Origin of the sequence: Paenibacillus sp. DMB5 (assembly GCF_001517085.1) — a bacterium.
Lineage (GTDB): Bacteria > Bacillota > Bacilli > Paenibacillales > Paenibacillaceae > Paenibacillus_AQ.
On sequence record NZ_LRAC01000131.1, the window covers coordinates 1 to 91,747 of the forward strand.

Annotated in this window: 79 protein-coding genes; 57 read left to right on the top strand and 22 right to left on the bottom strand. The window is 52.3% G+C overall.

Going from position 1 to position 91,747, the window contains the following annotated elements; genetic code table 11:
* The 11 genes from AWJ19_RS19240 to AWJ19_RS19290 form a co-directional block, all read left to right on the top strand.
* Nucleotides 1–230, top strand: a 230-nt coding sequence (locus tag AWJ19_RS19240; RefSeq protein ID WP_157890051.1) for a dynamin family protein, incomplete at its 5' end; no start/stop codon positions are given.
* On the top strand, nt 227–1,837 hold the full coding sequence (locus AWJ19_RS19245) for a dynamin family protein (protein WP_068726208.1): 1,611 nt from the start codon (nt 227–229) through the stop codon (nt 1,835–1,837). The genes AWJ19_RS19240 and AWJ19_RS19245, both read left to right, overlap by 4 nt.
* A 149-nt stretch (nt 1,838–1,986) precedes the next feature.
* On the top strand, nt 1,987–3,177 hold the full coding sequence (gene purT / locus AWJ19_RS19250; RefSeq protein WP_068726329.1) for a formate-dependent phosphoribosylglycinamide formyltransferase: 1,191 nt from the start codon (nt 1,987–1,989) through the stop codon (nt 3,175–3,177).
* Nucleotides 3,167–3,631 (top strand): GNAT family N-acetyltransferase, encoded by a 465-nt coding sequence (locus AWJ19_RS19255; protein ID WP_090714193.1) that lies wholly within the window; start codon nt 3,167–3,169, stop codon nt 3,629–3,631. The genes purT and AWJ19_RS19255 overlap by 11 nt, the downstream gene beginning before the upstream one ends.
* A gap of 406 nt (nt 3,632–4,037) precedes the next feature.
* Entirely contained in the window at nt 4,038–5,687 is a 1,650-nt protein-coding gene (locus tag AWJ19_RS19260; RefSeq protein WP_068726212.1) for a response regulator, read from the top strand.
* Nucleotides 5,688–5,690: 3 nt separating this feature from the next.
* Entirely contained in the window at nt 5,691–7,517 is a 1,827-nt protein-coding gene (locus AWJ19_RS19265; protein ID WP_082708000.1) for a sensor histidine kinase, read from the top strand.
* Nucleotides 7,514–8,536 carry a substrate-binding domain-containing protein gene (locus AWJ19_RS19270; protein ID WP_068726214.1) on the top strand — a complete coding sequence of 341 codons (1,023 nt, stop codon included), beginning with the start codon at nt 7,514–7,516 and terminating at the stop codon, nt 8,534–8,536. The genes AWJ19_RS19265 and AWJ19_RS19270 overlap by 4 nt, the downstream gene beginning before the upstream one ends.
* A gap of 137 nt (nt 8,537–8,673) precedes the next feature.
* Nucleotides 8,674–9,759, top strand: coding sequence for a galactose ABC transporter substrate-binding protein (locus AWJ19_RS19275; protein WP_128083650.1), 1,086 nt, complete (start codon nt 8,674–8,676; stop codon nt 9,757–9,759).
* A 147-nt stretch (nt 9,760–9,906) separates the two neighbouring features.
* Nucleotides 9,907–11,418, top strand: coding sequence for a sugar ABC transporter ATP-binding protein (locus AWJ19_RS19280; RefSeq protein ID WP_068726218.1), 1,512 nt, complete (start codon nt 9,907–9,909; stop codon nt 11,416–11,418).
* A gap of 110 nt (nt 11,419–11,528) precedes the next feature.
* Nucleotides 11,529–12,536: a galactose/methyl galactoside ABC transporter permease MglC gene (mglC, locus tag AWJ19_RS19285; RefSeq protein ID WP_068726219.1), complete on the top strand. Its 1,008-nt coding sequence runs from the start codon at nt 11,529–11,531 to the stop codon at nt 12,534–12,536.
* Nucleotides 12,537–13,081: 545 nt separating this feature from the next.
* Complete coding sequence (locus AWJ19_RS19290; RefSeq protein WP_241781809.1) at nt 13,082–14,065, top strand: phosphotransferase; 984 nt, start codon at nt 13,082–13,084, stop codon at nt 14,063–14,065.
* A gap of 72 nt (nt 14,066–14,137) precedes the next feature.
* On the opposite strand, the gene AWJ19_RS19295 is transcribed toward AWJ19_RS19290, so the two are convergent.
* Nucleotides 14,138–14,344 (bottom strand): hypothetical protein, encoded by a 207-nt coding sequence (locus tag AWJ19_RS19295; protein WP_068726221.1) that lies wholly within the window; start codon nt 14,342–14,344, stop codon nt 14,138–14,140.
* Nucleotides 14,345–14,459: 115 nt separating this feature from the next.
* On the opposite strand from AWJ19_RS19295, the gene AWJ19_RS19300 reads away from it, so the two are divergent.
* Both AWJ19_RS19300 and AWJ19_RS34200 read left to right on the top strand, forming a co-directional pair.
* Entirely contained in the window at nt 14,460–14,960 is a 501-nt protein-coding gene (locus AWJ19_RS19300) for a hypothetical protein (RefSeq protein WP_068726223.1), read from the top strand.
* Nucleotides 14,961–15,051: 91 nt separating this feature from the next.
* Nucleotides 15,052–15,528, top strand: a complete 477-nt coding sequence (locus AWJ19_RS34200) for a YiaA/YiaB family inner membrane protein (protein ID WP_039874786.1) — start codon at nt 15,052–15,054, stop codon at nt 15,526–15,528.
* Between the two features lie 113 nt (nt 15,529–15,641).
* Here AWJ19_RS34200 and AWJ19_RS19310 read toward each other — a convergent pair whose 3' ends face one another.
* The 3 genes from AWJ19_RS19310 to AWJ19_RS34205 all read right to left on the bottom strand — a co-directional run bounded on the left by AWJ19_RS19310 (nt 15,642) and on the right by AWJ19_RS34205 (nt 17,886).
* Nucleotides 15,642–16,952: an acetylhydrolase gene (locus tag AWJ19_RS19310; RefSeq protein WP_068726225.1), complete on the bottom strand. Its 1,311-nt coding sequence runs from the start codon at nt 16,950–16,952 to the stop codon at nt 15,642–15,644.
* A gap of 130 nt (nt 16,953–17,082) precedes the next feature.
* Entirely contained in the window at nt 17,083–17,523 is a 441-nt protein-coding gene (locus AWJ19_RS19315; protein ID WP_068726227.1) for a DUF3021 family protein, read from the bottom strand.
* Nucleotides 17,524–17,535: 12 nt separating this feature from the next.
* The gene (locus tag AWJ19_RS34205) at nt 17,536–17,886 is read right to left on the bottom strand and encodes a LytTR family DNA-binding domain-containing protein (RefSeq protein ID WP_082708006.1); all 351 of its coding nucleotides are present in this window, start codon (nt 17,884–17,886) and stop codon (nt 17,536–17,538) included.
* Between the two features lie 185 nt (nt 17,887–18,071).
* Here AWJ19_RS34205 and AWJ19_RS19325 point away from each other — a divergent pair, with 185 nt between their 5' ends.
* The 3 genes from AWJ19_RS19325 (at nt 18,072) to AWJ19_RS19335 (ending at nt 22,146) form a co-directional block, all read left to right on the top strand.
* Nucleotides 18,072–19,328: an ATP-binding protein gene (locus tag AWJ19_RS19325; RefSeq protein ID WP_068726231.1), complete on the top strand. Its 1,257-nt coding sequence runs from the start codon at nt 18,072–18,074 to the stop codon at nt 19,326–19,328.
* Nucleotides 19,329–19,432: 104 nt separating this feature from the next.
* Nucleotides 19,433–20,179 (top strand): ABC transporter ATP-binding protein, encoded by a 747-nt coding sequence (locus AWJ19_RS19330; protein WP_068726233.1) that lies wholly within the window; start codon nt 19,433–19,435, stop codon nt 20,177–20,179.
* Nucleotides 20,176–22,146 (top strand): ABC transporter permease, encoded by a 1,971-nt coding sequence (locus tag AWJ19_RS19335; RefSeq protein ID WP_068726234.1) that lies wholly within the window; start codon nt 20,176–20,178, stop codon nt 22,144–22,146. Before AWJ19_RS19330 ends, AWJ19_RS19335 begins: the two co-directional genes overlap by 4 nt.
* A gap of 28 nt (nt 22,147–22,174) precedes the next feature.
* Here AWJ19_RS19335 and AWJ19_RS19340 read toward each other — a convergent pair whose 3' ends face one another.
* Nucleotides 22,175–23,185 carry a sensor histidine kinase gene (locus AWJ19_RS19340; RefSeq protein ID WP_068726236.1) on the bottom strand — a complete coding sequence of 337 codons (1,011 nt, stop codon included), beginning with the start codon at nt 23,183–23,185 and terminating at the stop codon, nt 22,175–22,177.
* Nucleotides 23,182–23,853 (bottom strand): response regulator transcription factor, encoded by a 672-nt coding sequence (locus AWJ19_RS19345; RefSeq protein ID WP_068726239.1) that lies wholly within the window; start codon nt 23,851–23,853, stop codon nt 23,182–23,184. The genes AWJ19_RS19340 and AWJ19_RS19345 overlap by 4 nt, the downstream gene beginning before the upstream one ends.
* 142 nt (nt 23,854–23,995) lie before the next feature.
* Between AWJ19_RS19345 and AWJ19_RS19350 the strand changes: the two genes are divergently transcribed.
* The 5 genes from AWJ19_RS19350 to AWJ19_RS19370 all read left to right on the top strand — a co-directional run bounded on the left by AWJ19_RS19350 (nt 23,996) and on the right by AWJ19_RS19370 (nt 30,955).
* Entirely contained in the window at nt 23,996–25,135 is a 1,140-nt protein-coding gene (locus AWJ19_RS19350; protein WP_068726241.1) for a 5-methyltetrahydropteroyltriglutamate--homocysteine S-methyltransferase, read from the top strand.
* Between the two features lie 400 nt (nt 25,136–25,535).
* Nucleotides 25,536–26,726 carry a hypothetical protein gene (locus AWJ19_RS19355; RefSeq protein ID WP_068726242.1) on the top strand — a complete coding sequence of 397 codons (1,191 nt, stop codon included), beginning with the start codon at nt 25,536–25,538 and terminating at the stop codon, nt 26,724–26,726.
* 38 nt (nt 26,727–26,764) lie between these two features.
* A complete protein-coding gene (locus AWJ19_RS19360; protein WP_068726244.1) occupies nt 26,765–27,157 on the top strand; it encodes a VOC family protein in 393 nt (130 codons plus the stop codon).
* Between the two features lie 791 nt (nt 27,158–27,948).
* Complete coding sequence (locus tag AWJ19_RS19365) at nt 27,949–29,922, top strand: WG repeat-containing protein (RefSeq protein WP_068726246.1); 1,974 nt, start codon at nt 27,949–27,951, stop codon at nt 29,920–29,922.
* Nucleotides 29,923–30,181: 259 nt separating this feature from the next.
* The gene (locus AWJ19_RS19370; RefSeq protein WP_068726248.1) at nt 30,182–30,955 is read left to right on the top strand and encodes a CAP domain-containing protein; all 774 of its coding nucleotides are present in this window, start codon (nt 30,182–30,184) and stop codon (nt 30,953–30,955) included.
* A 113-nt stretch (nt 30,956–31,068) separates the two neighbouring features.
* Here AWJ19_RS19370 and AWJ19_RS19375 read toward each other — a convergent pair whose 3' ends face one another.
* Nucleotides 31,069–32,046, bottom strand: coding sequence for a zinc dependent phospholipase C family protein (locus AWJ19_RS19375; RefSeq protein ID WP_068726249.1), 978 nt, complete (start codon nt 32,044–32,046; stop codon nt 31,069–31,071).
* Nucleotides 32,047–32,243: 197 nt separating this feature from the next.
* Here AWJ19_RS19375 and AWJ19_RS19380 point away from each other — a divergent pair, with 197 nt between their 5' ends.
* The 6 genes from AWJ19_RS19380 to AWJ19_RS19405 all read left to right on the top strand — a co-directional run bounded on the left by AWJ19_RS19380 (nt 32,244) and on the right by AWJ19_RS19405 (nt 40,927).
* Nucleotides 32,244–33,185, top strand: a complete 942-nt coding sequence (locus AWJ19_RS19380; protein WP_068726251.1) for a GDSL-type esterase/lipase family protein — start codon at nt 32,244–32,246, stop codon at nt 33,183–33,185.
* A gap of 54 nt (nt 33,186–33,239) precedes the next feature.
* Nucleotides 33,240–34,220, top strand: coding sequence for an ABC transporter ATP-binding protein (locus tag AWJ19_RS19385; RefSeq protein WP_068726253.1), 981 nt, complete (start codon nt 33,240–33,242; stop codon nt 34,218–34,220).
* Nucleotides 34,213–35,202, top strand: a complete 990-nt coding sequence (locus tag AWJ19_RS19390) for an ABC transporter permease (protein ID WP_068726255.1) — start codon at nt 34,213–34,215, stop codon at nt 35,200–35,202. The genes AWJ19_RS19385 and AWJ19_RS19390 overlap by 8 nt, the downstream gene beginning before the upstream one ends.
* Nucleotides 35,203–35,271: 69 nt before the next feature.
* Complete coding sequence (parE, locus tag AWJ19_RS19395; protein WP_068726257.1) at nt 35,272–37,254, top strand: DNA topoisomerase IV subunit B; 1,983 nt, start codon at nt 35,272–35,274, stop codon at nt 37,252–37,254.
* A gap of 587 nt (nt 37,255–37,841) precedes the next feature.
* Nucleotides 37,842–40,283 (top strand): DNA gyrase subunit A, encoded by a 2,442-nt coding sequence (gene gyrA, locus AWJ19_RS19400; protein WP_068726259.1) that lies wholly within the window; start codon nt 37,842–37,844, stop codon nt 40,281–40,283.
* Nucleotides 40,284–40,495: 212 nt separating this feature from the next.
* On the top strand, nt 40,496–40,927 hold the full coding sequence (locus AWJ19_RS19405; protein ID WP_068726261.1) for a MarR family transcriptional regulator: 432 nt from the start codon (nt 40,496–40,498) through the stop codon (nt 40,925–40,927).
* 181 nt (nt 40,928–41,108) lie between these two features.
* On the opposite strand, the gene AWJ19_RS19410 is transcribed toward AWJ19_RS19405, so the two are convergent.
* Together AWJ19_RS19410 and AWJ19_RS19415 are read right to left on the bottom strand one after the other, a co-directional pair.
* The gene (locus tag AWJ19_RS19410; protein ID WP_068726263.1) at nt 41,109–41,855 is read right to left on the bottom strand and encodes an RluA family pseudouridine synthase; all 747 of its coding nucleotides are present in this window, start codon (nt 41,853–41,855) and stop codon (nt 41,109–41,111) included.
* A gap of 3 nt (nt 41,856–41,858) precedes the next feature.
* Nucleotides 41,859–42,722, bottom strand: a complete 864-nt coding sequence (locus AWJ19_RS19415; RefSeq protein WP_068726265.1) for a class I SAM-dependent methyltransferase — start codon at nt 42,720–42,722, stop codon at nt 41,859–41,861.
* A 203-nt stretch (nt 42,723–42,925) separates the two neighbouring features.
* Here AWJ19_RS19415 and AWJ19_RS19420 point away from each other — a divergent pair, with 203 nt between their 5' ends.
* From AWJ19_RS19420 to AWJ19_RS19435, 4 genes are all read left to right on the top strand, one after another.
* Nucleotides 42,926–43,822 carry a helix-turn-helix domain-containing protein gene (locus AWJ19_RS19420; RefSeq protein WP_198536603.1) on the top strand — a complete coding sequence of 299 codons (897 nt, stop codon included), beginning with the start codon at nt 42,926–42,928 and terminating at the stop codon, nt 43,820–43,822.
* Between the two features lie 97 nt (nt 43,823–43,919).
* Entirely contained in the window at nt 43,920–44,285 is a 366-nt protein-coding gene (locus AWJ19_RS19425) for a VOC family protein (protein ID WP_068726269.1), read from the top strand.
* A 194-nt stretch (nt 44,286–44,479) separates the two neighbouring features.
* A complete protein-coding gene (locus AWJ19_RS19430; RefSeq protein ID WP_068726270.1) occupies nt 44,480–44,932 on the top strand; it encodes a flavodoxin in 453 nt (150 codons plus the stop codon).
* 2 nt (nt 44,933–44,934) lie between these two features.
* Nucleotides 44,935–45,714 (top strand): hypothetical protein, encoded by a 780-nt coding sequence (locus AWJ19_RS19435; protein ID WP_068726272.1) that lies wholly within the window; start codon nt 44,935–44,937, stop codon nt 45,712–45,714.
* Between the two features lie 77 nt (nt 45,715–45,791).
* Here AWJ19_RS19435 and AWJ19_RS19440 read toward each other — a convergent pair whose 3' ends face one another.
* Together AWJ19_RS19440 and AWJ19_RS19445 are read right to left on the bottom strand one after the other, a co-directional pair.
* Nucleotides 45,792–46,649 carry a GNAT family N-acetyltransferase gene (locus AWJ19_RS19440; protein ID WP_068726334.1) on the bottom strand — a complete coding sequence of 286 codons (858 nt, stop codon included), beginning with the start codon at nt 46,647–46,649 and terminating at the stop codon, nt 45,792–45,794.
* A gap of 71 nt (nt 46,650–46,720) precedes the next feature.
* Nucleotides 46,721–47,014 carry a GNAT family N-acetyltransferase gene (locus AWJ19_RS19445; protein ID WP_068726273.1) on the bottom strand — a complete coding sequence of 98 codons (294 nt, stop codon included), beginning with the start codon at nt 47,012–47,014 and terminating at the stop codon, nt 46,721–46,723.
* A gap of 315 nt (nt 47,015–47,329) precedes the next feature.
* On the opposite strand from AWJ19_RS19445, the gene AWJ19_RS19450 reads away from it, so the two are divergent.
* From AWJ19_RS19450 to AWJ19_RS19460, 3 genes are all read left to right on the top strand, one after another.
* Nucleotides 47,330–47,950, top strand: a complete 621-nt coding sequence (locus AWJ19_RS19450) for a 50S ribosomal protein L25 (RefSeq protein WP_068726275.1) — start codon at nt 47,330–47,332, stop codon at nt 47,948–47,950.
* Between the two features lie 182 nt (nt 47,951–48,132).
* Nucleotides 48,133–48,486: a cupin domain-containing protein gene (locus tag AWJ19_RS19455; RefSeq protein WP_068726276.1), complete on the top strand. Its 354-nt coding sequence runs from the start codon at nt 48,133–48,135 to the stop codon at nt 48,484–48,486.
* A 96-nt stretch (nt 48,487–48,582) separates the two neighbouring features.
* Complete coding sequence (locus tag AWJ19_RS19460) at nt 48,583–49,470, top strand: SMP-30/gluconolactonase/LRE family protein (RefSeq protein WP_068726278.1); 888 nt, start codon at nt 48,583–48,585, stop codon at nt 49,468–49,470.
* Nucleotides 49,471–50,001: 531 nt separating this feature from the next.
* Here AWJ19_RS19460 and AWJ19_RS19465 read toward each other — a convergent pair.
* Nucleotides 50,002–51,234 (bottom strand): MFS transporter, encoded by a 1,233-nt coding sequence (locus tag AWJ19_RS19465; protein ID WP_068726280.1) that lies wholly within the window; start codon nt 51,232–51,234, stop codon nt 50,002–50,004.
* Nucleotides 51,231–51,740: a YbaK/EbsC family protein gene (locus AWJ19_RS19470; protein WP_068726281.1), complete on the bottom strand. Its 510-nt coding sequence runs from the start codon at nt 51,738–51,740 to the stop codon at nt 51,231–51,233. Before AWJ19_RS19470 ends, AWJ19_RS19465 begins: the two co-directional genes overlap by 4 nt.
* A 148-nt stretch (nt 51,741–51,888) precedes the next feature.
* Here AWJ19_RS19470 and AWJ19_RS19475 point away from each other — a divergent pair, with 148 nt between their 5' ends.
* On the top strand, nt 51,889–52,563 hold the full coding sequence (locus AWJ19_RS19475; RefSeq protein WP_082708004.1) for a DUF1796 family putative cysteine peptidase: 675 nt from the start codon (nt 51,889–51,891) through the stop codon (nt 52,561–52,563).
* An 82-nt stretch (nt 52,564–52,645) separates the two neighbouring features.
* On the opposite strand, the gene AWJ19_RS19480 is transcribed toward AWJ19_RS19475, so the two are convergent.
* Entirely contained in the window at nt 52,646–53,074 is a 429-nt protein-coding gene (locus AWJ19_RS19480) for a MarR family transcriptional regulator (protein ID WP_068726283.1), read from the bottom strand.
* Between the two features lie 177 nt (nt 53,075–53,251).
* On the opposite strand from AWJ19_RS19480, the gene AWJ19_RS19485 reads away from it, so the two are divergent.
* From AWJ19_RS19485 to AWJ19_RS19495, 3 genes are all read left to right on the top strand, one after another.
* Entirely contained in the window at nt 53,252–54,706 is a 1,455-nt protein-coding gene (locus AWJ19_RS19485; protein ID WP_068726284.1) for an MFS transporter, read from the top strand.
* A gap of 131 nt (nt 54,707–54,837) precedes the next feature.
* Nucleotides 54,838–55,281 carry a carboxymuconolactone decarboxylase family protein gene (locus AWJ19_RS19490; protein ID WP_068726286.1) on the top strand — a complete coding sequence of 148 codons (444 nt, stop codon included), beginning with the start codon at nt 54,838–54,840 and terminating at the stop codon, nt 55,279–55,281.
* A gap of 69 nt (nt 55,282–55,350) precedes the next feature.
* Nucleotides 55,351–56,286: a sigma-70 family RNA polymerase sigma factor gene (locus AWJ19_RS19495; RefSeq protein WP_068726338.1), complete on the top strand. Its 936-nt coding sequence runs from the start codon at nt 55,351–55,353 to the stop codon at nt 56,284–56,286.
* A gap of 111 nt (nt 56,287–56,397) precedes the next feature.
* Here AWJ19_RS19495 and AWJ19_RS19500 read toward each other — a convergent pair whose 3' ends face one another.
* Together AWJ19_RS19500 and AWJ19_RS19505 are read right to left on the bottom strand one after the other, a co-directional pair.
* Nucleotides 56,398–57,756: a PFL family protein gene (locus tag AWJ19_RS19500; RefSeq protein ID WP_068726288.1), complete on the bottom strand. Its 1,359-nt coding sequence runs from the start codon at nt 57,754–57,756 to the stop codon at nt 56,398–56,400.
* A 21-nt stretch (nt 57,757–57,777) separates the two neighbouring features.
* Complete coding sequence (locus AWJ19_RS19505) at nt 57,778–58,047, bottom strand: ACT domain-containing protein (protein ID WP_068726290.1); 270 nt, start codon at nt 58,045–58,047, stop codon at nt 57,778–57,780.
* A gap of 228 nt (nt 58,048–58,275) precedes the next feature.
* Between AWJ19_RS19505 and AWJ19_RS19510 the strand changes: the two genes are divergently transcribed.
* From AWJ19_RS19510 to AWJ19_RS19525, 4 genes are all read left to right on the top strand, one after another.
* A complete protein-coding gene (locus AWJ19_RS19510) occupies nt 58,276–59,910 on the top strand; it encodes a diguanylate cyclase (RefSeq protein WP_068726291.1) in 1,635 nt (544 codons plus the stop codon).
* 39 nt (nt 59,911–59,949) lie between these two features.
* A complete protein-coding gene (locus AWJ19_RS19515) occupies nt 59,950–60,330 on the top strand; it encodes a response regulator (protein WP_068726293.1) in 381 nt (126 codons plus the stop codon).
* Nucleotides 60,308–63,577 (top strand): ATP-binding protein, encoded by a 3,270-nt coding sequence (locus tag AWJ19_RS19520; protein ID WP_128083651.1) that lies wholly within the window; start codon nt 60,308–60,310, stop codon nt 63,575–63,577. The genes AWJ19_RS19515 and AWJ19_RS19520 overlap by 23 nt, the downstream gene beginning before the upstream one ends.
* A gap of 235 nt (nt 63,578–63,812) precedes the next feature.
* On the top strand, nt 63,813–64,787 hold the full coding sequence (locus tag AWJ19_RS19525; protein WP_068726297.1) for an aldo/keto reductase: 975 nt from the start codon (nt 63,813–63,815) through the stop codon (nt 64,785–64,787).
* 134 nt (nt 64,788–64,921) lie between these two features.
* Here the strand turns inward: AWJ19_RS19525 and AWJ19_RS19530 are convergent, their stop codons facing one another.
* On the bottom strand, nt 64,922–65,635 hold the full coding sequence (locus AWJ19_RS19530) for a DUF421 domain-containing protein (protein ID WP_241781810.1): 714 nt from the start codon (nt 65,633–65,635) through the stop codon (nt 64,922–64,924).
* A gap of 205 nt (nt 65,636–65,840) precedes the next feature.
* Between AWJ19_RS19530 and lspA the strand changes: the two genes are divergently transcribed.
* Nucleotides 65,841–66,317, top strand: coding sequence for a signal peptidase II (lspA, locus tag AWJ19_RS19535; RefSeq protein ID WP_068726299.1), 477 nt, complete (start codon nt 65,841–65,843; stop codon nt 66,315–66,317).
* An 89-nt stretch (nt 66,318–66,406) separates the two neighbouring features.
* Here the strand turns inward: lspA and AWJ19_RS19540 are convergent, their stop codons facing one another.
* Entirely contained in the window at nt 66,407–66,970 is a 564-nt protein-coding gene (locus AWJ19_RS19540; RefSeq protein ID WP_068726301.1) for a PadR family transcriptional regulator, read from the bottom strand.
* 150 nt (nt 66,971–67,120) lie between these two features.
* Between AWJ19_RS19540 and AWJ19_RS19545 the strand changes: the two genes are divergently transcribed.
* The 4 genes from AWJ19_RS19545 to AWJ19_RS19560 all read left to right on the top strand — a co-directional run bounded on the left by AWJ19_RS19545 (nt 67,121) and on the right by AWJ19_RS19560 (nt 73,065).
* On the top strand, nt 67,121–68,614 hold the full coding sequence (locus AWJ19_RS19545; protein ID WP_241781811.1) for an MDR family MFS transporter: 1,494 nt from the start codon (nt 67,121–67,123) through the stop codon (nt 68,612–68,614).
* 225 nt (nt 68,615–68,839) lie between these two features.
* Complete coding sequence (locus tag AWJ19_RS19550) at nt 68,840–70,702, top strand: assimilatory sulfite reductase (NADPH) flavoprotein subunit (RefSeq protein ID WP_068726342.1); 1,863 nt, start codon at nt 68,840–68,842, stop codon at nt 70,700–70,702.
* A 35-nt stretch (nt 70,703–70,737) separates the two neighbouring features.
* Nucleotides 70,738–72,462 (top strand): assimilatory sulfite reductase (NADPH) hemoprotein subunit, encoded by a 1,725-nt coding sequence (gene cysI / locus AWJ19_RS19555; RefSeq protein ID WP_068726302.1) that lies wholly within the window; start codon nt 70,738–70,740, stop codon nt 72,460–72,462.
* A gap of 195 nt (nt 72,463–72,657) precedes the next feature.
* On the top strand, nt 72,658–73,065 hold the full coding sequence (locus AWJ19_RS19560) for a hypothetical protein (RefSeq protein ID WP_241781815.1): 408 nt from the start codon (nt 72,658–72,660) through the stop codon (nt 73,063–73,065).
* 19 nt (nt 73,066–73,084) lie between these two features.
* Here the strand turns inward: AWJ19_RS19560 and AWJ19_RS19565 are convergent, their stop codons facing one another.
* Nucleotides 73,085–74,164 carry a glycoside hydrolase family 99-like domain-containing protein gene (locus AWJ19_RS19565; RefSeq protein WP_068726306.1) on the bottom strand — a complete coding sequence of 360 codons (1,080 nt, stop codon included), beginning with the start codon at nt 74,162–74,164 and terminating at the stop codon, nt 73,085–73,087.
* A gap of 39 nt (nt 74,165–74,203) precedes the next feature.
* Nucleotides 74,204–75,172 carry a glycosyltransferase gene (locus AWJ19_RS19570; protein WP_198536604.1) on the bottom strand — a complete coding sequence of 323 codons (969 nt, stop codon included), beginning with the start codon at nt 75,170–75,172 and terminating at the stop codon, nt 74,204–74,206.
* Nucleotides 75,173–75,469: 297 nt separating this feature from the next.
* Here AWJ19_RS19570 and map point away from each other — a divergent pair, with 297 nt between their 5' ends.
* From map to AWJ19_RS19595, 5 genes are all read left to right on the top strand, one after another.
* Nucleotides 75,470–76,216: a type I methionyl aminopeptidase gene (map, locus tag AWJ19_RS19575; protein WP_068726310.1), complete on the top strand. Its 747-nt coding sequence runs from the start codon at nt 75,470–75,472 to the stop codon at nt 76,214–76,216.
* A gap of 260 nt (nt 76,217–76,476) precedes the next feature.
* A complete protein-coding gene (locus AWJ19_RS19580) occupies nt 76,477–77,913 on the top strand; it encodes a PAS domain S-box protein (RefSeq protein WP_068726311.1) in 1,437 nt (478 codons plus the stop codon).
* Nucleotides 77,914–77,929: 16 nt separating this feature from the next.
* Nucleotides 77,930–78,322, top strand: coding sequence for an ATP-binding protein (locus AWJ19_RS19585; protein ID WP_068726313.1), 393 nt, complete (start codon nt 77,930–77,932; stop codon nt 78,320–78,322).
* Nucleotides 78,323–78,337: 15 nt separating this feature from the next.
* The gene (locus AWJ19_RS19590; protein ID WP_068726315.1) at nt 78,338–80,347 is read left to right on the top strand and encodes a methyl-accepting chemotaxis protein; all 2,010 of its coding nucleotides are present in this window, start codon (nt 78,338–78,340) and stop codon (nt 80,345–80,347) included.
* Nucleotides 80,340–80,627, top strand: coding sequence for an STAS domain-containing protein (locus AWJ19_RS19595; protein ID WP_241781812.1), 288 nt, complete (start codon nt 80,340–80,342; stop codon nt 80,625–80,627). Before AWJ19_RS19590 ends, AWJ19_RS19595 begins: the two co-directional genes overlap by 8 nt.
* Before the next feature lie 87 nt (nt 80,628–80,714).
* Here AWJ19_RS19595 and AWJ19_RS19600 read toward each other — a convergent pair whose 3' ends face one another.
* Nucleotides 80,715–81,119 carry a CBS domain-containing protein gene (locus tag AWJ19_RS19600; RefSeq protein WP_068726316.1) on the bottom strand — a complete coding sequence of 135 codons (405 nt, stop codon included), beginning with the start codon at nt 81,117–81,119 and terminating at the stop codon, nt 80,715–80,717.
* Nucleotides 81,120–81,336: 217 nt separating this feature from the next.
* On the bottom strand, nt 81,337–81,768 hold the full coding sequence (locus tag AWJ19_RS19605) for a VOC family protein (RefSeq protein WP_068726318.1): 432 nt from the start codon (nt 81,766–81,768) through the stop codon (nt 81,337–81,339).
* 152 nt (nt 81,769–81,920) lie between these two features.
* On the opposite strand from AWJ19_RS19605, the gene AWJ19_RS19610 reads away from it, so the two are divergent.
* The 5 genes from AWJ19_RS19610 to AWJ19_RS19630 all read left to right on the top strand — a co-directional run bounded on the left by AWJ19_RS19610 (nt 81,921) and on the right by AWJ19_RS19630 (nt 91,553).
* Nucleotides 81,921–82,733, top strand: coding sequence for a hypothetical protein (locus AWJ19_RS19610; RefSeq protein WP_068726320.1), 813 nt, complete (start codon nt 81,921–81,923; stop codon nt 82,731–82,733).
* A 72-nt stretch (nt 82,734–82,805) separates the two neighbouring features.
* Nucleotides 82,806–83,261 carry a GNAT family N-acetyltransferase gene (locus AWJ19_RS19615; RefSeq protein WP_068726322.1) on the top strand — a complete coding sequence of 152 codons (456 nt, stop codon included), beginning with the start codon at nt 82,806–82,808 and terminating at the stop codon, nt 83,259–83,261.
* Between the two features lie 101 nt (nt 83,262–83,362).
* On the top strand, nt 83,363–84,529 hold the full coding sequence (locus AWJ19_RS19620) for a small-conductance mechanosensitive channel (protein WP_241781813.1): 1,167 nt from the start codon (nt 83,363–83,365) through the stop codon (nt 84,527–84,529).
* A gap of 13 nt (nt 84,530–84,542) precedes the next feature.
* Entirely contained in the window at nt 84,543–89,972 is a 5,430-nt protein-coding gene (locus tag AWJ19_RS19625) for a diguanylate cyclase (protein WP_068726326.1), read from the top strand.
* 114 nt (nt 89,973–90,086) lie between these two features.
* Nucleotides 90,087–91,553 (top strand): amino acid permease, encoded by a 1,467-nt coding sequence (locus tag AWJ19_RS19630; protein ID WP_068726328.1) that lies wholly within the window; start codon nt 90,087–90,089, stop codon nt 91,551–91,553.
* The last annotated feature ends 194 nt before the right edge of the window (nt 91,554–91,747 follow it).

A 91,747-nucleotide genomic window follows, 5' to 3' on the forward strand; every position in this document is an offset into this window, starting at 1 on the left:
CGGCGATGGCTTCGGCGGCGCGCAGCCTGGCGGCGCGGGCCCAGACCATCGCCGCCGGCCGATTTACGCTGGCGCTGTTCGGAGCGTTCAGCGCCGGCAAGTCCTCCTTCGCCAACGCCCTGCTGGGCGAAGACGTGCTGCCGGTGTCTCCGCATCCCGCCACAGCCGCCGTCGGCGCATTCTTGCGCCGGAGGGTGAATACCGACACGGGGATGCCCTCATTACAATGAAGTCGCAGCAGGAATTCTGGGACGATATTGTCCATTCGTTTAATGTGCTGCAGCTGCCGGTGCCGCAGCGGGAGACCTGGATCTCCGTCGCAGCCAATCTGCAGGCTGGCGGCCTGCACCCGTCGGCGCTGCCGCATATCGGCTTTCTGCGGGCTGCAGCGGCAGGCTGGCAGAAGGCAGAAGCGCTGCTCGGTATAGTGCGGACGGTGGATCTGCAGGAATACCGCAGTCTGGTCGCAGACGAGACACAGGCCTGCTTCATTCAGGAGACGGATCTGTACTATGACTGCCCGCTTACCGCAAGCGGCATCGTGCTGGTCGATACACCGGGGGCAGATTCCCTGCATGCCCGCCATACCGGGGTAACCTTCAGCTATATGAAGAATGCAGATGCCATCTGCTTCGTGACTTATTACAATCACGCCTTCTCCAAGGCGGACCGGGGGCTGCTGGCCCAGCTTGGCAGAATTAAAGACAGCTTCGCCCTGGATAAAATGTTCTTTATCATTAATGCCTCTGACCTGGCCGGAAGTGAGGAAGAGCTGGAGGAGGTCAAGGCGCATGTGGCCGGCAACCTGCGTGCTGGCGGCCTGACCAAGCCGCGGATTTATGCCTTATCCAGCCTGCTGGCTCTAGAAGGCAAAACAGGACTCGACCGTAACCGGTATGAAGCATCCCGCTTCCGCAGCTTTGAGGACGCGCTGGCCCGGTTCGCCGGCGGGGAGCTGCCGCAGCTGTCGCTGCACGCCGCCAGGGACAGCATAGCTTCGGTGCGGCAGCAGGCCGAGGAATGGCGGGAGCTGGCAGCTGCCGAGGCAGGCAGACGGGAAGCAGGGCTGCAGGAGCTGCAGGCCCGTAAAGAAGCAGCCGGCAGGCGGCTTGCCCTGCTGGCGGCGGAAGAACGGCCGGCCAGTGATCTGCGGCGCGAAGGTGCAGAGCTGATCTATGATGTCGGCCAGCGGATTAGCTTCGCGCTGGGACGGTTCTTTCAGGAATCCTTTCATCCTTCCCTGCTGCGTGAGGATGCGCGTAATTTGAAGGAGATCTTTACTGCCTGCGGGCGGGAGCTGGAACGTACACTGCAGCGGGAGCTGGAGCAGGAGCTATGGGCCACGACCTTGCGGCTGGAGGCAGCCGGGAGGCGGCTTGCCGGCCAGGCTGCCCAGGCAGCGGCAGAAGAACTGGCTTTATCCGGCCGGGAGCTGCTGGAGAACGGGCAGGAGCACTGGGCTGGGCCGGAGAAGCTGGAGACCCGGCTGAGCCCGCTGGACTGGCCGGCCTTCTGGAGCCGATTCAAATCGCCGCGCCATTTCTTCGAAGGCACAGGCCGTTCAGAGCTGCGTGCGGAAGCGGAGCCGCTGCTCAAAGAGGCTGTCACCAAGGCGGCTGAAGCGGAACAGAAGCTGCTGCTGGACTTCTATGCCGATGCCCTGAACACGGCATTAGGCCGTGCTGCATCCAGGCTGCAGGAAGCTTTGCAGGAACGGGAGGAAGCGATGTCAGAACTGCTGAGAGGAGGTGATTCGGCGGAGCACTGGAGTGGTATTGCCGCACAGCTGCAACGGCTGGAACAGTCTTTCGGAGAACTTCTCAACAACGATCTGTGAAGTTTGTAGGAAAATGTCGAAGAACACTTGCAAATTAACCGCTGATGGAAGAAAATAAAGAAGCCTGGAAATTTACAATGAAACTGCTGTCCGTTTACAGAAACCTTGAAAATCAGCAGTTAAATTTGCGAAAGAGGTTGGAATCGACAATGTGGGGAGCTCCTTTTTCAGCCCAAAGCCGTAAGCTGCTGCTCCTGGGCAGCGGAGAATTGGGTAAAGAAGTCATTATCGAAGCTCAGCGCCTTGGCGTAGAGACCGTAGCAGTAGACCGTTATCCGGATGCCCCTGCGATGGGCGTTGCTCATCGTTCTTATGTCATTGATATGCTCGACGCAGAGGCACTCCAAGCATTGATCCGTAAGGAGAAGCCCGACCTTATTGTGCCGGAGATTGAAGCGATTGCCACACATGCACTGCTGGAGCTGGAGGCGGAAGGCTTTAATGTCGTCCCTACAGCCCGTGCAGCCCGGCTGACGATGGACCGTGAAGGCATCCGCCGGCTGGCAGCAGAGGAGCTTGGCCTGCCGACCGCACCGTACCGGTTCGCAGACAGTCTGGAAGAGCTGCGCGCAGCGCTTGAAGAGCTTGGCACACCTTGTGTGATTAAGCCGATCATGAGCTCGTCCGGCAAAGGGCAGAGCATTTGCAGACAGCCTGAGGATGCCGAGAGCAGCTGGAATATTGCACTTGAAGGCGCCCGTGCTAAAGGGACACGAGTCATCGTCGAAGGGTTCGTTACGTTTGAGAGTGAAATTACCCTGCTGACGGTCCGGACGGTAAGCGGCACTGTATTCTGCCCGCCGATCGGTCATATCCAGAAGGACGGGGATTATGTTGAATCCTGGCAGCCGCATCAGATGAGCCCTGATCAGCTGGCAGAGGCACAGTCCATTGCCCGTGCAGTTACCGATCAGCTTGGCGGACTGGGGATTTTTGGAGTTGAGCTGTTTCTTACGGAGCAGGGGGTATTGTTCAGCGAAGTATCACCAAGACCGCATGATACCGGCATGGTTACAATGATTACACAGGATTTATCGGAATTTGCTCTGCATGTCAGAGCCATTCTTGGATTTCCGCTGGACTCGGTGACGTTAATGACACCGGGGGCATCGGCTACCCTGAAGGCGGAGGCTGAAGGACAAGCCTTCACAATCTCCGGCATCGGTGAGGCGCTGGCACTGCCGCGCACACAGGTAAGGGTATTCGGCAAACCTGAAATCCGTCCTGGTCGGCGGATGGCAGTAGCCTTAAGTGCGGCGGAAGATGTGAATATCGCGCGGACGGCAGCTAATAGGGCGGCGTCTATGCTAAAAGTGGAGGTATATGAGGATGAACAGTAGTACTCAGGAGCAGGTACTGCAAATTCGCAAATGGGGTGCAAGTGATCTGGAGAGAGTTACAGCCCTTTTGCGTGAATTCGGCTATCCGACAACGCTTAGCGTGATGAAAGAGAGAATGGAAGGCATGGAGCATGATCCGTTCCATTGCACAATGGTTGCTGAGCTGGACAATGAGGTTGTGGGAATGATTGATCTTCATCAGGTTAAATCCTATTATAAGCAGGCAGACTGCATTACGGAAATTACCGCGCTGATCGTATCAGAGGAGCTCAGAGGACATGGTCTTGGCAAAAGACTGGTCGCTGCAGCTGAAGAATGGGCCCGCCAGAAAGGCTGCTGCCAGCTGTTCCTGAGAAGCGGCAACCGTGTAGAGCGCGCACCGGCGCACGCTTTTTACCGTCATATCGGATTTGAGAAAAGCGCAGGCTACCGCTTCAGCAAAGCCCTGCTGTAAATCTTATACGTGCAATCATCCCCATCCCGGAGCTAACGGGATGGTTTTTTTTGTTCCATTATCAAAGAACGTTCAGACTTTATCCGGAAGCCGGCATTAGCCGTTACATTGCCCTTAAGTTCACATAGTCCAGTTGTATTATGTACTGTCTTTTTTACGTTCTTTCAGCATCGCCCTGATAAATTGCCGCCCCCGCGAAAAATTCTTCATGTTGACCCTTGCCAAACGGGCAGACTAATATTATAGTGAAATGCCCGCCAGTTTTGCAGACTTATTTGTTATAAACAAAAACAGAGGGAAGTGAAACAGCCGGGGCATTTTTTTACCCTTAGAGAGATCCGGACAGCCCTGGACTCATTTCCGCTATTTCATAGAAATATATTATTAATTCAAAGAGGGATGAAGCATGTATAAACTGATTCTTGCCGAAGACGAAGAAGATGTGCGGGAAGGAATAATTGCCCAGATTGACTGGGCGCAATACGGCTTTGAAGTGGTGGACCAGGCGGAGAACGGGCGGGAAGCGGCAGACGCCATTGACCGGCTGCTGCCGGATGTAGTTGTAACAGATATCCAGATGCCGTTCATGAACGGCCTGCAGCTGGCCGAATGGATTCGCAGCCGCCATCCTAATACAAAGATCATCATCCTGACCGGTTATGATGAGTTTGAGTACGCCCAGAAGGCAATTAAGCTGCAGATTGATGAGTACATTTTGAAACCGTTCTCATCACAGGAGCTGATTGATGTACTTCTTAAGGTAAGGGCTGCTATTGAAGCAGAGATCGCGGAGAAGGAGAATGTGTATGTACTGACCGAGCATTACCGCAAGAGCCTGCCGGTGCTCCGGGAGCAGTTCCTCTCCTCGCTGGTGTCCCGCCGTCTGCCGCTGAAGGAGATCAGTGACAAAAGCATGGAATACAGCATAGACCTTGCCGGCAGGCAATTTCAGGCTTCGGTTATCAGCATTGACTATATTCATACCGGAGAAGATCAGGGGACTGGGGTAAGCAGACATGTGTCGCTACGCGATACGGGCGATCATAACCTGCAGCTGTTTGCCATTCTGAATATTGCCGAGGAGATATGCCAGAAGCATGAATTCGGCAAAGTATTTATTCACCGTGATGATGTCGTGCTGCTGTCTGTCAGTCAAGCGGCAGAAGAAGCGGAGATTACCGGCAATACGTTGACGGTTCTTGAAGAGATCCGCCAGAATGTGCAGCGCTTTCTCAAGCTGACGGTGACTGCCGGGGCCGGAACGGTCTGCCAGTCGGCAGGCATGCTGTTCAATTCCTTTGCTGATGCAATGCAGGCACTGGATTACAGGCTCATTCTTGGAAACAATAGAGTGATCTGGATCGAGGATGTCGAGTCCAGGTCCAATCAGCTGCTGGCGTTTGATGAACTGACCCAGCAGTCCCTGATCCGTACGATCAAACTGGGAACGGTGCAGGAGTTGAAGGAAGTTGTGGACGAACTGTTCGGCGGGCTGGATACTGCGCATGTGTCCACACAGGATTATCAGATTTTTCTGCTGGAGATTATAACATCTATCCTTCGTGTAGCCAAAGAGTCGGGCACGGAAGCTGCGGATTTCATCGGTTCCGGCATTTCCACGCTGTCCGAAATCAATAAATTCAATAATATGGGTGAAGCGAAGCAGTGGATTATCAGTATCTGCACCAGGCTGATGGACACGATCGCCTCTGAACGCCAGTCCAGCTATAAACAGCTGATTGATCAGGCCAAGGAGTATATCCGCAGCCACTATGAGGAGTCCGACATCTCCATCGGGCGGGTCTGCCAGCATCTGCATATCAGCACAGGTTATTTCAGCAGTATTTTTAAAAAAGAGATGAAGATGACCTTTGTCAGCTATCTGCTGCAGATCCGCCTGGAAGCGGCCAAGGAGCTGCTCCGTTCCACAGAGCTGAAGGCGTTTGAAATAGCGGAAAAGATCGGCTTCTCCGATCCGAATTATTTCAGCTTCTGTTTCCGCAAAAAATACGGGCAGTCGCCCAAAGAGTATAAGAACAGCTCCCGGGGAGGATAAGTGATGAACAAAAGCAAGGGGGATTTCTTCCCGCTGCGTCCGCAGTCCGGCCAGCGCGGCCGGATGCGCCTCTCTGCCAAGCTGCGGAGCATCCAGCTGATTATTACCCTTTCCTTTACGGCAGTGGCTGTTCTTGTAGCAGTCATTGTCGCTTTTATGCTGTACAACAAATTTGCCAAGACGGCGGAGGAGAACGCCAACCTGAATATGCAGCAGATTATTGAACAGGTTAATTACAACCTGGAGCTGTATGTAAAGGGAATGAGCAATATTTTTGATACGGCGGAGAAGCAGATTACATCAAGTGCATCCATAGACTCGCCGCTGCTCTATGAACGGATGGATACCTTGATGAGCAGCCGCGAGGACCTGGTTTCTGTAGCCGTTTTTACCCCTCAGGGGCAGTATGTCGTCGGTACACCGGGTCAAAGCATGCGGCTTAATACACAGCTGCATAGCCAGAGCTGGTTCACCAGCGCCCTGAAAACGCCGGACATTTCATACTCCGCACCGCATATCCAGAATTTGTTCAAGGGAAAATATACCTGGGTCGTGTCCATCAGCAAAATGATCCAGTACAAGCAGGACGGGGAACTGAAGTCAGGCATTCTGCTGATTGATTTTAACTTCCGGACCATTGATCAGCTCAGCCGCCAGGTCAAGCTGGGCAAGCGCGGATATGCTTATATCCTGGACCCGCTGGGGAATATCGTCTACCATCCGCAGCAGCAGCTGATATACGCCGGCCTGAAGTATGAGAATGTGGAGCCGGTGCTTGAGTATGCTTACCGGAGCTACCTCGATGAATCAACCGGGGAAAAGCGGTTTATTACCGTCCGGACAGTGAAAGAGACGGGCTGGAAAATCGTCGGCGTCGCCTATTACGATGAGATTGTAACGACAAAACGCGACCTGAACCAGTTCCTGATCTGGTTTCTGGCCGCGGTTATCCTGTGTGTTATCGCGGTTTCCGTCTTCCTCTCCTGGCTGATTGCCAGCCCTATCCGCAAGCTGGAGCGGACGGTTAAGCAGGTTGGTGACGGGGATCTTAATACGCCGATCAATGTGAGCGGCGCATATGAGGTAGAGCAGCTGTCCAGGCGGTTCAACCTGATGCTGCAGCGGATCCGCCAGCTGATGGACCAGATCATCTACGAGCAGGAGACGAAGCGCAAGGGTGAGCTGGAGGTGCTGCAGTCGCAGATTAACCCTCATTTTCTGTACAATACGCTGAATTCTGTCGTCCGTCTGGCTGAACGCGGCAAAAATGATGAGGTCATCACAATGATCCAGTCGCTATCGAAGTTCTTCCGGATCAGTCTCAGTAAAGGAAACAACATCATTACCGTTCAGGAGGAGCTCGATCATATCCGCCATTATCTGGTGATTCAGAGCTTCCGGTTCAAAAATAAATTCCGGTTCGAAATCAGGGCGCAGGAGGAAGTACTGCCGCTTCAGACGATTAAGCTGATTCTGCAGCCAATTGTAGAGAACGCGCTGTACCACGGCATTGAAATGTCGCCCGATGAGGGGCTGGTGCTGATTACTGCGGAGCTGCAGGATGATCTTATTATTATCAAAATCAGCGATAACGGGATCGGCATGTCCAGAGAGACGCTGAATACGATCCTGAGCGGCGGCGCAAAAAGCGGCAGCGGCTCAGGTGTCGGGGTACGCAATGTCAACGAAAGAATCGGACTCTATTACGGCCGCGAATTCGGGCTTGCTTTTGAAAGTGAGCTGGAAGAGGGGACAACGGTAACGATTGTTTTTCCGGCGGTTAGCAGCAGTGCAAAACCAGAGAGTATAGAGGGGGAGGAGCCTGTATGAAGATCATACGACTAATGCTGACGCTGCTGATGTGCGGGCTTGTCTGGGTGTCGGTTACCTCCTGCTTTAATACGTCGCCTGTCTACATCAATACTAAGAACACACGTAACATCCATATGATCGTTAAGATGAACAAGGGGGATTACTGGAATACGGTCAAGCTCGGTGCAGAAGCGGCTGCCAAGGAGTTCAATGTCAATCTTACGTTCAAAGCGCCGGAATCTGAGAGCATGATTGATGAGCAGGTGGCCATGGTAGAGGATTCGATCAGCAAGCACGCAGATGCTATTATACTGGCGGCCAGCAGCTATATGGGGCTCGCTCAGGTGGTCGATCAGGCGGCTTATTCCAAAATCCCGGTTATTTCGGTTGATGCCGAGGTCGGCTCTGCAAAGGTACGGTCCTATGTCGGCTCCAACGGCTATGAGGCCGGCCAGAAATCTGCCGAGCGTCTGATTAACTTGCTGAACGGGACCGGGGAAATCGGCATTCTTAACTTTACCAGCGCCCCCCTGAACGGGGAGCATGAGAGCAGCTCAATTGATTACGGCGCCCGGGATGCCGATGAACGGGAAAAGGGTTTTCTGAACTACGCCGCCCGTTATCCCAACATTCATGTGGTGCAGATTTCATATACCACCTCGAGTACCGCCGAAGCTGAGGAATTGACCCGGCAGATGCTGAAGAACCATCCGGCGCTGCGGGGAATCGCGACACTGAACGAGACGGCCTCGCAGGGAGCAGGCAAGGTGATTCAGAGCATGGGACTTGATAATATTATCAGAATGGTCGCTTTTGACAGCTCTCCATCCATGCTGGAGCTGCTGCAGAACGGCACCGTTCAGGCGACTGTCATCCAGAATCCGTTCAGCAACGGCTATCTGGCAGTGAAATATGCGGTGGAAGCGGTGCAGGGGATGGACGTGCCGGAGCGTGTGGATACCGGGACTAAGCTGATTGATCTGGACAATATGCTGTATCCGGAGAACCAGAAGCTGCTGTTTCCATTCGTAAAATAGGATTTTTATGATATTAGAATTTTTATAAAAGACAGTAGTATTTTATATTCGCAACCGTTTTCATGTGGGGCATAATAAGGATGTGCCTGAGACACGGACACACTAATAAAGAAACATCACCAGGAGGTCATTAAATTATGAAAAAACTCACTTCCGTTTTACTTGCTAGTGCATTACTGGGTGCAGCTCTGGCAGGCTGCGGCGGCAATAACAACAACTCTGCTAATACAGCTGCAACAAATGCTCCGGCCGGCAACGCGGCAGCGGACACAGCGAATTCCGGCAGCGGCGAAACGCCTAAAGTCGGTGTAGCGATTTACAAATTTGATGATACCTTCATGACTGGCGTTCGTAACGCAATCGATGCAGCAGCTAAAGGCATTGCAACTGTAGACATCGTAGACAGCCAAAACTCGCAGCCAACCCAGAACGACAAGGTTGACCTGTTCGTTACCAAAAAATATGACGGCATGCTGATCAACCCGGTTGACCGCACGGCTGCCGGCGTGATCATTGACAAAGCTAAAGCGGCTGACATTCCGGTAGTCTTCCTGAACCGCGAACCGCTTCCGGAAGATATGAAGAAATGGGATAAAGTCTACTATGTAGGTGCAAAAGCAGAAGAGTCCGGCACCATGTCCGGCCAGCTGATCGTTGACTACTGGAAGGCAAATCCTGAAGCTGACAAAAACGGCGACGGCGTGCTCCAATACGTAATGCTCAAAGGCGAACCGGGACACCAGGATGCCGAGCTGCGCACGACTTACTCCATCCAGGCTATCGAAGATGCCGGCATCAAGGTTGAAAAGCTGGCTGAAGATACAGCAATGTGGGATCGCGTAAAAGGTCAGGAAAAAATGGCTGCCTTCCTTGGTTCCCACGGCGACAAGATCGAAGCAGTTCTGGCTAACAATGATGACATGGCACTGGGCGCAATTGAAGCTCTGAAAGCGCAAGGCTACTTCACTGGCGACAAATACATGCCGGTAGTAGGTGTTGACGCTACAGCACCAGCTGTTCAGGCTCTGCAGGACGGAACCATGCTCGGAACCGTACTGAACGATGCGAACAACCAGGGTAAGGCGGCAATCACGGTTGCAGCACTGCTGGCTAAAGGTGAAACTCCGACTAAAGACAACGTTGGCTTTGATATCACTGACAACCAATATGTATGGATCTCCTACAAAAAGATTACCAAAGACAACGTAGCTGACGTTCAATAAGAGCTCCTGGCATAAACGGAACAGGCAGAGAAAAATGATAACCGGGGAGCGGGTCCGCCCGCTCCCCGGATTCCTTAAGGGTAGGGAACAGGATAGAACCGCTGTGCCTCTCATGGAAAAAGAAAAAAGCGTAGGGGGCGTAACAACATGGCTAATGCTGAGTTTTTGCTGGAAATGAACAATATTACGAAAGAATTCCCCGGCGTTAAGGCGCTGGATGGAGTTAGCCTCAAGGTTAGACCGGGTTCGGTTCATGCACTCATGGGCGAAAACGGGGCAGGAAAGTCCACACTGATGAAATGTCTCTTTGGAATTTATTCACCGGACGCCGGTGAGATCTTTCTGGATGGCGAAAAAGCCAATATTACCAACTCCAATGATGCCCTCGGGCACGGGATTTCAATGATTCACCAGGAGCTTCATCCGGTACCGTTCCGGAGCGTGATGGAGAACATCTGGCTGGGACGTTTTCCGACCAAGGGAATCGGGCCGATTCAATTCATTGACCACAAAAAAATGTATGCGGATACGGAAAGTCTGTTCAAGGATCTGGACATTGATCTGAATCCCGAAACCTTGGTAGGCAAGCTGTCTGTATCCAAAATCCAATCCATTGAAATCGCGAAGGCCGTTTCTTTTCATTCCCGCGTTATCGTAATGGATGAGCCGACCTCTTCCCTGACAAGCGTGGAAGTAGAGCATTTGTTCCGGATTATCCGGGACCTGCAAAAAAGAGGCGTAGCTATTATCTATATATCCCACAAGATGGAAGAAATTCTTGAAATCTCTGATGAAGTAACCATTATGCGTGACGGTAAAAAGATCGGTACCTGGCCATCTGCTGAACTTACAACGGACCTGATTATCTCCCGGATGGTTGGACGCGACCTGACGAACCGCTTCCCGGAACGCAGCAATGTACCTGGTGAGGTCTACCTGAAGGTGGAAGGGCTGACTTCCCCGGAGCCAAGATCATTCAAGGATGTCTCGTTCACGCTCCGGCGTGGTGAGATTCTCGGTGTAGGCGGACTTGTAGGTGCACAGCGTACAGAGGTTATTGAAGCCCTGTTCGGGCTCAGAGCCATCCAGTCCGGCAGCATCTCCATCGACGGGAAAAAGGTCAACATCAATTCACCGCAGGATGCCAAAAAGCATGGCTTGGCCCTGCTGACGGAAGAACGCCGAGTAACCGGTATTTTCCCTGTGCTGTCTGTCCATGAGAACGGGGCGATTGCCAATCTGGACCGTTACCAGAAGCCATATCTCCTGCTTGACGGCAAGAAGAAAAAAGTCGAAGTCGACCGGATGATCGAGAAACTCCGCACGAAGACACCAACCACCAAGGTACAGATTATGAACCTTTCGGGCGGTAACCAGCAGAAGGTGCTGCTGGCCAGATGGCTGCTGACCGAGCCCGAAATTCTGCTGCTCGATGAGCCCACCCGTGGGATTGATGTCGGAGCCAAATTTGAAATTTATTCAATCATTGCCGACCTTGCGAAGCAGGGGAAGAGCATCATTATGATCTCCTCCGAAATGCCTGAGCTGCTGGGCATGTCAGACCGTGTAATGGTCATGTCCGAAGGACGGCTTACAGGAATACTAGAAGGCGACCAGGCTACGGAAACCGAAGTTATGCGTCTCGCCGCACAGCACTAGGATAGGAGCAGTACTAACAGCAGCGAAGTCGGATATGCTTCCTGTACAGCTGGTTCAGCTCACATTAGAATCGCTTAACTTCGCGTAACACTTAAGGAGGAACACTACTCATGGACGTAAAAAAAGCACAATCCTTTATCACCCAGAATGCGATCTATATCGTACTGGTCATTCTAATCCTGGGGATTATCGTATACGAACCAAGCTTTATGTCGGTTAACACCCTGCGTGACGTGCTGATTCAATCTTCGACCCGTGTCATTATTGCTCTCGGGGTTGCCTTTATCCTGATTACTGCGGGTACCGACTTGTCGGCAGGTCGCGTAGTCGGCTTCACCGCTGTTATCTCGGCATCGATGCTGCAAATTCCGGATTATTCCCGCCGGTTCTTCCCGGATCTGCCGCAGGTGCATGTACTGCTTCCTATCGCAATCGCAATCCTGGCCGGTCTTATCTGCGGTCTGGTCAACGGTCTTGTCGTTTCCAAGCTGAATGTACCGCCGTTCATTGCCACACTGGGTACGATGCTGATCGTATACGGCGTAAACTCCCTGTATTTCGATATGGACCCGAACCAGTCACAGCCAATCGGCGGACTGCGTGAGGACTTCACCAAGATTGGCTCCGGCTTTATCGGTAGCGGCCAGTATTCCATACCTTACATCGTCATTATAGCGATAGTCGTCGCCGCCATTGTCTGGGTGCTGTTCAACAAAACCAAGCTCGGCAAAAACATGTACGCCATCGGCGGCAACATGCAGGCTGCCAAGGTTTCCGGTATCAACGTATCCAAGAACCTGATCTACATCTACGCGATCGCAGGCGCCCTGTACGGTCTGGCTGGTGTTCTCGAAGCAGCAAGAACAGGCGGCGCTACCAATAACTACGGTAACATGTACGAGCTTGACGCCATCGCAGCCTGCGTAGTCGGCGGCGTATCCACTACAGGCGGTATCGGTACGGTTCCGGGTGTACTCGTCGGGGTTATCATCTTCACCCTCATTAACTACGGTCTGACCTTCATCGGCATCAGCCCTTATTATCAATTGATCATCAAAGGTCTTATTATCATCGCTGCGGTATCGTTTGATATGCGGAAGTATTCATCGAAGAAATAATGCTTTGCTCGGTGATTGGGCGTAACTCCGGGAAAGCTTTGGGCTCCAGCTTCTCCAGCTCCAAACCTTCCCTCCGTTCCTCCCATCACCTCGCCAAGGTGGGGAAAGGCAGCAAAAAGCGTTTGCTAGCACTGCATAGCAAACGCTTTTTTTGTGTTTCGATTGCTTCGCTCCGAAACAAAACTCCCCAAAAAACAAAAAGCCAAAAAGCCAAAAGCTAAAAAGTTAAACGGGTAGGAGAAGAGCATACGAAGTGGACGCGAAGGGGTTGTGAAGGACAGGGCATGCGAAAGACAGGCGAAAGGCCAGAAAAGGATACACGTTGACAAGGGGGGCGACTATGTTCTCTGAGCCATTTCCTGCAGCCAAGCAGCAACAAAAAAAAGCAGCCGCTCGACTTTAATCGATGGGCTGCTGCGTATGGCTATTTTTACAAAGACCTTATTCAACATCATAGCAGAACGGAAAGAAACAGTCTATATTTTTTCCAGGGATTATTATACAGTGAGGTGGCCGGCAATACAGATGATCAGGAGTGTTGTTCAATGAATGTTAACGTCAGCTGCCACCTCGACCCCCTTGCGCTGCAGGAATATATCGGCCAGGTTTTTGGAAGCTCCTACGTAGTTTCAGGTGTGTCCAGAATGCATGGCGGTGCCCAAAAGGTAGTCTATAAAGTAGACTGCACGAACGGCTTCAGCAGTGTGCTTTATGTGTGGGATCTGTCCATGAATTTTTTCCAGCAGGAAATCGAACAAAATACGATCAATGCAGGTTCTTACGGCAGCGGCCTGTTTGCATCCAGCAACAGGTTTTTGAAGGAACATTCCATCCGCACGCCGGCGCTTTACGACCTGAATAATGACAGAACGGACTATACGTTTGATTACGCGCTGGTTGAGTATATAGACGGGCAAAAAGCTGAAGCCTATTTCAGCCATCCTGATCCGGAGGTTAAGGAGCATGTTTTGCAGCAGGTAGGGACTCTAGTTACTGCAATGCATAACATTAAGAGAAATACCTTCGGGGCACCTGAGCAGCATCGCAACGTACGTAAAACAGGCCAATGTCATCTGATGCTGCAGGATAATGCGAAGCTGCAGTTAGCTTACGCTGTGCAGTATATCGACCTCATTAACACTAATAAAGAAAAGCTGCTGGATAAACTGGATGAGCTTGCAGCCAGGATTGGGCCAAGGACAGAATACGGGCTGATCCATGATGAACTCGGCCCCGACCATCTGCTGGTAAATGAGAGGCTGGAGCCTTATCTGATTGACATTGAGGGCGTGCGTTTTTTTGATATCGAGCATGAGCACAGCTTTCTGGAATTCAGATTCGGAGAGTATTACCGCTATTTGCAGAACGATTCTCTTGATCCTGACAGAATGCGGTTTTACCGGTTCCATCATCATATCGCCTTAATCTCGGCCGGGCTGAAGCTGCTGCACCGCGGATATCCGGACCAGCAATTTTCAAGGAATCTGTCGAGGTATCATACAGAGCTGGCCATGCGGTATATTGAGTGATCAGGCAGCGCATACGGCAGCAGTTGTATCAGAATACAGCGGATCTTCCGGCGAACGGAAATCAATAGGTATCTAGTAATCGTTGACGGCGGCATTTGCGATAAAATAATACGCTGACCGTTTGGCGGCATCCAGATACTCCTGCTTTAGGGTATACCGGTAAGAAAGCGCCATGCCATAGACGGCACAGTACTGGCTGCGGGTCCAGTCCTGGGCCGTCTCATACCCTTGCCCGCCCGGATTATCCAGGTACTCACCGGTTTCCGTATCAATTTCCACCTATCGGATAAAATGGCAGCTGTTATATCGGCAATATGCACAAAGTGGTTGGCAGCGGAGACAACTCCGGGATTTTCAAACGTGTAAAGAATAATGCAATAGGAGCGTGGCGATAATGGCCGATATTTTTAATAACATAGAAGTGGTGCTGGGGCAGAGTCTTTTTTGTAAAGTTGAACATCACATTATCGTTATAGACGGCATTCCTCTCGATGCATTACTACATAATCACTACCCCTCGCGCAATCTTGCAGGGTTAATTCCGGTGATGCCGGACTGGCTGGATGATCCGGGGGAAAGAGCGTTTATTTTATCAAGGTACAATTGCAATAGTAATGAGTTTGTAATGCCGGTACTGATGTGCCCGGATGATTGTGATTTGAGTTGTACGGTGGTGGTTGCACATGTAGTGCGGACGGGAATCAGGGTGGCCTGGAAAAAGCTTGGTATCAATATGAACAGCAGGGTGGATCTGTTGTTAGGCTATGACCATATAGGAACTACTGTGGACTGGCTGGATAAAATTCCGGAATTAACTTTTACAGAGCCCGACTATACCTCGCAATTCAGCAAAATATATCGGTTAAACGGATGCGGCTCAGATAAGCGTGAGTAAAGTAAATTATGGTAGAATTTTACCGAACTTTCAGGGTATAGTGGAGGAGGAATAGTGCATTCCATATTGCAGTGGGGGGAGAAATCAGCAGATGAATCAAACGTACCGCAAGCGTAACACGACTGCCTTCACCTTGGCCTCTTATTTTGCCTTGGCAGCAGGCCTGTTCTTATTCTGCCTGGGTGTCTACAATGACAATTGGGAGCTGAATGTGAAGGGGTATTATATTCTGTGCATGGTGCTGATTACGATCAGTTGTATCGTCATGCAGAAGGTCGTCCGGGACAATACGGAAGATAGAGAAATCCGCCTGGAAAATCCGAAGCACCGGATGAGAAATACAGCGGCTTTCACAGGGATGGCCATAGCCGGGCTGGTTATCGGTTACGGCATGTTCTTTATTGGCCTGTACAACGCTCCGTTTCAGTTAAATGTAAAAGGGTACTACATCGCTGTTATCCTGCTAATTTCGTATAGTGCGATCGGCGTACAGAAGGTGACCCGGGACAACGCAGAAGATAAAGATATTCTGGCCGAGCTGGAATCCAAAAGGGATTATCAGGGCTAGCAAGAGCATTTAAACAAGACAAGAAAGGTCCATCCTTGGATGGGCCTTTGTGAATTTATATATTTGAAATAACGCCTTATATGAGAGAGCTTATAGTACAGTTAAATCTGTAGCTAGTATGTCGCTTGCGGAGAGAACCCGCCAATTCCCTTCAACGTATAATCAAAAAACTGCAGCACCAGCTGATTCATGCTCTCGATGCAGTAGTATTTATCAATGTCCGCTTTTCCGCCCTGCAGCAGGTAGGCAAGGAAGGGAGAGTACAGCGGCAGATCGGTCAGGCTCAAATGCTTGGCGCCTTTGAAATGAACATTGTACACTTCAGCGAAAATTTGTCCGGCTGTCTGATTAGCAGCATACGCAGAGTTCTTCCCGAGTTGCCTCCAGACATCGTCGGAGTAAATATTAAGTAGCGGGATATTATAGGCTTCATTAGCCGCGGTAAAATCATCAGCCTCTCCGTCATAACGAAGCTCGCTGAACAGCGGGGCGTCCAGATTGATGACGGCACCGATGTCATCGCGCTGACGCCCAAGCCAGACACTGGCTGCGCCGCCCATCGAGTGGCCGAACACTCCGATTTTAGCCGGATCAATTAGCCTGTAAACAGCAGGGCCGTTGCCTTTAGTAGCTATCTCCATAACCGAATCTATCACCAAATTCATATCATCGGTTCGCAGCTTCATCCACTTCTGAATAATCCTGTAAAGCTCCTCTGCCGTATAGATTCCGTCTTTGTTAGTATTATTGAATTCCCGAAAATAATCCGGGCTGATCATCGTCAGCTTTCTATCCTCGGATTCCGTATAAAAAGAATGATAGGGGTGGCCGATGGAAGCAACGACATAGCCATGGCTGGCAAGTTCGGTAAACGTAGAGGTATTGCTTGAGCTGATTCCGTAAGCCCCATGGGAAAAGACCAGCAGCGGATAAGTCCCTTCAGTCTGCTCCGGATACCAAAATTCCACATTTACATGTCTGTGCTCACCGGTATCCGTAAACTCCTCAATTCGGCTCTTGTCCGTGTAGGTATACACAGCTGTTGCAACAGGATATTCACCGGTAACCTCAGGCAATCGATATTGCGGAAAAAGCAGCACAGGTGCAAAAGCCAACGTAAGTACAATGAGCATCAGGATTGCTTTTGCCACAAGGGCTGAGCGCTTGAACACACGGGGATCTGCTTTGGGCTGCCGGATGAGCGGCAACATGCCTGTCACAGCCAAAAGAAACAGCATACCTGCGCAAAAAATCCAGCTGTAGCTCCATTCAATCCCAGGCAACAGAGTGAGTATTACAAACACGATAAACACAGTTACTCTAACCAGGCTCTTTACTTTTCTATGCCGCTGCTTCGTAACCAGACAATATACAGCCAAAGCAATCTCAACAATAAGCACAACTGTGAACAATACGAATTCCATCTTTTGTTTGTCCCCTTCCGGTGTTTATCATAATGATGGCTTCATCTTATGAAACTGCCGGAGGGAAGTATATAGAAAACGAATAAGCTGTAGCTACAGGCTAATAAGCTGCAAAAACAACCTTAATATCCTATCCGTCCTGCCGGTCATCCATCTTCAGCTGACGGAGTTTTTCGTTAATCTGCTCCGCTTCTTTTTTATCCTCCTGCCAGGATAACAGCCGGACGATCCCGTAGACTGCGGCAATCTGCACAGCGAAAATGGCTGTAGGCAGGAAGCCTCTCACCGTCCCGGTCACAAACGCCAGGGCGATCAGAATCACCTCAAGAGCGGCAAAATGAAGGATCACCCTTGTCCGCATATTCCGCTCGCTCACCCCGTCAGGAGTGTACAGGATAATCCCCGTTAGTGTGCCGACCAGTGAGAAGCCCATTATGATATAAATGGTAAGCAGATCAAAGGCCTCGTCAGGATCAAAGATGGATCTTAACACAGTAATAATGATGATAATGGATGCGAAAATAATCAAAAAGTCCCGCAGCAGCTCTTTTACAATTTGCAGTGGCTTCATCCCGTTCCCCCCTTATAAACCCAGCATGTTTTTGAGTACAGGCACGTACTGTCTGGAGATCACAACATGTTCCCCGTTATCCAGCACTGCTTCGAACCGGCCGCTGAACGCCGGACGAACCATAGAAATTTTGGCTATGTTCAGCACGGTAGATTTGGATGCGCGAAAACAGCTCAACCTGCTGCACAAGGCCTCCAGCTCGTAGAGCTTTTGCTTGACTTCATACACGCTGCTCCTGCAGTAAATGAACACCTTTCCGTCAACGGCTTCAAAATAATAAATGTCCCTGAGCTTGATCCGGTGGACGCGTTCATTCTGGTAACCAAGCAGTACGAGACTGTCGGTCTGAAGCCTATGTACCATACCCCATATTTCCTCATCTTCCTCATGGCACCGGATGATGATCTCTTCTTCCTGTTCTCTGGGAATTAACACATTCTTTAAACAGAAGTCTATAATTTCCAGCAATTACTCTAGGAAATGTCCGTTCTTTTCTTATAATAGAGAAATAAAGAACGCTTGAGCACATCTGAGAGGACGTTAAATCTTTGTTTGAAACCTTACTGTTGAATTTTCTGTTTATTCTGTTTCCGGTGTTGATTGTTGTAATATTTTTTGAAAATAGAGCCAACCGTTACAATAACAAAATCCTGGTGTTTATGTCTGCAGTCACGATGATCCTGTGCATTGCCAAGCCGATTAAGCTGGAGATGGGCTTTATTTATGATTTGCGCTATGTGCCGTTTATTCTTGTGGCGTTGTTCGGCGGGTACAGGAACGTGCTTCCGCTATATTTGATTCTAAATGTATACCGGTTGTATATCGGCGGGGCGGGTATTATTCCGTCCTTCCTGTTTTCCACAGCGGTGCTGCTCATCGTGCCGTTTTTAAGCAAATGGTTTATCCGGCAGAGTGCCAACCGGCGGATTGTGTCGGCAACCTTTATAGCGGCGCTGACGATGGGCATCTATCTGATTATCCTCGGGGTGATGAAAGGAACGCTGGACAGGCAGTTCTGGACCCTGACATTCTATGCCTTGACGACACATGTTGGAGTAATGAGCATTATTATGATTCTGATCGAGCAGATCATTACCAATATCCGAAACCGTGACCGGATTCTCCAGTCGGAGCGCCTGAATGTTGTCAGTGAGCTGGCGGCCAGTGTATCACATGAAATCAGGAATCCGCTTACGGTGACGAGCGGCTTCCTGCAGCTGCTCAACAAATCCGGGAATATTACGCCCGAGGAGAAAGGCTATGTGGAGCTGTCCCTGCAGGAGCTGAACCGGGCGGAGAAGATTGTCAGTGATTATCTTTCTTTTGCCAAGCCGCAATCCGGTAATATGGTGTTCTCCAATATGCTGACAGAAGCAGAGTATACCAAGAATATCATCATGCCCTTTGCCTCCATACACAAGGTTGATGTACAGTTCCATTTCAGCAATACACTGAATACCAGCTATGACAAAAATCAGATTCAGCAGTGCCTGATCAACCTTTACAAAAATGGCATAGAAGCTATGAAAGAGAAGGAAGGCGGGGCGCTGACCATTCAGATCTCAGAGAATAAGCAGAATATTATTATTAGCATCCGGGACACCGGGGTTGGCATGACCAAAGAGGAAATATCACGGCTCGGCAAGCCGTATTACTCCACCAAGGAGGAAGGAACCGGCCTGGGAATGCTTATGGTATACAGCACTGTGGACAAGCTCAAAGGGGATATAGAGGTTCAGAGTGAAAAGGGCAGGGGAACCACCTTCCTGATTACGATTCCCGCCGGTGGCCCTTCTCCGGACTAATGACCCCTAAAGTGACAGAAACGTCACTTTGCCCGCTGCTGCTTCGATGGCTGCCGCTGAAGATTGTGGCTATATTGAGTAGTAGAAAGGGGAGGAGATTAAGAATGGGAGCTGTAATTGAAACAAGAAACGTGTCCAAAAGCTACGGCCCGGCCGCCGTGCTCAAGAATATCGACCTGGTCATAGAAGCCGGGGAGCTGACCGCGGTGATGGGCCCGTCGGGGTCAGGGAAGTCAACGCTGATGAATGTGCTGTCCACGATTGACCAGTTCTCCGGCGGTGAGGTGTGGCTTGAAGGGAAGTCCCTACTGGATATGAATAAAAGAGCGCTGCGGGAGTTCAGACAGGAGCGGATGGGTTTTATTTTTCAGGACTATAACCTGCTTGACGCCTTAACCGTTAAAGAAAATATTCTGCTGCCGCTATCCCTGCGCAAATTTACAGCCCGGGAGATGGAGGAACGGCTGCTGCCGGTTGTGCAGGCACTGAATATTGAAGGCATTCTGGACAAGTATCCGAATGAAATCTCCGGCGGGCAGAAGCAGCGGGCGGCATCGGCCAGGGCAATCATTACTAATCCGGCAATTGTTTTTGCCGATGAGCCTACAGGTGCGCTGGATTCAAGATCAGCCACGCAATTGCTGGAGCAGCTGGCCGGGCTGAATGAACGGTTTAATACGACACTGCTGATGGTGACTCATGATATTTATGCGGCGAGCTACTGCAGGAGAGTCATTTTTTTGCGTGACGGGATGATTGTGAATGAGCTGTATGCCGGGGACCAGCCGCAAAAGGTGTTTTATGACCGCATTCTGGAAACGCAGAGCCTTATGGGAGGCAAAGCGCGATGAGTCTCTTTGATCTGACGGTCCGCAATGTCAAACGCAACTTCCGGCTGTACTCCATTTATCTGTTTTCCATGATTATCGGGGTAATCATTCAGTTTACGTTCTCCTCCCTGATGTATAACGGGGATATTATGAACGCGCTGCAGAACCGTGACAATTTCCGGATGGGCGTGGCGATTGCTTCTGTGGTTGTGTTTGTCTTTATTATTTTTTTCATCCTGTATGCGAATTCGTTTTTTATGAGGCAGCGTAAAAAAGAGTTCGGCATGTACCTGCTCTACGGGCTAAGCGAACGCCAGATCACGCTGATGGTATTCTATGAAACCCTGATTCTGAGTGCGATTTCCCTGGTAACCGGGGTGCTGCTCGGCGGTATACTGTCCAAGCTGTTCGGGATGCTGCTGCTGAGGCTGATGCAGTATGAGCAGGTGATCTCGCTGTCCTTTCCGCTCCAGTCCATTCTGTCGACCGCCGGACTGTTCCTGCTGCTGGCGGTAATTATCAGTGTGCAGAGCTACATTATGGTGAACCGGGTGCAGCTTATGGAGCTGTTCCATGCCAAGCAGAAGTCAGAGCGGCCTGTGCGGGTCTCCGCTGTGCTGGCGCTGCTCTCCGTGCTGCTGCTGGTCGGCTCGTTTGCTGTGATCAGCAGCGGTAAAGGATCGGTCTTCTGGCAGGAGTATGCCTCATGGAGCCTGATCGGGGTAACGGTTGGTATTATCGGGGGAACGTATCTGTTTTTCCGGCAGTTTGCGGGCTGGCTGCTGCAACGCCTCAGCCGCAGCCGCAAATATCATGAAGGCAATACGGTGCTGTGGACCTCGTCGCTGCGTTTCCAGATCAGGGGCAACACCTTGAATCTGACTTTTATCTCCCTGTTCAGCGCAGCGATTATGATGCTGATGTGCTTCATGACCATTAATTATAAAGTGCAGTTTGATGCTGTAGGCCGGAATCTGCCGAATGATATTGCCTACCAGTCGCTGGACCAGCAGACCAACACGATAATCGACGGGATAATTAGAGATTCGGAGCATGAGATCCTTTTCCACTTTACACATGAGGGGCTGGAAGTTTCTCCTGTAACGGATATGCACGCCATCGTGGAGAATCCGGAATATTATACTCCCGATGTGCTGCTTGTGCCGGAGCATTCTTACAATGAGCTGATTACACAGCGCGGCGACGGGGAACAGGTGGAGCTGCAGGGGAATGAAGCAGTGGGGCTAGCCCAGGGGTCTGATTTTCCAAGGGTATATGAACCTGGGGAGATGCCGGACTTTACAGTCCGGGGACCTGCGCAGACCGTCTTCAAGCTGGCTGCAATCAAGGATTACGCCTATTTGGGCTGGGCTTCGGACCCGGTGCGCTCCATGCTGTACAAGCCGGCCGTGCTGGTGATATCCGATGAGGCTTACAGCCGGCTGGCTGCTGAAGGGACAGCAGTCCGGAAGTCTTATGAAATCTACGGACTCAGCAATGCCCGGAATGCAGAGGCGCTCTCACGGGAAATTCACGATATGGTTACGCAGACGCCTGGCGCCTACTATTCATCGTTTGCCGATGTTTATTCGAAGCAGATCGAGAGCTCCTCACTGATGCTGTTTTCCAGCGGCTTTCTGGCGCTGATCGCCATTTTTGCCCTGGCCAGCATTATTTATTTCAAGCAACTGCGTGAAGCGACGGATGAACGGCTGCAATACTCCATTCTGCGCAAAATCGGTATAGACAGCCGCCAGATCAAAAGTGTGATCCGCAAGCAGCTGGTATTCGTATTCCTGCCCCCGCTTGTGCTGGGTGTAACCTATAGCTGGTTCATCATTAAATATTACATTCTCGATTCCGTTGCCGGCTATTCCGGCCTTACAGGCATGACCTGGGGTATTATGGGGGTGTACTTCCTGATCTATCTGCTGCTGTATTTGTCGTCTACGAATTTGTATTACAAGATAGTAAGCGAGAATCCTTAACCTATGCAATATACAACGCAAGCGGCCCTTAGAGCCCTTGCGTTTTTTTGTTGTTTTGCTGAACAATGCCCGGAAAAGGATCATGATTCTTCGGGAAGTGCACAGTGAATTCGCTGAAGCTTCCGGCGGCGGATTCGCAGGTAATGTAGTGGCCAAGCTTTTTGGACAGCTCCTGGGCCAGATATAAGCCCATGCCGGTAGATTTTACAAAGGTCCTTCCGTTGGTCCCGGTAAAACCCCGCTCGAAGATCCGCGGCAGATCCCTGCGGTCAATCCCGACGCCACTGTCACGGATGACAAGCAGCTTTTCCTGCGGGGTAACCCGGCTTGTAATGGAGATGAGCCCCTGAGCCGGAGTGTACTTCAGGCTGTTCGAGACAAGCTGGTTGAGAATAAACAGCAGCCATTTCGAATCACTCTGCACAGTTGTATCATCCACCTCCAGACGGACGGTGATTTTTTTCGAGATGAAGGTTTTGGAATGGTGCTTTACGGCTTCTTTAGCCAGCTGCCTCAGATTGCAGTTCACGATCTCGTAATCTTTGTTGAAGCTGTCCAGTCTGGCGTGGTATAAGGCCTGATCCACATAGTGTTCGATGCGTGATAACTCCTCCTCCAGGCTGGCCGGGCTGATCTCGGTCTGCTGCATCAGGCGCAGGACAGCGATCGGTGTTTTGATCTCATGGAACCAGGAGACGATGAAGTCATAGGTTTCTTTTTGCTTATCCTGAATCTGGTTGAGAGACCGGATATGGCTGATCCGCTGCAGGCGCAGCGCCTCACGGCATGCCTCCGCTTCGAGGGACAGCGGCCCGGTGTCCTCATCGTCCATCCGCCGGATTGCCTGAACCATTCCCAAATAACGGTGCAGGAGAAAGCCGGCCATCATCAGCAGAATAAGCATTAAGGCATACAGGAAGTTCTCCCGGTCCCATGTGTTGTGCGGCCCGATGCTGAAAACTGCGGCGGTCAGCAGGAAGCAAGCCCCGCAGAGAAGCAGATACGGGCGTTCATATTTTAAAAAGCGCAAAAATCTCATTCGATAATATACCCCATTCCTTTGCGGGTTGCGATAAAATCTTCTGGGCCGAGCAGGGCGATTTTGCGGCGCAGGCGGTTGACGTTCACAGTTAAGGTATTGTCGTCCACGAACTGGTCATCATTCCAGAGCACCTGCATCAGCTCATCCCTGGAGACTATTTTTCCGGTGCTGCGCATGAGGGTCTGCAAAATAATAAACTCGTTCCTCGAAAGCTCGGCCGTCCCGTCACCGTACCGGATAGAGGAGGCCGCCAGGTTAAAAATCAGCTGACGGTGGACAAGCTGCAGATTGTCGTCCTGGTAAGTATAATTGCGCCGCAGCATCGCACTGATTTTGGCAACCAGCATACTCAGGTCAAACGGCTTCTGGATATAATCATCCGCCCCCATGTTAATGGCCATAATGACATCCATATTTTGCGTGCGCGAGGACAGAAAGATTACCGGTACTTTGGAGACGGAGCGGATCTGCTGGCACCAGTAAAAGCCGTCATACAGCGGCAGATTCACATCCAGCAGCACCAGATGAGGCTCGGCATCTCTGAATTCCTCCAAAATCTGCTCATATTGCGTAACTTCCGTGACCTCGTATTTCCATTTGCGCAGCGTATCTGCGACGATTTGTCTGATTTTGACGTCATCTTCTATAATCATGATCCGAAACACAAGGATTCCTCCAGGCTTATGGGAAATAAAAATACTGTTATAGTTATTAATTATAACGGATGATAGATCATTAGTAGAACAGTACTGCTGAGCAGATATGCTATAGTAGCTGTACTAATTGAACTGATGAGGAGATTAACCGATGAGCACTCAGACTGAAGCCTTGAAACGTACCGTAACTCCATTCCGATATGATATTGTAGGCAGCTTCCTGCGTCCCGCCGCTTTGAAGGAGGCCCGGTTAAAATACAAAAACGGTGAGATTACCGCCGCCCGGCTGAAGGAAGTTGAAGACACCGAAATCGTCAAGCTCGTAGCGAAGCAAAAGGAAGTCGGCCTCCAGGCCGTAACTGACGGCGAATTCCGCCGCTCCTGGTGGCATCTTGATTTCTTTTGGGGCTTTGACGGAGTCGAGCAGACCATTATTGACCAGGGCTATCAGTTCAACGGAGCCCAGTCGAGACCGGAAACCGCCCGCCTGAGCGGCAAAATCAGTTACAGCAGTCATCCATTTGTTGCCCACTATACCTTCCTTAAAGGGATTGCCGGCGATGACGTAGTTGCCCGCCAATCCGTTCCGGCGGCTGCCCAGTTCCTGTTCGAGCTGGACCGTGCGGAAAATAAGGAAAGCACAAACGCGCTGTACCCGAACCGCGAAGAGCTGCTGGCTGATACTGTTAAAGCTTACAAAGGTGCAGTACTTGATCTGTACAATGCAGGCTGCCGCAGCATCCAGTTCGACGATTGCACCTGGGGCGCGCTATGCGACGAGCAGTTCGTGGCTATCATGGAACAAATCGGCGTAAATGTGGCTGACTATGCGAACGAGCTGGCCCAGGTGAATGCTGCCGTTGTAGCCGGCCTGCCGGAAGATCTTATTGTAACGACCCATGTATGCCGCGGCAACTATGTATCGACTTATGCCGGTGTAGGCGGAGGCTATGAGCCGATCGTGCAGACACTTCTCGGCATCGACAATTACTCCGGTTACTACCTGGAGTTCGATACCGACCGTGCCGGAGACTTCAAGCCGCTGCGCTTCCTGAAAGAGAACCAGCAGGTAGTGCTGGGCTTGTTCTCCTCCAAGTTCGGCGAGCTTGAGAACAAGGAAGATATTCTGAAGCGGATTGAGGAAGCCAAGCAGTATGTCGACCTGAACCGGATCTGCCTGAGCCCGCAATGCGGCTTCGCTTCCACCGAAGAAGGCAACCACCTGACCGAAGAGCAGCAGTGGAGCAAACTCGCCTACATCAAGGAAATTGCGGATGACATCTGGAAGTAACATAAGCGTCTTGATTAAGCTACGGAATATTCCGTACGGCTTAGGTGTGTTTGGGGGAGCCGAAACAGCGCTATTTCCGCATACCGTAATAAGCGTACAACGGGGAACCCGTTGCGGGGGATGTCCGGCTGAAGTTTGTAATGGAGAAAGTCGGGGCAGAGATTTCAGCAGAGTTAAATTCTTAGAGGTTTCAGCAGGTGGAAAAGGCTGGAACCGAGAAATAGTATTGGGGCAATACGGGCTGTACGCAAGCAGTCTGTGAGGTGGCGATTCTGGTGCAGCGAGTGCTGCCGGGCTAGATCAAATTGGTTGGCCGCATCCTTCTGGGTGGCTATCTACTAACTGATCCCGGTTCCAATTGAATGGCGAGATGATCCGGTTTGAAGAGAGGCTGGAGTTTATGGGGAATTTGAAAGCCGCACAAAGGTTAGTTTTTATTTTTATTGCTTGTGTTGTTGCTGCATCTTGCAGTGAGCGGGAGGTACTGCCGGTAAATACAAAGACTGATCTTGCTACGTTAGATGTTAGGACTGATTCAGCGCAAGAACCTGTAGTACAACCGACAGAACAACCTATTGTAACGCAGGGTGCTGAACCAGTTACAGTCTCAACACCAGGGCAACGCCAGGGGGCGTGGGAGGACTACCTGAACTCGGTCGTCGAGCGGAGGGAGGAGCATCTCTTTTTTGCTGAACAGAGCTTTGAGATTAATCTGCGGGACCGTGTAAAGCAGGGTGAAATCACTTTAGTGAATGATTCTGAGGGATTCTCCTCCATTGAAGATTCATATGTTTCTGCCTACCTGATAGATATTGATAAGGATGGCTTAGATGAACTTTATGTCACTACTATGGAGGGTTCAATAAGGCAGTATTACGGGCATATTTATAGACAGAACGGTGAGGAGTATACCTGGGTTGACACTTTTGAAGGTGATATTATCCCTTATGAATACAACAACGACATTCATTTTTTGGACGTAGTAGCTGACTTTGAAACGAAATTTACAAGTGCTGTCATTGAATATGAAGCTGACGGGCTGGCATTCAAACCGGTAAAAACGCTGAGGGTTCAATATACCTATGACGTATCAGAGCTTCCGGAACCTTGGTCAAAAGTGATCAGCAGCGCTGAGTTGAACACATTGCACGAATATGAACTGCTCCGCTCACCGGACGCTACAGTTACCAAGCTGACCGAACAACCCGCTTACGATATCCAAGTAACGGATGATAAGAACAGCAATACATTCAGGTTTACTGTTCAACTCTGGTTGACCACTGTAGGGTATACACCAAATTACTGGGAAATCCTAGCGGCTGATGAGAGTACGCAGCATTTTATAGGTATGGAACAGATAGACTCCGATCAAGCCAGGAGCACAAACGGTGCAGTTAATTATGGTCTGAAATTCTATAAGGACGCTGCTTCTGGCCAGCTGTTTCTGCTCAAAATATCCTATCCGTTCTTCACTATGGAAACCCGCAAAGACGGAGATCTGATTCTGGAGATCTTCCGGTTTAACGAGAAGGATGCAGATAAGATCGACGAGGTGCTGCTGGAGCCAAAGATTGAAATTATAGCAGAGTAACAAAGCGTCTGTGATTATATCGAAGGGTGGTAATATTAATGAATCTGGGTGCGCTTAACGTCAATGTAATTACACTGTTTGTGGAGGATCTGCACAAGACCAGGATGTTCTATCAGGATGTATTCCGGTTGTCGGCTGTATACGAAGACGAAGTATCGGCAGTATATAATTTCGGTAACATGAGCATTAATCTGCTGAATATTTCCGAGGCAGCAGGATTGATTCAGCCGGCCAAGCCGGCCCGTCCGGAATCGGGCTCACGGTTTCAGTTTACCATTCAGGTGGAGGATGCAGATGCAGCAGCCCGGGAACTGGCACAGCAGGGAGTTGAACTGCTGAACGGTCCGATGGACAGGCCTTGGGGCGTGCGCACCCTGGCTTTTGCAGATCCGGCAGGCCATATCTGGGAGCTCGCGCAGCCGCTGTCTTGAAATGACAGAAGCCTCTAACGGACACAGATGCCGTTATTTGCTGACATTTAGCTTTTCTCCCGGTCTAACGGACACAGATGCCGTTATTCAGGCCCTTGAGTCCCCTTTTTGGGCAAAAGTGTGCCAAATAACGTCGCTGGTGTCCGTTAGATTGTGACTATGCCAATTATTCCGCAGATAAGGTCATCTGAGTCCATTAGCAGAGTTGCGTGCAGAGGTGAGATGCAGATTCCCTTTCTGCAGTAATCTTGATTATTCGAGTTGCTGATTCATGCTCCCGTGCTCATTGACGTTCCATATTCAAGTCCTATTCTAGTCGCCTGTTCTAGTTATCCTTCAAGTTGTTCATTTTTACAAGGGCAGTGCAAAGCTGCCCTTGTTCTTCCGGCCAACACCCTTCCAAAGGGTGTTTTTGTGCTGCTTTTGATCTTCCCGACGAAGAGGATTGAAGGGACGGAGCGGATTTTGGAACTGGAGGAGCGGGAGCGTCCGCCTGAAAGCTTTCCGCAGGAAAGCTCGCTACGGAGGCAATACTGTCTTCGGATTTCTCCCGCTGACAGCGGTATAAATAAAGGAAATCCGAAGACAACAGCGGCCGGAAGTCCAAAAACCGCGGAAGTCCCGCAGTATCCTCGCAGTCCGTAGTCCCGTAGTATCCCCGCAGCCCCGCATCCACAGCTCAACATCCCACAATATCCCCGCACTCTTTTAAACCAACCAGGCACAGAAACACCCTTTCCCCCTCCAATTCATACGCTATAGGCAAAAGCCTTTATAAAGGAGCGACGGGAATGCTGAGGATTAAGCTGAATGAGCTGGCAAAAGGAACGGACAACGGGCTGCTGCAGACGGAAGTGTGGAAATGGGACGGGATCGGCTGGAATGAATATGTGGCCCAGCAGGAGGAGGATTTCATCCGTGCGGATGATGAGCTGTTCGTAACGCTTCCCGCAGAGGCCGGGCTCTACCGGGTAGATTACTACATCAAGCCACTGGAGCTGCTGGAACCTCTTGATGTACTGAGTACAGAGGCTGCAGGCGGTCTGAGGGCAGAAGTGCTGCATCCGGCCCCGTTTAAGACCAAGGAAGGTACGCTGTGGGGTTACATCAACAATGAAGGGCGGACCGCAATTGAACCCAGATACGAGTACGCCGAGGATTTTCAGGAGAACGGCCTGGCAATTGTACAGCGCAAGAACAGCAGCGGGCTGATTGACAGCAGCGGACGCGAAAAGGTCAAACCCTACTATTCTTATATCGCTCCGTTTGCGGAAGGCCGGGCGGTCGTGTCGGATGCCAAAGGCTATACGCTGATTGATGAAAAAGGCAGGGAAGTCACCGCGGCGCGTTATGATTATCTGAATTCGCTGCATGAGGGGCGGGCGCTTTTTTCCAGACAAAGTACTACAGCTGGCGGTTCACGCTACGGATACATTGATGCGCAGGGTAAGGAGGTGCTGCCTGCCGTATATCTGGATGCAGGTGATTTCATGAATGAAACCGCGCTGGTAAAAACCGCCGAAGGCGAATATGCGCTGATTGATAAGGACGGCAAGGTGCTGCATGTGTATAAACACGCTTACGTAGGGAATCCGGGCGATGGGCTGCTGGCTTATCAGGAGACGGATAACGGCAAGTACGGTTATCTGAACCTGGACGGCAGTGTTGCGATCAAGCCGCAATTTACGGCTGCACTGCCTTTTTCGGAGGGGAGGGCGGTGATCAACACAGCGGAGAATTACGGTAACGCCTACGGGCTGATCGACAAGCAGGGCAAGCAGATCATCCCGGCCACCTATTACGAGGTGCAGCAGCTGGGCGAAAACCGTGTCGCGCTGGGAACCCCGGTCTATGCCGACCAGCCGTACCGCGGGTCCCGCTATGTCATTGCAGATGCTGTTACCGGAAGAATACTCAGCAATCATCCGCTGCTCGGGGTGAACAATTACCAGCACGGGCTGGCTTCGGTTTATGATGCCAAGGATACTTACTTTATCGATAAAAGCGGAAAAAGAGCATCGCAGCCGCCCGTCATCGCCGGTTCCGGTACCTTATCCTTCAGCGGCAGCCTGATCCGTGCGGATGTTGATCAGCGCACTGCGTATTATGACCGCAAAGGCAAGCAGGTATGGCGGCAGAACGGCGTCATTCCGCTCCGGCCCCCTTACTCTGTACTGGAGAAAAAATATAAGCCGAACAGAGACTATCTTGTCTACTACCCGGTCATTGAGGGCATTGCGGACATTGAAGTATCCAAGGCCGTCAACAGCAGGCTGCGCAGCCTATCCAAGGCTGAAGGGGTTTCAAGTGATGCCTCAGGTCAGGATTTCAGCTACACCGGGGATTTTGCCGTGGAATTTTTCCGTAAAAACCTGCTTGTGCTGGAGCTAAGCGGCTACAATTACCCGTTCGGTGCAGCGCATGGCATGCCTACTATGCTGTATGAGCATGTCAATCTGCGCAGCGGCAGATTTTATACGCTCAGTGATTTGTTTAAACCCGGCAGCAGATATGTTGAAAAGCTCAGTGAAATCGTCGGCAAGCAGATTGCGAATGACCCGCAGTATTCTTATGTTTTTCCGGATACGTATAAGGGTATTACGGCAGATCAGCCGTTTTACGTGGATGAGGAGGCGCTATATCTGTATTTTGCACCCTATGAGATCGCTCCATACGCTGCCGGCTTTCCTACTTTCCGGATTCCGTATGCAGAGATTATGGGCCTGATTTCGACCGAAGGCGATTTCTGGCAGTCCTTTCATTAAACAATATAAACAGCAGGGCCGATAAATAGAATAGCAAGCTATAAAAGCAACGAAGACTGCTTCCCGTGATCCGGGAGGCGGTCTTTTGAAGATATAATGGACATGCTTTCCTCTAAATCTTGCAGTGTAAATATTTAGCAGCGCACAGCTGATAGTTTTGTGCTACAATGACTGAGGAAGAAATGACAACTTTGTAATAATTGGTGCCCACACACTTGCAGCACTGCAAATACTACAACAAGAACAAGGAGATGGCATAATGAAGAGCAAAACGGTAAAAGCAATGATCGGTGGAAGTATAGCAGCGGTGATGGCGCTGAGCATTTCACTTCCGTCACAGGCTGACGCAGCCAGCGGGACTATTACGGTAGAGAACAATCCAAGCTTTGCCCAATTCGTTCAATACTTCGCTCAATATAGCAACAAGGCCTTTTACTTTAACGGGAATACAGTAACGGTAACGAAGTTCAAGCCGCCGGTTGTGCCGCAGAAGACTGCAGCACCGGCAGCTACCGCTACACCTGCTCCAACCGCTAAGCCTGCGGCAACTGCTGCACCGGCAGCAACGGCCAAGCCGGCGGCTACCGCTAAGCCAGCGGCTACTGCCAAGCCAGCAGCAACACCGGCAGCGACAGCTGCACCGGCTGCAACTGCGTCCACACAGTCATCTTATGTGAAGCAGGTAGTAGACCTGGTGAATAAAGAACGCGCTGCAGCCGGACTGTCTCCGGTGGCTGCCCTGGACAGCCTGAACAAGGTAGCTGCTGCCAAAGCGGCGGATATGCGTGTTAACAATTATTTCTCCCACACTTCGCCTACGTACGGGTCGCCTTTTGACATGATGAAGTCCTTTGGTATAACGTACCGGGCAGCCGGTGAGAACATCGCCATGGGCCAGAAAACACCGCAGGAAGTGATGACGGCGTGGATGAACAGTGCGGGTCACCGTGCCAACATTCTCAGCGCTAACTTCAACTACATCGGTGTAGGGTACGATAACAACTACTGGGTGCAGGAATTCATCGGTAAATAAGTCTTATAACGACACACACTATTAGACAGAAACTCATACAAAAGGACTGCCTGGACAAGCCGCCTTAACGGCTCACTCCAGTGCAGTCCTTTTTTTGACGGAATTCCGGGGGTTCAGGAAATGCCTGCCTCCCAGATCGGCTCGGCATACTGGTTTTTCAGCCGGCTGCTGCATTCCTTGCCTGTGTCGTAGGAGCGGTCACCCAGCAGATGCACGAAATACTCCATAGCCCGGGCCTTATCCGCTGCTGACGTACTATTCAGCCATGAGGCAAGCGCCCTCAGGACGGTCCGCCCTTCTGCCAGCGCTTGCTCCCACAAGTCCCAGACACTTTCGGTGCGCACCTCGGAATAAAGGGCGGAATGCCGCCACTCGCCGTGTCTTTCGTTTAAGTAATCAAGCTGCTCTTCAGCAGGGGACAGCGGCCGGGAGAAGAGCCGGAGGGCTTTGCCGCGCAGCAGCGATTTCTTCCAGCCTCTGGGATCGTACAGGAACTTATGGGCCAGCAGCATATCCAGGTAGGCTTCGTCCCACATCTCGCGTGGAATTCTGCCGGTCTCGGGATACCAGCGGGAAGCCGTGTCGTGAAGAATGCCGTGCACGCTGAAGGGCAGATGTGAGCCTACATTGATTTGCTTCCAGGCTGCGTGCTGCCAGTTATCCATCTGCTTCAGCGACTTCATAAACAAAGTGTCCAGCACAATCTCAAAACGCTGGTGATTCCGGTGCTGATAGCCTGCCTTCCAGTTGATATAAGGATGAAGATTGCGGTCAAGCAGATGATGGGTGATGAACCCGAGAAAGTACTGCTGGGCTTCCCGCCGCTCACCGGCGGGCAGGGCCAAGGTCCGCTCCCAGAACTCGACCAGCACCGGGCCGCAGTGCTCTGTATGCATGACATCGCCGAGCCGGAGCGCCCGGGTTTCTTTTTTCCAGGGAAAAAAGCTGTGATACAGCAGAAAATCAGGCCCCTGGCAGCCCAGCTGAAACAGCTCGGGATGTATTTTGAAGTCATCGAGAAAAGCAAATTCCCCTTGAAGCTCTGCTGCAAGCTGTTTTCCGTACTCCAGATGCATCCAAATGTTAGGCATTCTCCCACCCCTCAGACTCGTTAGTTTTCTCCAGCATACAGCCCGAATATTAAAAGAAAGTGAAAATGGGTTACCTGCATTGTAATGCCTCCTGCTTATTTGCAAATTGTGTATAGAAGAATTATGTTTATTTACATACGTTAAGAAGTTTGTAAAATGTGGAACAATGGAGAATAGAGGCATACGGAGGGATTGCTTTGAAGGATTCAAAATGGACCTGGCGCAGTGTAAGCCTGATTTCTGTCGCGGCTACACTTCTTTTAATTGTGGGCTTTGTATATGCAATAGGCGATATTATCAACCCCCAAGGGGAGGCGCTGACCGGCTCACTGCCGCAGGAGACCGTAGCGCCGGTACCGGCCGCAGCAGGTGAAGTGAAGATTCTGGCACTGGGCGACTCACTGGCCAAAGGCACAGGCGACAACAGCGGCAGCGGTTTTGTCAGACGAACGCTGGACGGGCTGACGAAGGACGGAGGCCAGGCACAGCTGCTCGGCAATATGGGAATTAACGGTCTGACTACTGCCGGGCTGCAGACGAAGCTGCAGGAGGAAGGCGTCCAGTACGCGCTTCGTCAGGCGAGCGTAGTGCTGGTGTCCATCGGCGGCAACGACCTGTTCCGCGGCTCGGATATTCTGGGCAACGGAACCGAGGGTGAGGCAGGCACGGCGGGTGCAGACCAGGCTCCGGCTGTAGATGCTGAGGGCAGCACAAGCGCAGTTCAGCCTGGCGGCGTTCTTGACGGGAAGCCAAGTGCGCTTGTTACCTCTACGCCGAAGCCGAATGAAGAGGAGCTGACACCGGAAGCACTGCTGGCTGCCCTCCCGGATGCGGCAAAGCGGCTGGGAGAGATTCTGGAGACCATTGCCGAGATTAATCCGCAAGCGCAGGTCTATTATGTGGGATTGTATAATCCCTTTGGCGATATCGAGGATCTGCTGGTGCCGGGCAATCAGGCGGTGACGGCCTGGAACAGCGCGGCGATGGACATCATCAACACGCACAGCAATATGACGCTTGTTCCGACCTTTGATTTGTTTAACCGCCACTTGGACAAGTATCTCTCAAGTGATCATTTTCACCCGAACGGCGACGGCTATCAGCGGATCAGCGAGCGGATTGTGCAGGCTATACGGTAATAACGGAATGGAATCCAATAAGACCAGAATGAACGTCAGCAAGGAGCTGTGTATATGGCAAAAGAGAGAGGCGCAGAGCCCGCAGATATTGTGTTGTCCGTAAAAGGCGTCCGCAAAAAAATCAGCCGCAAATGGATCATAGATGATGTCACTTTTGACGTGAAGGAAGGGGAAATCTTCGGGTTTCTGGGACCGAACGGCGCCGGCAAAACGACTACCATCCGGATGCTCGTCGATTTGATCCGTCCGACAGAGGGCACTATTACCGTCTGCGGCTATAACGTTAACCGTAATCCTGAAAAAGCGCTCCAATTCGTAGGGTCGATCGTGGAAAATCCGGAGGTCTACACCTATCTGACCGGCTGGGAAAATCTGCAGCATTTTGCCCGGATGCAGCCGGGAGTAGATGAGCAGCGGATTGCAGAGGTAGTGGAGATCGTCCGTCTTGACCAGCGGATTCATGACAAGGTCAGCACCTATTCACTCGGGATGCGGCAGCGGCTCGGTATTGCCCAGGCGCTGCTCGGACGTCCGCGGCTGCTCATTCTGGATGAGCCGACAAACGGGCTTGACCCCAAAGGAATCAAGGAGCTGCGTGAATTTATCCGTAAGCTGGCTGAAGGCGGCCTGGCCGTATTTGTCTCCAGCCATCTGCTGAGCGAAATTCAGCTGCTGTGCGACCGGGTAGCCATTATCAGCAAGGGGCGGGTGCTGGCTGTCGGCGGTGTGGATGAGCTTGTCGCCCGCAACTCCCCTTATGTTCTCTGGGATCTGGCGCCGGTTCCGGCGGCCAGGGCCATCCTGGAAGAGCATGCCGGCATCCGGCTGCTCGGGCTCGATGAAGTTACCCTGGACGACTCGGTTATTGCCGGTATGGGCGGGGGCTCGGTCATCACAGCCATGGACGAAGCCCTCATTCCGGAGACTGTGGCCGCAATGGTGGCGGCAGGCGTGGAGGTAAATGCCGTGCATAAAATCAATCCTACACTGGAACAGCTATTCTTGAAGCTAACGGAAGGTGAATCTATTGACTAATCTGCTTCCGCTCATCCGCAATGAGTGTACCAAAATAATAAAAAAGAAGCGCTTCTATGTTATCCTGCTGATTCTGCTTGTGCTGGTGCCGATGTTTACCTATGCGCAGATGCGGATTGCCGAGCGCAGCCGGGACAAGTTCAACTCGGACTGGCGGCTGGAGATCCAGCAGCGGATCACCGATAACCAGAATTCACTCAGCAGCGACCGCATTCCGGAAGAATGGAAATCGTACCGGAGGATTTTTATCCAGCAGCTGCAGTATTATCTGGACCATGATGTCAATCCCAATGAGCCGAGCGGGGTTACCTTTACCCGTGAGTTTCTCGATAATTCGGTTTCCCTGTTCATTCCGCTGCTGATTATGGCGGTTGCTTCGGATCTGGTATCCGGTGAACGGACGACGGGCACCATCAAAATGCTGCTGACCCGCCCGGTCAGACGCTGGAAGGTGCTCTTCAGCAAAATGGCCGCACTGCTCATGTTCGTGTCCCTGATCGTGCTTTCGGTTTTTGTGATCAGCTATCTGATATCCGGGCTTGCTTTTGGCTATAAGGGCTTTAATATTCCGGTGTTCACCGGCTTTCAGCTGAGCGGGGATACCGTTGATATGAGCGGCGTGCATTCGGTGCCCCAGTGGAAGTACCTGCTAATGCAGGGCGGGCTGATCTGGTTCGTAAGCGTAGTTGTTGCCCTGCTGGCCTTCATGGTTTCGGTTCTGGTGCGCAGCACGGCGGCGAGCATAGTAGTGATGATGGCAGCGCTGATTGCCGGAACGATCCTGACGAACATGGCTGCAGCCTGGTCAACCGCAAAGTATTTGTTCATGGTCAATCTGGGTCTCACCGGTTATTTGGCAGGCACACCCGCTCCGATTGAGGGAATGACACTGCCCTTTTCACTCGCGGTATTGTCAGTTTGGGGGCTTGCCGCAATAATCATTTCATTCGCCGTCTTTACGAAAAGGGATATTTTGAATTAGAATGTACAAAGTGAACGAAAACGTTTGTTTGCATTTCAGAGTAAGTGAGATAAAGAAGGAGGAGCATGAATGCTCGAACAGATCGATATGTTTGCAAAAGTCTCCAAGGACGGCGAAGCAGGCCGTACCGGATACGATGCTGACGACATTCAGGTGCTCGAAGGTCTGGTTGCGGTCCGCAAACGGCCCGGCATGTATATCGGCAGTACGAGTTCTTCGGGACTGCACCATCTTGTATGGGAAATCGTGGATAACGCCGTTGATGAGCATTTAGCCAAATTTTGTTCCAAAATTGATATTACATTGCGTAAGGACGGTTCGGTTACCGTCATTGATAATGGGCGGGGAATCCCGACTGGAATGCACAAAACGGGAGTGCCGACGCCGCAGGTTGTATTTACGATTCTGCATGCAGGCGGTAAATTCGGCGGCTCCGGCTACAAAAAATCGGGCGGACTGCACGGCGTAGGCGCTTCTGTTACCAACGCCCTGTCCGAGTGGCTGGAGGTGGAGATTTACCGTGACGGTAAAACCCACCGCCAGCGGTTCGAATACTGGGTGGACAAGAGCGGTAAGGAGCATGTAGGCGAGCCTGTAACCGGCCTCGAGATTCTCGGCAATACGAACAAGACCGGTACGAAGATCACCTTCAAGCCGGATATTCGCGTCTTCGCAAACGGCATTGCCCTGAGCTACGACACGCTTGCGGAACGGGTGCAGGAGATTGCCTTCCTGAACTCGGGTCTGCGGATCACGCTGAATGACGAGCGCAGCGGACGCCAGGATGAATATTTCTATGAAGGTGGCGCCAGCCAGTTTGTGCAGTTCCTGAACGAAGGCAAGGATACGCTGCATGACGTCATCCACTTCAGTTCAGAGAAGGATGAGATCGAAGTTGAAGTAGCGCTGCAGTATAACGCAGGTTATACAGAAACGCTGGCTTCATTCGTCAACTCTATTCCAACCCGCAGCGGGGGAACTCACGAAACCGGGTTCAAGACAGCCTATACGCGCGTAATGAATGAGTACGCCCGCCGAACGCAGCTGCTGAAGGAAAAGGACAAGAATCTTGAAGGCAACGATCTGCGTGAAGGCATGATGGCCGTCATCAGCGTCAAGATGGCTGAGGTTGAATTCGTCGGCCAGACCAAGGATCAGCTAGGCAGTGCCTCTGCCCGCAGCGCTGTGGATTATATTGTGGCCGAGAATATGGCCCGGTTTCTTGAGGAGAACCCGCAGGTAGCCCAGAGTCTGCTGAAGAAGTCGATTCAGGCCTCCAAGGCCCGTGAAGCGGCGCGCAAGGCGAGAGACGAGATCCGCAGCGGCAAGAAACGCAGCGAGAGCTCCAATCTCGGCGGCAAGCTGTCACCGGCCCAGTCGAAGGATGTTACACGCACTGAGCTGTTCATCGTCGAAGGGGATTCCGCCGGCGGCTCAGCCAAGCAGGGCCGTGATTCCAAAATTCAGGCGATTCTGCCGCTGAAGGGCAAGCCGATGAATCCGGAGAAGGCCAAGCTGCTTGATATTCTGAAGAATGATGAATACAAGGCGATTATTTCGGCAATTGGTGCCGGGATCGGCCCGGATTTTGCCGTTGAGGACAGCAATTATTCCAAGATCATTATCATGACTGACGCCGACACGGACGGCGCACATATCCAGGTGCTGCTGCTGACCTTCTTCTACCGTTACATGAAGCCGCTGATTGATGCCGGCAAGGTCTTCATCGCCCAGCCGCCGCTGTACAAGCTGACCCGCAAATCGGGCAAGCTGGAAACCGTGCGCTATGCCTGGAGTGATGAAGAGCTGCAGAACTACCTGAAGGAGTTCGGCAAGAATTTCGAGCTCCAGCGCTATAAGGGACTCGGCGAGATGAACCCTGAGCAGCTGTGGGAGACAACGATGAACCAGGACACCCGGAACCTGCTCCAGGTGCAGATCGAGGATGCCGCCAAGGCGGAGCGCCGCGTCTCCACCCTGATGGGGGACAAGGTCGACCCGCGCAAGCGCTGGATCGTTGAGAATGTTGATTTTACGGAGATAATCGAGTAGAAGTAGCCGGTCAGCGGCTGCTCTGCTCTGCAGTTTACGGCGGGATGCACGTTTAACCCGTCTTTGCTTTACACCTGCCGCAGATTCTTTGCGGCATGGATTTTAGCGGAAGTGACGATTGCTTCCGGTTTCTAAAAGCTTGATGATTAGAGGAATGGAGCAGAGTTAAAGCCTGCAAGGCGGCAACGTTCGCCTTTATTCTTGAATTTCAACCTTGCTATAAAGATTCAACTTTTATACTTTTATTAGGAGAAGTGGCGGAAGGGAATTTTGGAACTGTAGGAGCGAATGCGACCGCCTGAAGGCTTTTCGCAGAAAAGCTCGCTACGAAAGCATATGCAGTCTGCGGATTTCAACCGCGAACAGCGGATTAAATCAGGAAATCTGCAGACAACAGCCGCCGGAAGTCCAAACATTCACTGGAGTCACGGCAAAGCCCAAATAAGAAATCTATAAGTTAATCTGTATAGCGGACAATAATGTAGATTCGAGAATAACAGCGGTTGCAAGTCCAGACTTTCTGCGGAATGACGATAATCATCAGACTTTTTTTAACGGGATAGATTGAGGAACAGAAGGTGAGCCAAGTGAGCAGTTTATCAGAACAATTTTCGCCGGCTTTTCTGGAAGAGGTCGTCGGTGACCGCTTTGGCCGGTATTCCAAATATATTATTCAGGACCGGGCGATTCCCGATGTACGGGACGGGCTGAAGCCTGTGCAGCGCCGGATTCTGTATGCCATGTACGACTCGGGGAATACCCCGGACAAGCCGTACCGCAAATCCGCAAAAACCGTCGGTGACGTTATGGGTAACTACCATCCCCATGGTGACTCCTCCATCTATGAGGGCATGGTCCGGATGGCCCAGCCATGGAAAATGGGGCATGTCCTGGTAGACGGACACGGTAACTGGGGCTCGATGGATGATGACCCGGCGGCTGCAATGCGTTATACCGAGGCCCGCCTGTCGCCGATTGCGATGGAGATGATGCGCGATATTGAGAAGCGCACGGTCCTGTTCAAGGATAACTTTGATAATACAGCGAAGGAACCGGTAGTGGTGCCGTCGCGTTTTCCGAACCTGCTGGTTAATGGAACAAGCGGGATTTCTGCCGGCTTTGCGACTGAGATTCCGCCGCATAACCTGCGTGAAGTGATCGACGCCTGTATTGCCGTTATGCAGAAGCCGGACATTTCGCTGGAGGACATCATGACCTTTATCAAAGGCCCCGATTTCCCGACCGGTGGTACGATTATGGGCGGCGACGGAATTATGGATGCTTACCGCACCGGCAAAGGGCGGATTTATCTGCGCTCCAAGACCGAGATCGAAAACTTACGCGGCGGCAAGCAGCAGATTGTCATTACCGAGGTGCCGTTCCAGATCGTGAAATCGCGGCTGGTTACTTCAATGGAGAATATCCGGCTGGAGAAGAAGATCGACGGCATCGCGGAAGTCCGCGATGAGAGCGGCCGGGAAGGCCTGCGCATTGTAGTCGAGCTGAAGAAGGATGCCGATGCCCAGGGCGTTCTGGCATACTTGCTCAAAAAGACCGATCTGCAGGTTACGTATAACTTCAACATGGTAGCCATTGTGAACAAAGCGCCGCAGCAGCTTGGCCTCAAAGCGATTCTGGAGGCTTATATCGCCCACCAGCGCGAGGTGGTAACACGCCGCACCCAGTTTGACCTGGAACGGGCAGAGGACCGTGCGCATGTGCTGGAGGGACTGGTCAAGGCGCTTAACATCCTGGACGAGGTCATTGCGGCAATCAAGGCTTCCAAGAACCGCCAGGATGCCCAGAACAACCTGGTCTGGATGTTCGGCTTCAGTGAGCGCCAGGCGGATTCGATTCTTACCCTGCAGCTGTACCGCCTGACAAATCTGGAGATTCATTCATTGCAGAAAGAACTCGATGAAATGATGGCCCGGATCAACACATTGAACGGTATTCTGAACAGCGACAAGAAGCTGATTGCCGTTATCCGCAAGGAACTGCTGGAAATCCGTGATAAATACGGCATTGACCGCCGCTCGCTGATTCAAGGCGAAGTTGAAGAATTAAAGGTCAGCCTTGAAGTGCTGGTTAACGCAGAAGATGTGCTAGTAGCGCTCTCTGCCGACGGCTATATTAAGCGGACCGGCATGCTGTCCTTTACCCGCTCCGGCGGTGAACGTAATGCTTCCGGAGTCAAGGACGGCGATCATATCGTCAGGCTGCTCGACCTCAATACCCGGGACAGCCTGCTTGTCTTCACCCGCAAAGGCCAGTACTTCCTGCTTCCGGTTCACCAGATACCGGAATTTAAGTGGAAGGAGCCGGGAACGGCAATTGTCAACGTCATAAGCCTCGCCAAGGGTGACAGCGTTGTAAGCATGCTGCCGGTGGGCAATCTGGACGATCCGCAGTCCAGCCTTGTATTTGTTACGCGCAAGGGCCAGGTGAAGCGTACGGAGCTCAAGGAGTATTCTACCAGCCGCTCAGGGGCTGTAGCCGCCTGCAAGGTTGCTGAAGGCGATGAGATCATTACAGTAGCGCTCAGCAGCGGGGACAAGGACATTGTGCTGGTGAGCCGTGATGGAATGTGCATCCGTTTCAAGGAAAGCGAAGTGAACCCGATGGGCCGTGTGGCCAGCGGGGTTAGAGGCATTCAGCTGCGCGAGGGTGACGAGGTGGTCTCCTGCTTCTGGGTGAGTGAGGATGAGGGAGAGATCCTTGCTGTTACAGATATCGGTTACGCCAAGCGAAGCCTGCTAGTGGATTACCCTTCCCAGAGCCGCGGCGGCAAGGGGATGCCGACCTTTGAGTTCAAGGAAGGCAAGCGTGTTAAACCGAACGGCAGCCGGATCGCCGGCGCGTTCCACTGCAGGGAGCCGCTGGAGCTGGTGGCCATTACCCGTGACGGGCAGGTACACACCTTCTCATCCGAATCGGCACCGCTTGGCGAACGGCGTTCCATAGGCAAGGCAATGGTTACATTGGAGAAGAAGGATGAGATTATTACGCTTTTCCCGGCTATTAAATAACGGAATAAAGCCGGTAAAGAGGATCTAAATGATAACGCGCATGTACAGCTTTTTTGAAAGCTGAGACATGCGCCGTTTTATTTTTCCAAATGCTGCAGGCAGGTCTTCGGGGCTGTTTCAGAATTATTTTTTTGTTTAGCAGGAAATGGTATTTATTTCTCGAAAATGTAGATATACCGGATTGAGATCCGCAGGGAAAGGAAGGAATAAGTGTGCACTCCTCTGAATTCAGTAAAATCTGGCACAAAATCTTAAAGGACTACAAATTACATATGGACAGCAACCTTGCCCCTACACTGACTGATGCCCAGCTCACCGTATTGGAACTGCTGCAGGAAAGAGATGCGATGAAGCCTTCTGATCTGGCGCCTCATCTGGCGACCAGCCCGGCGGCAGTAACGATGCTGCTTGACCGGATGGAGAAGAACGGACTGATCGTGCGTGAACGCGATGCGGCAGACCGGCGGATTGTCTGGGTGAGCATTACCGAGGTAGGCCGGAAGGAAGCAGCGCGCGGATTAAAAGTGCGAAGTGATTTTTTCGCCGAAGCGCTCGACCCGATTTCATCGCATAACCAGCAGCTTCTGCTGTATCTGATGGGGAAGATGGCGGTAGCCCCGGCGCCTGAAAGTATGACACCTTAAACATTGGTTTAATACAGAGCATCTGCTTTAGGAACCGATGATCGTGCGCGTTAACGAATTAGATGACAAATTTCCACTTATACAGAGCTTAAGCAGTATTCCCATTGTAACGGGTGCCACGTACAGCAAAGTAATTGCGCCGGATTGATAGCGCCAAGCCCTTAAATCAAACAGGCCATCCTCAGCGGATGGCCTGTTTCTGCACCTGCTGCGGCCACAGATCCCAGGGATGGGCCTGCGGGGGCAGCGAGATGAGTTCAATCTCTTCTTTGGTAACCGGGTGCGGGAAGCCGACAACAGCCGACCAGAGGGCGATCTGCTGTCCCGGACGGTTAACGGCAGCACCGTATTTCTGGTCGCCGAACAGCGGGCAGCCGATTCCGCTAAGCTGCACACGGATCTGGTGCGAGCGTCCGGTAAGCAGATCGATCTTCAGCAGGCTGTAGCCTTCTGCGGTGCCCAGCACGGTATAGTCAAGAATAGCTTCCTTGCCGCCGGGCGTGCCTTTGCGGACAATAGAGACGGTGTTGCTCTTCGCGTCCTTAAGCAAAGTGTTGATCAGCCGGCCCTGGGAAGCGGGCGGCTTGCCGTGGACGACGGTCAGGTACACCTTGCGGAAGGCATGGGTACGGACGCTGTCCGACAGCCGCGAGGCTGCCTTGGAGGTCTTGGCGAAGATCATGGCACCGCCAACCGGGCGGTCAAGCCGGTGCACAAGCCCCATGAAGACATTGCCGGGCTTGTTATACCGTTCCTTGATATCCTCCTTGAGCAGGCTCAGGAGATCAGGGTCGCCGGTGGCGTCTTCCTGTACAGGTATATTCACCGGCTTCACAATGCCAAGCAGATGATTGTCCTCGAACAAAATCTCAAAACGAGACTGTCCGCCGGACGGTCCTTCTCCCGCACCGTTATGCTGCATATTCATGGCTTACGCCTCCCAGCGGCCCAGAATTCCGCAAGGCAGGTTCATGCCGGAGGCTGTGATCGGCAGACCGATCTCACCCGAGGTCAGTTTGCCGCCGTAACGCTTGCCCATGGTCATAGAGAGCATATTGCGCAGAACGGTCGGCGAAATGCCGGTGGTGTAGGAATTGATCAGCATGAACAGCGGTCTGTCGCTCATGATCTCCATACAGCTTTCGAGGAACGGGTAGAGGCTGGACTCCAGCTTCCACATTTCGCCCCCGGGTCCGCGGCCGTAGGACGGAGGGTCCATGATGATCGCATCGTATTTGCTGCCGCGGCGCTGTTCACGCTGAACGAATTTGAATACGTCGTCAGTAATGAAGCGGACCGGACGCTCGCCGAGACCGGACAGCTGGATATTTTCTTTTGCCCACTGAACCATGCCCTTGGCTGCATCTACATGAACAACCGATGCACCTGCACTGGCTGCAGCGACAGTAGCTCCGCCGGTATAAGCGAACAGGTTAAGCACAGAAATCGGACGGTTCGCACCGGCGATCTTGTCCATCATCCAGCTCCAGTTCGCTGCCTGCTCAGGGAAAAGGCCGGTATGCTTGAAATTAGTCGGACGCAGGTGGAACTTCAGCTTGCCGTAGCTGATCTTCCAGTCATCCGGAATACTCTTTTTCATTTCCCATTGTCCGCCCCCGGAGGAGCTGCGGTGATAATGTCCGTGCACATCACGCCATTTGGCTGTTTCCTGGGCCAGCGGCCAGATAATCTGCGGGTCCGGACGGCGCAGGATAATGTCGCCCCAGCGCTCCAGCTTTTCGCCGCCTCCGGTATCAATAACTTCGTAGTCTTTCCAATCGCCTGCAATATACATCATTAATCCATCCTTCAAAAATTCATTTAGATTTTATTGTACAACATTTAACAGGGCGGCTACAAACAAAAAGGTTACGAAGCAGCGGCTATTCTCAGCTTACCCATCCTGTCTGCTTGCCATAATGCCCTAAACCAATAATAGTCAGGCTTTATATGCAGTTATTGATTGTGTATGATCATAAGAAACGGGAAGCGGAAACAGTGGACTATTACCGTGAGAACGGAGGAAATGTGGTGTACAATCTGGGAGAGCTGTATTATCCGATCACCGCCAGACCGGGCGGGGCTGGGGAGTTCAGCCCGAGCAAGGCGCTGAGGCCATATATCCGCTGCTATTGGGGCACTGTACCAGCACCGGAAGCTGATCTTGCCGGATGCTCAGTGCTGACGGACAAGCCGGACAGCCGGAAGGCGGCACGGGAAATAATCATCCCAGATACCTGTATGGACATTATCTGGGAATGGGATACGGCCACAGGTGCTGCCGGCGGCGTATTTTGCGGAATCAATGATACTCCGTTTGAAGTGGACGGAGACGGACAGACTGCGGGCAGGCAACGTTTTGCCATCCGGTTTCATTTCTGGTCTGTGCATCTGTTTGCGGATGAGCATCTCCGGGATGTAAAAAATTTTTACGGCGAGGTTGACTGGTATTTCAGCTCCTTCCGCAAAGAGCTTGGGGAAAGACTGGCAGCAGCCCGGACACTGACAGAGCGGATCGCCTGGGCTGAAGAGTACCTGCTGCGCCGTCTGGATAATGCGGGCAATATCAACAACGGGCTAATGAACGCGGTACATGCCCTTTTACAGGCAAAAGGAGTGAAGACGGTATCCGGACTCTCTGCCGAATCGGTCCTCAGCAGCCGGCAGCTTGAGCGGCTTTTCCGCGATTATATCGGTATATCACCGAAACAGACAGCCGATCTGGTCAGATTTCAGAATGTGTGGCGGAATCTGTACTGTCCGACGCCGCAGTTCCGCAATATTCAGGATCTGGTCCATAGCTTCGGTTACAGCGATCAGTCCCATTTTAACAACAGCTTTAAGCGGTTTGCCGGCCAGACTCCGCGGGAAGCACTGGTGTATGCTGGTAAATGAATGTCGCATTTTTACAATACGGGGACTGGACGGAGGGTTAGAATGGATACAATAGCCGGACAAGGCTGACAAAACATATGAAGAGAGGGAGCTTTCCATGATCTCAGCTTTTGAAGGTATTAATCTGTATACGAAGGACACCGCTGCTCTCGCAGCTTTCTATTCAGAGATTCTCGGAATTCCCGTTCCCTTCGAAGGATTCGGCAACAGCGACGGGGCGAAGATCGGCTTTGAGGGCGGACTGCCGGGAATTATAATCTGGGACGAGCATAAGTGGGGCAAGCATACGACAGGCGTTGTCAATCTGGTGTTCTCCTGCAGCAGCCTGGATGAGACCTACGCAGAGCTTAAAGCCCGCGGTCTTGATTGCGAGCCGCCTGTTACGATGGAATACGGGGGCAGGGAGATGAATTTCCGGGACCCGGACGGCAACGGAATTACTCTGCTTGAAGGCGCATATTAAGCATATGATGATTCTCCGAATATAGGATCTAAAAGAGGTAACCGGACAATGGCCAGACTGCAGGGCTGCTGTCCGGTTTTTTATATGTTGACAATGAGAATCATTATCAAATAGAATAAGGGTAATTAATCCTGGCTTCGGGGCACGTTCACGGGCCGTTATATACTTCATGCATAACTGGGGAGGACAGAATCATGGCTAAGGTGCTTGTGGCATATGCCAGCTTGACCGGTAACACGGAAGAGATCGCAGAACTGATCGCAGAGGGGATACGCCAGGCAGGCGGAGAGGCCGTTTTGAAATCGGTAACCGACTGTAATGCGGATGAGATAAATAACTATGAGGCTGTAGTGCTGGGAGCTTATACCTGGGGTGACGGCGAGCTGCCTGACGAGTTCCTTGATTTCTATGAGGAGATGGATGAGCTTGATCTGGCCGGCTTCAAGGCAGCCGCATTTGGCAGCGGAGATACCGGTTATTCCATTTATTGCGGTGCTGTTGACCTAATTGAAGAAAAACTGAAGGAGCGCGGGGCAAAAATCGTTCAGGAGAGCCTGAAGATTGAATACGGCCCGAATGCGGCGGAAAAGGACAGCTGCCGGAACTTCGGACGCCAGTTTCTTGAGACCTGCGCGGCGGTTTCTTAACCATGGGCGGCGCGGCAGGAACTATAGAGACGATAAAAGCGGATACGCCGGCGGTACGGTACGCCAGGCTGAATGATTTCCGCATGGAGCATATCATGCTGGGAGGTGCTGAATCGCTTGCCGGCGGAGCTGCTTCGACCGGGCTTCCCCGCTGGAGGCAGCAGGTACAATACGCAATCGGCCACACGCTGAACGATTTCTACAGCCTGCAGCCTGCGGTGCGCCGGGAGACGCCGATTCAGTTCCTGCTGGAGCGGCGCTGGCCGCCAAAGAGCAGCGCTTTTCCGTCGCTGATGCATTATTGGGATGTAAAAACGGCGGTAGGCGATGAGCTGATGCGTCTTGCACCGGTCAATCATACACAGGAGATTCCTGTCATGCTATATGAGCAGTGGCACACGCCCGTTCCGGAGCTTGCGGTCGAGCTGGCAATGATCTTTCAGCTTGCCTGGAATTCGCAGCGCAGCGGCCGCTGTCTGAACATTCAGAAATTTATGGTGTCAGGCAATGAGGATGTAATTACGGGTTTCCTGCACATGGCCAATGTGTTCTGTCATAAGGCTTACGGGCAGCCGGCGGATACGATTGAAATCTACTCGCTGCTGGACAGCCGGAGGCATATTTTTGACGGGGCAGGCGTGCCGCTTGCGGAATCACTGGATTATGTACGGCTCCTGTCCGTATTTCTGGAGCAGGAGAGAACAGCGGACCGGAATGTCAATGTGGAGGAAGGCAGAAATGAGAAGAACGAGGTAGCCCTGGGCGGGTTCGGACTGATGTAATCTATACAGGCAGAGACTGATCTGAAAAGAAAGCCCCATTCTCGCAAATCTGCCGGAGGAATGGGGCTTTGACCTGTTTAGATGGAGCCGGTGTACCGGTAATAATCCTGCCTGTTCAGAACGACAAAGCCGCAGCTTTCGTACAGCTTCAGCGCATTCGGATTGTCCAGGGCCACTTCGAGGTTCACCCCGTTATAATTGCGGCTCTCCCGTTCTATCGTCTGCTGCAGAGCACTCCGTCCGATCCCGAGGCCGCGCAGCTTCTGATCAACGGTGAAGCCGTAAATCCAGGTCTCGTTGTCCTCTGTCCAGAGCCGCATTTTGCCGGCCGGGCGGCCGTTCAGCTCGATGATGATATGCTCCTGAAGCGCTTCATGCCGCTGCTCCTCGAACATTTCCGCGGCATCTTCCTCAGTAATATCAAATCCTGCGCTGTCCAGCTGGATGAGAACAGAGGATTCATCCTCACGGGCCGGGCGCAGTGTAACCGTTCCGGCAGCAGAGCTGGTTTCCCCGGTCCCCTGCAGGGCTGCCGTAGAGTCCCATTTCATCTGGTATTCGGCATGATTGAACTCCAGAGGCAGAGTCTTCAGGAAGCCGGCGGCAGATGCCGAGGCCGCCGGGGCATTCAGCAGCAAGGTAGAAATATTGCGCTTACGGATGTTATCCTGCGCAAGCTGCCATAGAGAGGTGAAGACGCCCCTGCGCCGGAAACCCGGCCGGACCATACCACACACCTCCATTTCGCCGCCGAAGCCGTACAGGCCGATGAAGCCGACCAGCTGCCCCTCCTCGTAGGTTACGAGGTATTCTGTTCCTCCAGTGCCGGGAGTATGGCGAAGCATATCCCAGTTCAGCTTCAGGGAGATTCCCTCATATTGCTCGCAGCGCTGCTGGAGCTCTTCAATATCCTTTAATGTGTCTGCAGAATTCAAATCCGTTTCCTCCTCAAGTTGAGCTTCAATACGCTTGCTGCTGTGCGTGCTCCCCAAGGAAACGGCCCGCTTTATGATGCGCTTCCGTCCCCGCTGAGCACGTCCGAATATTCCTTGTGCCGTTCGAACTGCTTGGCGGCATAAGGGCATTCCGGAATGATTTTTACACCCGCTTCACGGGCTTTTTCGACTACTTCCCGGACCAGCTTCTCGGCAGTACCTTGCCCGCGCAGCTCTTCCGAGACAAAGGTATGATCAACAATCCAGTTACCTGTAGCCTCTTCGAGTCTGTATGTAATCTCGGCAAGATCCTTACCTTCACCGGCAATATACAAACGGCCTTCACCTTGTTCAATTTGTCCCATATTCTTCACTCCTGCCTTGTAAGATGGCTTTATTTTACTATTTCAAATGACAAAAAGCGAGGTCTGGCAGCAAAAGGATGTTTACCCGGCCGCCAAACGGGGTTAATAAGAGACTAATCAGGCCTGCAGCTCTGGAGGCCTTGTTTCTACCCGCAAGCTTGATAACCAGAAGCACTATGCGACGCAGCTAAGCCGGCAGCATGGACATTCATGCTTTCCGGCGGCCCACTAAACTTGGCGTTTGCTTTCGAAGCGAGTTTCGTCCGAAGAAACTCACGGAAGCTGATGCTAAACAAACTACTAGGAGGAAATATCATGAATACTACAATTCGTCTGACTGAAAGATCCGGCTCGGCTTCCGCAACGCGGAACAAAGGCTTTGTACCGGTTGTCGTCTACGGTGCAGGTTCAGATACACAATCCTTTTCGGCAGATGCCAAGGCCATTACTGAAATTGTCGGCAAAAACCCCCGGGCGATCCTCAAGGTCGAGCTCCCGGATTCCGGCACCAAAAATGCTGTAATTGCAGAAATTCAGCGCCAGCCGCTCTCCCGCAAGCTGCTGCATGTTGATCTGCATCAGATTGATATGAAATCGGAGCTGGATACCAAGGTAGCCTTCCAGTTCACAGGCGATCCTGCCGGTGTAAAAGCTGGCGGCATCCAGCAGATCGAGCTGTACGAGCTGGACATCAGAACATTGCCGGATAAGCTGACTCCGACCTTTGAAGTGGACATCAGCAATCTTGAAATCGGTGACCAGCTGCTGGTATCTGACCTGCCGAAGCATGAAGGCTGGGAAGTACTGACACCGGAAGACACGCTGATTGTGCGGATTTCTCCGCCGATTGTGCATGAAGATCCGGCAGAAGGCGAAACTGCGGAGGAGCCGGCAGCTGTGGAGACTGCTGCAGACGAGGGCACAACAGAGGAGTAATACCCGGCTAAACGGCAGGGTGACTATAGAGAGGAATTTTATTAAAGGAGCAGACAGTTTCTTTTGGGAGCTGTCGGCTCCTTTTTAGCTTGCTATGAGTGAAATATAAAGCTAAGGTTACTGTGGGAAAATGTGATACAGTAGTTTTCGTTCTATTTTGACAAGTTATAAGGAGGCATGTAATGGAGCTGTACAGATTTGATAAAGAGTGCGGCAAAAAAATCTCACATTTCAATTCTGATTTTATTATGTCACGGATTATCCGGCTCAATGGGACTGCTCATATCGGGTGCATGTACCTGGAGGCTGACGGTGTTGTTGGATATCATCAGGCGGTAACCCCTCAAGTTCTCCTTATAATTGCGGGTGAAGGCAAGGTACGAGGTGAGAATAACGAATACATAAAGGTGCAGGCAGGAGATGCTGTATTCTGGCAGAAGGGGGAGTGGCACGAAACCATTACATCCCATGGCCTAACTGCAATGGTAATTGAAAGTGAAGATATATCGCCGTCCTTATTTATGGCTACTAAGTAACAGGCTGGCGTAAATTGGATTCCCTGGGTGAACACAAGTAAAATAAACGGGTGTGTACTATGAATTTCATTATGCGCGTATGGGAGGATAAATCAGATGGCTGATCAGGCTGAACTGGTATTAGACGCACGGGCGGTGCTGGGCGAAGGTCCGCACTGGAATGAGGAAGACAACAAACTGTATTGGGTGGATATAGAGGGCAGGCAGCTGCGCAGCTATGACCCGGTGAGCGGTAAGGAGCAGGCGGTTACATTTGCCCAGAGAATCGGCGCCGCTGTTCCTGATGCCGCAGGCGGCTGGATTCTGGCGCTTCAGCTAGGGATCTACCGGTATGACGGCAGCAACCCGGACCAGCTTGAGCTGCTGGCCGAAGTCGAGCCGGAGCTGCCGGGTAACCGGCTGAATGATGCCAAATGCGACAGCGCCGGCAGACTGTGGTTCGGTTCGATGAGCATGGGTTCGGAACGGTCGGCTGGGAGCCTGTATGTGATGGAGCGGGACGGGAAGGTGCGGCAGGTACTGAGCAGAATCAGCATCTCTAACGGTCTGGCCTGGGATGACCGGCTTGGCCGCATGTACTATATTGACTCCGTAACCAGAGCGGTGGATGCGCTGGATTATGATCCGGAGTCCGGAAAGGCGGATAACCGCCGGGCGATTATTCATCTGCCGGAGGGTAACGACGTTCCGGACGGGATGACGATTGACCGTGAAGGTATGCTCTGGGTCGCACAGTGGGGCGGCAGCTGCGTGTCGCGCTGGAATCCGCATACCGGTGAGCAGATCGGCAGGATTGAAGTGCCCGCGCTGAATGTAACCTCATGCACCTTCGGCGGTGAAGCGCTGGATGAGCTGTACATCACAACCGCACGCAACGGGATGAGCGAAGAAGAGCTGGAGCGCTGGCCGCTAACAGGCGGGCTGTTCCGGTTCAAGCCGGGAGTGCAGGGGAGTGCGGCTAATATTTTCCGGAGCCTAAGATGATACTCCGTTTAACGGGCGGGAATTGGAACAAATGTATATGGGAGGCAAACTTCACAGCACAAAGCCCGCGACCTAACGGACACCAGCGTCCTTATTTTGCGGTAAACCTGCTGATTCTGTTTCTAACGGACCCAGATGACGTTATTCGCGTCTGTTGAGGCCGGATACGGGCATTCCTCTCATAATAGCGGCGCTGGAGTCCGTTAGGCTTGAGAACTGCCAGTTTTAGTTACATCAAGGCCTGCTGTGTCCGTTAGAGTACCTATAATGACAAATTTAGTTGAGCAGGGGAGAAAGGGACTGCGGGAGCAGGACAGATGGCATTTTACCAACTCCTCAATCTGCGCCAAGCTGCCCTTCCGTAACTGCCCCGCCGTAGCTGCCCCTCCGTAACTGCCCCTCCGTAACTGCCCTCCATACCTGCAATTCCAGAGCTGCCTCTCTTCAGAGCAGCTCCAATCAGAAAAGGCCGGAATCCCCTGAATAGGAGATCCCGGCCTTTTTTCTAGTTTTGCTAAGCACCTCGCAACACTATGCGGCAGGCGCATCACTCCCGGCTGCTGCGGAGGCTCTGCCTCTGGTCGAGACATAGCTGAACCAGGCTCCGGCCAGAGCCATCACGGCCAGGACTGCGGACAGCCAGGGGATTGACGTTAAGCCGAAGGAGTTGATCGCAGCTCCGCCTAGATAGGCCCCCGCCGCATTACCCAGATTGAGCGCAGAGTGGCTTGAGGTTGTGGCTAATAGCGGTGCTTTGTGTGCCAGATTCATAATCCGCAGCTGGATGCCCGGCATAATACCGAACGCGGCAATGCCCCAGAGGAAGATGTTAACGACTGCCAGCACAGGATGCTGCATCGTTACAGTCAGCAGGGAGATAACCACCGCCAGCACAGCAAAGTTGACCATCAGTGAAGGCATCAGCTTCCAGTCCGCCAGCTTGCCCCCTACAATGTTGCCCAGCGTGACGCCCACCCCGAACAATACCAGAATCCAGGTCACACTCTGCTCGGCAAAGCCCGCAATACCCTGCAGCATTGGCGTAATGTACGTGAACAGCGAGAACAGGCTTCCGCACCCGAGGGCTCCGGTGAGCAGGATCAGCAGCACCTGCGGATTGAAGAGGCCCCGCACCTGTTCACGCAGGTTCGCAGTTTCCTGCTGGACAATAACCGGAATGAACCGGATGATGCCGAATAATGAAATGATTCCAAGCACAGTAATGGCCCCGAAGGAAGCCCGCCAGCCGAGCTGCTGGCCGATAAAGGTTCCGAACGGTACACCGATAATGTTCGCAACCGTCAGTCCGGCGAGCACAACCGATACGGCTCCAGCACGCTTGTCCGGCTGCACCAGTCTGGCGGCAATAATGGTTCCGACACCCAGAAATGTGCCGTGTGCAAAAGCAGTAAATACACGTGCAGTAATCAGGAGCGTATAGGTAGGCGCAATCACGGACACCGCATTGCCTGCGATGAAGATGCACATCAGGATAACCAGCAGCTTTTTCTGCGGCAGCTTGTGTGTGAACACGGTGAGGATAGGCGCACCGATGGCAACTCCAAGCGCATAGCTGGTGATCAGCTGGCCGGCTTGCGGTATGCTCACCCCGAGATCACTGGCGACATTGGGGAGCAGCCCCATTATGATGAACTCGGTCATGCCAATTGCAAAAGCGCCAAGGGTTAGGCAGAGGAGGGACAGCGGAAAACGGTTCTTCGCCTGCTTGGAACCGTTACGGTCTTTGACTTTGTTAATATTCATGAGGCTTGCCCATCCCCGGCTCCGGCAGCGTTATCGGACCAGTCTTTGCATACATCAACCCATTCTTTTGCGCCTGAATACTGGGCAAGCTCCCCGCAGGTCAGCTCAATGGCTGAATTTGTGCTGCCGCAGGCAGGGAATATAGTGGTGAACCGCTTCATGGACACATCCAGGTAAACTTCCAGCTCCCGGGCCAGACCAAACGGGCAGACACCGCCGATTTCATGACCGGTTTGCTCCAGAACCTCCTCGGGAGTGAGCATCCGCGGTTTAAAGGCAAAGGTCTCCCTGAACTTTTTGTTATCTACCCTGGCGTCTCCGGCGGCTACAATTAAAATGGCGTTTTCGCCGGAACCGCGGAAGGATAAGGTTTTGGCGATCCGGGCCGGAATGACACCGATGGTGGCGGCAGCCATATCCACGGTAGCGCTGGAAGTGGTGAATTCCAGTACATCCTGCTCCCGTTCAAAGGCGCGGAAATGTTCTTTTACTCTGGCAATAGACATAGCTGACACTCCTTTTTATGAATATTCATGAATTACAACGATATTTCATACATTTTCACGCTGCATTTCATTTTAACGGTTTTCAGCGGTTTGGGCAAAAGAAACCTGATGGATCATCCAATCCGTCCATCCTGCAGTAGCATTTAATATGGATAAAACAGCTAACGGGGTGGGACAGATGGATATTAGTGAAATCAAAGGGGCGTATGACTGTATTGTCAGTCTGGGAAGCTCCTGTGAACCGGCGGCTCATTTGCGCAGAAAGGGGCTCAGAACGTTTTCTTCACCGCTTGATTGGGTAGTTTCATTATCGCTTACGGATGTGAATAGGCTGCTCAGCAGCCGGTTTGCGGGTTATATGGAGCTAGAGAATATGTCGCTGGTCGAGGGAAATGATGTATTTGTGGAGAATGAAGTGGTCATGCCGGTCAAATCCTATTTTATTAAGGATTTTTATTACAATGTAATATCGGTTCATGATTTCCCGGTACTTGACGGGCAGGAGTGGAGTGCGGCCTATCCCGGTTTCAAAAGCAAAATCGAGATGCGAAGCCAGCGTCTGCTGGACCAGCTGGCCGTCAGCCGCAGAACCTTATTCATCCGCTGGGGCAGCACCTATGAGGAAGCAGGCGCGCTTCAGCAGGTACTTGGACCTTTGACGGGCGGAGCTTTTGTGATCCTGATTGTGAACGGGGTCGACGGGCTGGAAAGCGTGGTCAATAACGGGTGGGGCTACCCTGGCATCTGCTCGCTCAGCATCCCGAACCGGGCTGGAGATAACGAGACCTGGGATTATTTACTGGACGGCATCAGCCTGATGTGAGCAGGAGCTGAATTTAGAGGCAAAAATGCCCCTGATTCCGTCCCACATGGCCGGCCGGCTGGTCAAATAGAGGCATAATCCGCTACAGCAGCTTTTCGGTGCTCCGGATGACCTTTTGGAGCAGAGCAACAAGTGTATCAGCCTCTTCGCCGGTCAGCTCGGCGGTCATTCTGGCATTATGCTCGTCCAATATCGACTGGAATTCAGGGGCAAACGCCAGTGCCTTGGCGGTCGGGTACAGGTGGGACGAACGCCGGTCCTTCGGATCGGGCTGCCGTTCAATGTATCCCAGCTGCTCCAGGTGCTTGACCGAACGGGCTGTAGTCGCCTTATCGAATTTCATTTCATTTGTCATCTGGTCCTGGGTAATGCCGGGATTGCCGAGAATCAGCTTGAGGAAGCTGTGCTGTCCGCCGCTGCCAAGCCCGTAAGGCTGCAATTCTCTGCTTAATATTTTGGTATTCTGGCGCTGAAGATAGGCGATCAGCTTGCCGACCGGTTCTTTTTTCACTACGGACACCTCTTTGAATTAATGCGGCAGAACATTCCTGACAGAATCCCCGCCCTTGCCAAAAGTTTACCGCAAACTTGTTGCGTGCGCAACTAAATTGCTGTACACTGGGTAATGCGGATCAGATTGTTGCGGACGCAACTAAATCTGAAAATTAAGGCAAGAGGGTGTTCGTTCATGAGTTCAATTCCTGCAACCTATCAGGAGGATGAGGTGATTCAGAAGAAACGCTGGGTCATTCTGATCGTTCTTAATCTGTTTACATTTATGTCCACACTGGACGGGAGCATTGTCAATATTGCACTGCCAGTGCTGGTTAAGCAGCTCAATCTGCCTGTAGCCCAGGTCGAATGGGTCACAACCGGTTATTTAATGGCTATCTGCGCCGTCATTCTGTTCTTTGGCAAGCTGGGCGATATGGCCGGCAAGATCAGGATTTTCAGAATCGGAACGGTCGTGTTTATCGTCGGCTCCTTACTCTGCGGCTTGAGTACCAATCTCCCGTTCCTGATTGTCTCCCGGGTCATCCAGGCGGTTGGCGCTTCAATGACGATGGCGAACAGCCAGGGGATTGTTACCGATATTTTTCCGGCTAATGAACGCGGCAAAGCGCTGGGCCTGATCGGTACCTTTGTGTCGCTGGGCAGCATCGCCGGACCGAGTCTGGGCGGCATTATTGTGTCTACGCTGGGCTGGGAATATATTTTCTGGGTCAACGTGCCGATTGGCCTGATTGCGATTGTGCTGGGAACCAAGGTGCTGCCGAAGGATCTGATCCGGGTAAAATCCAAAATCGATCTCCCGGGCAGCCTGCTGTTCTCCTTTTTTATCATCACGCTGTTCGCCGGCCTGCTGCTGGGTCAGCAGCTCGGGTACAGCGACGGCCGCATTATTGCGGCTCTTGCCGCCGCTGCCGTTTCCTTTGCTGTTTTTCTGATGGTCGAGCTGCGCAGCTCGGCTCCTCTGCTGCAGCTGTCGCTTTTCAAGAACACTTTGTTTTCACTAAGTATCCTGTGTGCCTTTCTGGTCTTTGTCGCTAATTTCTGCTTCAATATCATCTCGCCGTTCTATGCGCAGAATATGCTGGGCCTGTCGCCGTTCTATGCCGGGTTCCTGCTGATGCTCTTCCCGATTTCGATGGTGATCATTGCGCCGCTCAGCGGGGCGCTCTCCGACAGGATCGGCTCCGAATTCCTGACCTTTGCCGGCCTGATTGTAATGGTGATCGCCCAGTTTGGACTGGCCCGGCTGCATGAAGGAAGCTCCGTGATCCTGGTCGGCCTGTGGATTGCCATGCTCGGGGTCGGCAGCGGGCTGTTCCAGTCGCCGAACAACTCGCTGATCATGAGCAAGGTGCCGCGTACCCAGCTCGGCTCGGCGGGCAGTGTCAATTCGCTGGTCCGCAACGTCGGGATGGTGGTCGGGATTACAATTGCCACCTCGATCCTGTTCAACGTGATGAGCAGCAAGGCCGGATACCGGGTAACCGGGCTGGTTGCCGGCCGGCCGGATATTTTCCTCTCGGGAATGCATGTTGTGTTCATGACCTCCTCGGCAATTTGTCTTGTATCGGCGCTGCTGACAGGCTGGCGGATGGTCACGATCCGCAAGAGTAAGCAGGCCCGGGCTTGAGGCAGAAGCTTTTTACAGCAAGAATCTGCTGCAGCACAATGGTGCAGTAAATCTTTTTTAGCCGGAATTGTCACACATCTGCTGTCTGCTTTGTCTCCATTATTGAACATCACTTTTGGAGGCGATCGAAAATGAGCTTGAAATTCAATTACAGACAGGTTAACGCACCCGCATTCCGGGCCATGATGACTATGGAGCAGCATACGGGCGGACGCGGACTGGACAAGGTGCTCACCGAGCTGGTCAAAATTAGAGTGTCACAGATTAACGGCTGTGCCTTCTGCCTGGATATGCATGCCAAGGATCTGCTGAAGCTGGGAGATTATCAGGATAGGCTGGTTCTGGTCAGCGTGTGGCGCGAGGCGCCCATTTTTACGGAGAAGGAAAGAGCAGTGCTGGAGCTTGCCGAGGCCGTTACCCATATCAGCCACGGCGGAGTTCCGCAGGCAGTTTATGACAGGGTGCGCGAATTCGTCAGCGAAGAGGAGTACGTCGACTGGATCATGAGCATCAACATGATTAACAGCTGGAACCGGATTGCTATTTCAACAGGCATGTATCCGGGCTTGTTCTAAATAGAAGGAGCGGAGGGACAGCACGTGTTAAATGCACGCGACAGCAGGACGGGAGGGCCAGAGCAGGGAATTTCGACACAAACGGAGGAACGGAAGGATTTGGAGAATCCGGCTGATTTCGGGGAGCTGTATGTTAACTATAATAAATATGCCTTCTCGATCGCCTACCGTATGCTGGGGACAGTGGCGGATGCGGAGGACGTGGTCCAGGACTGCTTCGCAGACCTCCAGCATCGTGAACGGAGCGGTATTGATAACATCAAGGCGTATATCGCCAAAAGCATCACCAACCGCTGCCTGAACCTGCTGAATTCCGCTCATGCCCGCAGGGAGACTTACATCGGAGAATGGCTGCCTGAGCCGGTAAGCGAGCTCTACGACGGGCCGGAGGAGGCGGCTGAGCGGAAGGATACGCTCTCCTTTGCTTTCCTTGTTCTGCTGGAGAAGCTGTCGCCGGTTGAAAGAGCCGTATTTGTTCTCCGCGAAGCGTATCAATACGATTATGAGGCGATTGCCACGATGACCGGCAAAACCGGGAGCAACTGCCGGCAGATCTTCAGCCGTGTGAAGCGTACGCTGCAGGCGTCACCGGCGGCAGAGGCGCTCACGCCTGCACCGGAGCAGGCCCGCAGGGGGCTGCTTCAACGGTTCACGTCCGCCTTCACCGCGCATGATGTGAGCGGGATGCTGGCGCTGCTGACCGAGCAGCCTGTCCTTGTGGCTGACGGCGGCGGGCGGGAGGTTCATACCATCCTCCGGCCGATGATTGGGCGCAAGGGCGTGCTCGCGCTGCTTACCTCGCGCAGAGTGCTTAACCGGATGAGAAGCTGGGAGGCTGCGATCGAAAGCATTAACGGTGAGCCCAACCTTGTCTATAGACAAGAGGGAGAGGTCAAAGCTGTGCTCTGCCTGGCCCTGAACCGCAGCGGTGAACAGATTCAGAGCCTGTATCTGATTATGGGACCGGAGAAGCTGGGCCATATTCTGCCCTCGCCCCTCGGGTGACCCGAACGCTGTTCCCTTTGACAGGATTGCAGGCAGCCTGCAACCCGCTTAACGCACGCATCATAAAAGCGCCGCTCCCAATACTTGGGGCGGCGCTTTTTGGCCTGAGCTTTAGTTCTTGAAGCTGTGAATCGGTGCAGGAATCCGGCCGCCGCGGTTAACGAACTCGGCACAGTTGAACGGATTGACGGCCATAACCGGAGCGTAGCCGAGCAGGCCGCCGAATTCGACCATTTCGCCGACTTCCTTGCCGATTACCGGAATCACGCGGACAGCGGTCGTCTTATTGTTGACCATGCCGATTGCCGCTTCATCAGCGATAATGCCGGAGATGGTTTCCTTGCTGGTGCTGCCCGGAATGGCAATCATATCAAGACCGACCGAGCAGACGCAGGTCATCGCTTCCAGCTTCTCCAGCGTCAGCGCCCCGCGCTGTACGGCCTGGATCATCCCGTGGTCCTCGCTGACCGGGATGAAGGCGCCGCTTAACCCGCCGACATAGGAGGAGGCCATTACGCCGCCTTTTTTGACATTGTCGTTGAGAATGGCAAGCGCCGCTGTAGTGCCCGGAGCCCCGGCTTCCTCCAGGCCCATGACCTGGAAGATCTCGGCGATGGAATCCCCGATCAGCGGGGTAGGCGCCAGCGACAGGTCGATGATGCCAAATGGTACGCCGAGGCGCTTGGAAGCCTCCTGGGCCACAAGCTGGCCGACCCGGGTTACCTTGAAGGCCGTCCGCTTGATCGTCTCGCAGAGCGTTTCAAAATCCTGGCCCTTTACTTCCTCCAGCGCACGCTTGATTACACCGGGTCCGCTGACACCTACGTTAATGACACATTCGCGCTCCCCGACCCCGTGGAAGGCACCGGCCATGAACGGGTTATCCTCGACCGCGTTGCAGAACACAACCAGCTTAGCACAGCCGATCGAGTCGCGGTCCTTGGTACGCTCTGCAGTCTGCAGAATGATGTCGCCCATCAGCTTGACGGCATCCATGTTGATCCCGCTCCGTGACGAGCCCACGTTGACCGAGGAGCAGACCCGTTCGGTTACAGCCAGCGCTTCGGGAATGCTGTCAATCAGAATACGGTCGCCTTTGGTGCAGCCCTTCTGCACGAGTGCGGAGAATCCGCCGATAAAGTTAACACCGACCTCTTTGGCGGCCTTGTCCAGAATTTCTGCAACCGGCACATAGGAATCTGTATGTACAGCGCCTGCTGCAATGGAGATCGGAGTTACGGAAATGCGTTTATTGACGATCGGCACGCCGAACTGCCGCTCCAGATCCTCACCGGTCTTGACCAGCTTCTCGGCGGAGCGGGTGATTTTATCATATACATTCTGGTTGAACACGCGCATATCGGTATGCGAGCAGTCCATCAGGCTGATTCCCATCGTAATGGTGCGGACATCCAGATTCATTTCCCGGATCATCTGATTCGTTTCCTGTACTTCAACACGTGATATCATTGTCTTCGTCTCCTTTGGCTGCTAGATGCGGTGCATAATGTTGAAGATATCTTCATGCTGGAGCTTGATCTCAACACCGATATCCTCACCAACCTGCTGCAGGTCCAGGACGATCTCCTCAAAAGACTTGCTCGGCGCGGAAATGTCGACAATCATCATCATGTTAAAATAGTCCTGAACAATCGTCTGTGAGATGTCCAGAATGTTCAGATTGTGTTCAGCAAGGTATGTACAGACTCTGGCGATAATTCCTACTTTGTCTTTTCCCAGTACAGTAATAATTCCCTTCAATGAAAAAGCCTCCTATTTTATACTAGTCTATTCATCGCCGCTTTAACGGGATGAACCGTTTTAATTATTATCACAAATGCCGGCACACTCATCAACCAAAGGTTTTTTGTCGGTTTGATTATATTTTTGATCTTGACGCTGATATTCTTTAGAATAGTGTTGACAGTATATGAAAAAAATGATGAAGTGATATGTTGACAGTTTGATAGTACGTTCAAAGGAGTAATCATGACAACGAGAAAATATAAAGAGCTTGTGGAGCAGCGGACGAGGCAGACTCTGGAAACGTGGTCGGGGCAGCAGTCAGTCGGAGAGCGGGAGATTTACCGTTTTTTGCATAATCTGAAGGGAACCGCGGGCACGGTCGGTCTGGACCGGGTAGAGCGGTTTGCGGGCAGCGCGCTGCTGTATTTCTCGGATCGCAGTGATAAAGTCTGGCTGGAGGCGGAATGGCGCGAGGTTTTATATCCTTTGCTCGGGCTGTTTGGCGGAGATGAGTCATCCGGTGCAGTGCCCGATCCCGTTAATGATATAAGCCTTCTTAACGGCGCAAGCCAGCAGAAGTATGAAATTCTGCTTATTGATGACGATGTGGAGCTTGTTGCCTTTTTAAGAGAATCCCTGGAACGTCATTCTTATTATGTGAATATAGCGATGTCTGCCGAGCGCGGGCTTAAGCTGTTCTACGAGAGCCGGCCGGATATGATTCTGCTGGACATTCTGCTGCCGGACCAGAGCGGAATAGATGTGCTGCACCAGATTATCGGCAAGGCTACACAAGAACGGATTCCGATCCTTATTATCAGCGGCGAGAATTCCAAGGACATTCAGCTGTACGCGTATTCATTAGGTGTTATGGATTATATATCCAAGCCGGTGGACATCGACCTGTTCCTGATGCTGATCAAGAACCGTTTTGAGCTAAAGAAGGAGTGGCAGAAGTCCATTATTATCGATGAGCTGACCGGTGCCTATAACCGCAGGTTCTTTAACCAGACGATGAAGCAGCTGATCTCTGACTTCAGGCGGACGGAGCGGACCTTTTCCCTGGCCCTGCTTGATCTGGATCACTTCAAGCAGATTAATGATACGTACGGCCATCTGACAGGGGACGAGGTGCTTCAGACTTTTTCCGAGCTGGTTCGGGGCTCTATCCGTGTGGAGGACACCTTCTGCCGCTACGGCGGGGAGGAGTTTGCACTGTTTATGCCTAATACACCGGCAGCTTCCGCACGTACAGTAATTGAACGGATCCAGAGGCAGTTCGCTGACATGGCGTTTCAGGCCAAGCATGAACTGTTCCATGTAACCTTTTCGGGCGGAATTACAGAGATCCGGGCTTCCCGGGATACCCCTGAAGGGCTGATCGAGGATGCCGACCAGGCTCTGTATGCCAGCAAGCATGCGGGAAGAAACCAGACCACCCTGTACGATGATTACCTCCCGGCGGGCAAGGCGGAGAAAGTACTGAAGGTTATTATGGTTGATGATGATGCGCTGATCCGGAAAATTGTTGTCAAACAGTTCATGGACTGGAAACCCGCGAATATCTCCAGGGTAGAGGTGAGCAGCTACGAAAGCGGAGTGAAATTCCTACAATCCGGCTGGTATTCTGCCGATGATAAATATATCGTCCTGCTGGACGGCATTATGCCGGAGATGGACGGGCTGGAGGTGCTGGAGCAGCTCCGCAGCAGCTATCCGGAGGTAAACCTCCTCGTGGTCATGCTTACAGGCCGTAATGATCAGCAGGATATTATCCATGCGCTGCAGATGGGGGCGGATGATTATATCATCAAGCCGTTCCACCTGCCGGAGCTGCTGATGCGGGTCGAGCGGCTGGCACACAGATTTTTATTTTAAGCAAAGCAGCGGCTGTGCAAACTGAAAGGTGAGAGAAAGATGCAAAAGGTACTAATTGTCGATGATGAAGATGTTTTGCGCATGCTGATTGAGGACACGCTTGAGGATCTTGAGGAGGTTGAGCTTCACACAGCAGAGAACGGGCGTGAAGCGATGACCAAGCTGTCAATGAACGAATTCGATCTGGTCATCCTGGATTACATGATGCCGGAGCTGACAGGGATCGAGGTGCTGGGCCTGCTAAGTGACAAGGTGAAGGCGGCTACCCCGATCCTGATGCTTACTGCCAAGGCGCAGGAGGGTGACCGGAATATTGCCAGAGAAGCGGGCGCCCGCTATTTCATGCCTAAACCGTTCAGCCCGATGGAGCTTCTGCAGATTGTGGAGGGGATTCTGGGTGATCAGAAGAAGAATCAGTAATATGAGTATCAAAAAGAAATATTTCCACATCATTGCCGGTCTGATTACAGTGGTTCTACTGACGGGAATTGGCCTTTTTATATATATAAATGCCGAACAGACACGCCTGAACCATAACCAGGAGGTACTGCAGAACAAGGCGGATACCATTAATGAGATGGCGGTTACGCTGAACGATGTATTTTTCCGGGTCAGAGGTTATAGTCTGCTTAAGAGCAGCAACGAGCTTCAGCAGGCTTACGATTCGCTGGAGAAGCTCAGAGGCGTGCTTGAGGATTATTCCGCGCTGAAGCTTTCCCCTGAGGAAGCCACCTTCAAGGAACATCTGGCCACGTTTGTTGACCAGTACCAGAATGTGACCCTGCCTAAGGCAATCGGCTTCGTCGAGCAGGATGATTATACAAGCCTGCGTGCACTGGCAGCTGAAGGCAATACTCAGGCGGTGAATGAATTTCTGGCGTATACCAAGCAGTACAACACGCGCTCTGACAAGCTGCTGAGTGATATGGTCGACCATTCCCTGAAGCGGGCTAACGAATTCACGTTGCTCGCCTTCGGCCTCAGCACGCTGCTGCTGCTGCTCTTCACACTGATGATCTGGCGGATTCTCAAAATCCTCATTGATCCGATTGTCAGGCTGGAGGAGGCTACCAATTCGCTTGCTGCCGGAGAAGCGGTAATGATCGGCAAGCTTCATAAGCAGGATGAGATCGGCCGGCTCTATGAGGCCTTCCTTAATATGGCTCACAGCATTCAGGATAAAGAGGAAGAGCTGATGATGCAGAATGAGGAGCTCCATGCCCAGCAGGATGAGCTTCAGGACCAGCAGTTCAGGCTGGAACGCTCGCTCGGCGAGATCGAGAGCATGATGAAGGCGCTGGACCAGTCGTCCGCTGTGGCCATCCTCTCACCTAAAGGGATTTTTACGTATGCCAATGCGAATATGAGTGAATATACAGGCTACAAAAACCCTGAGCTGATCGGTTTTACCTTCCGGCTGCTTGATCTGAGGAATATGGAAGCTGCCCGGATGCAGCAGATTGTCGGCAAGCTGAGCACAGGCGGCGTATGGAGCGATGAGGTTCAGCTGGGCATGAAGAACGGTACACCGGTCTGGCTGCACATGACCATTATGCCTTATCTGAATGATGAGGGGCAGGTCTACCAGTACATTCTGATAGCCAACAATATTACCTCCATGAAAAATGTGCAGCAGAAGCTGGCGGAGACGCTCAAAAATACGGAGCAGACCAAGATCATGCTGGAACGCAGCAATCAGCTGAATCATGACATTACCTATACACTCGATAAACAGGAGTTTGCCGAGAAATTTATCGAGTTCATGAACCGCCAGTATGCCTTTGATTCCAGTGTGTTTTTCCTGGTTAAGGACCAGATTACGGTGGTCCGGGGAGTTCCCCAGGAGAATGTTGACCGTTATCTGGGCAGTGAGAGCGGCAATATGCTCTACCGGATGCAGACGGAGAAATCTTATATAACCAGACGGCCGGCTACGCTGCGTGAACAGGGAATTGCCCCTGAGCCGGTTCTCTCCTACGATTATTACTCTACTGTTGTAAATGCCCAGGACGAGGTGCTTGCCGTATTCTGCGGTACCCGGATCGGACATTCCTTCAACGAGGAAGAAATTAACGAAATCCAGGGCATGATGAACCGGGTGGGCCTGGCCATCGAGCGGCTGTTCATGTATGAGGAAATTGAGCACGGCCGCAGGCTGAACCGCGACATTGTCAATAATGTCAACGAGGGTATCCAGTTTGTCCAGATGGACGGCGGCATGCTGCAGATGAACCAGGCACTTGCGCTGATGTTTGACTATCATGAATGGTTCGAAGGCGACCTGATCCCGCTGGAACGCTGGAGCGGGCATTTCACACGGATGGCCAATGAATCGGAAGAGCTGGAGCAGTTCTACCAAAAGGCAATGTCCGAGCATTTTATTGAATCCAGCTCCATGAAGTATTCCATCGGTAAAGATACGCTGAAGCATGTGGATATGTATGCCATACCGGTATTCCGCCGGGAGACGCGCTTCGGGACACTGTTCGTCCACCGTGACATCACCCGCGAATACGAGCTTGATCTGATGAAGTCTGAGCTGGTCAGCACAGTCAGCCATGAGCTGCGGACCCCGCTGTCGAGCGTACTGGGCTTCACCGAACTGCTGCTGTCCAAGACAATGAAGCCTGAGAAGCAGCTGAAATATCTGGAGACCATTCACCGGGAAGCCCAGCGGCTGACAGATCTGATCAATGATTTTCTTGACCTGCAGCGGATGGAGTCAGGCACCCAGCAGTATAACCAGCAGCCGCTTAATCTCAGCGAGCTTGTCATGGGCGTCATTGACCAATACAAGGTCGGCGGCACTCATAATTTCCTGTTTGAGGACGAGGCCCACAACGCCGAGGTTGAGGTGGACCGGGATAAAATCGTTCAGGTGATGACCAATCTGCTCAGCAATGCGATCAAGTTCTCCCCAGGTGCAAGTGAGATCAAGGTGTCCCTGCACAACGAGGCGGAGCGGATTATCGTGCAGATTCAGGATCACGGTCTGGGCATTCCCAAGAACCAGATCGGACAGCTGTTCCAGAAATTCAGACGCGTTGACAACAGCGCCTCCAAACGGATCGGCGGAACCGGTCTGGGCCTTGCGATCTGCAAGGAAATTATCGAGAAGCAGAAAGGCTCCATCGGCATCGAGTCGGAGGAAGGCGAAGGCTCGACTGTATGGTTCAGCCTTCCGGTCCTGCATTCACCGGGAAGCCGTCATGAAGACGAGCCGGTGAAGTCAAGTCCCGAGAAGGATCAGAAGCCTAACGTAATGATTGTAGAGGATGATTACAGCCTGTCCCTGCTGCTGTCTGAGGAGCTGAAGGGCAAGGGCTTCCGCGTAACCCACCATTATCATCCGCAGCAGGCTTTTGAACAGGCGCTCAAGACACCTTTCGTAGCCATCGTTGTGGATCTGATGCTGGGAGAGGAGCTGGACGGCTGGGATTTGATCCGGATGCTGAAGAACGACGAACGTACTGAGCATGTCCCGATTGTCATTTCTTCCGCGCTGGATAAGACGGACAAGAACATGATGGACAACGTGGAGAAATATCTGACCAAGCCATACCCGCCGAATGAGCTGACCGGCACCCTGCAGGAGATTGTGAACATAAGGCAGGGAACCGGGGAAGTGCTGTTTCCGGACAGCGGACATACAGGTGAAGAGGAGTAACAAATGAATGCCGGCAGGCCCCGGATTCCATTTTCCTGCAGAACGACGTTATCTTATACCTTGGATAACGTCCGTTTTTTATGTTTTCGGATCACCGCAAAATACCTATGTCAGCATCCATGAAAGACCCCGCTTTGTTGGCTTAATAAAAAGCTTGCCTTATAGTGGACTCTAAGGGGTATAGTGGAAAATGTATTGCGGACAACCATTAAGGGATTAAAGGGAGGAAATACGAGTGAAGTACAGTTATTTGGGTAAATCAGGCCTTAAGGTCAGCCAGCTCTGTCTCGGCACGATGAATTTTGGCCCGGAAACCGAAGAGAAGGATGCTTTCCGGATTATGGATGCCGCGCTGGATGCGGGAATTAACTTTTTTGATACGGCCAACGTTTACGGGGGCCAGGAACGCCGCGGCTGGACGGAAGAAATTATCGGCCGATGGTTCAAGCAGGGAGGCGGACGGCGCGAGAAGGTCGTGCTGGCGACCAAAGTGTACGGCGACATGTTCGATGAGCTTGACGGGCCTAATTCCGGCGCAGGCTTGTCAGCCTATAAAATCAGACGTCATCTGGACGGCTCGCTAAAGCGTCTGCAGACCGATCATATTGAGCTGTACCAAATGCATCACGTGGACCGGAATGTATCCTGGGATGAGCTGTGGGGCGCATTCGAGAATGCCATTGGCCAGGGGAAAATTGATTATATCGGTTCCAGCAACTTCGCCGGCTGGCATATTGCCGCTGCCCAGGCCCAGGCCAAAGCGCGCAATTTCCTCGGCCTTGTCTCGGAGCAGCACCTGTACAATCTGCTGGAACGGACGCCGGAGCTTGAGGTTCTGCCTGCTTCGCAGGAGCTTGGCCTTGGCGTTATTCCGTGGAGTCCGCTGGCCGGAGGGCTGCTGGGCCGCAACGCGCTGGCTAAGAGCGGCGTACGCAGCGCCCGTTCAGCCAAGCTGGAGCAGAACCGCACCAAGCTGGAGCAGTTCTCCGCGCTCTGCAAAGAGCTGGGCGAGCACGAGGATCAGGTTGCCCTGGCCTGGGTGCTGGCTAATCCGGCGGTTACGGCCCCGATTATTGGACCGAGAACGATCCAGCAGTTTGAGGACTCTCTGCGTGTTACCGAAATCGAGCTGGATGAGGACACTCTGAAGAAGCTGGATGAGATTTTCCCGGGTCCGGGCCGTCCGGCGCCTGAGGCTTACGCGTGGTAAATAGTTGTAAACAGCAGAACAGCGGCTTCCCTTTAAGGGGGCCGCTGTTTTGTGTTTATGTCGTGCAGGTGTCTAGCCGGCACGCTGGGCAGTTTCCATAGCGTGCGGGATGCACCAAATGCCTCTGAATTCGCCTAAAGCCCGGCCTTTTCGCCCGTAAGCTTAGTGTGAGACCGAGGAGATGACAGCCAGCTCGCCTTCTTCCGTAATTTCAGCATAAACGACCGTCTGTGGTCCGCTATATCCCAGCTTGCGGAGCTCCTTGGCCAGCCATTCTTCGTCATGCCCGAGACTGCGAGAGTGTCCCGCTGTATGATCCCGTCCTCGATGATGCTCACCGGCAGGACGGATTCCGGGACGGGAACGAGCAGATCCTCGCGGGTCGCCGGTTCATATTGCGCTTTCTTGAGGATGCTCAGAGAGCCGTTTGTCTCATAGATTGCATACGCGACCTCGCTGACAGAGAAGGTATCCTTTGCCCGCAGCATCATCCGCAGCTGCTCGAAATCCAGATTGTTTTTTCGCAGCTTGCCCATATCAATTTTTCCGTCACGGATCAGAATCTCCGGCTCTCCTTCCAGCGGCTTGCGCAGCTTCGGGAGGTGAAGTGTAATTTTTTCAAAGGTAATTGACAGCAAGGTCCAGATTGCCAGTGTAAACAGCAGCATCGGGATGGTATGTTCTTTTTCATAAATGGTGTCCCCGACAAGATCGCCAAGAATAACCGCCGAAATGAAGTCGAACGGGGTCAGGGCGGAGATTTCCTTTTTCCCGAGCAGCCGGGTCATTGCCCATAGTCCCATAAAGCCCGCAATCAGTTTTATGAGTATCAGTCCGTATTCTTCCATGTGGTGCCCGCCTCCAGTCGGTCAATCTATCTAAGAGTGTTTAACCAATACAGATTTCCTCGTAACAGCTGCTTGCTCCGCCGGGCCCGGGAACCGCATGCTAAACATGGCAAAGATGAAAACAGCAGCCGGCATGTGTTAAGCTGAACAGGAAGAAAAACGGTGCAGATGAACCATAAGGCAGAGAAAAAGGAGGCGCTGGTTTTTGCTCTTTTATGTGATTGCAATACTGGTATTCGCGGCAGACCAGGCTGCCAAGTGGATCGTACGGACGAACATGCAGCTAGGGGAAATTGTACCGTTCTGGGAAGGGCATCTGACGTTTTCTTATTACGAGAACAGCGGCGCTGCCTTTAGCTCATTTCAGGGATACGGCAAATATTTTGCCATTGTGGCCGTAATTTTTGTGGCGGCAGTATTCTATTACCGGCGTAAAGGAGAATTGCAGGGGCCGCTTCTCGAGGCTGCCAGCGGTTTTCTGGTCGGCGGGGCTGCAGGTAACGGGATTGACCGGATTCTGTACCATCAGGTTACTGATTTTCTTATTTTCGGTGATGGCGGAGGGATCCTGAATCTGGCCGATCTAGCCATTAATGCCGGAACACTGCTGTTTATCCTTCACCTTATTGTGGAGCAAGTGAAAAGCAGCTTGCATAAGCGGAAACAGATGAACGAGAGCTAGGGGTATTCAAAATAAAAAGGCTGTCTGTTAAGTCATGAGATGACTTAACGGACAGCCTTTTTTGGGATTACAGTCTGGCGGTCCTTGACCTACCCCGCCGGCGGCGGACTGCTCCGCTCCAGCTCACCGATGGCCCACTCGCAGAACTCTATTGAGGATTTCATGGCCATCACCCGCTTCTGCAGCAGCAGGTAACGCCCGAAGGTGGTTGCCTTCAGCTCACGGGTCTCCCCGCGCTCATCGCGGAGTGCCTCATTGGCCTTGATCAGCAGATTGTACCGCTGGAGCTCACTGCGGTTAAACTCCATACGCTGCAGCAGCAGAGCCTTGGCTTCGTCCGGCTCGGTGAGCCAGAGGCTGTACAGCTTGAAATGCAGCTCATCCCGCAGGACGGCCGGTTCTGCAGGCATCCTGACCCATTCCTGCAGCACTGAGATGCCTTCTTCCGTAATCGTATATATTTTTTTATCCGGCTTGTCGGACTGCTCAATCCGCTCATGACGGATGAAGCCCTTTTCCTCCATGCTTTGCAGCAGGGGATAGATCTGGCTGTGGCCCGCCCTCCACAGGGGTTTGATGCCCTGTGTCAGTTCATAGCCCGTAAGCGGATTTGCCGTAAGCAGCGCAAGCAGCCCGTAAGACAGTGTATTCATGGCTGTAGTGTCCTCCAGTCTTTGATAATCCGATATTACTGCAAATAGCTCCTATATGTCAGTATTGACATAACTATTCTGTGATTATAACATTAATAAAGTCAAGTTACATATGTAAAAGTAGACATATAGGTAAGGAGGGGAACATTCTTGGAAGCTGCAGTTAAAGGTAAAATCCATTTCTGGCCGGTTATGACCGCCATTTTTTTCGGGAATTTTCTCTCTGTGCTAAGCACTACAACCATAAATATAGCCGTCCCGATCCTCATGGATCATTTCCAGACCGGACTGCACACGATGCAATGGATGGTTACCGGCTTCATGCTCGCTACTGGCGTTACAGCCCCGCTCGCCGGCTACTTGGGCGGCCGGTTCAGTTATAAACGCCTGTATACGTTCGCGTTATCGGGCTTTACCGTATTTTCACTGCTGTGTGCACTTGCCTGGAATCCTGCAGTTCTGATCGTGTTCCGCATGCTGCAGGGCTCCTGCAGCGGACTGATTATGGCCTGTACGATGACCATCATCTTTCAGGTCATTCCGCAGGAGCGCCGGCCTTTTGCTGTCAGTCTGTGGTCGCTGTCAGCCATGGTGGCTCCGGCCATCGGTCCTACCTTCAGCGGCTGGCTGCTCCAGTTCGCCAGCTGGCACTGGCTGTTCCTGATCAACCTGCCTGTCGGTGTGGCGGCTGTCATTCTGACGCAGCTGCTGATTCCTTATTACCGGATGAATGTTCCCAAGTCCTTTGATGTACCGGGACTGTTTACGGTGGTATTGGGCAGCTTGTCCCTGCTGGGAGCATTCAGCCAGGGCGGCAGCTGGGGATGGACCTCCTGGAAGACCCTTTCCATGATCGCGCTTGGAATTGTACTGCTCATTCTGTTTGTTCTGCGGGAGCTGAAGACGGAGGTGCCGCTGCTTAACCTGCGTGTGCTGAAAAATCGCAGGTTTACGGTGATGCTTAGCATTTACAGCATTGTTACTGTAGCCATGTATGCCGGAACCTATCTGACACCGCTGTTTTTGCAGACGGCCGAAGGGGCCAGCACGCTCAAGACAGGTCTGATTCTGCTCCCCTCGTCAGTCCTGCTGGCCCTTCTCAGCCCGGTGGTCGGTAAGCTCTACCCGCGTTTCGGGCCGGTAAAGCTGATTTCTGCCGGCATCGCCTGCATCTTTGCCGGACTGTTTCTGATGAGCAGGCTCCATGTGGGGATCGCCCATAACTTCATTTTGTGGGCGATGGTCGTGCGGAACCTGGGAATCGGACTGGCGAATGTTCCGAGCAGCACGGCATCTATGGAAGAAATTCCGGCAGAATGGTCGGGACATGCAACCTCGATTAACAACTGGATCCGCAATGTGCTCAGCTCACTCGCGATTGCAGTCTTTACCTCGCTGCTGTCGAACAGGCAGGCTGTACATGCGGCGGAGCTGGCCATGCCCGGTGTGACGGCAGGCAGCGGAGATATCGGGCTTCAGTCGTTTACAATGGGCGTCAATGATGTATTTGTGGTTGCCGCACTTCTGGTGCTGGCAGGTTTCCCGCTGATGCTGCTTGTCCGCCGTAAAAAGGAGAATATCCTAGCTGAAGGGCTTCATGAAGGCTCAGGAACACTCAAAAGTGAATCTGCAGCAAAATTGTAATATCAGATTATCTAATGCAAGTTATCATTAATAATAATGAAGCGGCCGAAATCGGAGTGTTTTACTCTGATTTAAGCCGCTTTTCGTCATTATATTGGACGAAATGACAATAATGCCAAATTTAGGTCATGATCAGACTCGTTGATCGTTTCTGATAATTATGATAGCCTGAGTTCAAGATGTTAGAAGAGAAGAAGATTTTACGCTAAGGAGAGGTCCATATTGGTGCAACTACAAGTTACGAACAGCCCGTTTAACGAGAGTCAGACCGAGCTTCTGAACCGGCTGCTGCCGACATTGACAGAGTCGCAGCAAATCTGGCTCGGCGGATATTTGTCCGCCATGTCCCTGCGGGGAGCCGGAGCTGCTCCGGCAGCCGGTGAGCAGCCGGCGCCTGCTGCAGCCGTCCAGGGCGCATTGCCTGCCGCAGCTGCAGCTGCACCACCATTATCCCGTGAGGTGACCGTGCTCTTCGGCTCGCAGACCGGCAACTGCCAGCGGCTGGCGGCAAGCCTGTCCCGCAAGCTTGAGGAGCAGGGCTTCAAGGTGACTGTATCTGCGATGAACGCCTTCAAGCCGAATACGCTTAAGAAGGTCGAGAACCTGCTGATCCTGGTCAGCACACACGGGGAAGGCGAACCGCCGGACAACGCCCGGGCTTTCCATGAATTCCTGCACAGCAAAAGAGCGCCGCAGCTGGAGTCGCTGCGCTTCTCGGTTCTGGCACTGGGAGATACTTCGTACGAGTTCTTCTGCCAGACCGGCAAAGACTTTGACCAGCGGCTGGAGCAGCTCGGCGGCCAGCGCCTGAGCCCGCGGATCGATTGTGATCTCGATTATGATGAGCCGGTGGCAGACTGGTTCGAGCGGGTGCTTGGCGCCTTGAACGGCCCGCAGAATGCACCGCAGCTCGCTGACCAGGCAGTAGCGGCAGCCGAGAAGGCTGACGAGCCGCAATCCCCTTATTCTCGCAATCATCCTTATAATGCGGAAGTACTGGAGAATCTGAATTTGAACGGACGCGGCTCGGACCGCGAGACCCGGCATCTGGAGCTGTCGCTTGCCGGCTCCGGCCTGACCTTTGAGCCCGGGGATTCCCTCGGGGTCTATCCGGAGAATCATCCTCAGCTGGTAGCGGATATTATTGCTGCAGCAGGCTGGAATCCGGACGAAACCGTTCCTTTTAATAAGAAGGGTGAGGAAGGCACGCTGCGCGAAGCGCTACTGCGCCATTACGAAATTACTGTACTGACCAAACCGCTGCTGGAACAGGCGACTAAGCTGTCTGCCGCACCGGGCCTGCAGGCACTGCTGGCACCGGAAGCGCAGCAGGAGCTGAAGTCCTATATCCAGGGCCGCGATCTGCTGGATCTGATTACGGATTTCGGACCCTGGAATGTTCCGGCCAGCAGCTTTGTATCCATACTGCGCAAGCTGCCGGCAAGATTGTATTCAATCTCCAGCAGCTATAACGCGAATCCGGAAGAGGTTCACTTTACCGTACGCGCGGTGCGCTATGAATCGCACGGGCGTGAGCGCTACGGCGTCTGCTCGGTGCATTGCGCCGAACGGGTCCAGCCGGGAGATACGCTGCCGGTGTATATCCAGAGCAATCCGAATTTCAAGCTCCCGGCGAATCCGGATGTGCCTGTAATCATGATCGGGCCGGGCACAGGCGTTGCGCCGTTCCGTTCCTTCCTTGAAGAACGCGGTGAGCAGGGTGCGGGCGGCAAGACCTGGCTGTTCTACGGCGACCGCCATTTCGTGACCGACTTCCTCTACCAGACAGACTGGCAGCGAATGCTGAAGGAAGGCGTATTGAACAAGCTGGATGTAGCCTTTTCGCGTGATACGGAGGAGAAGGTATATGTGCAGCACCGTATTCTTGAGCACAGCAAAGAACTGTATGCTTGGCTGCAGGAAGGCGCGCATGTGTATGTATGCGGCGACGAGAAGCACATGGCGCATGATGTTCATGCGGCACTCCTGACTGTTATCCAGGAAGAAGCCGGCCTCAGCCCTGAAGGTGCGGCAGCATATCTGGAGAACCTGCAGCAGGAACAGCGCTATCAGCGCGATGTATATTAAGGACAGCGGATGGCCCCGGAAGGAGAAGATCAATAGTGGCAAACAATGAATCAGCGGTGAAGCCGATCGGCGGACCGCCTAGCGATGTTGAACATATTAAGCTGGAGAGTAACTATCTGCGCGGCGCCCTGGAATCGACGCTGCAGAACCCGATTACCGGAGGACTGCCGGAGGATGATAACCGGCTGCTGAAATTCCACGGCAGCTACATGCAGGATGACCGGGATTTGCGTGCAGAACGCGAGCGCTCCAAGCTTGAGCCGGCCTTTCAGTTCATGCTGCGGGTAGTAGCACCTGGGGGCGTGGCTTCGGCAGCGCAGTGGCTGGTAATGGATAAGCTGGCCCACCAGTACGGCAATGGTACACTGCGTCTCACGACCCGGCAGGCTTTTCAGATGCACGGCGTGCTGAAATGGAACCTCAAAAAGACAATCAGAACCATTAACGATACACTCATGACTACTCTGGCGGCCTGCGGAGATGTCAACCGCAACGTAATGAGCAGCCCGAACCCGTACCAGTCCGAGGTGCATTCCGAGGTCTACGAATGGGCACGCAAACTCAGCGATCACCTTGCACCTCGGACTCCGGCCTACCACGAAATCTGGCTGGACGGGGAAAAGGTAGTGGACAGCAAGGCGGATGTGGAAGTTGAGCCTATTTACGGACCGGTCTATCTGCCGCGCAAATTCAAGATCGGCCTGGCGGTTCCGCCATCCAATGATGTCGATGTTTTCTCCCAGGACCTGGGCTTCATCGCGATTCTTGAAGACGGCAAGCTGGCCGGATTCAATGTTACTGTCGGCGGCGGAATGGGGATGACGCACGGGGATACGAATACCTATCCGCAGCTTGGCCGGGTAATCGGCTTCGTCCGTCCGGAGCAGATCATTGAGGTTGCCGAGAAGACCGTTACGATTCAGCGCGATTACGGGAACCGTTCTGTCCGTAAAAATGCCCGGTTCAAATATACGATTGACCGCCACGGGCTGGAATGGTTCAGAGGAGAGCTTCACCACAGGCTGGGCTGGGAGCTGGAAGCGGCCCGGACCTACCATTTCGATCATAACGGCGACCGTTACGGCTGGGTAAAAGGCTACGACGGCAAATGGAACCTGACCCTCTATATCCAGAGCGGACGGATTCAGGATCAGGAAGGCTATCCGCTGATGACCGGACTGCGCGAGATTGCCAAGATTCACACCGGCGATTTCCGGCTTACCCCGAACCAGAATCTGATTATCGGCGGCGTCAGCAGCGCGAAGAAGCGCAGGATCGCCGAGCTGGCCAAGCAATACGGCCTGACCGACGGTGCACATCATTCCGCCCTGCGGCGCAGCGCAATGTCCTGTGTGGCGCTGCCGACCTGCGGTCTCGCAATGGCCGAGGCAGAGCGCTATCTTCCGCATCTGCTCGACAAGCTGGAGCCGATTATCGACAAAGCCGGCCTGCGTGACGAGGAAATTGTCATCCGGATGACGGGCTGCCCTAACGGCTGTGCCCGTCCGGCACTCGGAGAGATTTCCTTTATCGGCAAATCGCCGGGTAAATACAACATGTATCTGGGAGCCGGCTTCAGCGGCGACCGTCTGAACAAGCTCTATAAGGAAAATATCGGCGAGCAGGAAATTCTGGAGACGCTGGAGCCGATGATTCACCGCTATGCCAATGAACGGATCAGCGGCGAGCACTTCGGTGACTTTGTCATCCGCAGCGGATACGTATCTGCTGTAACCTCCGGACTTAACTTTCATGACTGATCCGGAGCAATAGAGTTAACCTGTTCTAACTATGGCACCTAAAAAGAACCTGTCTTCCCAAGCTGAATTTTTGGCGGGAGGGCAGGTTCTTTATTTTTGCAGCTGTCTTTACTCTGTTAAATATCAAAATTTGTATGGTTGTACTATATCCATCTTCTATAAGCTACATACAATATAGTAATACAAATGAAAGGAATGATAGCCGTGCCTACTTTTGACAACGTGCTTGTTACCGGCAACCAGACTATACAGCAGGACCTCCATGTGAACGGAAATGAAACAGTGCAGGTTAATCTGAACGTCAATGGCAATCAAACGATACAGGGCCATTTGCAGGTTAACGGTAATCAATCTATAGTTAATAGTCTTGTAACCGGAGCCGATGTAGACGCCGGCGGCAGTCTCTGGTCCAATTACCGGGTGGGGGTGAGCAATCAGCCTGTACTCCCCGCTGGCGGAGCAAGTCTGCAGCAGATCAGATTCTACGCTACGGGTGCAGCATCCCAGGCGGGACTGATGCTGAAGGGAACAGACGGGCTGGATTATGTGCTGTTTATTGATGTCAGCAGCGGTACACCAAGCCTGGCTATACAACCTGCTTAAGCATACAATAAGTCACGGTTCACCACTTGGAATCTGCCATTGGAAAAGCACCCGTGTGCTCCAGCGCCTTCTTAACTTCCTCCAGATAGCGGAACTGATGCTGCAGGTCAGGCTCTAGAAAAGCGCCCTCAGCCCACTCGTTCCAGGCATTGATAAACAGAAATTCGCTTCTGTACAGCTTCATAGCGCGTTCAATCTGCCTAGTCAGGTACCAGCCGAATTTACGCGGGGAGGCTCCGATGGCGCTCTGTCCCCGTATGCCCAGCCGCGGTGTATTATCCCAGTTGACGTATGCGCCAGGGAAAATCGTTTCGCCGTTACGGTGATGGGAGCGGTTCAGGATCGACAGCCAGGCCTGGTCGTAATCGAATACGAGATGCTCTTGGCCGCTAATATTCATGTAATGCCACAGACGCTGTGTCTCCCCATGGGCAAAAGTGTAATGAGGCTCGAACTCGACGCTTGCCTGGAATCCGCTCTGGCTGGGAATTTCAAAGCCGCCTAGTGTCCTGACAAAATAAATGCCGTCAAGCCCGTTTTTTACCGCCAGCTCGTTCCACAGCTTCAGCATTTCTTCACACCGGGGAATTTTCCCCGGTCTGTAAATGATAAATACAGGTTTATTATCAACACGGATATACCGCGCGTCCCGGAAGGCGTTTAATAGCTCATAAAAATGGATTTCCCAGTCTGCCTCCTCTCCGTATTCCTGATGAATCAATACATCATGTTCTCCCCCGTCCCATTTACGTGTCCAGGATTCGTTTGCCCAGGATAAGCAGAATGGAAACTGCGGCTCGCCAGATTTCAGGACCTCCTTAAACGGGCGTTCGAGCAGTGTCTTACCCTTGAACCAGTAATGATAATAGCAGAACCCGTAAATTCCGTAAGATCTGGCTACCTTGGCCTGCCAGTTTCTCACAGCAGGATCTGTCAGATCATAGTAATAATGATCAAACGGTTCTTTGGGCTGCTGGTGGCCGGCATAGAGCGGAACCGCCTTTCTGGTGTTGGTCCACTCCGTGAATCCATTGCCCCACCACCGGTCATTCTCGGGAATACGGTGAAATTGGGGCAGTAAATAAGCGATCAGCTTCAAGTTACCTACCTCCTGCAGCACGCCGTGAATGTTTTTGGATCAGCGGTTAAATATGATATGAAGCAGCTTAGTAGTCATCTGGAGAAAAGAGTAATCGTAGGTGCTCTTCCATAAAGAGCGGGTTGCAACTGCCCTCTTGGCATCCGCATGAATACTGTAATAATGCAGCTTTTCCAGCAGTTCTTTGGCAGTATGAAAAGTGACAAGGTCCTCGTCCGGCTTCATATATTCGTATATATTGGGATGCGCCTCGGCAAGCTGGAATGCTCCGCAAGCCGCAATGTCAAACATGCGGTTCGGCGGACTGCCCCAATGGATGATTATTTCTGCGCCATTGTAATACGGTAGAAGCTCGGTATCCGGCCGCAGCACCGTCAGCTCGGGATAATCCTCCCAGCCGTTTCCGCAAGCAAACACTTTTCTGAAAGGGAATACATGCTTAATGGTTTCGGCATAGTTTTTACCGGATGTGCTGACATCACCAAGCAGCAAAAGATCTGATCTGTACGCTTCATCTACAGGACTGGGATTAAACTGGCTCCGGTTGGAGGCAAAGGGTAAATAAAATACCGACCTGCAGCCGGATTGCTGATAAAAGGGAATATGAAGGCTGTTCTGTGTAAATACATAATCAAACAACAGGGCGAGTTCTGCGGTAGCAACGCTGGTGGACGAGCCATCGGATAGCCAGATGGCTTTTTTGACAGAGGCAGCCCGGATGGCATCAAGGTCACTGCCGGAGAGTGGCTCTTCATTTCCCACAACCAGAAGCAGGTCGGGGTTCAGCTGGTGCAGCGCTGAGGAGAAGCTCTGGAACGCCTTGATGGCAACGAGCTCCTTGGCCAGCAGCCTTAGCTGCTCGGCAATCATTTGTTCAATTTGCCACAAGGAATCTCCTGTCATGAAGGAAACCATCAGGATACGAATTTGCTTATGTTCAACGAAGCCTGAAATCTGAGGATGATCGCTGTTGGCTTCAACTAACCGGTAGTTTTCCAGAGGTATCATTTTTATCGCTTGGACAACTGTATTTGTGATAAATTTTCTGGTTGTAAGATCCAAGCGCACGGTTTTGGGTGGGTGCTTGATCCGGCGTCTACTTTTTTTGTTCATGAGGTTCTTACAATCCTTTCTGCAGAAGCTGTACTGTCTTATGATATGAAAAAACACGAAGTTCGTAACTACTCTAAGATTAAATTTGGATTTTCGGCGGTTTTCTTACATAATATATAGAGAGAAGTGTCAAAAACATATTCAAGAGCCATTATAGTGAGTAATGCGTTCTGTACAGAAGAGGCGATTCAGATGATTATTATGAAGACAATGGAAGAAATCCAAAAAATGTTGGCAGCCGGTCAAATTCTGGCCGAATGCCACCGGCAGATTGCCGGAATGATACAGCCCGGTATTACGACGTGGGAAATTGACGAATTTGCCGAGAAGTTCATCCTGTCACAGGGAGCCACTCCGGAGCAAAAAGGCTACCACGGCTATCCTTATGCAACCTGTGCTTCTGTGAACGATGTGATCTGCCACGGCTTCCCCAAGAAGGAGCCGCTCAAGGACGGAGATATTGTTACGATTGATATGGTCGTTAACCTGAACGGCTGGCTGGCGGATTCGGCCTGGTCCTATGGCGTAGGCAACATTAGCGTGGAGGCGCAGAAGCTTCTGGATACGACCAAGGAATCGCTGTTCAAAGGCATTGAGCAGGCGGTGGCCGGCAACCGTGTCGGTGATGTGGCCCACGCCATCCAGTCCTATGCCGAGTCGAACGGATTCTCGGTAGTCCGTGATTTCATCGGCCACGGTATCGGCTCAGAGATGCACGAAAAGCCCGATGTGCCTTCCTACGGTCCGGCCGGCAAAGGCCCGCGTTTGAAAGAAGGAATGGTATTTACCATAGAGCCGATGCTTAATACCGGAAGCTACCGGACCAGGGTTGATGCTGACGGGTGGACTGCCCGGACCATTGACGGCGGACTTTCTGCTCAATATGAGCATACCCTGGCCATTACGCCGCAGGGAACAATCATTCTTACCCAGCTGTGATATAGAACGGTTAATAACCCGGCCAGCTCGTCATGATGATATGACGCTGGCCGGGTTTGTTGTGAAATATAAGAATTTATATGTTCTATCCTATCAATAATCCTTATATTTCCCGCAGAAACGGTTGTCCCTTCCCTGAGAACGGCGCAACCGTTTCTACTTGTTTTCATGACTAAATGTGTCGAAATTCACGGCGGTCAGGCGGGAAAATGAATATAATAGGATGAATTTAAGGCAAACGGGAATAGAGGATCACTTTTATGGCAGCAGACAAGCAGTGCAAAAATCAGCTGGCAGCGCCCAGCGCAGCCCAGTGTATGGATCATTACGGGTGTATTTATGAGAACAACCATCTGATTACGCTGATGGTGGATCCGGCTGACGGCAGTATCGTGGATGCGAACCGGGCAGCCTGTGCTTTTTACGGCTACAGGCTGCGTGATTTCAGGAAGCTGCTCATCACAGATCTGAGTGTGGAGCACGAAGCGGGCATTGATACCGGCAAATTTATGGCCAGTGCACTGCCCGGAGGGGAATATCAAGGGAATCAGGTCTTTCATGACCAACACCGGCTGGCCTCCGGTCAGCACATTGATGTAGAGATTCACACCGGAACTATGCGGATGCTCGGGAGGGACTGTATTTATACAGTTATCCATGATATCAGCGAAAGGGTTCGCTCGGAGAAGCGCCTGCGTGAGAGTGAAGAGCGCTACCGGGATCTGGTTGAGCTGTGCCCGGAGGCGATTCTGGTATACAGCGGCGGCACTATTCTGTTCGCCAACCAGCGGACAGAGAAGTTGTTCGGTATACAGAAGGACGAGCTGCTTGGCAGGAGTATTGATGATTTTTTTATCGAGGAGCCCCTGAGCAGTTCAGAATACAACAAGCTGAAGGCGATGACAGGCATCAAGGACAGCTTCCGGATCGAGCAGCGCTTTATTAGGCGGCATGACCGCCGGGTATACGACCTGGATATTTCCGGGGTGCCTGTAATATACAACGAGACTGCAGCCCTGCAGCTGGTATGCCGTGATATTACGCAGAAGAAAAGGGAGATTGAGCGGGCTGTCCGGCTTCAGGAGCAGCGGCATGCGGTAGGTTTTCCCCTCGAAAGGAAGGCTGTTCTGGAAAAGCTGTATGTACCGGCGAATACGCTCAGCGGAGACTTTTTTCTTTTTCACAAAATCAATGAGTCTGAGGTGCTTGGCATCATCGGTGATGTAGCCGGCAAAGGGATATCTGCAGCGCTCAGCATTTCCGCCCTGCGTGTAATGTTTATGGACAGCCTTCACAGCGGGCTTGCGCCAGTGGACATTCTGCAGGATTTGAACCGCAAAGCAATGGAGCACATGGGTGAGGATTACATTGCCGGCTGCTGCTTCCATCTTGATTTTGGCAGAGGGATTCTGAAGGCGGCCGCGGCAGGGATCAATGAGTTCATGTACGTGCCTTGCGGCGCAGACGGAATAAAAATTACTGTGAAGGGCACCCCTCTGGGAATGTTCGGGAGCAGTGAATTTGAACAGACGGCCATTGCTTTTCAGGCAGGCGACCGCTTTTGCTTCTATAGCGACGGCATGGAGCTGCTGTTTGACGGCGAAGAGCTCTGCCGGGAATACGACTATCTAAAGGGTAAGATTACAGGATCGGTGCTGCAGGATGACTGCACATGGCTAAATCTGCATATTACGTAAGCCAAGGAAGTGAAATATGGAAACTGTACAAAAGGAAGTCATGTTCTGCGGTTTGGGAAATCATCAGGTCATCATTGAGGACATTATTCAGGAGCTTGAGCTGGAGCCATATGCGTTTGATATCCGTCTGATTCTGATGGAAGCAGTCACCAACGCCTACTATCATGGCAACCTCAGCGACTGTACAAAACCGATCACCATCCGTTATCTTCTGTGCGGCGGGCTGCTCAACCTTCAGGTTGAGGACTCCGGGGACGGGGAGCGCAATCTGCTGATTCCGCAGGAAATCGGCGACGGGGAGATGCTGGAGGATGGGGGGAGAGGGCTATATCTGATCCGCTGCTTCTCGGACAGTGTGGAGATGATCCGTAATACGATGTTTATCAGCAAAAACGTATGTGCTCACTAAAAAGGAGAGAGTGTAGTGAAATTAAGTATCAAGGTTAAAATGAGCATCCTTTTATTCCTCATCATCAGCATCCCTCTAGGTATATCCGGCGCGGTTTCATACAATCTGGCATCAGCCGCGCTGCAGAAGACGATTGAAGAGGAGTTGAAAGGGACAACAAGTTCAGCCGCCAAGGCGGTTGAAACGGAGCTGACGGCTGCGGGGAACCTGCTGGATGTGGCCAGCCGCAACGAAGCTCTGGCGGTATTCGCCGGTGATTCTTCAGGGCAGAATGCCAAGCAGACGGCCTATTCCTACATATCGGGTATTCAGCAGGATAATGCCATGCTGATGGAATCTCTCATTATTGCTGATGTGAACGGCAAGGTGCTGATCACCAGCAGTTCGCAGTCACCGGAGCTAAATGTGAAGGACCGTGCGTATTTCGCACAGGCACTGGCGGGTGAAAAAGCAATAAGCGAAGTTCTCGTTTCCAAGGACAGCAATAAAAATATTGTAGCAGTAGCCCGGCCACTGCGCCAGAACGGCAGTGTTACCGGTGTGCTGATCGGGACGATCCTGTTCGACACGATTGCAGCTCCGGTCGCTGAGACCCGCGTCGGCGAGAGCGGATACGGGTATATGCTGGACCGGACCGGCCTGATCGTCTATCACCCTGACGGAAGCAAGGTGCTGAAGGAGAATCTGGACGGCAACAGTAATGCGGAACTGAACGCACTTGTGCAGCAGATGAAGAACGGGGATACCGCGCATGGTTTCTATACATATGAAGGCGTGTATAAGTATGTCTCCTTCGAGCCGGCAGGGAGCTGGATCGTAGCGACGACCGCCAATTACAGTGAATACATGAAGCCGGCAACTGAAATCCGCACTACGACTTTGATTGTGGTTGTTTCATTCATCCTGGTGGCCTTGCTGCTTGGGTACTTCTTCACCACCCGCAATATCATAAATCCGGTCAAGAAGCTTCAGGCGGCCATGTCACTCGCCGGAAACGGGGATCTGACTGTACATACTGCAATACATACACGGGACGAGCTGCAGTCCCTCAGTGATTCATTTAATGCAATGATCGACAAGCAGGAAGCCATTATTGAAAAGGTAAGACATGGCTCGGCAGTCCTCACCTCAATGTCAGAAGAAATGGCAGCCTCCTCCGAGGAAATCAGCGCCTCGATTCAAGAGATCAGCTCAAGCACCCAGGAGATTGCTGCAGGGGCGGAGAACAACAACCATTCTGTAGTGAATGCCTCCCAGGTGCTGGTTCAGCTCTCCAGTCTGGTCCAGCTTGCCCAGAGCAAGGCTTCAGCCACTTCACAGAATGCAAATAACACGAACGAGGCAGCACAGGCTGGCAGAGCAGGGGTAATGAATACTGTTGTTGCCATGGATTCCATCAGCAGCAGCACCCGGGAAACCGAGGAGCAGCTGCTTACTGTAAGCGGACTGTCGGACAAGGTGGCTGCTATTATCGGTACCATTAACGCTATTGCCAGGCAGACCAACCTGCTGGCGCTGAATGCGGCGATTGAGGCAGCGAGGGCAGGGGAGCACGGCCGAGGCTTCAGTGTTGTGGCCGGAGAAGTCAGAAAGCTGTCGGATGAAACACATCTGCAGGCGGAAGAGATCAGCAGCCTCGTGTCTGATATGGTAACCAGAATAGGCCAGGCCGTGGAATCGATGCGTGGAGCCTCCATTGCTGTGGAGAGCGGTGTAAGGATCGTCAAGGAGACGGACCACGCTTTTATTCATATTATTGAGTCGGTTGAGCTGATAACGGCAAGTGTACAGGAGATATTGGAAATAACGAGGGATGAAGTAGCTACTTCTGACCAGATTATCAAGCTGATTGACTCTATGGGGACGATATCAGAAATGTCTGTACAGAATACGGAGAGTGTCTCCAGCGCCACTGAGGAGCAGGCGGCAACAGTTAATAATTTTGTATCTACAGCCGAAGAGATCAGTGCTATGGCGGGTGAGCTGGAGCTTCTGGTCGAAAAATTCATAATAAGGGGTGAGTAGTTTGAACGAGATAACGATCGATATGCCGGCGATGTTTTCGGTGGAGGAGGCCAGCGCTTTCCGGGATACAGTCAAAACCTGCATAAGCAGCGGCCAGACAAGCTTTCTGCTGGATTTCAAGGATTGCACCTTTATTGACAGTACCGGTCTTGGCGTTATTGTCAGCCTGTACAAAAAATGTGCGGAGAACGGCGGAACGATCCGTCTGCGGTCCCTTCAGCCGAATGTATTCAAAATTTTTGAGCTGACCCGGCTGACGAATGTGTTTGAGATTATCTAGCATCGGGTTCTGTACCTGATACAGCAGGGGCGCTCCATCAGACGGTATACCGTCTGGATGGGCAGCCCCTGTTTCCCTTTAGTTCAGCTAGTCTGTTATATTCCTGGTGTAGTACTCAATAATATCCTTACGACGGATAATGCCGAGAAAAACGCCTTCACTGTCAACGACCGGTACAAAGTTCTGGTCTGCAGCAAGCGTAAGCATATCCTCCATTTGCGCTTTGATGTAGACACTCTCATTATGCACATGCCGCTGAATGTCGCTGACCTTAACCTCACGCATGTTGTCGAAGCTGAGTCCTGCCGTATTTTTCAGCTTCCAGAGCAGGTCTCCTTCAGCCAGGGTTCCAACGTATTTCCCCTCGTGGTCAATGATCGGTATGGCGGAATAATAGTGCTGCTCCAATTGCTCCATTGCTTCAAGCATAGAGATTGAGGAGGTAATGTAAGCGACCTGATCCTTGGGCAGCAGAAAGGCAGAGATTTCCATGGCTAGTCTCCTTTACATTAGAATGAGTGCTAGGCAGTATAATCATTAAACCACACATTCTATTGTAAGCGAATTATTATTTCTGAGGCAGGGCTGGAAAATATGCAGCGGCTGTCATTCAACAAAAAAGGATACGCCACACTAAGGCGACGGTCTTGCCGCTGCCAAGTATGTCATATCCCTGTTATTCTTAATTATGAAGCTGGCCCGGTATAGCCTATTGGGCTGCCGCTTCCGTGCTTTCAAGGCTAACCTGCCATTCAATGCCGAATTTATCCTTCAGGCTGCCATAGAGCTTGCTCCAAAAGGTCTGCTGCAGCTCCATCGTCACGCTTCCGCCTTCCTTCAGCTGATTGAACCAGGATTTCACATCCTCCTCGTTCCGTGTAACCAGCGCAAGACTGATGTTATTGCCTTGTGTAAAGGGCATTCCCGGGAACACATCGGAGAACATGACGTTGCTGCCGTCCACGTTCAGCCGTGCATGCATAACCAGGGCTTTTGCTTCTTCCGGCAACGGATAGTCGGGGTTCGGCGGTGCTTCGCCAAAGGTCATAATCTGCGGATCACTGTTACCAAATACCTTAGCGTAAAATTCAACAGCTTCACGGCAGTTTCCATTGAAATTCAAATACACATCAACTGACACTGGCTTCACTCCCTGGTTGATAAATTAAGGCAAGCACTTTATTTCCACATTGTAGCATGACCTTGTCCAAAGAGAAATATACTTTGCGGCCTGCAGCTGCTTTGGCAGCAGCCGGATGTATGCTTAGTATGATTATGAAGGGGGGGGACAACATGATTATTTACGGCTGTGATTTCAGCGGAGCGAAGAACCCGGAAGGCAAAATATTCGTAGCCTCGGGCCGGCTTGACGGTGATAGCTTAACCGTGGAAGAGGTATCCAGCTGTGAGGACAGACTGGACTTATACTATCTTATCAGGAACAGCAGAGCCCCGTGGGGCGTAGATTTTCCATTCTCCATTCCGGAGTATTATCTCGGGCAGCAATATGATTCCTCATGGGACAAGTTCATCCAGGGAGCTTATGAGGATAGCAGAGAACAGTTCAAGCAGCGGTTCGGCCAGATTCACAGCGGCAAAAACAGCCGGGATCTCCGGGTGACAGACATCGCTGTGGATGCCAAAAGCCCGGTATCCTCTACACCTATTGCAATGCATGCCATGCTCTATGGGGCGCGGCGGCTGCTGCACAATCTGCAGGGAGAAGCAGCGGTCTACCCGTTTCAGCCGTACCGGGCCGAGGTTCCACGGTTGTATGAAATTTATCCCGGCCACGGCTGGAAGGCATTAAAGCTCAAGAGCAGCGCACCGGATGTGCTCCGCGATCTTTCAGCCAGCTTCAAAGCGCAGGTGGACAGCGGATTTGAGGTTACCATCAGCCCGGCAGCTGCTGCTGCAGCAGTGGATGCCCGCGGACAAGCCAATCTGCATGCCAGAGATGCCGTGATGGCCTGTATTCAGATGGCTTATTGTCTGCGTCAATACAAGCTGGAGAGCAATGAAGAAGAGTGCAGGCCGGCATTCGCCTCCCAGGAAGAATGGGAGATGCGCATGCTTGAAGGACTGGTTGTGCGGATGTTTCCCTGAAAGACTCTGATACAATATACTCTTCATAAGACAGGAGTACTGAATCTGCACTACAGTAAAGGAGATGCTTGTTTGCCGGACATTACTCAGCTCGTTCCCGGTGAGGAATCCGAAATTATTACCTTAATCCGGGAGACCTTTGATACTCATATCTCGCAGTACTATTCGGCAGAGGGTATTAACACGTTTTATAGAATCATCACACCCCAGGCCATCAGGGAACGCTTGAACAGCGGCAGTGTCATTTATCTTGCCAGAACCAGTGGTACACCGGCTGGCGTAATCGAAGTGTATAATAACAGTCATATTTTCCTGTTGTTCATAAGTAATGAAGCGAAAGGTACCGGCGTCGGGAAAATACTGCTTGGTTATGTAAAAGACAGGCTTGCACAGCTGGGAGCAGAGAGGCTTACCGTGAATTCATCGCCTAACTCTGTAGGCTTCTATCAGTCCCAGGGCTTCCTCCCGCTTGCAGGAGAAGAAGAAGTTCACGGAATCAGGTCTGTAAAAATGCAACTTTTGTTCTAGGTCTCGGGGGAAATAAGCAGGAATAATCTGGAGCCGTAGCGAATAGATAGCGGGTCAACAAAATTCGACTTTTAGACTACATATATTAGAGGGGTATGGTCGTGAAAAAAGGGCAGAAAACACTTTTCTTGATTGCAACGTTTATTATGATTTTTTTGCTGCCGCTGCTTGGCAGTCTGGCCAAGTGGAAGGGCTTGCCTCCCGGTTACGGGGAATTTCCTGCGCAAAAAGTAGAAGCTGATCCCGGGTTCAGCCTGCTGTATTTCACCCTCGCCTGTATCGTAGCCGTTGTTATAACGCTGGTGCTTGTGTTTCCCCGGATGTTCGGCTTCAAAAAAGTCCCGCCGGCACCGCAGCCCCGGGCAGGCAGCACCGCTTATCCCGTGTGGTTCTGGTGGAGTTTACCCGTGCTTGCGCTCAGCTGGTTCCTTATGTGGGCGCGTCTGGACCTGCTTGAGCCGCTCGAGAATTACACCTTTGTCCCGTTGTGGTGGTCCTTCATTCTGATCCTGGACGGAGTTGTATATAAGCGGACGGGCGGTCATTCAATCCTCTCCCGCAAGCCTCATCTGATGCAGCTGCTGGCCGTAGTTTCCTGCTTCAGCTGGTTTGCGTTTGAATATCTGAACTTTTTTGTTGCAGAGAACTGGTATTACCCCAATGAGGACGTATTCTCCAACTTCGGCAATGTCTTCTGGTTTTCTTTATCGTATACAACTGTGCTTCCGGCGATAGTGGAATGGTATCTGCTGCTGTGCACCTTCAAAGGATTCAAGGAGCGTTACAGCAACGGGCCTAAATTTAACGTATCCCGAACTTTTTTGATCCTTTATTTTGTGATCGGGTTATTTCTGGCGTTCGGTATGGGTTATTATCCTTATCTGCTCTTTTGGGTGCTGTGGGTCGCCCTTGTGCCGATGCTTTCGGCTGCAATGGCGCTCTGCGGCTACTGGACGCCGTTCAGCCCGGTTAAGAACGGTGACTGGTCACAAATTATCCTGATTGCGCTTGCCACCTTGTGCAACGGGTTCTTCTGGGAGTTTTGGAATTTTGGCAGTGAATGGTTCCATGATTCCGTGCCAACCAATCCGAATTATTGGAAGTATTCCGTCCCGTATCTGGACAAAATTCATATTTTTTCTGAGATGCCGATTCTTGGCTATTACGGATATCTCTTCTTTGGGGTAAACTGCTGGATTGTGTGGCTGATTGCTGCCTACGTATTCAAATTTGATGCTGATTTCGAATTAAAGGGAAAGAATCGCTAAAGGTGGAGTGGGCATGATTGCGTTGGACAACTATCAGGTTCTGGAAACCATTTCAGATCAGTATGCGAAAGCGGTATACAGATGCAGGGATGCGTTAACCGGGGATACAGTCATTTTAAAAGTATTAAAATCCGAATTTACCGGCCCCGAAGCCGTAATGCGGTTCAAACAGGAGTACAGGCTGCTCAAGGAGCTCAGCGCACAGATTGAAGGGGTAATAAAGCCCCATAAGCTTGAAGAGAAGAACGGTTATTATACGATGGTGCTGGAGGATATCCGCGGACGCTCCCTGAAAGAGATCACGGAGTCCGATCCTCTTGATACGGCAACCATTTTGAGGCTGGCTATCAAGATTGTGGATATTCTCGGTGCCGTGCATGAGCATAACGTTATTCACAAGGACATTAAGCCCTCCAATATAATCTGGAACAGGGAGCGGGACGTGGTGCAGCTGATCGACTTCGATCTGGCCGTCAAGCTGCCAAAGGAGAAGCAGGAGTTCCAGAACAGCGGGGTGCTCGAAGGCAGCATCCAGTATATTTCGCCCGAACAGACCGGACGGATGAACCGTAATATCGATTACCGGAGTGATTTTTATTCACTGGGTGTGGTGCTCTATGAGCTTATGACCGGAAGCAGACCATATGCTGCGCAGGAAATGCTCGAACAGATTTACTCCATTATCGCCAAGGAAGCCGTCCCGCCCAGCCAGCTGGCCGGAGGCAGGGTATCATCCGAGCTGTCGGATATTATCATGAAGCTGATGGAGAAGTCTTCTGAGCAGAGATACCGGAGTGCTTACGGGATAAAATCAGATTTAAAAAAAGTGCTGGCCGGCGAGGCCGGCTTTGCCATTGGAGCGGATGACCGGCATAACGTGTTCCGGATTCCGCAAAAAATATACGGCCGCGATGCAGAGCTGGCCCGGTTGACGGCGGCCTTCCGCCAGAGCGTTAGCGGGCAGCCGCAGCTGATGCTGGTCACCGGGGAAGCCGGTGTGGGGAAGACGGCGCTGGTACATGAGCTGCACCAGCCGATCAGTCAGGAAAAGGGCCTGTTCGCCGAAGGTAAGTTTGACCAGTATAACCGGAATATCCCGTACAGCGCGATTATTCAGGCTTTCCGCCGGCTGATCAGCCAGCTGCTGGATACTCCTGACGGGGAATACAAGCGCCGGATAGCACAGTCCCTGAACGATAAGCTGGACGGCAACGGCAGCCTGATCACCGGACTGATTCCGGAGCTGGGCGAGTGGATAGGGATACAGACTGAAATGGAGCCGCTAAATCCCGCTGAGGAGACGAACCGGTTCTTTTTAACCTTTGCCAAGTTTATAGAAGGCATTACCTTCAATGAACAGCCGCTGGTGCTGTTCCTGGACGATCTGCAATGGGCGGATTTCTCCAGCCTGCAGCTTGTCGAGCGGCTGCTGCTGGATCATCAGCTGCGCAGACTGTTCATTGTCTGCTCCTACAGGTCAAATGAGATCCATGAAGGTCACCCTTTGTTTGCTTCTGTTGCCAAGATTGAAAAAAGCCGGGAGGTCGGCATAATCAGGCTGGAGCCATTGACGGTCCTTGATGTGAACCAGCTCATTTCGGATACCCTGTACAGTCCCCGCGAGCGCGTGGATATGCTGGCCGAAGTGATCTATAAACGGACCAAGGGCAATTCATTTTTTGTCAGTGAACTGCTCAAGGATTTGTACCGCAGCGGTTATTTATATTTCGATGAGCTGCAGGGAAGCTGGAGCTGGCGGCTGGAGCAGATCCTGAGCATGCCGGTCAATGAGAATATTGTTGAGTTCCTGATGATCAAGCTGAACAGTCTGCCGGAGGAGACCCGCACAACGCTGATGCTGTGCGCGGCAGCAGGCAGCAGGTTCGACCTTAGCGTGCTGAAGCTGATCAGCGGGGAGCCGCGAAGCCGGATTGTCAGAGCAATTGCCGCAGCCGTTGACGATGAACTGATTGTACCGTCCGATGCCGGTTATGCCATGTTTTCCGGTTATCTGGACGAGACCGAAACCGATACGGAACCGCTGCAGGATATCAAAATTTCATTCCGGTTTGCCCATGACCGGATTCAGCAGGCCTTTTACCAGATGATTGATGAGCGGGAGAGTAAAGAGTTGCACCTAAGAATCGGGCGGGTGCTGCTTGCTAATCTGCCTCCGGAGGAAGCTGAGGAGCTGATCGTCGATATTGCCGCCCATATGAACAAAGGGATGGAGCTCATCAGCAGCCGGGCGGAAATGAACGAGGTGATCCGGCTTAATCTGCGGGCAGCCCGCAAGGCAAAGGCAGCCTTCGGTTACGACTCCGCATATGCACTGCTGGAAGCGGCTTTGCCGCAGCTGCCGGACAACGCCTGGGAGGATAACGAGCTTCCGGCAGCGGAGATTTACCGGCTGCTGGCCCAATGCGGGTATCTTACTCATCATATTAATGAAGCGGATGCTGCATGCGCGGTATTGCTGAAGTATACAGCCGGAAAAATGGACCGCGCCGGGATTTACGAGCTGCAGGCTGACCATTATATGTATCTCGGGATGATGAAGGAAGCAATCGCTGCCGGGAGACAGGGCCTGCACCAGATGGGCATCCACATCCCTCAGCGTGTGGGGATGGCTTCCGTGCTCAAAGAGCTGGTAAAGGTCAAGGCCGCACTCCGGGGCAGAACAGCCGATGATATCCTTGCCTCCGGCGAAATGAAGGACCCGGAAATGCTGCTGGTCATGAGACTGCTGATTAATTTCATCCCGCCGGCCTTCATCTCCGGCGAGACTTCGCTATTTGGCCTGGCAGTACTCAAGAAGGTCGGGCTGACGCTGAAATACGGCAATTCCCCTGAATCGGCATTAGCCTTTATAGGTTATTCCATGCTGCTGTCCGGTTTCGGTGATGTGAAGGGAGCGTTCGAATTCGGCCGGCTTGGCATCAGAATCAATGACAAGTTCAATGACCTGCAGTGGCGGGGCGCGGCGCATGTCCTGTACACACTGTTCAGCCACGCCTGGACAGAGCCCTGGGACACTCTGCAGGACTGGTTCACCACCTCGATTGAAGCCAGTCTGCGGACTGGAGATCTGCTCTACCTGGCCCATTCCTGCTTCTATGTAAATCTGTGGAATCCGGAGATGGATCTGGCTACGAACCTGCAGGAGAGCAGCCGGATGATTGCCATGATTGAGAGCACCAAATATAAGGAGTCGCTGGCGACCGCACTGCTGGTCAGGCAGTATTACCGCAATCTGCTGGGGGAAATGGGCGATAACCGTTCGTTAAGCGACGCCTCTTTTGATGAAGAGAGCATGCTGAGGGATCTGGAACAGGCTAAATACAATTCCGGTATTGCGATTTATTATATCTACAAAATGAAGCTTTTGTTCACCTATGAAAGCCACCAGGAAGCTTTAGTGTACATCGACAAAGCTTATAATATTATCGGGGCGCTTTCCGGCTCTGCTTTTATGGAGGAATTCTCCCTTTATACCTTTTTGAATCTGTCTTACAGCTATCCTAACCTGCGCGGAGGGGAGCGGAGTAAAGCAAGAAGAAGAATGAAGAAGGAGCTGGGCAGGGTCCGTAAATGGGCCAGGCATGCACCCGGTACCTTCAGGCAGCATGAAATGCTGATGAAGGCGGAATGGGCCCGGATCTCGGGCCGGGATGATGAAGCAGGGAAGTATTATGATCTGGCGATTGAGGCCAGTGAGCAGGGGACGTTCGTCAGGTATAAGGCGCTTGCCTATGAGCTTGCGGCTAAATTTTATTACACCAAGCAATTTAACGAGTTTGCCGCTTATCTGCTCAGACAATCCGTTTATTATTATTCAGTGTGGGGTGCCAAGGCCAAAATTCAGTTCCTCAAGGAGCGGTATCCTGATATCATCCGCAAAATTAACACCAAAGAGTTTCTGCATGGACGGACGTTGTCGGATTATACTGAAAGCATCGATCTTGATTCTATGATCATGGCTTCCCAAGCAATATCCAAGGAAATTGAGCTGGACAACCTGCTGGAGGCGCTAATGCAGATCGTCATCAAGAATGCCGGGGCACAACGCGGCTGCATCCGAATGACCGGCGGCTCAGTTCTGCTGGTAGAGGGCGAATATCTGGCGGATGAGGATAGAATTTCTGTCGGAATCCAAAACCGGAAGAGCTTTAACAATCTGCCCGATTCCATCCTGCGCCAGGTTGAGGAGAGCGGCGAGACGCTGATTTACAATGACGCTTTTTCAGAAACGCAGTTCGTTAATGATCCGTATATCGTGAGGCACCGCCCCAAATCTATGGTCTGTATGCCGCTTATCAACCAGAACAAGACGGTTGCCGTCATTTATCTGGAGAATAATCTGCTTACCGGCGCATTCACCAAGGAACGGATGAAGATCATCAACCTGCTGTCCCGGGAAATGGTGTTCTCACTGGAGAATGCCAGCCTATACTCAGAGCTGGAGCGTTCAGAGGAAAAATACCGCGAGCTGGTTAACAATATGCAGGACGGAATCTTCATTACACAGAACTTCATATGTAAATACGTCAATGATGCGCTAGCCGGGATGCTCGGCTATGAGGTGGAGGAGATGCTGGAGCAGCCGTTTGAGAACTTCCTCAGTCCGCCGGAGCGGGAAAAGGTTATGCATTATTATAACCGGAGGGTGGAGGGCAAACCTGCGCCCTTCGAGTATGAGACCCGGCTGTTGCATAAAGACGGGGTTCGGGAAGTTATCGTCATTCACAAGGTTACATTGATCAATTATATGAATAACATGGCGATTCAGGGAACGGTAAAAGATATCACCCAGCGCAAACAGGCGGAGGAAGAGCTGCTGCGGCACAAGGAGCATCTGGAGGAGCTGGTTGCCGAACGGACAAAAGAGCTGGAGCTGAACAACGAGGAGCTCAACCGGTATATCGGGATGATCGAGCAAATTTCCAATACGGACGAGCTGACCGGCCTGTATAACCGCAGATATTTCAACAAGGTTTTTGCAGAGGAAGTTGAAAAGGCAACGGTTACGCAAAAATATCTGACCTACCTGATGCTCGACATCGATTATTTCAAAAAATATAACGATACCTACGGCCATTATGAAGGCGATAAGGTGCTGCGTAGAGTGGGCGGTTTGCTCCTGCAGCTTGCGCAGCGGGCTGACGGCTTTGCTATCCGGCTTGGGGGTGAAGAGTTCGGTATTATACTCACCGGCTTCACTCCTGTGCAGTCCCGGGAATATGCGGAGACCATCCGCCGCAGCATCACCGATTTAAAAATACCGCACGCCTTGAGTCCGCAGTTCGGCATTGTGACCGTTTCGATCGGTATCGCGTGTGTCCAGGTAGGCGATGCCGGGGAAGAGGATATTTACAAGCTGGCTGACGATGCCCTGTACCAGTCCAAGGCCGAAGGCCGAAACCGCGTAACGCTGTTCCAGTAATATACCGAACCCTCCGGTGCTTTTATGCCGGAGGGTTTGCTGTGCCGGCAGCCCTGTGTGTAAAATTCCCGGTCTTTGTAAATACTTTCCCTAAAAGACCGGGAGGCTTACATTATGAAACAAGGGGAAAAGGGGTTATCGGTATGGCATCTGACGATGCTTGCACTCGGGACGGTGGTCGGGGGTTCCTTTTTCCTCGGCACATCGGTGGCCATTCGTGCTGCAGGGCCGTCTGTTATACTGGCCTATGTCATTGGCGGGATTCTGGTTTACTTCATTCTCTCGGCCTTATCGGAAATGACGGTAGCGAGTCCAGCAGCCGGCTCGTTCCGGACATATACTGAACAAGCATTTGGCAAGGGCGCAGGATTTACCGTAGGCTGGGTATACTGGACAGGCCTCGTACTGGCGATGTCCAGTGAAGCGACAGCAGCATCTATTCTCCTGCGCGGCTGGTTACCGCGTCTTCCTCTGGGACTGCTCGGTGCTGCAATTATTATTGCTGTTACCCTGTTGAATCTGCTGGGGGCAGCTCGGCTAAGCAAGCTTGAGAGCGGGCTTGCAGCTTTTAAGCTGCTGGCCATTGCCGGCTTTATCCTGATTGCTGTGAGCATTGCAGCAGGGTTATGGTCAGGGGGCCAGCAGAACGCAGGTTTACAGGTTCTGCAAAGCCAGACCTGGATGCCTGGGGGCCTTGCCGGGATCGCCGGGAGTATGCTGATGGTTATGTTCACCTATGCCGGATTTGAAGTACTCGGGCTTGCAGCTTCGGAAGCAGGCAATCCGGGCGTGACGATTCCCAAGGCGATCCGCTACACCCTTGTGCTGCTGGTCGGCTTGTACATCTCAGCCATAGTAGCCCTGTTTCTGCTGCTGCCTGCAGCCGCTGTCTCCGAGCAGGTCAGCCCGTTCGTGACAGCACTGAGCCGCTTCGGTCTAGGCTGGGCAGGCAATGTAATGAATGTTGTCCTGGTATCCGCTATCCTGTCTACCATGCTGGCTTCGGTCTTTGGCCTGGGCCGGATGCTGCGGTCACTGGCAGAGGAGGGACACACTCCGGCCTGGATGCGTGACCGGACGGATATCCCTTACCGCGGTATTCTGATCTCCGGCGGAGCGATGCTCGCCGGCCTTGCGCTGGGGATGCTGCTCCCGCAGGGCGTCTACCTGTTTCTCGTCAGCTCAGGGGGATTCTCCCTGCTGTTCTCTTATCTTATCATTATGGCCAGCCATTACCGGCTGCGCAGACGCCATGGCAGTCCGCTTACCGCGCGGCACGGCTTACGCGGCTATCCGTACACGTCATGGCTTGCGATCGCAGGTCTGCTTGCCATCCTGGCAAGCATGCCTCTGATCCCCGGTCAAGGCGGCGGTCTGGCAGCCGGCTTCACACTGGTTGTGTTCTTCGCTGCGGTTTATGCTGCAGGCAGGCTGCGCCGCAGGGCCGGCGGGCACGGCGAGGTTCTCAGTGGAGCCGGCCGGCATGGTAAGGTGCAAGGGCCGCAGCTGCTTGTGCCCGCTGGCCGGGCACAGATGGAGGCCGGGGAGGAGCCCGGGAGGAGCAGCGGGGACGGCGAGTGAGCGGGGGCTGGACTGGAGCCAAGCGGCCAAGCGGCCCAATGAGCGAAATGAAGGGCAAAAATGCCCTAGATTTCGGGCCGAGCGGCCTAACGAGCGAAATGAAGGGCAAAAATGCCCTAGATTTCGGGCCCAAGCGGCCCAATGAGCCAAATCAAGGGCAAAAATGCCCTTGATTTCAGGCCGAGCGGCCCAAT

Excerpts from the sequence above, each read along its gene's own strand:
- AWJ19_RS19600 (WP_068726316.1), bottom strand. The coding sequence starts at position 81,119 with ATGGAAATCTCTGCCTTTCTGCTGCCCAAGGATCAGGTCGCTTACATT.
- AWJ19_RS19455 (WP_068726276.1), top strand. The coding sequence starts at position 48,133 with ATGGAGCTGTACAGATTTGATAAAGAGTGCGGCAAAAAAATCTCACAT.
- AWJ19_RS34200 (WP_039874786.1), top strand. The coding sequence starts at position 15,052 with ATGAATCAAACGTACCGCAAGCGTAACACGACTGCCTTCACCTTGGCC.
- AWJ19_RS19580 (WP_068726311.1), top strand. The coding sequence starts at position 76,477 with ATGGCAGCAGACAAGCAGTGCAAAAATCAGCTGGCAGCGCCCAGCGCA.
- AWJ19_RS19430 (WP_068726270.1), top strand. The coding sequence starts at position 44,480 with ATGGCTAAGGTGCTTGTGGCATATGCCAGCTTGACCGGTAACACGGAA.
- AWJ19_RS19485 (WP_068726284.1), top strand. The coding sequence starts at position 53,252 with ATGAGTTCAATTCCTGCAACCTATCAGGAGGATGAGGTGATTCAGAAG.
- AWJ19_RS19630 (WP_068726328.1), top strand. The coding sequence starts at position 90,087 with ATGAAACAAGGGGAAAAGGGGTTATCGGTATGGCATCTGACGATGCTT.
- AWJ19_RS19475 (WP_082708004.1), top strand. The coding sequence starts at position 51,889 with ATGGATAAAACAGCTAACGGGGTGGGACAGATGGATATTAGTGAAATC.
- AWJ19_RS19245 (WP_068726208.1), top strand. The coding sequence starts at position 227 with ATGAAGTCGCAGCAGGAATTCTGGGACGATATTGTCCATTCGTTTAAT.
- map (WP_068726310.1), top strand. The coding sequence starts at position 75,470 with ATGATTATTATGAAGACAATGGAAGAAATCCAAAAAATGTTGGCAGCC.
- AWJ19_RS19415 (WP_068726265.1), bottom strand. The coding sequence starts at position 42,722 with ATGTATATTGCAGGCGATTGGAAAGACTACGAAGTTATTGATACCGGA.
- AWJ19_RS19340 (WP_068726236.1), bottom strand. The coding sequence starts at position 23,185 with ATGAGATTTTTGCGCTTTTTAAAATATGAACGCCCGTATCTGCTTCTC.
- AWJ19_RS34205 (WP_082708006.1), bottom strand. The coding sequence starts at position 17,886 with ATGGTACATAGGCTTCAGACCGACAGTCTCGTACTGCTTGGTTACCAG.
- AWJ19_RS19300 (WP_068726223.1), top strand. The coding sequence starts at position 14,460 with ATGGCCGATATTTTTAATAACATAGAAGTGGTGCTGGGGCAGAGTCTT.
- AWJ19_RS19625 (WP_068726326.1), top strand. The coding sequence starts at position 84,543 with ATGATTGCGTTGGACAACTATCAGGTTCTGGAAACCATTTCAGATCAG.
- AWJ19_RS19375 (WP_068726249.1), bottom strand. The coding sequence starts at position 32,046 with ATGCCTAACATTTGGATGCATCTGGAGTACGGAAAACAGCTTGCAGCA.
- AWJ19_RS19360 (WP_068726244.1), top strand. The coding sequence starts at position 26,765 with ATGAATCTGGGTGCGCTTAACGTCAATGTAATTACACTGTTTGTGGAG.
- AWJ19_RS19335 (WP_068726234.1), top strand. The coding sequence starts at position 20,176 with ATGAGTCTCTTTGATCTGACGGTCCGCAATGTCAAACGCAACTTCCGG.
- AWJ19_RS19445 (WP_068726273.1), bottom strand. The coding sequence starts at position 47,014 with ATGGGACAAATTGAACAAGGTGAAGGCCGTTTGTATATTGCCGGTGAA.
- AWJ19_RS19270 (WP_068726214.1), top strand. The coding sequence starts at position 7,514 with ATGAAGATCATACGACTAATGCTGACGCTGCTGATGTGCGGGCTTGTC.
- AWJ19_RS19470 (WP_068726281.1), bottom strand. The coding sequence starts at position 51,740 with ATGTCTATTGCCAGAGTAAAAGAACATTTCCGCGCCTTTGAACGGGAG.
- parE (WP_068726257.1), top strand. The coding sequence starts at position 35,272 with ATGCTCGAACAGATCGATATGTTTGCAAAAGTCTCCAAGGACGGCGAA.
- AWJ19_RS19570 (WP_198536604.1), bottom strand. The coding sequence starts at position 75,172 with ATGATACCTCTGGAAAACTACCGGTTAGTTGAAGCCAACAGCGATCAT.
- AWJ19_RS19450 (WP_068726275.1), top strand. The coding sequence starts at position 47,330 with ATGAATACTACAATTCGTCTGACTGAAAGATCCGGCTCGGCTTCCGCA.
- AWJ19_RS19260 (WP_068726212.1), top strand. The coding sequence starts at position 4,038 with ATGTATAAACTGATTCTTGCCGAAGACGAAGAAGATGTGCGGGAAGGA.
- AWJ19_RS19610 (WP_068726320.1), top strand. The coding sequence starts at position 81,921 with ATGATTATTTACGGCTGTGATTTCAGCGGAGCGAAGAACCCGGAAGGC.
- AWJ19_RS19370 (WP_068726248.1), top strand. The coding sequence starts at position 30,182 with ATGAAGAGCAAAACGGTAAAAGCAATGATCGGTGGAAGTATAGCAGCG.
- AWJ19_RS19510 (WP_068726291.1), top strand. The coding sequence starts at position 58,276 with ATGACAACGAGAAAATATAAAGAGCTTGTGGAGCAGCGGACGAGGCAG.
- AWJ19_RS19560 (WP_241781815.1), top strand. The coding sequence starts at position 72,658 with ATGATAGCCGTGCCTACTTTTGACAACGTGCTTGTTACCGGCAACCAG.
- AWJ19_RS19315 (WP_068726227.1), bottom strand. The coding sequence starts at position 17,523 with ATGAAGCCACTGCAAATTGTAAAAGAGCTGCTGCGGGACTTTTTGATT.
- AWJ19_RS19515 (WP_068726293.1), top strand. The coding sequence starts at position 59,950 with ATGCAAAAGGTACTAATTGTCGATGATGAAGATGTTTTGCGCATGCTG.
- AWJ19_RS19365 (WP_068726246.1), top strand. The coding sequence starts at position 27,949 with ATGCTGAGGATTAAGCTGAATGAGCTGGCAAAAGGAACGGACAACGGG.
- AWJ19_RS19465 (WP_068726280.1), bottom strand. The coding sequence starts at position 51,234 with ATGAATATTAACAAAGTCAAAGACCGTAACGGTTCCAAGCAGGCGAAG.
- AWJ19_RS19530 (WP_241781810.1), bottom strand. The coding sequence starts at position 65,635 with ATGGAAGAATACGGACTGATACTCATAAAACTGATTGCGGGCTTTATG.
- AWJ19_RS19460 (WP_068726278.1), top strand. The coding sequence starts at position 48,583 with ATGGCTGATCAGGCTGAACTGGTATTAGACGCACGGGCGGTGCTGGGC.
- AWJ19_RS19540 (WP_068726301.1), bottom strand. The coding sequence starts at position 66,970 with ATGAATACACTGTCTTACGGGCTGCTTGCGCTGCTTACGGCAAATCCG.
- AWJ19_RS19585 (WP_068726313.1), top strand. The coding sequence starts at position 77,930 with ATGGAAACTGTACAAAAGGAAGTCATGTTCTGCGGTTTGGGAAATCAT.
- AWJ19_RS19490 (WP_068726286.1), top strand. The coding sequence starts at position 54,838 with ATGAGCTTGAAATTCAATTACAGACAGGTTAACGCACCCGCATTCCGG.
- AWJ19_RS19350 (WP_068726241.1), top strand. The coding sequence starts at position 23,996 with ATGAGCACTCAGACTGAAGCCTTGAAACGTACCGTAACTCCATTCCGA.
- AWJ19_RS19410 (WP_068726263.1), bottom strand. The coding sequence starts at position 41,855 with ATGAATATGCAGCATAACGGTGCGGGAGAAGGACCGTCCGGCGGACAG.
- AWJ19_RS19385 (WP_068726253.1), top strand. The coding sequence starts at position 33,240 with ATGGCAAAAGAGAGAGGCGCAGAGCCCGCAGATATTGTGTTGTCCGTA.
- AWJ19_RS19310 (WP_068726225.1), bottom strand. The coding sequence starts at position 16,952 with ATGGAATTCGTATTGTTCACAGTTGTGCTTATTGTTGAGATTGCTTTG.
- AWJ19_RS19425 (WP_068726269.1), top strand. The coding sequence starts at position 43,920 with ATGATCTCAGCTTTTGAAGGTATTAATCTGTATACGAAGGACACCGCT.
- AWJ19_RS19265 (WP_082708000.1), top strand. The coding sequence starts at position 5,691 with ATGAACAAAAGCAAGGGGGATTTCTTCCCGCTGCGTCCGCAGTCCGGC.
- mglC (WP_068726219.1), top strand. The coding sequence starts at position 11,529 with ATGGACGTAAAAAAAGCACAATCCTTTATCACCCAGAATGCGATCTAT.
- AWJ19_RS19435 (WP_068726272.1), top strand. The coding sequence starts at position 44,935 with ATGGGCGGCGCGGCAGGAACTATAGAGACGATAAAAGCGGATACGCCG.
- AWJ19_RS19500 (WP_068726288.1), bottom strand. The coding sequence starts at position 57,756 with ATGATATCACGTGTTGAAGTACAGGAAACGAATCAGATGATCCGGGAA.
- AWJ19_RS19290 (WP_241781809.1), top strand. The coding sequence starts at position 13,082 with ATGAATGTTAACGTCAGCTGCCACCTCGACCCCCTTGCGCTGCAGGAA.
- AWJ19_RS19330 (WP_068726233.1), top strand. The coding sequence starts at position 19,433 with ATGGGAGCTGTAATTGAAACAAGAAACGTGTCCAAAAGCTACGGCCCG.
- AWJ19_RS19280 (WP_068726218.1), top strand. The coding sequence starts at position 9,907 with ATGGCTAATGCTGAGTTTTTGCTGGAAATGAACAATATTACGAAAGAA.
- AWJ19_RS19275 (WP_128083650.1), top strand. The coding sequence starts at position 8,674 with ATGAAAAAACTCACTTCCGTTTTACTTGCTAGTGCATTACTGGGTGCA.
- AWJ19_RS19255 (WP_090714193.1), top strand. The coding sequence starts at position 3,167 with ATGAACAGTAGTACTCAGGAGCAGGTACTGCAAATTCGCAAATGGGGT.
- AWJ19_RS19355 (WP_068726242.1), top strand. The coding sequence starts at position 25,536 with ATGGGGAATTTGAAAGCCGCACAAAGGTTAGTTTTTATTTTTATTGCT.
- purT (WP_068726329.1), top strand. The coding sequence starts at position 1,987 with ATGTGGGGAGCTCCTTTTTCAGCCCAAAGCCGTAAGCTGCTGCTCCTG.